Raw genomic sequence first — 115343 nt, 5'->3', positions numbered from 1 at the left:
CAAACGAGCGGCTCGAGGCGCCCACGCACGGCGCTCATGTGCCGCAAATGCACGCCACCGGCCACTCCAGGCGCCCATTTACGGCAAACGAACGGCCCGCGGCGCTCACGCAGCGCACGACTCTCATGTGCCGCAGATGCACGCCACCGGCCACTCCAGGCGCCCATTTGCGGCAAACGAACGGCCCGCGGCGCTCACGCAGCGCACGGCGCTCATGTGCCGCAAATGCACGCCACCGGCCACTCCAGGCGCCCATTTACGGCAAACGAACGGCTCGTGACACTCACGCGCGGCTGCGGCGTGTGGGGCGTACTCACCACGCGGCCCCGGTAGGTGTTCACGCCGCGCGCCACCGGGCGGGGGACCGAGGGAGTGAGCATCTTTCGCGCCGACGGAATACAGCAGAGGCCCGCCCCCACGCGGGGGACGGGCCTCTCGGCATCTGGGATCAGAACCCGATGGCGGCCTGGTAGCGCGGCTTGTGCCCGGTGCGGATTCCGGTCACGCTCGGCTTGTTCTCGTAGACACCGGCGCCCCAGTTGCCCTCGACGAGTACGGGGCCGTCGGGGCCGACGACGATGTCCCAACCGACGTACTGCACCTGGGGGACGACGCGGGCGACCTGGTCGACGAACGCCTTCACCTCGTCGATCATCGGCAGCTGGAAGTCGGCGATGCGCACGCCCGAGTCGGGGTGCAGCTCGTGCACGTGACCGTGCGAGTCGTAGCCGGCGCCGAGCGCATGGCCGTTCTCGTCGAGCATCGTGTAGAAGCCGCCGAAGGTCATCTGGTCGCTCACCGCGCCGCGGCCGAACTTCTGCGCCATTGCGAGGATGTGGGTCTTCTGTCCGTCGAAGAACGCGGTGACGCGCGTGGTGTTGACGGTGCCGGGGCAGACGGCCGCGAGGTCGTCGTGCTGGCGGATGACCTCTTCGACGAGGATCTCCCCGCGCTCGAGCAGTCCGCGGTGGAAGGCGCTCCAGTCGTCGACCTCGGCCGCGTGATACCGGTGCACGCCGGTGCCGGCCTGACCGACCGGCTCCTTGGTGACGATGGTTCCAAGGCGCTCGGTGAAGGCGCGCAGTTCGTCGGCGTTGCCGGCATCCACCACCATCCAGTCACGACGGAGGAACTCGCTGAAGGTCTTGTCGAACTCGACCTTGTCCTGGAACAGGCCGCGGTAGTCGGGGTGGTCGTACTTCTGCGAGATCTGGTTCGAGACCGGGTGCGTCATGTACGTCGCGCGCTCGGCGGGGGTGAGGATCGCGAAGTCGTAGTCGATGTAGTCCTGGAAGCCGACGTTCTTGACACCGGCCTGGAAGAGCATGTCCGCGACGACGAGTGGCAGGGCCTTGCCGTGCTGCGCGGAGGCCTCTTTGGCTCGTTCGACGACGGATCCGACGTCGATGCGGCGGGCCCGCCCGGCGAGGTAACGCAGGCGTGTGACGGGGGAGAAACCCTGTTGAGGCATGAGGCTCCGAGGTCGGGGACGAAGGACCCCGTTAGTCTAAAGGGGTGACCTCCACGCTCCCTGCCCGCTTGCCCGCGGCCGGCGGAGTGGCCCCGGTGGCCCTCGTCTCCGAGTCGGCCCTGCGTCGCAACGCGCCCCTCGCCCTCGCCGCCGGCACCGCGAGTGGCGCCGACGACGTTCTCGCCGCCGACGCGTGGGGGCACGGCGCCGAGTGGGTGGCATCCGTGCTCTCGGATCTCGGGATGGATGCCGCGCCCCTCGACGCAGCGGTCCTGTTCGGCCTGCCCGGCTCGCACGCACAGCCCGTGATGTCGCTGCGCGGACGCGCTCTGGGAATCAAGCCGCTCCTGCGCGGCGAGGGCGTCTCGTACGGCTACACGCACCGCGCTCCTCACGACACCACCGTGGCCCTCGTCACCGGCGGCTACGCGCAGGGCGTGGTGCGCTCGCTCGGGAACGCCGCCACGGTCGCGATCGACGGGCGCCGGCACCGCATCGTCGGGCGCGTGGCCATGGACGTCTGCGTCGTGGACGTCGAGCACGCCGCTGTGCCGCGCGGAGCGGAGGTCGTCTTCTTCGGCGACCCCGCAGAGGGGCACCCCTCGCTCGAGGAGTGGACGGATGCCACGGGGCTCGGTGCCGCCGAGATCGTCGCCGTCGTGGGCGTCCGCGCCGATCGGCGGGTGACCGCGTGAGCGCCGTTTACCGCGTCGACCTCGACGCCTTCGCTCGCAACCTCCGTCGCGTGCGAGAGGCCGTGGCCCCCGCGGCGCACATGCTCGTCGTCAAGGACGACGCCTACGCCCACGGTCTGGAGCCGATCGTGACGCGGGCCGTCGCGGAGGGCATCCGTTGGATCGGCGCTTTCGACGTCGTCACCGGGGCGGCCGTTCGCCGCATCGCCGGTCCCGACGTGCGCATCTTCGTGTGGCTGATCGGCGGATCCGACGATCTGGCCGCGGGCATCGCGGCCGACCTCGACCTGGGCATCGGCGACGAAGCGCTCCTCGACGACCTGTCCCGGCTCGAGGCCCACCGGCCCGCGCGCGTGCACCTCAAGATCGACACGGGCCTTCACCGCAACGGCATCCGTCCCGAACGATGGGAGGCCGCTCTCGCGCAGACCTCGGAGCTCGTCACCGCGGGCCGGGTGGCCTTCGAGGGGATCTGGTCGCACATCTCCGAGGCCTCGGATGCCGACGACGACGACGCCCGAGCGGTGTTCCTGGCCGCGCGCGAGACGGCGCGCGCCGCGGGGCTCGACCCGCGTTTCTCGCACTTGGCCGCCAGTGCGGCAGGGTTCGCGCGCGACGAGTTCCGCGAAGACATCGTGCGGGTCGGGGCGTTCTCGTACGGCATCCGTCCCGCCGGCGGCCCGGGGGAGCGGGAGCTCGGCATCGAGCCGATCGCGACGCTGTCGGCCACGGTGACGGCGGTGGATGCCGCGGGCGTGCACCTCGACCTCGGAAGTCTGCACGGGTTGCCCAGCGCCCTGGGCGGGCGATTCGACGTTGTCACCCCCGGGGGGCCGCGACGGGTCGAGGCGATCGCGCCGACCGAGACGGTGCTCGCCCCGTGGGCCGGCGCTCAGCCCGGCGACGAGATCGACCTGTTCGGTCCCGCGGCTCTGCACACGGCGACCGATCTGGCCGAACTGATCGACACGATCGGCGAGGAGATCGCGCTGCGCGTGTCGCCGACCGTTCCGCGCGACTACACCTCCACCGACGCCTGAAACGCGGAACGGGCCCCGACGCACTTCGTGCGTGCGGGGGCCCGTTTCGAGGTGATGGTCTCAGTCGGCGGCGTTGAGCCGCGCCGTCTCGTCGTGCCACGAGGTGGCGACGCTGCGGAGCTTCTCTTCGTACTTGCGGCCGTGGTGCGCGCAGAACAGCAGCTCGCTGCCGTTCACTTCAGCGGCGATGTACGCCTGTGCGCCGCAGGAGTCGCAGCGATCGGCCGCCGTCAGGCGGTGATCGAGGACGGCTGACGCTTCGGGTGCAGTCGTGGTGGTCATGTCGGGTGCCCTCCTCAGGTGGTCGTGGGCGAGTCTCCATATACAACCACGCGGATGTTTCCCCTATGCCGCGGCTTGATCACATTTCGCTGTGCGCGTACGCGACCCGACCTTGCTGTGTGTCTGGCAGGCGATGTCGGTGCCCCCGATTACGCTGGGAGATCGTGACGTCCGAGTACTCCGCCCATCATCTGCAGGTCCTCGAGGGCCTCGAAGCCGTGCGCAAGCGCCCGGGCATGTACATCGGGTCCACCGACTCCCGTGGTCTCATGCACTGCCTGTGGGAGATCATCGACAACTCCGTCGACGAAGCCCTCGGCGGCTTCGGCTCGCGCATCGACATCGTGCTGCACGCCGACGGCAGCGTCGAGGTGCGCGACCGCGCCCGCGGCATCCCGGTCGACGTCGAACCTCGCACGGGTCTGACGGGTGTCGAGGTCGTCTTCACCAAGCTGCACGCCGGCGGCAAGTTCGGCGGTGGCTCGTACGCGGCATCCGGCGGTCTGCACGGCGTGGGCGCGTCGGTCGTCAACGCGCTGTCGGAGCGACTCGACGTCGAGGTCGACCGCGGCGGCAAGACCTACGCGATGTCGTTCCACCGCGGCGAGCCCGGTCTCTTCTCGGGCGACACCCCCGACTCGACGTTCACCCCCTTCGAGCGCAGCAGTGAACTGCGCGTGATCGGCAAGGCGCCGCGCGGAGTCACCGGCACGCGCATCCGCTACTGGGCCGACCGGCAGATCTTCACCAAAGACGCGACCTTCGGGCTCGACGAGCTCGTGCAGCGCGTGCGCCAAACGGCGTTCCTCGTGCCGGGGCTCGAGATCGTCGTGCAGGACGAGCGGAGTGACGAGCGCGTCGAGACGAGCTACCGCTTCGACGGCGGCATCTCGGAGTTCGCCGACTTCCTCGCGCCCGACGCGGCGGTCACCGACACCTGGCGTCTCACCGGCACCGGCACCTTCACCGAAACCGTGCCCGTGCTGCAGCCCGGCGGATCGATGATCCCGACCGAGGTCTCGCGCGAGTGCGAGGTCGACATCGCGGTGCGCTGGGGCACGGGCTACGACACCACGACCCGCTCATTCGTCAACATCATCGCCACGCCCAAGGGCGGCACGCACCAGCAGGGCTTCGAGCAGGGGCTCATGAAGGTGCTGCGCGCGCAGGTCGAGCAGAACGCCCGCAAGCTCAAGGTCGGCAACGACAAGATCGAGAAGGACGATCTGCTGGCGGGTCTCACCACGGTGCTCACCGTGCGTCTGCCCGAGCCGCAGTTCGAGGGCCAGACCAAAGAGGTGCTCGGCACCCCGGCGGTGCGCCAGATCGTGGCATCCGTCGTCCAGAAAGAACTCGCGGCCCGCTTCGCCTCGCCCAAGCGCGACGACAAGGCGCAGACGGCTCAGCTGCTCGAGAAGATCGTCTCCGAGATGAAGGCGCGCATCTCCGCGCGCACCCACAAAGAGACCCAGCGACGCAAGAACGCCCTCGAGTCGTCGTCGCTGCCCGCCAAGCTGGTCGACTGCCGCTCGAACGATGTCAACGATTCCGAGCTGTTCATCGTCGAGGGCGACTCCGCGCTCGGCACGGCCAAGCTCGCGCGCAACAGCGAGTTCCAGGCGCTGCTGCCGATCCGCGGCAAGATCCTCAACACGCAGAAGGCTTCGATCAGCGACATGCTGTCGAACGCCGAGTGCGCCTCGATCATCCAGGTCATCGGTGCGGGCTCCGGACGCTCGTTCGATCTCGACGCCGCCCGCTACGGCAAGATCATCCTGATGAGCGACGCCGATGTCGATGGCGCGCACATCCGCACGCTGCTGTTGACGCTGTTCTTCCGGTACATGCGGCCGCTGGTCGAAGAGGGGCGTGTCTTCGCCGCCGTCCCGCCGCTGCACCGGGTGATCGTCATGAACCCGGGCACCAAGCCCAACGAGACGATCTACACCTACAGCGAGCAGGAGCTGCACGCGCTGCTCGCCAAGCTCAAGCGCGGCAACAAGCGCTGGCAGGAGCCGATCCAGCGCTACAAGGGTCTCGGCGAGATGGATGCCGATCAGCTCGCGACCACGACCATGGATCGCGCCGGCCGCATGCTGCGCCGCGTGCGCGTGCAGGACATGGAGGCCGCGGCATCCGTGTTCGACCTGCTCATGGGCAGCGACGTGGCCCCGCGCCGCGAGTTCATCATCGACTCGAGCGACCGGCTCGCGCGCGAGCGCATCGACGTCTGAGCCTGCCGGCCGCTGGGGTCATCACGTCCCACCCGAGCACAACCGCGGATGCCACGACCGACACGCCGCGCGCGGCTCGGGCCCATCGGCGCGCCGCCCGAAACTCCCGCCTTTGCGCACACCCCAGGGACGCGCACCGGCGGAGGCGCCTCAGCGGACGACGGTGCCGATCGCGCCGACGACGGCGTCGAGGGGCTGACCCGAGGCGTCGCGTTTCGCGCCGACATCCGGAAGCGCACGCACCGAGCCGTCGGGCCCGACCGCGCGCGGATCGGTGCCCACCCAGGCGAGCACGAGGCCGTCTTCGCCGCGCAACAGGCGCTGGGCGCGCACGCCTCCGGTGGCGCGCCCCTTCGCGGGGAACTCCGTGAAAGCCGAGACTTTAGCGCTGCCCGCGTCGGTGCCCGGCAGGGCGGCAGACGAGCCGGCGATGGTCACGACCACCGCGTCGAAGGCCGAGGCCCCGACGACGGCGAAGTCGATCACCCGGGCGCCGTCGGAGAGGCGGATGCCGGCCATCCCGCCCGCGGATCGGCCCTGAGGCCGCACGGAAGAGGCCTCGAAACGCAGCAGCTGCGCGTCGCTCGCGACGAAGACGAGCTCGGCGTTGTCGCCGGCCGGAGCCGCGCCTACCACCCGGTCGCCGTCGCGTAGGGAGATGATCTCGATCTCGTCCTTCGTGCCGAGCTCGGTGGCCGCGACGCGCTTGACGACACCCTGCTCGGTGCCGAGCGCGATGGTGGGGGAGTCGATCAGCGGCACGAGGGCCACGACCCTCTCGCCCTTCGCGAGCGGAAGGTACTGCTCGACCTTCGTGCCCGCGGCGACCTGGACGGAGTTCGCAGGGACCGAAGGCAGGTCCACCGGCGAGAAGCGCACGAGACGACCGGCCGAGGTCACGGCGCCGATGTCGCCGCGCGTGGTCGTATCGACCGAGGAGCGGATCGCGTCGTGCTTCGAGCGGCGCGCGGGCGGAACGACCCCACCGGCGGGCGCGTCGGCGATCAGCTCGGCGCGGACCATGCGTCCGGTGGCCGAGAGGTAGACGCGGCAGGGGGCGTCGGCGATCTGCAGGTCGGCGGCAGCGGCCGCGGCCCGCGCCGAGCGGGGCTGCACGGGCCCACCGTTCAACAGCATCGTGCGGCGAGGGGTGCCGTACGCGTCGGCCGCGGCATCCAATTCTCTGGCCACCTGCTGACGGAGCAGCGTCTCGCTGCCCAGCAGCTCGACCAATTGTGCGATCTCGGCGTTCAACTGATCGCGCTCGGCCTCGAGCTCGATGCGCGAGAACTTCGTCAGGCGGCGCAGGCGCAGTTCGAGGATGTACTCGGCCTGCAGGTGCGAGAGGTCGAAGACCTCCTGCAGCTTCGTGCGGGCCTGCTCACCGTCGTCCGAGGAGCGGATGACCTGGATGACCTCGTCGATGTCGAGGATCGCGATCAGCAGACCCTCGATTAGGTGGAGCCGCTCGCGCTTACGCGCCAGGCGGAACTCGCTGCGCCGCGTGACGACACGGATGCGGTGATCGATGTACACCCGCAGCATCTCGCGCAGGCCGAGCGTCTGCGGCTGACCGTCGACCAGGGCGACGTTATTGATACCGAAGGAGTCCTCGAGCGGGGTGAGGCGGTAGAGCTGCTCGAGCACGGCCTTGGGGTCGAAGCCGGTCTTGATGCCGATCACCAGGCGCAGGCCGTTGTTGCGGTCGGTGAGGTCGGTGACGTCGGCGATGCCGGTCAGCTTCTTCGCCTGCACCGCGTCTTTGATCTTCTCGATCACGCGCTCGGGGCCGACGAGGTAGGGCAGTTCGGTGATGACGATTCCGGTGCGGCGCGGGCCGAGCGACTCGATCGACGCCTTCGCGCGGGTGCGGAACGTGCCGCGGCCGTTCGTGTACGCGTCCTTGATGCCGTCGAGACCGACGATGATGCCGCCCGAGGGCAGGTCGGGGCCGGGCACGAACTCCATGAGTTCTTCGACGGTGGCATCCGGATGCTGCAGCAGGTGGATCGCGGCGGCGACGACCTCGATGAGGTTGTGCGGGGCCATGTTCGTGGCCATGCCGACCGCGATGCCCGTCGCGCCGTTCACCAGCAGGTTGGGGAAGGCCGCCGGCAGCACCTCGGGCTGCTGGAATTGCCCGTCGTAGTTGGGGATGAAGTCGACGACGTCTTCGTCGAGGTTCTCGGTCAGCGCCATCGCCGGGGCGGCCAGGCGCGCCTCGGTGTAGCGGGGCGCGGCGGGACCGTCGTCGAGCGAGCCGAAGTTGCCGTGGCCGTCGACCAGCGGCACCCGCAGCGAGAAGTACTGCGCGAGGCGCACGAGGGCGTCGTAGATGGGGGCGTCACCGTGGGGGTGGAGCTTTCCCATCACCTCGCCGACGACGCGAGCGCTCTTGACGTGCCCGCGGTCGGGTCGCAGCCCCATCTCCGCCATCTGGTACAGGATGCGGCGCTGCACCGGCTTGAGTCCGTCGCGGGCGTCGGGAAGGGCCCGCGAGTAGATGACCGAGTAGGCGTACTCGAGGAACGACCCCTGCATCTCGGTCGAGACATCGACGTCTTCGATGCGCTCGACGACGGGTGACGTCGCAGAGGAGGAGGAACGGGAATCGGGCATAGGTACGGCCTCGGGTCGGGCGGGCGTCGCGTCTCGACGGGGATCGGGGCTCCTGTGGGAGACTGGGCCCGATGTCACTCAGCCTACCGGCGGACCCGCCGCGCTCCCGGAGCCTCACCGGTGTGGTGGAGCAGTCGATCGCCGCGCTGACCGGCGAATCCGAGTGGTTCGCGCCCGCGCGCAGCGCGATCGTCATGCTCGTGGACGGCCTCGGCTCGCACAACCTGGCCGCCCGTCGTGGGCACGCGCGCTTCCTCGGCTCGGTCGGCGGTCGGCGCGATGTCGCCCGAACCGTCTTCCCCTCGACCACCGCCGCGGCCCTGTCGAGTCTTCTGACCGGTACCGGTCCGGGCGTGCACGGCATCGTCGGCTATCGCGCACGCATCCCGGGGACCGACAAGGCCCCGAACCAGCTGCACGGGTGGGAGACCGACGGTCTCGACCCGCACACCTGGCAGCGCTCCGAGCCGCTGTTCGCCCGCCGCGCCGCCGCGGGACGACCGAGCTTCGTGGTGTCGCGTCCCTCGTACACGGGCACCGGTTTCACCGAGGCGACACTGCGCGGGGCCGAGTTCTTCCCCTCCGACGACCTCGACGAGCGTGTGCGTCTCGCGGCCGACCTGGCGGCACGGCATCCGGGATCGGTCACCTACCTGTACGCCCCCGAGCTCGACACGGCCGGTCACCGCGACGGGTGGGAATCCGATCGCTGGACCGACGCCCTCGAGCGGGTGGATGCCGCGGCCCGACGCCTCGCCGACGGGATCGACGCGCACACGGGCGTCCTGATCACCGCAGACCACGGCATGGTTGACGTCCCCGCCCACAAGCATGTGCTGCTGCGCGAGGGCGATCCGCGCCTCGACGGCGTCGCCCTCCTCGGCGGCGAGCCCCGCATGCTCCACCTCTACACGGACGAGGGACGAGCGGATGCCGTGGCCTCCCTGTGGCGCGAGACCGAGGCCGCACGGGCCTGGGTGATGACGCGCGATGAGGCGATCGCGGCGGGCCTCTTCGGGGCCGTCGACAAGGACGTGCGTCCCCGGATCGGGGACGTCCTGGTCGCCGCGCGGGGGCGCTTCGCGTACTACGACGACCGCGAGGCGGACAAGCGTCCGCAGCGGATGGTCGGCCAGCACGGTTCGCTCACCGACGAGGAACGCACCGTTCCGCTGCTGCGTCTCGGCGCGTTCGCCTGAGCCTGTCGGAGTGCGCCGGATGCCGGCATCCGGCCCCCTCACTCCGAAGGGGCGTCTGCGGCGCCGTGAGCCGGGGGAGGACCCGCGTCAGCTCTCGTCGGAGCGGGCCCCGAAGACGATCTCGTCCCACGAGGGCATCGACGGACGTCCCTTCGTCCGGCGGCCGTTGTCGGACGAAGGTCGCTCGGGTTCGCCCGCGGACTCGTCAACATCGTCGGCGTACCCCGGCTCGACGGCGTCGAACAGGGCCACGGGGGCGCTCGACGAGGGGCGCGGCTCGGGCTCGATCTCGGTCGCGCCGGGCAGAGGTTCGCGCTGTCCGCGTCGACGACGCAATGCCTCGAGCAGATCGGCGGTCTCGGCCGAGGTGACGGGGGCATCGGGCGCTCGCTTGATCGCCGCAGCCTGAACGGCCGCGGCGACGGGACCGGTCGCCTCGACGCCCGGCTCGTCGTCGATGTCGATGCGGCGAGGCCCGAAGGCTCCGCTGTCGAACCGCGAGTCGTCCTTCGAGACGTTGTCGAGAGCGCGCAGACGGGGGATCAGCCCCTCGGGGAGTGATCCCTGCCGCGACAACTGGATCGCGTCGGCGTTCTGCGGCGAGAGGATGCTGCGGCGCGGGTCGAAGCTCCAGCGCGCGTCGTGGTCGATGCCGTTGGCGGTGAACTCGAGCTTGACGGACCAGCCCGACGACTCCTTCCAACTCGTCCATCGCTCGGCGGAGGCACCGGCCTCGGCGAGCTTCGCCCGGACGGCCGCACCGAAGGTGATGGGGGAGTCGTGCTCGAGAGTGCCACCCAGCAGGACCGGGACGGCCAGCGCCTGGGCGACGACGTGCTCGCGCTCCGCGAGCACGGGTCCCTCGAAACGCTCGACGTCTTCGACGCGGGCGTTCAGCAGCGTCGCCACCTCGCGCGCCGACAGGCCGGCGCGGATGTGCGCCTGGATCTCTCGGGGGCTCGGGCGCGGGGCACGGTCGTCGTCCTCGCGGTCCCGACGCGCACGGCGCGCCTCAGCGCGCAGCACCTCATCGAGCGCGAGGGCGAAGCGTTCGCCCGCCTGCGTCGCCACGACGAGGACGTCATCTTCGGTTCCGATGACTTTGAGCTGTTCCATACGAAACACCCCTCCGATCTGCGGTCAGCGTTCATGCTGACACGCACACGGTCCGCATCCGGGAATATCGCGGGCGCGCCGCGAGTTTCCCGTCAGGCCTGACACGCACGCCCGTCTCGGAGCATTTGCTTATCGAGGACGGGTCATGCAAACTATGGCCGCCCGATCGGGCACCCGATGGGGCACAGCACCACGAAAACCGGAAGTAGAGACCTGCACGCATGGCAACCGATTACGACGCACCGCGCAAGACCGAGGACGACAGCGAGTCGATCGAGGCCCTCAAGGAGCGCGTGCCTGACAAGGCGTCGGGGTCGATCGACAACGAGGATGCCGATAACCCCTCGGGCTTCGAACTGCCCGGCGCCGACCTTTCCGACATCGAGCTCGATGTCGTCGTGCTTCCCCCCCAGGAAGACGAGTTCACCTGCATGAACTGCTTCCTCGTGAAGCACCGTTCGCAGATCGCCGAAGAGAGCGGCCCCGGCTTCATCTGCCTGGAGTGCGCAGCCTGACCTGAGCGCGCTGGATCGCCGCCACCAGGCGGTCCGGCGTGCGGGTGGACACCACCCACGACGGAGTCGGATCATCGGGATCGATCACGGGAACCGTGACGATCCCGTCGATCCCGCCCCGGATGACATGCCACGCCCGGTGGTCGAGACCACTCCCACGGGCGGTACGCGCTTCTTCGGCGATGACGCCGGTGGGAACGCCCAGAAGATCGACCGGGATGTGCGCCCGTCCCGCTCGGAACTCCCCGTCACGGATCTCGATGACCGGTGCGAGCGCGAGAAGGCCCGTCACGATCGCCACCGACACGAGCAGCCCGATGAAAAGGGCCAAGGTCGTGTCGAGCGGGGAGAAGACGACGGCCGCCATGGGGCCGCACACGGCTGCGGCGACCAACGCCCACAGCGACGGGCTCAGACGCTCTCGATACTCGGCTGCGGTGCGGATGCCGCACCCCCTCTTCTGCATTACCCTCGTGGGGTGACCGAAACGGTGGACGTCCTCATTGTCGCATCCGAGCCTCCGGTCTTCGCCCACCCCGGCGACGCCGGAGCCGACCTGACCGCCGCCGAGGCGGTACGCCTGGAGCCCGGGCGACGCGCTCTCGTCTCGACGGGTGTGCGCATCGCACTTCCCGAGGGATACGCCGCGTTCGTCGTGCCACGCAGCGGCTTGGCCGCCAAACACGGCATCACGATCGTGAACGCGCCCGGCACGATCGACGCCGGGTACCGCGGCGAGATCAAGGTCGCCCTGTTGAACACCGACCTCGACGAGGCCTATGACATCGCGGTCGGAGACCGCATCGCCCAGCTCATCGTGATGCCCGTCCCGGCCGTGCGCTTCGTCCCCGTCGACGAACTGCCCGACAGCGTGCGCGGTCAAGGCGGCTTCGGATCGAGCGGATACCAGACTCTGCAAGGGAGCACCCGATGACCGACGACGAGTCGCAGACCACGCCCGACACCGCCGACCAGCCCGGAAACGAAGCGGTGCAGGCGATCAAGAGCGCCCCCACCGATCGCGAGACCGCGGGTCCGTTCGACGAGGCCGAGGCGAACCCCGTCCGCCCCTACATCGACCTGGGTGGCATCAAGATCCTCCCGCGCGAGGGGCTGAACCTCCGCCTGGAGGTCGAGGAGCAGACCAAGCGCATCGTGGCCGTGGGCCTCGACTACGCCGACTCCACCCTGCAGGTGCAGCCCTTCGCCGCGCCGCGCTCGAGCGGCCTGTGGGAAGAGACGCGGGAGCAGATCCGCCAGCAGGTCAAGCAGCAGGGCGGCCGCGTCGAAGAGCGCGAGGGCCCGCTCGGTCCCGAGCTGCTCGCCGAGGTGCCCGTCATGGCCGGCGCGGACGGCGCCGCCAAGCGCCTCGCGCGTTTCGTGGGCGTCGACGGGCCCCGCTGGTTCCTGCGCGGGGTCGTCGGGGGAGCCGCGACCAGCGACGTCGACGCAGCCGCCGCCGTCGAGGACCTCTTCCGCTCGATCGTCGTGGTCCGCGGATCGTCACCGATGCCGCCGCGCGACCTCATCCCCCTCCGGATGCCGTCGAGCCCCGGAACCGCATGAGCGACGACTCCGCACGCCCGGCGCGAGAAGACGACCGCGTCCCCCTCGACCCGCCGTCCGCGGCGGACAGCGTCAGCGCGGCTCTCGGCAACGCCGCGCGCCGCGCGGGGCTCGACCCTTCGAAGCACACCTCGACCGGGGCCGCCGTGTGGTCGGCGATGGGCGGGGTGCGCGGCATCCTGGAATCCGTCCTGCCCTCGCTCGCGTTCGTCGTGCTCTTCACCGTCACGATCGACCCCGAGACACGCCAGGGCAACCTGTGGGTGAGCCTCGGGGTGTCCGTCGGGCTCGCCGTCGTCTTCACCCTCGCGCGTCTGATCGCCAAGTCGCCCCCGAGCGCCGCGATCGGCGGACTCCTCGCGACCGCGGGCGCCGCCGTCCTGTCGCTGGTGACGGGCCGCGGGCAGGACAACTTCGTGCTGGGCTTCTTCACGAACGGCGCGTACGGAACGGCGTTCCTCGTCTCGGCCCTCATCGGCTGGCCGCTGATCGGTCTGGCCGCCGGGTATCTGCTCGGCGAGGGCACGCGCTGGCGCGCCGACAAGCGCAAGCGCCGCGCCTACACGTGGCTCTCGATCGCCTGGGCCGCCCTGTTCGTCGCACGACTCGCCGTGCAGCTGCCGCTGTACTTCGCGGGAGACGTGACCGCGCTCGGCACGCTCAAGATCGTCATGGGCCTGCCGCTGTTCGCCCCGATGCTGGCGGTGACGTGGCTCGTGGTGCGGGCTCTCCACCCTCGCCGAGAGTCCTGATAATATCTTGACATCAAGATAAATCCGCAGCTCCGAGCGGTTAGGTCGACCTTCCTGGAATCGACCTCTCCGCGCGGGGAAGATGGAGAAATGCGGGCTGACGCCTGCGCATTCGCCGACGAAGGAGACGATCGTGTCCACGGTTGACAGCTTCGGTGCCAAGAGCACCCTGACGGTCGGCAGCACCGACTACGAGATCTTCCGCATCGACACGGTCGCCGGTCACGAGAAGCTCCCGTTCAGCCTCAAGGTGCTGCTCGAGAACCTTCTGCGCACCGAGGACGGCGCCAACGTCACCAAGGAGCAGATCGAGGCCCTCGGCTCGTGGGTCCCCACGGCCGACCCCGACACCGAGATCCAGTTCACGCCCGCTCGCGTGGTCATGCAGGACTTCACCGGTGTGCCCTGCATCGTCGACCTCGCCACCATGCGCGAGGCCGTGACCGCCCTGGGCGGCGACCCCAGCAAGATCAACCCGCTCTCGCCCGCCGAGATGGTCATCGACCACTCGGTCATCGCCGACCTGTTCGGCAGCGAGAACGCCCTCGAGCGCAACGTCGAGATCGAGTACGAGCGCAACGGCGAGCGGTACCAGTTCCTCCGCTGGGGCCAGACGGCCTTTGACGACTTCAAGGTCGTCCCCCCGGGAACGGGAATCGTGCACCAGGTCAACATCGAGCACCTCGCCAAGGTCATCTACGACCGCTCGGTCGACGGCGTGCTCCGCGCCTACCCCGACACCTGCGTCGGCACCGACTCGCACACCACGATGGTCAACGGCCTGGGCGTGCTCGGCTGGGGCGTCGGCGGCATCGAGGCCGAGGCCGCGATGCTCGGCCAGCCCGTGTCGATGCTGATCCCGCGCGTCGTCGGCTTCAAGCTCTCGGGCGAGATCCCCGCCGGCGTGACCGCGACCGACGTCGTCCTCACCATCACCGACATGCTGCGCAAGCACGGCGTCGTCGGCAAGTTCGTCGAGTTCTACGGCGAGGGCGTCGCCTCGGTGCCGCTGGCCAACCGCGCCACCATCGGCAACATGAGCCCCGAGTTCGGCTCGACCGCCGCGATGTTCCCCATCGACGACGTGACGCTCGACTACCTGCGCCTGACCGGCCGCGACGAGCAGACCGTCGCCCTGGTCGAGGCGTACGCCAAGGAGCAGAAGCTCTGGCACGACGCCGACCGCGAGCTCGTCTTCAGCGAGTACATGGAGCTCGACCTGTCGACGGTCGTCCCCTCGATCGCCGGTCCGAAACGCCCCCAGGACCGCATCCTGCTGTCCGAGGCCAAGAATCAGTTCGAGAAGGACATCCTCAACTACGCGGGCGCGTCGGTCTCCGACTCGATCGTCGACCTCGAGGTCGACGGGACCTTCCCCGCATCCGACCCGGGCTCGGTTCCCGGCGAAGAGCACGAGGACGTCACCGAGAGCGAGGTGCTGATCTCTTCGGGTCACCCCGCCAACGCGTCGAACCCCGTCAAGGTCACCACCCCCGACGGCCAGTCGTACCTGCTCGACAACGGCGCGGTCACGCTCGCGGCCATCACCTCATGCACGAACACCTCGAACCCCTCGGTCATGATCGCGGCGGGCCTGCTCGCCAAGAACGCCGTCGACAAGGGCCTCAAGCGCAAGCCGTGGGTCAAGACGACGCTCGGCCCCGGCTCGAAGGTCGTCACCGACTACTACGAGAAGTCCGGCCTCGACAAGGCGCTCGAGGGTCTCGACTTCTACACCGTCGGCTACGGCTGCACCATCTGCATCGGCAACTCGGGACCCCTCATCGAAGAGGTCTCCGAGGCTATCAACGAGAACGACCTCGCCGTCACGGCCGTCCTCTCGGGTAACCGCAACTTCGAGGGGCGCATCAGCCCCGACGTGAAGATGAACTACCTCGCCTCGCCGCCGCTGGTCGTCGCCTACGCCCTCGCCGGCTCGATGAACTTCGACTTCGAGACCGACGCCCTGGGCAAGGACCAGAACGGCGACGATGTCTTCCTGAAGGACATCTGGCCGGCCCCCGACCAGGTGCAGACGATCATCGACGCCTCGATCTCGCGCGAGCAGTTCATCCAGCAGTACGCCACCGTCTTCGAGGGCGACGAGCGCTGGAAGAACCTGCCCACCCCGACCGGCCCGATCTTCGAGTGGGATGCCGACTCGACATACGTCCGCAAGGCCCCGTACTTCGACGGCATGACCATGCAGCCCGATGCTGTGCGCGACATCACCGGCGCACGCGTCATGGCGACGCTGGGTGACTCGGTCACGACCGACCACATCAGCCCGGCCGGAAACATCAAGGCGGGTACCCCCGCCGCGCAGTACCTGATGGAGCACGGCGTCGCGCAGAAGGACTTCAACTCCTACGGCTCGCGTCGCGGCAACCACGAGGTCATGATTCGCGGCACGTTCGCCAACATCCGCCTCAAGAACGAGCTCACGGCAGCGGTCAACGACGGCACGGTCGTCGAGGGCGGCTACACCCGCGACTTCACCCAGGAGGGCGGCCCGCAGTCGTACATCTTCGACGCGAGCCAGAACTATCAGGCGCAGGGCACCCCGCTCGTCATCTTCGGTGGCAAGGAGTACGGCTCCGGCTCGTCGCGCGACTGGGCGGCGAAGGGCACCAACCTGCTGGGCGTCAAGGCCGTCATCACCGAGAGCTTCGAGCGCATCCACCGCTCGAACCTGATCGGCATGGGCGTCGTTCCGCTGCAGTTTCCCGCCGGCGAGAGCTGGAAGTCGCTGGGCCTCGACGGCACCGAGATCGTCTCGATCGAGGGCCTGGAGCAGCTCAACGAGGGCGTCACGCCGAAGACCGTGAAGGTCACCGCCGAGCCGAGCGAGTTCTCGCCCGAGGGCAAGCAGGCCGTCACGTTCGACGCCGTGGTCCGCATCGACACCCCCGGTGAGGCCGACTACTACCGCAACGGCGGCATCCTGCAGTACGTGCTGCGTTCCCTGGTCTGACCCGCTTCATCGATGTGCCCCGGGAGCCTCGCGCTCCCGGGGCACATCGCGTTCGCAGAGAGTACACGGCCTCGGCGCGCAACCCGTTGCCGGGCCCCTCGCACCCTCGGAGACTAGAATCGACCCGTACGCGCGGCCCCCGCGCGCATCGCACGAGAGGAGTCTCATGGCTCTCCTACCCGGCATTCACGGCCCCCGTGACCTCGACGAACTGAACCCCGACCAGCTACGACAGCTGGCCGCGGAGGTCCGTTCGTTCCTCGTCGAGAACGTCGCCCGCACCGGCGGGCACCTCGGTCCGAACCTCGGCGTCGTCGAGCTGACGATCGCCCTGCACAAGGTCTTCGATTCACCGTCCGACCCGATCATCTTCGACACCGGGCACCAGTCCTACGTGCACAAGATGCTTACCGGTCGACAGGACTTCTCAGCTCTCCGCTCGCGCGGCGGCCTCGCGGGCTACCCGCAGCGTTCCGAGAGCGAGCACGACGTCGTCGAGTCCTCGCACGCGTCGAGCTCGTTGAGCTGGGCGGACGGCGTGTCGCGCGCGTTCAGCCGCACCGGTCGTCGAGACCGTCATGTGATCGCCGTCGTGGGCGACGGCGCCCTCACTGGCGGCATGACCTGGGAGGCCCTCAACAACATCAGCGACGACAACGAGCGCAATCTCGTGATCGTCGTGAACGACAACGGCCGGTCCTACGCCCCCACCATCGGGGGCATGGCGCGCTACCTCAACCGCGTGCGCACGAACGACGCCTACCGGACGCTCCACCGCGGCTCCGACACCCTCTTCCGTCGCCTGGGCCCCGCGGCGCGTGCCGTCTATCGCGGCGTCCGCGGCGGCACCCACGGCTTCCTGTCGCGCTTCACCAACAACGAGGCGCTGTACAGCAACCTCGACATCAAGTACCTCGGTCCCATCGACGGCCACGACTTCGAGTCGCTCATCGAGACCCTCGAGCTGGCGAAGTCGTACGGTGCTCCGGTCATCGTGCATGCCATCACCGACAAGGGCAGCGGCTACGCCCCGGCGATGAGCGACGAGGCCGACCAGTTCCACGCGGTGGGCAAGATCGACCCGATCACGGGCGAAGCCCTGGGCTCGGGCGGCGGTCTGCAGTGGACCGACGTCTTCGCCGAAGAGCTCGTGAAGGTCGGCGCCGAGCGCCAGGACATCATCGCGATGACCGCGGCCATGCTCCGCCCCACGGGTCTGCAGCACTTCGCCGAGAGATTCCCCGAGCGCGTGTACGACGTCGGCATCGCGGAGCAGCACGCCGTGGCATCCGCCGCCGGTCTGGCCTTCGGCGGCCTCCACCCGGTCGTCGCCATCTACGCGACGTTCATGAACCGCGCGTTCGACCAGGTCATGATGGACGTCGCCCTGCACAAGGCCGGCGTCACGTTCGTGCTCGATCGCGCCGGCGTCACCGGCCCCGACGGCCCGAGTCATCACGGCATCTGGGATCTGGCGATGCTGCAGCTGGTCCCCGGCATCCGCATCGCCGCCCCGCGAGACGCCGCGCGCCTGCGCGAGGTGTTCCGCGAGGCCACCGCGGTCGAAGACGCGCCCACCGTGGTGCGTTACCCCAAGGGCAAGGTCAACGACGACGTCGAGGCGATCGAGCGCCTCCACGACGGCGTCGATGTGCTGAGCCGCGGCTCGAGCGAAGACGTGCTGCTGGTCGGCATCGGTCCGATGGTGCACCTCGCCCTCGAGGTCGCCGAGCGTCTCAAGGCGCAGGGCATCGGCGCGACGGTCATCGACCCGCGCTGGGCGATCCCGGTGCAGCCCTCGATCGTCGAGTTGGCGCGCGAGCACCGTCTCGTGATCACGATCGAAGACGGCATCCGCGTCGGCGGCGTCGGCACGCGCGTGCGGCAGGTGCTGCGCGAGGCGGGCGTCGACACGGCCGTCGACGAGCTCGGCATCCCCGATGAGTTCATCGACCACGCGACGCGCGAGCAGATCCTCGAGGATGCCGGCCTGACGGCCTCGAAGATCGCACACGACGTGGTCGCCCAGGTGCTGGGCACGCGCATCCCCATGGCGCGTCAGACGCCGACCGGCTCGATCCCCACGATCGAGGAGTGGGAAAAGTCGCGCCCGTAGACCCGCACGAACCACAACGGCGCCGCCCCCTCGGGGACGGCGCCGCTGTCGTATCCGGAGCTCAGGCCCCGATGCCGCGAATGGGCGGCTGGTGGAACGTGTCGCCGAAGGCGCGCTCCGACGCCCCCTCGCGGTCGAGGTAGGGCGAGGCGCCACCATCGATGAAGGGCCAGCCGGCGCCGAGGATGAGGCACAGGTCGATGTCCTGCACCTCGGGGACCACGCCCTCGTCGAGCATGATCTTGATCTCCTGGGCGAGACCGTCCTGCACGCGAGCCAGGATCGTCTCGGGCGCAACGGGCGTCTTACCGGTCACGAGCACTTTCTGCGCGGCCTTGGTCCAGCCGGTCACCCGGCCGCCCTTGTCCTTCTCCACGACCTCCGGCAGAGCCGCGAGCTCGTGAAAGTTCTCGGACGAGAAGAACCGGTCGGGGAAGGCGTGCGCCATCGTGTCCTGCACGTGGGCGGCGACCTTCCAGCCGACGAGGTCGATGAGCTGGAACGGCCCCATCGGCAGTCCGAGGGGCGCGAACGCCTTCTCGACCACCATGATCGGCGTTCCCTCGTAGACCGCGCGAGCAGCTTCGCCCATGACCTTCGCCAGCAGGCGGTTCACCACGAAGCCGGGTGCGTCCGCGGTGAGCACGGCGTTCTTGCCGAGACCCTTCGCGACGACGAAAGCCGTCGACAGTGCAGCGTCGGAGGTGGCATCCGTCTTCACGACCTCGATGAGCGGCATGACCGCGACGGGGTTGAAGAAGTGGAAGCCCACCAGGCGCTCCGGGTTCTGCAGCACCGAGCCGATCTCGGCGACCGAGAGCGACGAGGTGTTCGTGGCGAGGATGGCGTCGTCGGCGACGATCTTCTCCATGGCCGAGAACACCTCCTGCTTGACGCCCACCTCTTCGAACACGGCCTCGATGACGAAGTCGCAGTCGGCGAACTCCGACCGGTCGGTGGTGCCGTGCACGAGCGCGCGCAGCTGATTCGCCGTGTCGCTGTCGAGGCGGCCCTTGGCCTCGAGCTTGCCGATCTCTTCTCGAATGGATGCCACGCCCTTGTCGACCCGACCCTGATCGAGGTCGGTGATGATCACGGGTACCCGGAGCTTCCGCACGAACAGCAGCGCGAACTGCGAGGCCATGAGACCCGCGCCGATGACGCCGACCTTGGTGACCTTCTTCGCGAGAGCCTTGTCGGGGGCCCCGACCGGACGCTTGGCGCGCTTCTGCACGAGGTCGAAGGCGTACATGGATGCCGCGAACTGGTCGCCCGTGATGAGCTCGGCCAGCGCCTCGTCTTCGCGCGCGAAGCCCTCGGCCTTGGTGCCGCTCTTCGCCTTGTCGAGCAGGTCGAGCGCGACGTAGGGGGAGCGGGGCACGGTGCCGATCTTCGACTCGAGCATGCCGCGGGCCATCTTGATGGCGATGGGCCACTTGGTGAGGCGCTCGAGCTTGCCCGGCTCGTTCTTGCGCTCGACGCGCACCCGACCGGTGAGCACGCCATCGGCCCACCGCAGCGAGTCCTCGAGGTAGCTGGCCGCCGGGAAGATGGCATCCATGATCCCGAGATCGAAGGCCTGCTGCGGCTTGAGCATGCGGTTCTGCTTGAGCGGGTTCGAGATGACGACCTCGAGCGCGTTCTCGATACCGATGAGGTTCGGCAGCAGGTAGGCGCCTCCCCAGCCGGGGATGATGCCGAGGAACACCTCGGGCAGCGCGATCGCCGCGGCGGAGGAGTCGACCGTGCGATAGGTCGAGTTGAGCGCGATCTCGAGACCGCCGCCGAGCGCGAGGCCGTTGACGAACGCGAACGAGGGGACGCCGAGCTCCGACAGCGACCCAATCACCTGATGTCCGCGCTGTGCGATGAGGCGCGCGACATCTTTCGAGGGCAGCGTCGCCACGTCGGACAGGTCGGCGCCCGCCGCGAGGATGTACTGCTTGCCGGTGATCGCGACGGCGTGAATCTCGCCGGCGTCGGCGCGCTTCTTGAGCGCCCCGAGCGTCTGCCCGAGCTCGGCGAGGGTCGCAGGTCCCAGCGTGTTGGGCCGGGTGTGGTCGCGACCGTTGTCGAGGGTGATCAGCGCGAGCACGTTGCCCGAGGGCAGACGCACGTCGCGGACGGGGGAGTGGGTCACCACCTCGTCGCCGGTGAGGGCGTCGAGGGGCGTGAAGTCGATCGAGGTGTAGTTGCTCACGTGCGCTTCTTCTTTCCGTCGAAGAACGGGTTCTCCCAGATGACCGAGCCGCCCTGACCCAGGCCCACGCACATGGCGGTGAGGCCGTAGCGCACGTCGGGTCGCTCGGCGAACTGCGCCGCCAGCTGGATCATGAGACGCACTCCGGATGCCGCGAGCGGGTGGCCCAGGGCGATGGCGCCACCCCAGGGGTTCACGCGCGGGTCGTCGTCGGCGATGCCGAAGTGGTCGAGCAGCGAGATTACCTGGATGGCGAAGGCCTCGTTGAGCTCGAACAGGCCGATGTCGTCGATCGTGAGGCCGGCCTTCTTGAGGGCCTTCTCGGTCGAGGGGATCGGGCCGATGCCCATGATCTCGGGCTCGACGCCGGCGAAGGCGAACGACACCATACGCATCTTGGGCGCGAGGCCGAACTCCTTCACGGCGCCGGCTCCGGCGAGCAGGCTGATGGTCGCACCGTCCGTGAGGGGCGAGGACGTACCGGCCGTGACGCGCCCGTGGGGGCGGAACGGCGTCTTGAGCGTCGCGAGGCCCTCGACGGTGGTCTCGGGGCGGCGCCCCTCGTCCTCCGTGGCGAGACCCCACGCGCCCTCGGCGTCCTTGACGGCGACCGAGACCAGGTCGGGCTGGATCTTGCCCGCCTCGTAGGCGGCCTGCACCTTGTGCTGGCTGGCGGCGCCGAAGCGGTCGGCGCGCTCCTTCGTCAGGTGCGGGAAGCGGTCGTGGATGCGTTCGGCGGTGACGCCCATGTTGAGCGCGCCCGGGTCGACGAGCTTCTCGGCCACGAAGCGCGGGTTGGGGTCGACGTTTCCGCCGATGGGGTGGCGTCCCATGTGCTCGACGCCGCCGGCGAGGGCGAGGTCGTACATGCCGACGCCGATCGAGGCGCCCATCGTCGTGACGCTCGTCATGGCGCCCGCGCACATGCGCTCGATCGCCAGGCCCGGCACCGTCATCGGCAGACCCGCGAGGATCGCCGCGGTGCGCCCGAGGGTCAGTCCCTGGTCACCGGTCTGCGAGGTCGCGGCGATCGCCACGTCGTCGATCCGGTCCTTGGGCACGTCGCCGTTGCGTTCCATCAACCCGATGATCGCCTTGACCACGAGGTCGTCGGCGCGGGTGTTCCAGTACATGCCTTTTTCGCCGGCGCGCCCGAAGGGGGTGCGCATTCCGTCGACGAAGAAGACGTCCGTCATCTCGGCCACTCTGCCTCCATAGTTTGGGATGACCCCAGCCTAGGAAGAGGCGAATCCGCCGCAGAATCGGTTGTCCGAACCTACGAATCCGTTCCGGACACGTCGTCATCGGCATTGAGGGAAGCTACAAAACTATCGGCGATCACCTGTGAGGTCTGGTCAATCTGCCACGGCCGCGCCCCCAGCTGCGCGAGAGCCTCCCCGATGGCCTCGGCGGTCGTCTCGGCGGGCGGCGCCCAGGCGAGACGACGCAGCGTCTCGGGCGTGAGAAGGTTCTCGGTCGGCATCCGGAGCTCCTCCGCCCGCGCCTCGACGGCCGGACGCGCCTTCTTCAGCCGGCGATCGGCCTCGGGATTGCGATCGGCCCACGCGCGCGGCGGAGGCAGCGTGTCGCTCGGGACGCGGTCCGCCGGCAGGTCCGTCGCCTCGCGTCCGGCGACGATCGCGTTCCACCAGCGATCGAGCTGCGTGCGGCTTGCCCGGCCGTTGAATTCCTTGACGCCCGCGAGAGCCTGTTTGCTCGCGGGATCGGCGAGGACGGCGGCCACCAGCGCGCGGTCGGGCACGAGACGCCCGGGGGCGACATCCTGCTCGCGGGCGTAGTCCTCGCGCGCCTGCCACAGCGAACGGGCGACGGCCAGCGACCGGCGACCGCGCACGCTGTGCAGGCCGCTCAGGCGCCGCCATGGGTCGTCACGAGGAGGCTTCGGCTCGCGATCGAGCACGGCCTGGAACTCCTGCCTCGCGATCTCGGTCTTGCCCTGCTCGGTGAGCTCGGCATCCAGCACGTCACGCACGTCGATCAGGTGCTCGACGTCGAGGGCCGCGTATTCGAGCCAGGATGCCGGCAGGGGGCGCGTCGACCAGTCCGCGGCCGAGTGGGCCTTGGCCAGGGTGATGCCCAGCGTCTGCTCGACGACGGCCCCGAGACCGACCCGCTCGTGCCCGAGAAGGCGCGAGCCGAGCTCGGTGTCGAAGATGCGCGGCGGCTCGAGACCCCGCTCGCGCAGCGACGGCAGATCCTGGCTCGCGGCGTGGAACACCCATTCGACGTCGCCGATGGCGTGCTGCAACGGCGAGAAGTCCTCGATCGTGGAGGGGTCGAAGAGGAAGACCCCGGCCTCGCGCCGGAACACCTGGATCAGGTACGCGCGCTGCGAATACCGGAACCCCGAGGCGCGCTCGACGTCGACCGCGACGGGACCGCTCCCCGCGGCCAAGGTCTCGCACGCGGCGAGGAACCCCGCGGCATCCTCGATGACGATGTACTCAACCACGCGTGGGCCTCCGGGCTCCGAGAACAGCGACGCCCTCCGACCCCGGGGGGAGGCCGGCGAGCATGCACACGAGCTCCGCCCACGCCTCGAGGTGCGGGCGGAAGGGACCGCGCGGCGACCATGACGCGCGAAGTTCGATCTGCGACCCCTCACCCTGGGCTGCCAGGGCGCCGAAGCCGGTGGAAAGGGTCTTGGTGGCGGTGCCCGACTCCGAGTGGCGCTGCGCCCCGCGCGAATCCAGCGCGTCGATCAGCCACGACCAGGCGACCTCGGCCAGCAGGGGGTCGACCCCGATCTCGGGTTCGAGAGGGGCCTGCGCGAAGCACACGATGCGCCACGCACCGCCCCACGGCTCGGGCTCTTCGGGGTCGTGGAGCAGGATGAACCGTCCCGTGCCGAAGGGGGAGTCGGTCGCGTGCTCCTCGGGGCGGACATCGCCGGCGAGAGCGAGCGAGAAAGGAGCCAAGCCCGAGGGCGAGGGGATCTGCCGGACGACCAGATCGTCGCGGAAAGCCGTGTCGCGCACCTCTTCGACGGCTCGCGCGAAGGGGCTGTCGGCCTCCGCCGGGCGCTGGTCACTCACGGCCACAGACTAGAGTGAGGCCTCGATGAACGCTCCCAGGCGCGCCGCGGGTCCTCGCGCATCGCAGCGCACGAACCCCGGCCTCCGCGTCACGCTCTCGGCTCTCGGCGTCGCCCTCGCGGCCTCCGCGACCGCTCTCGGGGCGGTCTCGCTGCGCGTCGCCCGGACGGTCGTCCGTCCCGCCGGACGACGCCCCGACACGCGCATCGTGCGTCTGGACGCCGCCGCGCAGACCATCACGCTCGGGCGCTCTCCCGACACGGTGCTGCCCGGTCGTTACGGTCTCTTCACCGTCGGATCGGCCGATTACCTGCGGGTCGGCTCGATCGTCGGCGAGGACGAGGACACCGTCACCCGCAAACTCCTCACCCACGTACCCGCGGACGGAGACCTCGCCGCCGAGGCGGCCTTCAGCGGGTGGTACTTCGACAAGCCGGGCGACCTGCTCCTGCCGTTTCAGTCGATCGACATCGATACCGGAGTGGGCGCATGCCCCGCGTGGGAGTTCCCCGCCCACGGCGACACCGACGTCTGGGTCATCCAGGTGCACGGCCGCGGCACGACCCGGTCCGAGACCCTGCGCGCCGTGCCCGTGTTCCACGCGCTCGGCATCTCGAGCCTCGTGGTCTCGTACCGCAACGACGGCGACGCCCCGCGCAGTCCATCCGGCACCTACGCCCTCGGCGCGACCGAATGGCGCGACGTCGACGCGGCGATCGGCTACGCCCGCCGTCAGGGGGCTCGTCGCGTGCTGCTGATGGGCTGGTCGATGGGCGGAGCGTTGTCGCTGCAGGCCGCGCTCGAGTCGCCGCACGCCGACGTGATCGCCGGCCTCGTCCTGGATTCGCCGGTGGTCGACTGGCGGACGGTGCTGAACTTCCAGGGGCGCGCGATGCGCCTGCCCGCACCCGTCATCGCACTCGCAGAACGCACGCTCGCCTCGAACTGGGGGGCCACGGCGCTACGCAGCGGCGAGCCCATCCCTCTCGACCGTCTCGACGGGGTCTCCCGGGCGGCCGAGCTGCGGCATCCTGTCCTCATCCTGCACAGCGACGACGACGGCTTCGTCCCCGCCGACGCCTCGCACGCGCTGGCGCAGGCGCGCCCCGACCTCGTCACGATGGAGACGTTCACGGTCGCCCGCCACACGAAGCTGTGGAACTACGACGAGACCCGATGGACCACCGCGATCCAGGACTGGGTCCGCGGACAGGGGCTCGCGCGGGACTGATCCGGGATGCCGGCACCCCGGCGACCCGCGCGGCTCAGGCGTCGCGCTTCGCGCGCACCTGGCGTTTGGCGCGCATGAGCATCCCGGTCATGCCCGCGATGCGCAACGGACTCACGGCGCGCGTCAGACCGATGCTCTGCGGGAAGTCGTCGGGCACCGCGAGCACCTCGTCGGCGGACAACCCCGTGAGCCCCTGCGACAGGATGCTCGCGAATCCGCGCGTGGTCGGCGCTTCGGCGGGAGCCGTGGCGTGCATCGCGACCCGGTCGGCGTCGTCGACCGTGACGATGATGTATACCGGCGACTGGCACTCGACGACGCGCTCGCGCATCTCGGGGTGGTCGGCGTACTCCGCCGGGACCTCGGGCAGCTCCTGCGAGAACTCGAGCAGCAGCTGCAGGCGATCGGGCTCGTCGAGCTCGAGGAACTCGTCGCGGATCTCGGCGAGGCGGGCGGGGAGGGCGTTGTCGGACATCACCGTCATCCTCCCACGCCCGCGTCGACCGGGATCAGCGCGAGGGGACCTCGCCGGGCTCGGCACCCGCGACGATCGGCACGCGGACCGCGCTGCCCCACTCGGTCCACGAGCCGTCGTAGTTGCGGACGTCGTCGAAGCCCAGCAGGTGCTTGAGCACGAACCAGGTGTGGCTCGAGCGCTCACCGATGCGGCAGTACGCCACGATCTTGTCGCCGTCGGCCAGGCCGGCTCCGTCGCGGTAGATGGCATCCAGCTCTTCACGCGACTTGAACCCGCCGTCCTCGGCCACGGCCTTGCCCCACGGCACGCTCTGCGCGCTGGGGATGTGGCCGGCGCGGAGGGCGCCCTCTTCGGGGTAGGCGGGGGCGGTGGTGCGCTCGCCCGAGTACTCCTCGGGGGAGCGGACGTCGATCAGCGGGTTGCCGAGGTGGGCGAGCACGTCGTCCTTGTACGCGCGCAGCACCGAGTCGTCGCGCTCGACGACCGGGTAGTCGGTGGGTTCGACGACCGTCTTGTCGGTCGTGATCGGGCGGCCCTCGGCGATCCACTTGTCGCGGCCCCCGTCGAGCAGGCGCACGTCCTCGTGACCGAAGAGCGAGAAGACCCACAGGGCGTACGCCGCCCACCAGTTGTTCTTGTCGCCGTAGATCACGACGGTGTCGTCGCGCGAGATGCCCTTTCGGCCCAACAGCTCGGCGAATCCCGCGCCGTCCACGTAATCGCGGACGACGGGATTGTTGAGCTCGGTGTGCCAGTCGACCTTCACGGACCCCGGGATGTGCCCCGTCTCGTACAGCAGCACGTCCTCGTCGGACTCCACGACCACGAGTCCCGGCTGCCCGAGACGCTCCTGGAGCCACTCGCCCGTGACGAGACGGCCGGGCTCGGCGTAGTCGGCGAACTTGGGGGACGTGGTGTCGAACTCGACGGTCACGGGGACTCCTCGGTCAAGGCGGTGGATGGCGCGGCATAGGGTGGACACCGCACCATCGACCCTAGATCCGCGGCATGGGGCACGCACCCTCCCCGTAAGACTTGGACACAGGACGGCCATGACCTCCACTCCCGCCACGACCGGCCTCATCCACCTCACCGAACGCGAGCCGGCCGTCTCGGGCGCCGACATGGTGAACGCCCTCGTTCCGCCTCCCCAGTTCGATGGAGCGACCTTCGAGTCGTACCGCGCCGACGACGCCTATCCCTCGCAGCAGGAGGCGAAGGAGCTGCTGCAGGAGTTCGCCGGTCGACAGGCGGCTCCGGCCAAGAAGGGCGGCTTCTTCCGCCGCGCCGAGAAGGTGGCCCCCGTCAAGCCGGGCGTCTACCTCGACGGCGGATTCGGCGTCGGAAAGACCCACCTCCTCGCGGCGATCTATCACGCGATGCCCGCCCGCCGGAAGTACTTCGGATCGTTCATCGAGTACACGGCCCTCGTGGGGGTCCTCGGCTACGCCAAGGCCGTCGAGCTGTTCCGCGGTTCGGACCTCCTCTGCATCGACGAGTTCGAACTCGACGACCCGGGCGACACGATGGTCATGACGCGCCTGCTCGGCGAGCTCGTGGCATCCGGAACCCGGCTCGCCGCGACCTCGAACACCCCGCCGAACGCGTTGGGCGAGGGGCGCTTCGCGGCGCAGGACTTCTTGCGCGAGATCCAGTCGATGGCCGACAGCTTCCGCACGATCCGCATCGACGGCACCGATTTCCGTCAGCGCGCGATCGACGGAGAAGCGAAGGTCCTGTCCGACGAGGGGTATCGACAGGCGATGGATGCCGCCGCCGCCGGCGCCGTGGCATCCGACGACTCCTTCCTCGACCTCGTCGGCCACCTCGCACGGGTCCACCCGTCGCGCTTCATCCGCCTGATCGACGGGGTCGATGTGATCGGCCTGCGCGACGTGCAGGTCCTGCACGATCAGTCGGCCGCGCTGCGCCTGGTCGCGTTCGTCGACCGCGCCTACGACGCGCAGATCCCGATCCGGGCGACGGGCGTGCCCCTGAACACGGTGTTCAGCGAAGAGATGCTCGGCGGCGGATACCGCAAGAAGTACCTGCGCGCGGTCTCGCGACTCGTGGCGCTGACGCACTCCTGAGGCGAGTTCATCGCCGGTTCGCGGGCGCAGGAAACGCGATGTTTACCGGAGCGGCCCGCCTGTAACGCCCCCGAAACACGGGGCGAACGGCGGCGGAACCGAGGCTGTGGACACTGAGGGGACCCGACGCTTTACCTGCGTCCCTGCAGAGAGGTTCCCTCCGAGATGGATCAAGGCAACACCGCATTCATCCTGATAGCAGCGGCACTCGTGCTGCTCATGACGCCAGGACTCGCGTTCTTCTACGGCGGTCTCGTCAAGGCCAAGAGCGTCATCAGCATGATGATGATGAGCTTCGGCGCGATGGGCCTCATGGGCGTCCTGTGGGTGCTCTACGGCTACGCGATCGCGTTCCCCGCGACCGACGCCGGGGTCACCAACGCTCCGTGGCACATCGATGGCACCGACTTCGGCCTCGCCAACGTGCTCACCACCCCCGAGGGCGCCGCGTACCCGCCGCTCGCCTTCGTCGCCTTCCAGGCCACGTTCGCCATCATCACCGTCGCCCTCGTCTCGGGCGCGATCGCCGACCGCGCCAAGTTCGGCGCGTGGATGATCTTCGCCGGCATCTGGGCCACGGTCGTCTACTTCCCCGTGGCGAGCTGGGTCTTCAACTTCGGCCTCGCCGAGGACGGCACCTTCAGCTACGGCGGCTGGATCACGCACGGTCTGCAGGATGTGTTCGGCGTCGGCGCGATCGACTTCGCCGGTGGTACCGCGGTCCACATCAACGCCGGTGCGGCTGCCCTCGCTCTCGCCCTGGTGCTCGGAAAGCGCGTCGGGTTCCAGAAGGGCGCCCACGTCCCTCACAACCCGCCGTTCGTCCTCCTCGGTGCGGGTCTGCTGTGGTTCGGCTGGTTCGGCTTCAACGCCGGTTCCGAGCTCGCCGCCGACAACACCGCCGCCCTGGCCTTCGTCAACACGATCGCCGCTCCCGCCGCGGCCCTTCTGTCGTGGCTGATCGTCGAGAAGATCAAGGACGGCAAGCCCACCTCGGTCGGCGCCGCCTCCGGTGCCGTCGCGGGTCTCGTCGCGATCACCCCGGCCTGCGCCGCGCTGACGCCGATCTGGGCCATCGTGCTGGGCCTGCTCGCCGGCGCGATCTGCGCCCTCGCCATCGAGCTGAAGTTCAAGCTCGGCTTCGATGACTCGCTCGACGTGGTCGGCATCCACCTCGTCGGTGGTCTGCTCGGAACGCTCTACCTCGGCATCTTCGCCAACACGAGCGGCCTCATCTACAGTGGCTCGTTCAACCAGCTGATCGTCCAGGCGATCGCGGCCCTCGCGGTGCTGGTCTACTCGTTCGTGCTCGCCTTCATCATCGGCTTCGCGATCGAGAAGACGATCGGCTTCCGCGTGAAGAACGAGGACGAGATCGCCGGCATCGACACCGTCGTGCACGGCGAAGAGGGCTACGTCCTCTCCGACGTCCGCGCCTGATACCCGCCCGACCCCGAACGGGGCGTCGCCGATTCGTCGGCGGCGCCCCGTTCCGCGTGCCTAGGGTGTGGGTATGGGAACCGCTTCTCGTCTGCTGTCCGCCGTGCTGGGCATGTTCCGGTCGACGCCGGCGGCTCCGCCCGTTCGTCGTTCCGCCCCCGTCACGCCGACCGCGCGCCCCTCGGCCCCGAGCGGGAGCGAGACCGTCGAGATCGATCCGCCGCGGCGGCTCACCCTGTCGTACGCGCCGAAACGCGACAACGCCCCCGACGGGGGCGAGATCGTCTGGACGTGGGTTCCCTACGAGGAGCGCGACGGGCGTGGAAAGGATCGGCCGGTCCTCGTCATCGGTCGAGCGGATGCCACCCGCTCCTACGCCGTGCGACTCACCAGCAAACCGCACGACGGCGACCGGCAGTACCTGTCGCTGGGCACGGGGGAGTGGGATCCCCAGCGTCGTCCCTCGTGGATCGACATCGAACAGCTGTATCTGGTCCATGACGCGGGGATGCGCCGGGAGGCAGCGGCCCTGGACCGCGCACGGTTCGACGCCGTCGCCGCCGCTCTCGCCGCGCGCTACGGCTGGTCGCGCGGCTGACTCTCTGCGTCCATCGCGAACCGGACGAGGAACTGTTCGTGAGAGCTACGTGAGATTCCTCTCATCTACCGGGTTTTCTTGATGCGAACCGTTCGTTCTCGGCGCCCGGGTCGATAAATTTCTGCCGTGCCGTTGGATCCCGAAGAGTCGTTTGCGCAGGTCGAAGCCGACGTTCGTCGTGCCGAGCTGCGCGCCGCGCAGATGCCGGCCTTCGAGGCGACGGTCGCTTCGGTGCGCGGCACCGGTCGTTCTCGCGGTCGCGACGTCATCGCCCAGGTGGACTCGGGCGGCCGGGTCGTCGATCTGCGGCTGAGCGAGGCGGCCCTGGCCCGCGGCGCGCAGCGACTGTCCGCCGAGATCCTCTCGACCATCCGTCACGCCGAGGCCGACGCCCGCGAGAGCACTCTCCGCGCGGTGAGCGAGCTGCTCGGCGCCGACGATCCCATCGTCGCGCAGTTGCGCGACACCGAACCCGCCTCACCCGAGAGGACTCTTCATGGCCGATGACATCGCCGTCGACTTCGATCGACTCCGACAGCACGCCGCATTCGTCGATTCCCTCGTGGGAGACGTCGGATCGGCGCTCTCCGTCCTCCGCGGCGGCAACCTGCTCCCCGAAGCCTTCGGACTTTTGTGCGCCTTCCTCGTTCCCCCGGGACTCGCGCTGTCGGCAGCCGCCACCGGCCTGCTCGGCGAGGACCAATCACTGCTCATGCGCACCGCCGGAGAGCTGCGGCAGACCGCCGACCAGTGGGAGCAATTCGAGAGCGACACCATCGCGACCATCCGATCGCTCGAGTCTGCGATGGGGGTCTGATGAGCACCGTTGTCGCCCCCGGCACCACCTTCTCGGGGAGCCGTGTCATCGAGTCGGGTCGAGCCCTCGCCGAGGCCGTCAAGAGCGGCAACTGGCTCGACGGAGGAATGGCCTTCCTCGACACCCTGGGTGATGCGGCCGCTGCCCTCACCGACCCCATCGGCACGTTGACCGCGTGTGGTCTCGGATGGGTGATGGAGCACCTCAAGCCTCTCAGCACCTGGCTCGACCAGCTCGCCGGCAGCGCCTCCAACGTCGCCTCCGTCGCGTCGCAGTGGGTCTCTGCCGGGTCGTCGATGAGACAGGCGGGCGCCGACCTCACCCGACGGTTGAGCGACCTCGAGGGCATGACCGGCGGCAGCATCACCGCCTACGTGCGGTTCGCCACCGACGCGGCGAAGCACCTCGGTGCGTCGGGCGAATGGGCCGAGGCCGCGGCCAGCGGACTCACCTCCGCCTCCACCCTGGTGACGAAGATGCAGGGCGTCGTCAAGTCGGCGATCTCCAAGGTCGTCGCAACCGCCATCGAGGCCATGGCGGTCGTTGCCGCCTCGTTCGGTCTCGGCATGGGCTACGCGATCGCGCGCGTCGTGATGAAGGTCAATGAGATGGTGAACAAGGTCGTGCGGCCTCTGCGCGCCGTGCTCGGGTCGATCAAGGCCCTCACCGGGCTCGTGCAGCAGCTTCGCGGCGTCTTCGACCGCACGTCGACCACGACCGCTGCGGCCCTGCAGAACAGCGCCCAGACCATCCGCATCGACTCGGGGACCGTCGTCGACGCATCGGACGCCACCCGCTACGGAAACAGCGCGGCCCACGACCTCACCGTCAAGGGTCAGCGTGCCGACGGGGTCGTCTACCGCCCCTTCGCTGTGTCGGGCGAGCACGCCTCGGGGGACTTCCACCTCAGCGGCTCCGGGGGCCTATCCGGCGCCCCCACGCCCGACGGAGCCGTCATCGGCCAGGCCTCGCTCGGCGGGTCCGGTGGCGCGGGCGGTTCGCTCGGTGGGCTGACCGGTCTCGATGCGAAGACCTTCGCCGGCGTCCACAGCGGAAGCACCGGCGCGCTCATCGGCGGGACCACCGGGGGAGCGGCCATGGCCGCGACCTCGATGTCGGCCGCGCAGGGCACCGGCCCCGGCGGTCTGCGACCCCCGATGACGGGGGCGGGTACGCAGCACGGTGCAGGAGCCGGCAGCCGACAGAAGCTCGGTCAGCGCCGCCGCGATCTTCGCGTGGTCATCGAAGACGACTGACCCGCGACTCGACGACGCCCCGGCGTCCGGCCTCACGACGGCCGGGTGCCGGGGCGTTACCACGTGGGGCGCGAATCGGCAGGGGCCGACGAGCGGCCGCCCCGACCGGCATGGGTCTACGGCCAGTTGGCCCGGGACGCCGAGCGGGCGGTGCGCCGACGATCTGCGACCACGGGCGCCAGCCCAGGGAAGAAACAGAAAACCCCCGGAAGGACCGGGGGTGAAACTGTGGGCGATGCCGGACTCGAACCGACGACCTCTTCCGTGTGAAGGAAGCGCGCTACCAACTGCGCCAATCGCCCTCATCCCGAACGGGACTTATCGATCGTACCGGATGCCGAGAGGTGCTTCGAACCACGAGGAGAGGACACGCGCGGGGCGCGCGCCGTTTTGCACCCGCGCTCAGATCGGGTAATGTCTTACGAGTGCTCGGGGCAAGCCCCGGGAACGAAATGCGGATGTAGCGCAGTTGGTAGCGCACAACCTTGCCAAGGTTGGGGTCGCGAGTTCGAGTCTCGTCATCCGCTCGAGTGGAGGGATCTCCGTCTGGGAAACCGACGGAGAATTACGACACGTGGGTCGAACCACATCACGGTGGCGTGGCCGAGCGGCTAGGCACCGGCCTGCAAAGCCGTTTACACGGGTTCGAATCCCGTCGCCACCTCAACTCACAATAGAACAGCCTGTATAGGCGCGATTGGCGCAGCGGTAGCGCGCTTCCCTGACACGGAAGAGGTCACTGGTTCGATCCCAGTATCGCGCACCACCTGAAGAAGCCCCCGGTTCGCCGGGGGTTTCGTCGTTTCCGGACCACCTCGCACAGGCCGCCGCAGCCCGAGCGGTCGACAGGCGACACCTGCGGCCGGCGATCCTCGACGCGAAGACACGCCACCGCGCACGCGCGGGCTCGACGCGGCGGCGCTCCGGCACGGCGAACGCGACGCGTAGCGGTTCGCATCCCGAAGCACGGGGCTTCTCGCCGCTCCGCTCACTGCGCACGGGCCGAGGAAGGGCCGAGAGGTGCGCCGGGCGGGGCGAAGATCCGGGGTGGTCGTTCCCGCCGCCAGTAAGGGGGGCTGCGGAGTGCCTGGCGACGGGAACGAGACGAGACTATGCCGTGTCCACCGTTTGGGGGACACGTTCGGCGCAGTCTTGCGCTGTCCTTGCGCTGATCTTGCGCTGGCTTTGAGGTCCGCGGACCGGCTTGCACAGCGGGGCCATGGGTGCGGCTCAGTAGGGTGGCCAGACGCCTCCGCCACCCCCGCGGGCAGGCGCGACGCACCGCTTCGGCGGAACAGGAAGCGAGAACGCGTGACGAGCGAAGCCCCCCTCTTCACCCCGCCGACGGGCCCCATCCGCGGACGCCGCGACGGTGCGGTGCTGCGGGCCAGTGGCATCCCGTATGCACGCGCGGAGCGCTTCGGTCGTCCCCTCCCTCTGCCGGACCGGGCCACCGACGACGTCTTCGATGCCCTCGAGCCCTCGCCCGCCGCCCCGCAGGCGCCCACCCCGCTGATCGACGCTCTCGGCGACCAGACCGGCGGCCTCCCGATCCGCGAGGAGTGCCAGCACCTCTCGATCACCGTTCCGGCCGACCGCGGCGACGCGGATCCCGCGCTGCCCGTGATGGTGTGGGTGCACGGCGGTGGCTACACCAGCGGTGCGGGCGATCTGCCCGTCTACGACCCCGCCGTCCTCGCGTCCGAGCAGCACGTCGTCGTCGTCACGGTCACCTACCGGCTCGGCGTGCTCGGCTATCTCGGTGACGAGGCGGAGCGTCCTGCCAACCTCGGGCTCCTCGATCAGCTCGCCGCCTTCGAGTGGGTCCAGCGCAACATCTCGGCGTTCGGGGGAGACCCGGACCGCGTGACGGCGTTCGGACAATCCGCGGGCGCCGACGCCGTGCTTCACCTCATGGCCGTCGACCGCGCTCGGGGGCTGTTCTCGCGCGCCATCGTGCAGAGCGCACCCATGGGCACTATGGGTGCGCGCGCCGGCCTCACGGCGGCGATGAGCGCGGCGACCGCGCAGCTTAGCCCGGCGACCCCGTCGGACGATCTGATGCACCTCCAGGCGGACGCGATGCAGGCCGCGCGCGGTTTCGGACGGTTCTCCCTGATGCCCTTCGCTCCGCAGCCCGGGTTCGACCCCCTGCCTCCCCACGGCGAGATCGCCGAGAGGTGGCTCGAGGGGGCCGCACGCATTCCCCTGCTGATCGGGGTCACCGCCGAGGAGACGCGGCTGTTCCTTCCCGGCGTGACGGCCCTGGACGGGTTGCGCGCCGTGCCGCTGCTGCACGCCCTCGCCTCCACGGTCCTCGACACCGCGATGAACGCGGTCGTCTACGGCCGCCCGGCCCGTCGCCTCGCCCGCGACTACCGCAGGGCGGGAGGGACGGCGCTGCGCTACGTCTTCCGGTGGCGGGCGAACGACCTCTACCGCGCCTCCCACGCGATCGAGGTGCCCTTCGTCTTCGGTACCGAGTCGACCGGGCCGCAGCTCGCGCCCTACGCCGGCGCGCGCCCCGACGAGATCACCGATGTCGGCCGGAGCGTCCGTGCGCTCTGGGGCGGCTTCGCGCACGGGCGCATCGAGGAGATGGCATCCGTTCCCGGGGTTCTCGATCTGTTCGGACCTCGCGGCGGGCCGTCGGCGCAACCCATCGCCGCCGCTGCGACCGCCCAGTACGGTGAGACCATGACCGTCCCCGACACCCTGTGGCGCGAGATCGCGGCCTCGTCCTTCGTCTCGCTCGGCACCTATCGCCGCAACGGAGCCCTCGTGGCGGTCCCGGTGTGGGTCGCGCGCGACGGCGACGAGCTGGTCGTGACGAGCGAGCGGTCCACGGGCAAGGTGAAGCGTCTGCGCAACGATTCGCGCGTGACCCTGCAGCCCTGCAGCAGGATGGGCGCCGTCGAACCGGATGCCATCCGCGTCGAGGCGCACGGCCGGATCGCCGGCCCCGCCACGGACGACGCTCGCGCCGACGCCGCCCTCAAGCGCAAGTACGGCTTCCAGTACCGCGCGATCCTCGGCTTCGAGGCGTTCGTGCGTCGTCTGCAGCGCAAACCCGGCGACCGCGTCATCATCCGCATCTCGCGCGACACCTGATTCGCGGCATCCCTCCGCCTTTCTCCCGGCTTTATCCCGAAACCGCAATCTCCCGCAAGGGGGTTTGCGTGAACGTCGATCCCGAGAGACGGTGCACGCAGAGAAAGCGGTCGCCGCCCCCCGACCTCAGCGTTCGACTTCTCGCCGAGAGGCGCCGGGCCGCGGGCGGCACCGACGGGAGTCACCATGGGCAAGTTCATCTACGACGGCAACATCAAGGTCGATTTCGAGGACCGGCTGCTCGCGCACCTGCAGGCGGTGATCATGGCGAAAGTGCGTCGCGGCGAGAGCTTCCCGTTCACCTGGAAAGACGACATCAGCACGGGCGGGGGGCGCACGACGGTCTACATCCACCCGTACGTGTCGCTGGTGTTCAAGTTCCACGGCAGTCGAACTCCGCAGCTGAGCACCGCGTGGCTGCACGCGCTGACCTACAACGCGAACTCCGGCCGCGGCCTGTACGTCGTCACCGAGCCCGACGAATTCGTTCCGCGCGAGAGCAGCCGTCGCGAGGAAATGGTCTTCAGCGAGGTGCCGAACGATCAGGCCCCGCATTCCGTCGGGTCCTGACCGGGGAATGGATGCCGCCACCCCGGCGGTTGCACCGAGCATGAGCGACTGGACCCGCACCAAGCCGTACTTCGAGACCGACGCCGTCGCGCACCTCGCGACGCTCATGCGCGACGGGTCGCCGCACTCGATCCCGCTCTGGGTCGGAGTCGACGGGGACCGCCTGATGCTGTTCACCGAGGTCGACACCCTGAAGGACCGCAACCTTCAACGTGACCCGCGCGTGGCCGTCTCGGTCACCGCCGCCGACAACAGTTACTCGATGGCGTTCGTGCGCGGGGTGGCCGTCGAACGGATCGACGGCGACGAGGCCCTGCCCTACGTCGACCGGATCTCGCGGCTGTACACCGGCGAGGCGTACGGTCTGCGAACGGGCCTGGCCGTGTGGTTCATCGAGCCCCACAAGGCCTGGTCGCGAACGTACGAGGACTGACACTCACCAGACGAGCGGCAGGACCCCGAGGAACAGGATCAGCGGCGCGATGATCGCGCCGAGCAGGATGAACCGACTCCACCGCACCTCGATGCCCGCGGCGACCAGGCGGTCGTGCCAGAGGAGGGTGGCCAGTGACGCCCACGGCGTGACGATCGGCCCGGCGTTCACGCCGATCAGCAGCGCCGCGAGGCGCGCGGGGGAGCCCGCCACCGACTCGAGGGCGAGGTAGGCGGGGAGGTTGTTGATGCCGTTCGCCGCGAGGGCTCCGACACCCGCCAGCTGCCACAGCGACACCAGGTCATCTCCGGAACCGGCGAGCACCGAGGTGATGCGCCCGATCCCCAGGGCCTCGAGCGCCCCGACGGCGAGGAACAGGCCCCCCGCGAACACCAGCAGCGACCAGGGCACCAGACGGATGCCGAGAGCCCGCGGCGCGCGCCAGGCGAACGCCGCGATGAGCACCACCGCGGCGGCCGTGGCCGGCATCCACGGTTCGAGCCCGACGACCAGCAGGGGCAGCAATGCAACCGTCACCACCGCGGAGATGCGCAGGAGGACGCGGTCGGACACGTCCGGGGCGGTCGCATCGGGGTAGGTCTTCGGCAGCCGGCGGAGGAACACGACCGTCAGCACGACGACCGAGACCACGATCGCGATGAGCGCCGACGGCCCGAGGAGCGCGAGGAAGGCGATGGGGTCGTGGCCCCCGCCCAGGGCATCGGATGCGAGCAGGTTGGTCAGGTTCGACACCGGCAGCACCAGAGACGCGGTGTTCGCGAGCACGACGGTGACGAACGCGAAGGGGAGCGGATTCAGCTTTCGCGCCACCGCCATCGCCACCACCACGGGGGTCAACAGAACAGCGGTGGTGTCGAGGGAGAGGAACGCCGTGGCGACGGTGGCCAAAGCCACGACCAGCACCCACAACAGCGCCGTGCGCCCGCGGGCGAGCTTCGCCAACCGCGCGGCCACGACGTCGAAGAGCCCCGCCTTCGAGGCGAGTTCGGCGACGATCGTCACGGCCACGACGAACAGCAGGATGGGCCAGACGCGGTCGGCGACGGCGAGAGCGGCGTCGGCGGGGAAGACGCCGGTGAGCAGCGCGATGATCCCGAGGACCCAGAGCACGCCGCCGATGATGGCCAAAGTCACCGCTCCACTATGGGGCACGTTGCGTGCCGTCGAGACCACGCCCGCCCGGTAGCCTGGAAACGACCCCTTCAGGAGATGTTCTGTGACTGATTTCCCCGCCGATGGCTTCGCCCTCTTCCCCGACCGTTCGGTCGTCGCTCTGCGCGTCAACGGGGAGCTGAAAGACCTGGCCACGACCGTGACGGCCGACGACCAGGTGGAGCCGGTCACGATCGACAGCGCCGACGGCCTCTCGATCCTGCGCCACTCGACCGCACACGTCCTCGCGCAGGCCGTGCAGCGTGTCAAGCCCCAGGCCAACCTGGGCATCGGCCCGCCCGTCACCGACGGCTTCTACTACGACTTCCAGGTCGACGAGCCCTTCACCCCTGATGACCTCAAGGTCATCAAGAAGGAGATGGAGCGCATCGTCCGCGAGAACCAGCGCTTCGTGCGTCGCGTCGTCACCGACGACGAGGCCCGCGCCGAGCTGGCCGACGAGCCGTTCAAGCTCGAGCTCATCGGGCTCAAGGGCGGCTCGGCCGAGGCCGCGGAGGGCGCGTCCGTCGAGGTCGGCGCCGGCGAGCTGACCATCTACGACAACGTCACCCGCGACGGCGAGACCGCGTGGAAAGACCTGTGCCGCGGACCCCACGTGCCCGGCACGCGCCTCATCGGCAACGGCTGGGACCTCACCCGCATCGCCGGCGCCTACTGGCGCGGCAGCGAGAAGAACCCCCAGCTGCAGCGCATCTACGGCACCGCATGGCCCACCAAGGACGAACTGCGCGCCTACCAGCACCGCCTCGAAGAGGCGGCCAAGCGCGACCACCGCAAACTCGGCAAGGAGCTCGACCTCTTCTCGTTCCCCGACGAGATCGGTCCGGGGCTGTCGGTGTTCCATCCCAAGGGCGGCATCATCCGCTACGAGATCGAGCGTTACATGCGCGAGCGCCTGCTCGCGAGCGGCTACGAGGTCGTGAACACCCCGCACATCACCAAGGGCGACCTGTTCATGACGAGCGGCCACCTGCAGTGGTACGCCGACGGCATGTACCCCCCGATGGTGCTCGACGAGGTGACGGATGCCGACGGGCACGTCTCGCGCGAGGGCCAGGAGTACTACCTCAAGCCCATGAACTGCCCGTTCCACAATCTGATCTTCCGCTCGCGCGGACGCAGCTACCGCGAGCTGCCGCTGCGCCTGAGCGAGTTCGGATCGGTGTACCGCTACGAGAAGAGCGGAACTCTCTCGGGCCTCACGCGCGTGCGCGGCATGACCCAGGACGACACCCACATCTACGTCACCGCCGACCAGGTGAAGGGCGAGCTGACCCACAGCCTCGACTTCGTGCTGCAGACCCTGCGCGACTACGGCCTGAACGACTTCTACCTCGAGCTGTCGACGAAGGAGGAGGGCAACCCGAAGTTCATCGGCGACGACGCCCTCTGGACCGAGGCGACCGAGACACTCCGCGAGGTCGCCGAGGCGTCGGGCCTCGAGCTCGTGCCCGACCCGGGTGGGGCCGCGTTCTACGGCCCCAAGATCTCGGTGCAGGCGCGCGACGCGATCGGGCGCACCTGGCAGATGTCGACCATCCAGCTCGACTTCAACCAGCCCGAGCGCTTCGAGCTCGAGTACACCGGCCCGGACGGCGAGAAGCACCGCCCCGTGATGATCCACCGCGCCCTCTTCGGCTCGGTCGAGCGCTTCTTCGCGATCCTGCTCGAGCACTACGCTGGCGCGTTCCCGGTGTGGCTCGCCCCCGTGCAGGTCGTGGCCGTTCCCGTGGCCGCCGAGTACGGCGACTACCTGCAGGGCATCGTCGCCGACCTCAAGACCAAGGGCGTGCGCGCCGAGGCCGACCACAGCGACGACCGCATGCAGAAGAAGATCCGCACGCACACCACGCAGAAGGTGCCGCTCATGCTGATCGCTGGAGAGCAGGACCGCTCCAACGGCACGGTCTCGTTCCGCTTCCGCGACGGCACGCAGCTCAACGGCATCCCGGTCGATGAGGCCGTCGCGCGCATCACGGGCGCGATCGCCCAGCGCACCCTCGTGAACACCGCGGAGGACCTGGCGTGATGAGCGATCCGGATGCCGTCGGGGCGGGCTCGTCGTCGGATTCCGCTACGACGCGCGCCGTCGACGGGTCCGGGTCGCACACGGCCGATGCGGAACTCGTCGACGCCGCGACCCTTCCCGGCGTGCCCGACGAGTTCCAGCGCCTGTGGACGCCGCACCGCATGGCCTACATCTCGGCCGGGCGCGAGCCGATGGAGAAGACCTGTCCGTTCTGCGCCGCGCCCGACAAGAGCGACGAGGACGGGCTGATCGTCGCGCGGGGGAAGATGGCGTACGTGCTGCTGAACCTGTTCCCGTACAACTCCGGTCACCTGCTGGTGTGCCCGTACCGCCACATCGCGACGTACGACCAGGCCACCGACGAAGAGGTCGCCGAGATCGGCGCGCTCACCCAGCGCGGCATGAGGGTACTGCGCGCGGTGTCGAACTGCGACGGCTTCAACCTCGGTATGAACCAGGGAGCGATCGCGGGGGCGGGTGTCGACGCGCACCTGCACCAGCACATCGTTCCCCGGTGGGCGTCGGATGCCAATTTCTTCCCCATCATCGCGAAGACCAAGGCCCTGCCGCAGCTGCTCGGCGACGTGCGCCGGGCGGTCGCCGACGCCTGGGAAGTGTGAAACGGGTTATCCACAAGCCCCACTCCCGGGCCGGGCGTTCTCGCTACCGTGACGGTATGAACGCTCGGACTCGCCCTCTGGTTCTCTCCCTCACTCTCGCTGCCGTGCTCCTCGCGACGACGGCGTGCATCCCGCTGCCGAGCCCCCTGGGGCCGGACGGTGCCGAGGGGCGGCCGACGTCCGCTCCGGACGCGGCGCAGAGTCCCGCGCCCGAGGAGTCGACCACGGTCGACCCCGACGACGTCGGCGACGTCTTCGCGGAGCGCGAAGAGTACTTCCGCGAGCAGCAGCTCCCGATGGACGGTTCCCCCTTGGTCGCGGTGACGCCCGCCCAGAAGGAGTTCATCGCCGAGCAGCGCGCCTACGTCGAGCAGCAGGGGTCGACGTGGACGGCGACTGACGAGAGCCTCGCCCTCGCCCTGGCGGGCGACGCGTGCGAGACGGCGATCCTGAATCGCCACCAGATCGACGCCACGACCATGAGCACGCACGTGGCCACCTCGCCGCTGTTCGCCCAGCTCATTCCGAGCGACCTTCAGGGCGCCGCGCGCACGCAGGCCGAGAAGCCGATCGCGAGCGTCATGGTCTTCGGCGCGACCTTCATGTGCCCCGCGGACGGCGAGCAGTGGCTCGCCGCCTACCAAGAGGTCTACGGGGGCTGAGCCTGAGGTCCGGCGCTCGCGCCTCGGCTTAGCGCACCTGACGGACGGCGAACTGCAGGCGCGGGTGCGCGTACGCCTCCTGCGATTCCACGAGTCGGAGTTCGCGCGAGCCGGCCTCGAACGTGTTCGAGAGCAGGTCGAAGACGCTGGATGCCGTGCGCGCGAGCGCATCGGCTGCGTCGCCGGTGCGGCGGTAGTGCGCCGTGAACAGCGCCGCCGTGACGTCCCCCGAGCCGTTCGCCTTCATGGGGATCAGGGGCGTCTGCACGATCCACGCCCCGGCATCGTCGACGACCATCATCTCGATGGTCTCGGGCGCGCGGTCGGGGCGCTCAACGCTCGTGACGAGCACCGTCCGCGGGCCGCGGGCGCGCAGCATGTCGGCGGACTCGAGCGTCGAGTCGATGCTGCCGGGCTCGGTGTCGGTGAGGAAGCCGAGCTCGAACTGATTCGGGGTCAGGATGTCGGCGACCGGCACGACGCGCTCGCGCAGCAGCACCGGGATCGCGGGCGCCACGAAGCACCCCGATTTGGCGTTGCCCATGACGGGGTCGCAGGCGTACACGGCATCCGGGTTCGCCTTCTTCACCCGCGCGACCGCGTCGATGATGACGTCGGCGATGCCCTCGCCGCCCTGGTATCCCGAAAGCACCACGTCGATTTCGGGGAAGACGCCGCGGTCTTCGATGCCCTGGATCACGGCGGCGACGTCATCGGGGGCGATGAGCGGACCGCGCCACGCGCCGTAGCCGGTGTGGTTGGAGAAGTTCACGGTGTACACCGGTAGCACCTCGACGCCGATGCGCTGCAGGGGGAAGACGGCGGCCGAGTTGCCGACGTGTCCGAACGCGACGGCCGACTGGATCGAGAGAACCTTCATGCGTCGATCCTCCCACTTCGTCCTGATCCGCGAAGCACGCCCGCGGCACGCGCGAGGTCGTCGGCAAGGGCACCGGCCGAGGTCTCGTCGAGGTCGTGGACGGTCAAGCGCAGGAACGCACCGGCCGGGTCGGGGGAGAGGAAGAACGGATCCCCCTCGCGCACCAGCCAGCCGCGGCGCATGAGCTCTACGCGCACCACCGCGGCCGGAACCGGCAGCGGCACCCACAGGTTGAGACCGTCGCCCGGGGACACCGGTAGCCCCCGCTCGGTGAGGGCGGCCGCGAACGCCGCGTTGCGCGCGGCGTAATGCTCGGCGGCCGCCTCGATTCCGGCGCGCACGGCGTCGTCGGTGACGAGGGCGAGGGTCATGCGCTGCAGGATGTGGCTCACCCAGGTGGTGCCGGGCGTGAGGCGTACGGCGAGGCCGTCGGCGGTGTCGGGATCGGATGCCGTGACCGCGAGGCACGTGTCGGGTCCGAGGAACTTCGACATCGAGCGGATACGCGCCCATCGGCGCTGCGCGGGCCCGATGACGGAGTGCAGGGGAGCGCGGGACAGCAGGGAGAAGTGGTCGTCCTCGATCACGAGGACGTAGGGGTGCTCCGCGAGGACGTCGCGCAGCGCCGCGGCGCGTTCGGCGCTGAGACTGGCCCCCGTGGGGTTGTGCGCGCGGGGCGTGCAGATCACCGCGCGAACGCCGGCGTCCAGGGCCGCGCGCAACCCGTCGACGGTCATGCCCTCGGCATCCACCGCCACCGGAACCGCACGGTACCCGCCGGTGCGGACCGTGTGCAGGGCCGAGAGGAAGCACGGGTCTTCGAGCGCCACGGCGTCGTCGCGCTGCAGGGCCTGGGCGAGCAGGCGCTCGATCGCATCGCTCGCGCCGCTCGTCACGGTGATCAGCAGGTCGTCGTGGGGGAGGTGGTCGGACATCCAGCCGCGGGCCCACGCCTCCAGGCCCGGGTCGATAACCGGCTCGCCGTAGAGGACCGGTCGGGCTGAGCGCGCCAGGGCGGCCGTCGGGTCGGGGATGAGTGCGGGGTCGGGGTTGCCGGTGCCCACGTCGCGCAGCACCGTGTCGGGCGCGTACCCCTCCTGCGCGACGGCCGTGCGGTCCGCCACGCGCGTGCCGCTTCGACCGCGGGCCTCGACCAGACCTGCCTGGGCGAGTTGCCGGTAGGCGGCGACGACGGTGTTGCGGTTGACGCCGAGGTCGCCGGCGACGGCGCGCACGGAGGGCAGCAGCGTGCCTGGAGGGAGCTCGCCGCGCTCGATGCGCTCGCGCAGATCAGCGGCGATGGCCGATGCCGAACGCCCGGTGATGTCGATGGTCATAGGCCCCCCTGGGTCACGAACAGCCTATGTCCTGAGCCGTGCTACGGTTTGGCCTAAGCCAATTATCGCGCCCCGAAGCGCGGAAGCACGCGCCGCACGGCGCGGAACGGAGTGGACATGACCGACACCGGAACCTCCCGCGTCAAGCGCGGTCTCGCCGAGATGCTCAAGGGCGGCGTGATCATGGACGTCGTCACCGCCGAGCAGGCGCGCATCGCCGAAGACGCCGGCGCCGTCGCCGTCATGGCGCTCGAGCGCGTGCCCGCCGACATCCGCGCCCAGGGCGGCGTCGCGCGCATGAGCGACCCCGACCTGATCGACGACATCATCGCCTCGGTCTCGATCCCCGTCATGGCGAAGGCCCGCATCGGCCACTTCGTCGAGGCGCAGATCCTGCAGGAGCTCGGCGTCGACTACATCGACGAGTCCGAGGTGCTCTCGCCCGCCGACTACGTCAACCACATCGACAAGTGGAACTTCACCATCCCCTTCGTCTGCGGGGCGACCAACCTCGGCGAGGCCCTGCGTCGCATCACCGAGGGCGCGGCGATGATCCGTTCCAAGGGCGAGGCCGGCACGGGCGACGTGTCGGAGGCGACCAAGCACATCCGCACGATCCGCAGCGAGATCAACGCCCTGCGCGCCAAGACCAAGGACGAGCTCTACGTCGCGGCGAAGGAGCTGCAGGCGCCCTACGACCTCGTCGCCGAGATCGCCGAGACCGGCGAGCTGCCCGTCGTGCTCTTCACCGCCGGGGGAGTGGCCACTCCGGCCGACGCCGCCATGATGATGCAGCTCGGCGCCGACGGCGTGTTCGTGGGCTCCGGCATCTTCAAGTCGGGCAACCCCGCACAGCGCGCAGCGGCCATCGTGAAGGCGACGACCTTCCACGACGACCCCAAAGTCGTGGCCGAGGCGTCGCGCGGACTCGGCGAGGCGATGGTCGGCATCAACGTCGCCGACCTCCCCGCCCCGCACCGCCTGGCCGAGCGTGGTTGGTAACACCCCTCGCGTCGGAGTGCTCGCGCTGCAGGGCGACGTGCGCGAGCACCTCGCCGTGCTGCGCGGGCTCGGCGCCGACGCGCAGCCCGTGCGTCGACCCGACGAGCTCGCCGCCGTGGAGGGCTTGGTCCTCCCCGGCGGCGAGTCGAGCGTGATTGACAAGCTCGCCCGCGCCTTCGGTCTGTTCGACCCGATCCGCGCGGCGATCGCCGACGGCATGCCCATGTACGGCACGTGCGCGGGGCTCATCCTGCTCGCCGACCGCATCGACGGCGCGATCACGGGCCAGCAGACGTTCGGCGGCATCGACGCGCGCGTCGCGCGCAACGCCTTCGGCAACCAGACCGCGTCGTTCGAGACCGAGCTCGACGTGCCCGTCCTGGGCGAGCCGCCGGTGCACGCGGCATTCATCCGGGCGCCCGCGGTCGTCGAATGGGGACCGGATGCCGAGCCCCTGGCATCCCTCCCCGATGGGCGCGTCGTGGCGATCGAGCAGGGCGTGCTGATGGGCACCGCGTTCCACCCCGAATCGACCGGGGAGACGCGCTTCCACGAGCGGTTCCTGGACCACGTCACGAGCAGACGCGGGATGAGCGTGCCCGCGCTCTAGACTGGAAGCTATGTCCGGACACTCAAAATGGGCCACCACCAAGCACAAGAAGGCGGTCATCGACTCCCGTCGCGCCAAGTCGTGGGCCAAGCTCATCAAGAACATCGAGGTCGCGGCGAAGCTCGGTGGAGCCGACCTCCAGGGCAACCCCACCCTCTTCGACGCCGTCCTCAAGGCGAAGAAGACCTCGGTCCCCAAAGACAACATCGATCGCGCGATCAAGCGCGGTGCCGGTATCGGCGGCGAAGCCGTCGAGTACTCGTCGATCATGTACGAGGGATACGGCCCCAACGGCGTCGCCTTCCTCATCGAGTGTCTGACCGACAACAAGAACCGCGCCGCGGCCGAGGTGCGCACCGCTCTCAGCCGTAACGGCGGCACCCTCGCCGACCCGGGCAGCGTCGCCTACAACTTCAGCCGCAAGGGCGTCATCGTCGTCCCCTCCGAGGGCACCACCGAAGACGACGTCATGCTCGCCGTCCTCGAGGCGGGCGCCGAAGAGGTCGAGCCGCACGGCGACGGCTTCGGCGTCATCACCGAGGCCTCCGACCTGGTGTCGGTGCGCTCCGCCCTGCAGGATGCCGGCATCGAGTACGACTCGGCCGACGTCGAGTTCGTGCCCTCGCTCAAGGTCGAGGTCGACGCCGACACCGCTCGCAAGGTGTTCCGCCTCATCGACGCCCTCGAAGACAGCGACGACGTGCAGAACGTCTACACCAACTTCGACATGAGCGCCGAGGTGCAGGCCGAGCTCGAGAACGACGAGTAAGGGCGCGCCCTCGATCTCGACACGGCCCCTGCGCTTAGCGTGGGGGCCGTGTCTCGTTCCCTCCGCGTCCTCGGCATCGACCCCGGCCTGACCCGATGCGGCCTCGGTGTCGTCGACGTCTCGCCGAACCGCACGGCCTCGCTCGTGCACGTGGGCGTCGCCCGTTCCGCACCCACCGATCCGATCGAGAAGCGTCTCGCGGCGATCGCCGCCGGCATCCGCGACGTGCTGGTCACCCATCAGCCGCATGTGGTCGCCGTCGAGCGCGTCTTCGCGCAGAACAACCTCCACTCGGTGATGGGCACGGCCCAGGCCAGCGGCATCGCGCTGCTGCTCGCGGCCGAACACGGATTGACGGCTGCGACGCACACCCCCAGCGAGGTCAAGGCCGCGATCACCGGATACGGCTCCGCCGACAAGCTGCAGGTGCAGACGATGGTCGCCCGCGTGCTGCGCCTCGACGCGCTTCCCCAGCCGGCGGATGCCGCAGACGCCCTCGCGATCGCCCTCTGTCACGCCTGGCGCGGGGGAGCGGCCGGCGCCTCGGCCCATGACGCGCTGACTCCCGCTCAGAAGGCCTGGAGGGATGCCGAGAAGAAGCGGACCCCGCCGAAGCGTGTCGCTCGAACACATGTACGAACAGGCGCGTAGGCTGGCCCGATGATCTCCTCGCTGCACGGCACGGCGGCTCACGTCGCCGACGACTCGCTGGTCATCGTGGTCGGGGGAGTCGGCTTCTCCGTCGCGGTCACCGCCCAGCTCGCGCGGACGGTGCACGTCGGCGACGACGTCCACCTGCACACGAACCTCATCGTGCGCGAGGACGCCCTGTCGCTCTACGGCTTCGAGGCTCGCGAAGAGCTGACCGTCTTCACCCAGCTGATCAGCGTGACGGGCGTCGGCCCGAAGTCCGCGCTCGGGGTGCTGTCGTCGCTCACGGTGCCGCAGATCGCCCAGGCCGTGGCCGACGACGACGACGCCCCGTTCCGACGCGTCTCGGGCATCGGCCCCAAGACGGCCAAGCTCATCGTGGTGCAGCTCGCCGGCAAGCTCCAGGTCGCGCCCTCCGCGGCTCCCGCCACCGCCTCGGCGCACGGCCAGGTGCCCCTGCAGGTCACGCAGGCCCTCGTGGGCCTGGGCTGGACGGAACGGACGGCGGCCGAGGCCGTGGCATCCGTCGCCGAATCCGCCTCCGAGGCCGACCGCGCCTCGGTCCAGTCGTTGCTCCGACTCACGCTCGCCCTGCTGGGCCCGGCCCGCAAGGAGGGCGTGAGTGGCTGACGTCCGAGACGCCGGGACGCCCGACGACGAGGTCGAACTCGCGATCGAAGGGGCCCTGCGCCCCACCTCCCTCGCCGAGTTCGTCGGTCAGCAGAAGGTTCGCGGCCAGCTGCAGCTCCTGCTCGACGCCGCGCGCATCCAGCAGCGCTCTCCCGACCACATCCTGCTCTCCGGCCCTCCCGGGCTCGGCAAGACCACCCTCGCGATGATCGTCGCGCACGAGAGCGGGCGGCCGCTGCGCTTGTCGAGCGGGCCGGCGATCCAGCACGCGGGCGACCTCGCGGCCCTGCTGTCGTCGCTCACGCCGGGGGAGGTGCTCTTCATCGACGAGATCCACCGCATGGCACGCTCGGCCGAAGAGATGCTGTATCTCGCGATGGAGGACTTCCGCATCGACATCATGGTCGGCAAGGGCGCGGGAGCGACCAGCATCCCCCTCGACCTGGCCCCCTTCACCCTGGTGGGAGCCACGACACGCGCGGGCCTCCTGCCGAACCCCCTGCGCGACCGCTTCGGTTTCACCGCGCACCTCGAGTACTACGAGCCTGAAGAGCTCGAGCGGGTGGTCTCACGCTCGGCATCCATGCTCGATGTCGGCCTCCCGGGCACGGCGCGCTCCGAGATCGCCCGGCGCTCCCGGGGAACGCCCCGTATCGCGAACCGTCTGCTCCGGCGTGTCCGGGACTATCTCGTCGTGAACGGTCCGTCGACCGGCACCGACGAGGGCCACGCCGACGTGCGGACGGTAGGCGCCGCGCTCGATCTCTACGACGTGGATGCCATCGGGCTCGACCGCCTCGACCGAGCCGTCCTCGACGCCCTCGTCCGCCGCTTCCGCGGGGGACCGGTGGGGCTCAGCACCCTCGCCGTGGCCGTGGGAGAAGAGCCCGAGACCATCGAATCGGTCGTCGAGCCCTACCTCGTGCGGATCGGATTCATGGGCCGCACTCCCCGCGGACGCGTGGCGACTCCGGAGGCCTACGACCACCTCGGAGCCCCTCACCCGGACGGCATGCTCCGGTTCAGCCAGGGGTCATGACCTATACTCGGCGAGGGATTCCCCGACCCACGCTAGGCAGTGCCGCACGGCGCGCCTGATCTGAAAGGTGCACCGCCTCCATGGACTCCAGTTTCCTCCTGCTCATTCTGTTCGCGGGCCTGCTCGTCTTCATGTTCCTGAGCTCCCGCCGTCGCATGAAGAAGCAGAAGGCCGAGCTCGAGCAGAAGGCCCGCGAGACGGTCCCCGGTGCCGAGGTGCTGCTGCAGGGCGGCCTCTACGGCACGATCGTCGAGTACGACGGTGAAGACCTCGACAAGCCCGCGCACGTCGAGATCGCTCCCGGCGTCGTCATCAAGGTGCACAGCCAGGCCATCCTCCGTATCGTCGACTCGGCTGCGGGCACCGTGACCGAAGACGAGTACATCGAAGCCGAAGAGACCGAGGCCGAGTACATCGCCGGCGTCGCCGACGGTGACATCACCTCGATCAGCGACGACCAGCGTGCCGCCCGCCAGCACGCCGCCGACGCCGAGCGTGACGACAAGGACCGCCCCGCGGTCTGATCGCCCCCTCCCGCCTTTTCGTTCACCGCCGCACAGAAAGCCGACTCCGTGGCGCCCTCGACTCCCGTCCGTCACGCCTGGCGCGTTTTGACCGGATTGCTCGCCATCACCGGCGTGCTCTTCGGCATCAACGCGCTGGGTGTGTACGTGTTCAATGCCAGCTCCTGGACCCCCGAGCTCGCGCTCGACCTCCAGGGCGGCACGCAGATCATCCTGCAAGCCCAGACCACCGACGGCGCCGCGCCCGACAGCGAACAGCTGGCGCAGGCCGTCACGATCATCCGCCAGCGCGTCGACGCGTCGGGCGTGGGTGAAGCCGACGTGGCCACCGAGGGTGGCCGCAACATCGTCGTGCAGATCCCCGGCCAGGCAGACGATGCCACGCGACAGCGCATTCAGTCCTCGGCTCAGCTGCAGCTGCGCCCGGTGCTGTTCACCGGTTCGCCGGCGACCACGTTCGTGGGTCAGGACGGCGTGACCACGCCCTACCCGACGCCCGACCCGAACCTGCCGTCGACGCCCACCGCATCGCCCACCAACGCGAGCGACCCGGCGTACATCACCCCGGCCCTGCAGGCGCAGTTCCTCGCGTACGACTGCGCGAACCCGCCGAGCAACCCGGCGCAGGCCCCGGCCGACCAGCCGATGATCACGTGCGGGACGAACGACGGGCAGAAGTACATCCTCGGCCCCGTCGAGCTCGACGGCACCGACATCTCGAACGCCACCAACGGCCAGGAGCAGAACACCGGGCAGTGGGCGGTCAACCTCGTCTTCAACGACCAGGGCACGCAGAAGTTCGCCGAGATCAGCCAGCGCCTCTACGGTGCGCAGCCGCCGCTGAACCAGTTCGCGTTCGTGCTCGACGGGTCCGTCCTGTCGGCGCCGTCGATGAACGGCATCATCGTCGACGGTCGCCCCAGCATCACGGGATCGTTCACGCAGGAGTCGTCCAAGGCCCTCGCCGACCAGCTGAAGTACGGCGCGCTGCCGCTCAGCTTCCAGGTGGTCAGCTCCGACACCGTGTCGGCGACGCTCGGCTCGCAGCAGCTGCAGGTCGGTTTCATCGCCGGTCTCATCGGCCTCGGGCTGGTGGCGATCTACTCGCTGATCGTCTATCGAGCGCTCGGCACGGTGATCATCGCTTCGCTCGGCGTGATGGCCGTCCTGACCTATCTCGCCCTGTGCATCCTCGCGTGGCGTGCCGGCTTCCGACTCTCGCTCGCGGGTGTCGCCGGCCTGATCGTCACCATCGGCTTCACGGCGGACTCCTTCATCGTCTACTTCGAGCGAATACGAGACGAATTGCGTGACGGCAAGTCGATCACGGCAGCCGTCGAAGACGGATGGTCGCGCGCCAAGCGCACGATCTACATCTCGAAGTCGATCAACATCCTCGCGGCGGTGGTGCTGTACATCCTCGCGGATGCCACGGTGAAGGGCTTCGCGTTCACCCTGGGTCTCACGACGGCCATCGACATCCTCATCTTCATCCTGTTCACCCACCCGGTGATGCAGCTGCTCGCTCGCACGCGTTTCTTCGGCTCGGGTCACCCCCTGTCGGGCATGGACCCGAACGCGCTCGGCGCCGTCTACCGCGGACGCGCGCAGTTCCGCGCCCCCGTGCTCGAGGCGGGCCGGGTGAAGAAGTCGCGCGGCGAGGCGCAGCGTCGACAGACGATCGCCGAACGCAAGCAGGCCGAGCTGGCCGCCGCCAGCCGCGGCGATAGCCGCTCCACGAAGGAGGGAGACGACTGATGCGCTCCATGTCGCAGCTCGGTAACGACCTCTACTCGGGGAAGACGTCCTTCCCGTTCGTGCAGCGTCGGCGCCTCTGGTTCATCATCGCCGCGGTTCTGGTCATCGGTGCGGCCCTCGTGCCGTTCATCCGCCCCGTGCAGTTCTCGATCGAGTTCACGGGCGGCTCGCAGTTCACGGTCTCGAACCCGTCGACGTTCGATCAGGGCCTTGCGACGCAGGCCGTGACGTCGGTGGTTCCGGACGCGACGACCCGCGTCACCACGATCAGCGACCAGTCGGTCCGCGTGCAGACCGACCAGTTGGACAACGACCAGACGCAGGCCGTCTCCGCAGCCCTCGCGACCGCCTACAAGGTGCCGGCATCCGAGATCACCAACTCGTTCATCGGACCGACCTGGGGCAACGACGTCACGCGCCAGTCGCTCTGGGGTCTGTCGATCTTCCTCGCGTTGACGTTCCTCATCCTCGCGCTGTACTTCCGCACCTGGAAGATGTCGGTCGCCGCGATCATCGGCCTCGTCGACGTCCTCGTCATCACGATCGGCGTCTACGCCGTCTTCGGATTCGAGATCTCGCCGGCTGCCGTCATCGGCTTCCTCACGATCCTGTCCTACGCGCTGTACGACACGACGGTCGTCTTCGACAAGGTGAGGGAGAACACCAGAGAGGACGGCGAGATCTCCGGACGCACGTTCTCGGAGTCGGTGAACCTCGCCGCCAACCAGACGCTGATCCGCTCGATCAACACCACGGTGGTCGCCATCCTGCCGGTGGGCGCGATCCTCTTCATCGGTGTGCCACTCGGTGCGCGCACGCTCAGCGATATCTCGCTGTCGATCTTCGTCGGCACGATCGTCGCCGCGTACTCGACGCTGTTCGTCGCCGTGCCGATGTACGCGCTGCTGCGCGAGAAGGAGAAGCCGATCGCTCTGCGCGACGCCCGCGTCGTGTCGGCCCGTGAGAAGGCGGGCGTCCCGGCCTGACGGCCGGGGCTCCCGCCCCTCGGGCCCGCACCTGGGACCCCCGCCGCGAGGCATAGAATCGATCTACTGGCCGTAAGGAAGGGGTGGCGATGACCGAGACCGCTTCCTCCGCGCCGCCGCCGTCCTCTCTGCGACGGCTGGTTCCGCGTATCTTCTCGCGCGCGGCCCGTCGCGACGACGTCGACAAGCTGCTCCGCACGGTCCGCACGCATCACCCCAAGGGCGACCTCGCGATCATCGAGCGCGCCTACGCCGTGGCCGACAAGGCGCACGACGGGCAGAAGCGGCAGAGCGGCGAGCCGTACATCACGCACCCCCTGGCGGTCGCGCAGATCCTGGCCGAGCTCGGCCTCGGCCCCAAGGCGATCGCCGCCGCGCTGCTGCACGACACCGTCGAAGACACGGGCTATCCGCTCGACGAGCTCGCCGCCGACTTCGGCGACGAGGTCGCGATGCTCGTCGACGGCGTTACCAAGCTCGACAAGGTCAAGTACGGCGACAGCGCGCAGGCCGAGACGGTCCGCAAGATGATCGTGGCGATGTCGAAAGACATCCGCGTGCTGCTCATCAAGCTCGCCGACCGACTGCACAACGCGCGCACCTGGGGATTCGTGCCGCCGCACAAGGCCGCGAAGAAGGCCACGGAAACCCTCGAGATCTACGCTCCGCTCGCGCATCGCCTCGGCATCCAGGCGATCAAGAGCGAACTCGAGGACCTGTCGTTCGCGGTGATGCACCCCAAGCTCTACGCCGAGATCGACAGCCTGGTCAAGCAGCGCACGCCCCAGCGCGAGCAGTACGTGCAGAACGTCATCGACGCCGTCGACGCGGACCTACGCGAACTCCGCGTTCGCGGACGGGTGATGGGCCGACCCAAGCAGCTGTACTCCGTGTACCAGAAGATGGTGGTCCGCGGTCGCGAGTTCGACGACATCTACGACCTCATCGGCATCCGAATCCTGGTCGGCACCGTGCGCGATTGCTACGCCGTGCTCGGTGCGATCCACGCGCGGTGGACACCGCTGCCGGGCCGTTTCAAGGACTACATCGCCACGCCCAAGTTCAACCTGTACCAGTCGCTGCACACCACGGTGATCGGCCCCGGCGGGCGCACGGTCGAGATCCAGATCCGCACGCACGAGATGCACCAGCAGGCGGAGTTCGGCGTCGCCGCGCACTGGAAGTACAAAGAGCGGATGGCGGGAGGGAAGGCCGACGCCAAGGCCGTCGACGCCGACATGGCGTGGATCGCTCACATCTCCGACTGGCAGGCCGAGACCGCCGACCCGGGGGAGTTCCTCGACTCGCTCCGCTTCGAGATCGGCGCGAAAGAGGTCTACGTCTTCACCCCGAAGGGACGCGTGGTGGGCCTTCCCACCGGCGCGACCCCGGTCGACTTCGCGTACGCCGTGCACACCGAGATCGGTCACCGCACGATGGGCGCCAAGGTCAACGGCCGCCTGGTGCCGCTCGAGTCGACCCTCCAGAGCGGCGACGTCGTCGAGGTGTTCACCTCGAAGAACCCCGATGCCGGCCCCAGCCAGGACTGGCTCGGTTTCGTCAAGAGCACCCGCGCGCGCAACAAGATCCGCGGCTGGTTCACGAAGGAACGCCGCGAAGAGGCCATCGAGCAGGGCAAGGACTCGATCGCCCGCGCCATGCGTCGGCAGAACCTGCCCCTGCAGCGCCTCATGAACCAGGATTCGTTCACCGAGGTCGCCCGACTCTTCCACTACGAGGACGTCTCCGCGCTCTACGCCGCGGTCGGCGAGGGGCACGTCTCCACGCAATCGGTGATCGAGAAGGTCACCGCTCTCGTCAACGTCGAAGAGACCAGCACCGGCCCCATCGACATCCCCGTCGGCCGCAGCCGTGCTCCGCGTGGCGGCGACTCCGGCGTCCTCGTGCGTGGAGCCCCCGACATCCTCGTCAAGCTCGCCAAGTGCTGCACCCCCGTTCCGGGCGACGAGATCGTCGGTTTCGTTACGCGCGGCAGCGGGGTGTCGGTCCACCGCGGCGACTGCACGAATGTGAAGTCGCTGAAGGAGGAGCCCGATCGTCTGATCGACGTCGAGTGGGCGCCGACGACGAAGAGCGTCTTCCTGGTGCAGATCCAGGTCGAGGCCCTCGACCGCTCGGGGCTGTTGAGCGACGTCACGCGCGTGCTGAGTGAGCACCACGTGAACATCCTCTCGGCGACCGTGTCGACCACGAACGATCGCCTCGCGCTCAGCAAGTTCGTGTTCGAGATGGGCGACACCGTGCACCTCGACCGTGTGCTCAACGCCGTGCGGCGCATCGACGCGGTCTACGACGTGTACCGCGTCACCTCGTCGTAGCACGGGGGACGGATCACCTCTGCGCCGCGACGTCGGCCAGGAGCGCTGCGCCCCTCCTCCCGTACGGGAACGTCGGGTGCCGGGCCAGCCATGCCTGGGCCTCGTGTCGCGATTCGACATCGGATGCCGCCCACTCGATCGCCGCGGCACGCTCATCCTCGTCGTCGGAACGCGCGAGGTCGGCGAGCGTTCGCCCCGGTGTGCTGAGGTGAACGCCCGCCACGAGGGTCGTGTCGGCGGCCGGGAGTCTCACGTCGTGGAACACCGCCCGGGTCGCGTCACGCGCGCGCGTCCGCGTCGGCCCCACCCGCTGGAGGTGATGCCGTCTCGGCTCGGTCGCCGTGCCGCCGTGCACCCACGCCGCCGTCAGCCGCACCCCGGCCCACCGTTCGCCGAGCAGAGGAGACAGGCTCCGTGCCCGCATCCAGACCGTCTCGACCGCGTCGGCCGGCATGAAACCCTCGCCGAGCGGCACCAGCAGGCCGTCGAGGCACGCCGCGCTGAGCTCGGTCAACGCGAGACGCTCCCCGGGGAAGAACAGAAAGGGCGACACCATCCCGTCAGTGTGACGGAGCGGTGTCGCCCGTGACGGGCGAACCGTCGAACTGTGGAGAACCCGATCAGCCGCCGAGGGCGCGCAGCCAGGTGCGACGCGCTTCGAGCGCCTCCGACGCCTGCGCGGCGGCACGCTTGTCGCCGCGCGACTCGGCCTCGGCCAGCTCGGCCTCGAGCTTGTCGATCGCGTCGGTGAGCTGACGCGTCATGTCGTTGGCGCGGGCCTTCTGCTCGGGGTCGTTGCGTTTCCAGTCGGCGTCTTCGCGGGTGCGCACGCTCTGCTCGATCTTGCGGAGCTCGTCGTCGAGGACGCGCTCCTTGTCGCGCGGGAAGATGCGTCCGATCTCGTCCCACTGACGCTGGATGGCGGTCAGCTTCTGACGGGCCGTGGCGAGGTTCTTCTCGTCGACGATCGGCGCGGCCTGCTCGAGGAGGGCGCGCTTCTGCTCGATCTTCTCCTTCGAGGCCTCGGCGTCGGCGGACTCGCGCTCGATGCGGGCTCCGTAGAGCGCGTCGCCGGCGGCCTTGAACCGAGCCCACAGCGCGTCATCGACCTTGCGGCCGGCGCGGCCCGAGGCCTTCCACGCGTCGAGGAGGTCGCGGTACGCCCCGATCCCGTCTTCGCCACGCGGGGCGAGGGCCTCGGCGCGCTCGACGAGACGCGTCTTAGCCTCGCGGGCCGCCTTGTGGGTCTCGTCGAGCGACGAGAAGAACTCGCGGCGGTGACGATCGACTGTGGCGCGCGCGTCGCGGAAGCGGCGCCACAGCTGCTGCGCGGTCGACTTCGACAGGCGGGGACCGTTCTGCTGGTGGGCCTGCCACCGGTCGAACAGCGCCGTCATGTCGGCGGTCATCTGCTTCCACTGGACCGTCTGCGGGTCGCGGGCGGCGAGGGCCTCGGCCTCTTCGACGATCGCGGTGCGCTCGCGCACGGCCTCTTCAGTGGCCTGCTTGGCGGCGACGGCCTCGGTCTCACTCGCTTCGGCGAGCTCTGCGGTGAGGGCGTCGACGCGGGCGATGAGAGCGGCGAGGTCGCCCACCGCGGCCGCACCCTCGAGCTTGCCGCGAAGGGTCTTCGCCGTCGAACGCAGATCCGACGCCGAGGCGCCTCCGCGACGGTGGCGCGTCTCGATCAGCGTGACCTCACCGGCCAGGTCCGAGAACTTGCGCTGGAAGTAGGCCAGCGCCTCGGCCGGCGTGCCGTCGGGGTACTGACCCACGACGCGCCAGTCGTCGCCCTCGCGGACCGAGACGGTTCCCTCGTCGTCGACGCGGCCCCAGGGCTGGGTGGCCGAGGTGGACGCGGTCTTGCCGGGAGGGGGTCCGGGCAGTCGCACGCCGGGACGCGGGGCGGCGGGCTGCGCGGCGACGGACTGCTCGGCGGGAGCGGCGTCGCCCTCGGACGTGGCGGCCTCTTCGTCTTCGGCCGACGCTTCGGCAGCCGGCGCATCGGCAGCGAGCTCTTCGGCAGCGGGCTCCTCAGCGGTGGGCTCGGCGGGGGGCGCGGGGTCAGCGGCATCCGTCGACTGCTCGTCGAGCGACGGGTCGTCGGACGAGGCGTCGGCGTCGGGAGCGGAGGGGTCCTCGGCCGGAACGGCGTCGGGAGCGTCGGTTTCCGCCTCGACCGGGGTCGTGGCGGTGGGATCGACCTCGGCGGTGCTCGCGTCGTCGCGCGGGTCGGAGGTCTCGGGAGTGGGAGCGGAAGTCACGGGTAGCACCTCATCGCGGCAGAACCGCCTGGGGGAGAAGGACCCTCCGAGCCTAGTACGCGCGACCGCTCCGACACAGGATCGTCGTTCCCGCCCCGCCACGCCGCCGATCCGGCGGCGCGGGAGGATCGCTCAGGGTGCGGTCGACTCCGAGGGCAGCGGGGCCGGGATCTCGGTCGGGACGGGGGTCTCGGGGCTGACCGTCGACGACGGTTCGGGGGTCGGCGCCCCGGGGCCGGTCACGAAGTACGCCGTCTGCAGGGCGATCGCCCCGGCGATTACGAGGAGCCCGACGATCAGGCCGACGAGGTTGTCACGGGTGCGGCGGCGTCCCTGACGGTCGTGGAGCTCGAGTCGAGCCTGGTAGACGCGCGCACGCTCGCGCTGCTCTCGGGTCCGCCGGTCTTTCCCACGCGCCGCCACATCGACCTCCTCCGCCCGTCCGGGCCCCTCGATCCTACAAACAGCGGTCGGGGTGTCTCGGATCGCGGCGGGGGCACGGGAGGTCCCCGTGTCGGAGGCCCCGGTTAGCCTGGACACGTGACCCCTTCCTCCGCGCTCTTCCAAGGCCAGACGCCGCTGGCGGTGCGCATGCGGCCGGTGAGCCTCGACGAGGTGGCCGGCCAAGGACATCTGCTGCGCCCCGGGTCGCCGCTGGTCACTCTCGCGACGACCGACTCCTCGGCATCCGTCTCGGCCGCCTCGGTCATCCTGTGGGGTCCGCCCGGCACCGGCAAGACCACGCTGGCGCAGGCGATCGCCCGGTCGTCCGGGCGGCGTTTCGTCGAGCTCTCCGCCATCACGGCGGGTGTCAAAGACGTGCGCGAGGTCATGCAAGAAGCGCTGACGCAGCGAGATCTGTACGGCCAGTCGACCATCCTCTTCCTCGACGAGATCCACCGCTTCACCAAGGCGCAGCAGGACGCCCTGCTGCCGGGTGTCGAGAACGGCTGGGTCGTGTTGATCGCCGCCACCACCGAGAACCCGTCGTTCTCGGTCATCTCTCCCTTGCTTTCGCGCTCTCTTCTCCTCACCCTCCGCCCGCTCGGCGACGACGACCTCGGTGCTCTCGTCGACCGGGCCGTGACCGACCCGCGTGGTCTGGCCGGTCGGGTGGTGCTCGACGACGACGCCCGGGCGGCCCTGGTGCGTCTAGCCTCGGGTGACGCGCGACGCGCTCTCACCGCCCTCGAGGCCGCGGCTTCGGTCGCGGGTGACGACGCGGGGGCCCCGGCTCCTGCGGCCCGCGACGATGACGACGACGAAGACGAAGACGACGACGAACAGGACCCCGGCCCGTTCACGGGCGAGGGCGACGAACTGCCCGTCATCACCGCCGACCACATCGCCCAGGCCGTCGACCGCGCCCTGCTGCGCTACGACCGGCAGGGAGACGAGCACTACGACGTCATCAGTGCCTTCATCAAGTCGGTGCGGGGGTCGGATCCGGATGCCGCGATCCACTACCTCGCGCGCATGATCGAGGCGGGGGAGGACCCCCGCTTCATCGCGCGGCGCCTGGTCATCTCGGCCGCCGAGGACATCGGCATGGCCGACCCGCAGGCCCTGCAGATCGCGGTGGCCGCGGCCGACGCTGTGGCGTTCATCGGCATGCCCGAGGGGCGGATCCCGCTCGCCGAGGCCACGGTGTACCTGGCCACGACCGCGAAGTCGAACGCCGCCTACAACGCCATCAACGCCGCGATCGCCGACGTGCGCGCCGGCGGCTTCGGTCGCGTGCCGATGCACCTGCGCGACGCGCACTATCCCGGAGCCAAGCGTCTCGGGCACGGCAAAGGCTACAAGTACGCGCACGACAGCGACATCGGCATCGTCACGCAGCAGTACCTGCCCGACGAGCTCGTCGGCAAGCGGTACTACGAACCCACCAGTCACGGTGCCGAACGCGACGTCTCGGCACGCCTCGAGAAGATCCGTCGCATCCTCGAGGGTCGGTGACACGGCATCCGGAATGCGCCCGGCCCGCTCTGATAGCATGAATCGGCTCGAAACAGGGTTTTCGGGCATCCCCTCCTTCCTGTGATCACCTTCCGGTGCGCCCCGGCGTGCGCTTCGGATCGGGCGGAAGGGGGCGATACGCCCGTGAGCCGTGAAAGGCGCGGCCACGTCATCGGAAGGAGAACTTCGTGACCACGAAGTCTCAGGACCGCCGCAAGGTGCGTCTGTCGCGCGCCCTCGGCGTCGCACTCACCCCCAAGGCCGCCCGCTACCTCGAGAAGCGTCCCTACGCTCCCGGCGAGCACGGCCGCACCAAGCGCAAGGCCGACAGCGACTACGCCGTCCGTCTCCGTGAGAAGCAGCGTCTGCGCGAGCAGTACGGCATCCGCGAGAAGCAGCTTCGCATCGCGTTCAACGAGGCCCGCCGCACCGACGGCCTGACCGGTGAGAACCTGGTCGAGCTGCTCGAGATGCGTCTGGACGCCCTCGTCGTGCGTTCGGGCTTCGCCCGCACCACCGCGCAGGCTCGCCAGCTCGTCGTGCACCGCCACATCATGGTCGACGGCCAGCTCGTGGACCGCCCGTCGTTCCGCGTGAAGCCGGGTCAGCTGATCCACGTCAAGACCAAGAGCGAGGGCCTCGAGCCCTTCCAGGTCGCCGCCGCCGGTGGGCACGCCGAAGTGCTGCCCCCCGTTCCGGGCTACCTCGAGGTCGACCTCTCCACGCTGCAGGCGAAGCTCGTGCGTCGCCCCAAGCGCGCCGAGGTGCCCGTCACGTGTGACGTGCAGCTCGTCGTCGAGTACTACGCCGCCCGCTGATCCCAGCGAGCACACGAAGGGCGTCGGGTTCTCCCGGCGCCCTTCGCCGTTTTCGGGTCGTGCTCTCGCGCGGCCCTTCGCCTTTTTCGGGTCGCGCTCTCGCGCGGCCCTTCGTCGTCCCGGGGCGCGCTCTGCTCGCGCTGGATTCGTTTGCCCCAGACGGCGGGTCTTGCCCGGCCCCGATGACCGTTTGCGGCGATCGAATGCGCACGCCGTGAAGTCATCTGCCCGAGATGGCGCATGCTCCGCCGAGCCGTCCACCATAGGCGGCAACCGAACGCGCACGGCGTTGATTCGTTTGCCCGAAATGGCGCATCTCCGCCGAGCCGCCGACCATACGCGGCAACCGAACGCGCACGCCGTGGATTCGTGTGCCCGAGATGGCGCATGCTCCGCCGAGCCGCCGACCATACGCGGCAACCGGCCGCGGGGGAGTCGATGCGGCTGTCCCGGACGGTGCCGGCGCGGGTGCGCGATGGGGGCCGTCGGCGGGATGGACGCCGGAGACGCGGCATACACAGGTCTGCCTTGTGCGTAGCGCGGGGCCCCTCGCCTACGATGGGGAATGCCGTGATCGCGGCGTCGTATCGAGGAAGAAGTGGTGATCGTGAAAAGCCTCGTCTGGTTCGCGCTGGGTATCGCCGGCGGTTTCGTCGCCGCCCATCTCGTCAACAAGGACCCCCGCGGTCAGGAGCTGCTCGCGCAGCTCGACTCGCGCATCGGTGAGTTCACCGACCACATGAGCGACGCCTACCACCAGCAGGAGAACCGTCTCTCCGAGATCATCGACGACGCCAAGGGCGTCGCCTCCTCCGCTGTCGACAAGACCGGCGACGCGGTGGAATCCGCCGCCGCCGCGGCCAAGAAGGCCGTTTCCTCCTCCGACTGACCCCCTCCGGCCTCCCGCCCCCGGCACGTGGGGCGGATCCGCATGCGTACGGAAAGACCCGCCATGAAAACCGCCGAGATCGCCCAGCGCTTCCTCGACTTCTTCGAGAAGAAGAACCACACGATCGTCCCCTCGGCCTCGCTCGTCACCGACGACCCGGCCCTGCTGTTCACCGTGGCGGGCATGGTGCCCTTCATCCCGTACCTCAGCGGTGTCGTCCCGCCGCCGTACCCGCGCGCGGCCGACGTGCAGAAGTGCATCCGCACCAACGACATCGAAGAAGTCGGCAAGACCCCGCGTCACGGCACCTTCTTCCAGATGCTCGGCAACTGGTCGTTCGGCGACTACTTCAAGGAAGACGCGATCCGCTTCGCGTGGGAGCTGCTCACCGCGCCCGAGTCGGAGGGCGGACTCGCCTTCGACCCGAAGGACCTGTGGGTCACCGTCTACGAAGAGGACGACGAGGCGCGCGACCTCTGGCTGAAGCTCAGCACTCTGCCCGACGAGCGCATCCAGCGCCTCGGCAAGGACACGAACTACTGGTCGACCGGCCTGCCGGGCCCCGCCGGCCCCTGCTCGGAGATCTTCTTCGACCGCGGCCCCGCGTACGGCATCGACGGCGGTCCCGCAACCGACGACGACCGCTACGTCGAGATCTGGAACCTCGTGTTCATGCAGTACGAGATCACGAACGTGCGCTCGAAGTACGACTTCGACATCGTCGGCGAACTCCCCGCCAAGAACATCGACACCGGCATGGGCCTGGAGCGCATCGCGTTCATCAAGCAGGGCGTCGACAACATGTACGAGACCGACCAGGTGCGCCCCGTGCTCGACCTGGCCGCGAAGCTCGCCGGCAAGTCGTACGGCCAGGAGTCGCACGACGACGACGTGCGGCTGCGCATCGTCGCCGACCACGTGCGCTCCTCGCTCATGCTGCTCGCCGACGGCGTGACCCCCTCGAACGAAGGCCGCGGCTACATCCTGCGCCGCATCATGCGCCGCGCGATCCGCTCGATGCGTCTGCTGGGCGTCGAAGGCGCGACCTTCCCCGAGCTGTTCGCCGCCTCGCGCGACGCGATGAAGGAGTCCTACCCCGAGGTCGAGGCCGACTACGCGCGCCTCTCGGCCTACGCGATCGCCGAGGAGCAGACGTTCCTCCGCACGCTCGCGGCCGGGTCCGCGATCCTCGACCAGTCGGTCGTCGAGGCCAAGAACGGCGGCGGCACCACCCTGTCGGGCTCCGAGGCGTTCCTGCTGCACGACACCTACGGCTTCCCGATCGACCTCACCCTCGAGATCGCCGAAGAGGCCGGGCTGTCGGTCGACCGCGCCGCCTTCGACACGCTCATGCTCGAGCAGCGCACGCGCGCCAAGGCCGACGCCCGCGCCCGCAAGGGGGCGATCGCCGACCAGAGCGCGTACCGCGAGTTCCGCGCGCTCGGTGAGACGGTGTTCACCGGCTACACCGAGATGCAGACGGAATCGAAGATCCTCGGCATCCTCGTGCAGGGCCAGGGCACCGACCGCGCGTCGGAGGGCCAGATCGCCGAGGTCATCCTCGCCGAGACCGCCCTGTACGCGGAGTCGGGCGGACAGGTCGCCGACAAGGGCGTCATCGTCGGCCCGGGCTACGAGCTCGAGGTGCTCGACGTGCAGCGCCCCGTTCCGGGCCTGGTCAGCCACACCGTCGAGGTCACCTCGGGCGAGGTGTCGGTCGGCGCCCCCGCGACGACGGTCGTCGACGCGCTGAACCGCCACGCCGCCCAGCAGGCGCACACCGCCACGCACCTCGTGCACGCGGCGATCCGCGACACGCTCGGCAAGACCGCGACGCAGACCGGCTCGCTCAACCGCGCCGGCTACATGCGCTTCGACTTCAGCTGGGGCTCGGCGCTGTCGCCCGAGACCCGCACCGAGATCGAGGACATCGCCAACAACGCCGTCCGCGACAACCTCGAGGTCACCACGCGCGTGATGTCGCTCGACGAGGCGAAGGCCGCCGGCGCCATGGCGCTGTTCGGCGAGAAGTACGGCGACACCGTGCGCATGGTCGACATCGGCGGCCCCTGGTCGCGCGAGCTGTGCGGTGGCACCCACGTCGCCCGCAGCGCCGAGATCGGCCTGGTCAACCTCGTCGGCGAGCAGTCGGTCGGCGCATCCAACCGCCGCGTGGAGGCCCTCGTCGGCCTCGACGCCTTCCGCGACCTCGCCGCCGAGCGCGCGATCGTGTCGCAGCTGAGCTCGAGCCTGAAGACCCCGCGCGAGCAGCTGCCCACGCGCATCGCGGAGCTGGCCGCCAACCTCAAGGCCGCCGAGAAGAAGATCGCCGCCTTCGAGGCACAGGCCCTGACCGGCCGCCTTCCGCAGCTGGTCGAGTCGGCCGTCGCCGTCGGTACCGTGCGCGTCGTCGCGCAGAGCCTGGGCGAGGGCGCGTCGGCCGACGACGTGCGCTCGCTCGCCCTGCAGGTGCGCGACCGCCTGGGCACCGACCCGGCGGTCGTCGCTCTCGCGAGCGTCGCGGGTGGCCGTGTGACGGTCGTCGTCGTCACCAACGACGCCGCGCGCGAGCGGGGTCTCGCCGCCGGTGCCCTGGCGAAGAGCGCCGCGGGCGTGCTCGGCGGCGGCGGCGGCGGACGTCCCGATGTCGCCCAGGGTGGCGGGACGGATGCCACGGCTCTGCCGCAGGCGCTCGACGGCATCGTCGCAGACGTGCGGGCGACCACCGCGTGACGGTGTTCCGGCGCGGCATCCGGTTCGGTATCGACGTCGGGCGTGCCCGCGTGGGCGTGGCACGGTCGGATCCGGACGGGGTGCTCGCGGTTCCGGTCGAGACCGTACCCCGCAAGGGGGAGCCGATCCGCCGGATCGCGGCTCTCGCGGCGGAGTACGAGGCCTTCGAGATCCTGGTCGGGCTGCCCCTCAACCTGCGCGGGGAGGACACGGCATCGACCACCGACGCCCGGACGTTCGCGGCTGCTCTGGCGGAGGCGCTCCCCATGCCCGTGCGGCTGGTCGACGAACGGCTGAGTACGGTCTCGGCGCACGGCGTGTTGAGAGAAGCAGGGCGTTCCCAGCGGGATTCTCGTAGCATTGTGGACCAAGTCGCCGCTGTGGTCCTTCTGCAGCAGGCGCTCGACGTGGAGCGACAGTCTGGCGAGCCGGCCGGACCCACCGTCACACCGGGACAGGAGCCCGTCTGACATGCCCGAGAACCAGCCCCCCGAGAACGATCCGTTCGCGGATCTTTACGGTCGCCTGCCCGACCCCCGCACCGGCGCCCGCAGCTCGCGGGAGTCCGCACCGCAGACGGATGCCGCGCCTCCGTCACGCCGAGCAGCTCGAGAGGCCCGCCGGGCCGCGACGGAAGCGACCCCGATCATCGGGTCGGAGCATGCCGCTCGCCCAGCGGACGAGAACACCACCCCGTCTGCCGAGGCGCCTCGCCCGACCGAATCCCTCCCCGCCGCAGCCGCGCCCGCGCCGGCCCCCGCGCGGCCGATGAGCAGCAGGCTGCGCGCCGGATCGAGCCTTCGTCGTCGCCCCGACCCGCCGCCTCCTCGATCCCGTCCGAGCGCTCGACTCCCGCGGCCCGCCGATCCGAGGACGCTCCCGGTCCGCGCCGCGGCAGCGACACCGTTCCCGGCCCCCGTCGCACGGGCGCCCCCGCCGCATCCGGAACCCCCGCCGACGCACAGCCCACCCGCGACACGCAGTCCGCCGCATGGCAAGCCGCCGCCCGCCGAGCCGACGCCCCGCGCGCCGCCGACGCCCCGCGCTCCGGAGCGAACGCCCGCCGCACGGAGCCGTCGCGCGATCGCGAGCCCGTCCTCGTCGGTGCCGGCGCCGGCGCGGCCGCCTCCGCAGCGTCCGGCTCGGGCGCGGCATCCGGCTCCCTCGAAGACCTGTTCACCGGCGAGACCACCACGCAGCAGATCGGGTGGGCGCCGCAGAAACCCCCGAAGCGGCGCCGGTCCGTCGGTCGCTGGATCGCCCTGGCGATCGTGCTGATCCTCGTCGGTGGTGTCGCCGGCGGCGGTATCGCGCTGTGGAACACCTACGGTGACCGCGTGCAGGCGTTCCTCGGCAACGGGGAGTCGCTCGAGTACGAGGCGGGCCAAGCCACCGGCGAGGCCCGCGTGACGATCGTGGCAGGCGACACGGGGGAGTCCGTCTCGCCCAAGCTCTTCGAGGCGGGGGTGACGAAGGCCTCCAACTCGCTCTACAAGTACATGGTCGACAACGCCGTCGGTTTCACGTTCCAGCCCGGCGTCTACAAACTGCAGCAGCAGATGACCTCGGAGGCGGTGCTGGCCGCCCTGAAGGATCCGGCGAACAGGCTCGACAACTCCGTGCAGCTGCGCGAGGGCCTGACCCTGAAGCAGTCGCTCGACATCATCTCCGAGCAGACGAGCATCCCGCGCGCCGACCTCGATGCGGCGGTGGCGACGCCCTCGACGTACGGGGTGACGGCTCCGACCCTCGAAGGCTGGATCTTCCCCGCCACCTACGACTTCGACGACGGCGTCACCGCCCAGCAGGTCATCGACCGCATGGTCAAGCGCACGATCGAGTCGCTCGACAAGGCTGGTGTCGCACCCGAAGACCGGGAGCGCATCCTGACGATCGCCTCGATCATCGAGCGCGAGGCGCGCAGCAGCGAAGACTTCTACAAGGTCTCGCGCGTGATCGAGAATCGCTTGCAGCCCGACAACACCGAGACGCACGGTCTGCTGCAGATGGACTCCACCGCGCAGTACGGCGCGAACGAACTCGACGCCGGATCGTCGTCGTCGAGCGCGAACGCCCTGAACGGCGACAACCCGTACAACACGTACAAGTACCCCGGGCTGCCGGTCGGACCGATCGCCAATGCCGGAGACCTCGCGATCGATGCCGCGATGCATCCGGTCGACGGACCCTGGTACTACTTCACGACCGTGAACCTGTCGACGGGCGAGACGGTGTTCTCGACCACCTACGCCGATCAGGAGAAGGCGGTCGCGCAGTTCCAGCAGTGGTGCCGCGAGAACCCGAACGGCGGATGCTGACCGCCCCACGCCGCCTCGCCGTCTGGGGCGACCCGATCGCGCACTCGCGGTCGCCCCGGCTGCACGCGGCCGCGTACGGCGTCCTCGAGCTCGATTGGGAGTACGGGCGCAGGCAGGTCGACGAGGCGGGCTTTGACAGTGCCTGGAGGAGTCTGGATCCCGACTGGCGCGGCCTCTCGCTCACCATGCCGCTCAAGCACGCCGCCGCGCGCGACGCGATCTCGCTCGACGACGATGCGCGCCTCACCGGCGCCGTCAACACCTTCCTGCTGAGCGAGGACGGACCCCGCGGCTTCAACACCGACGTGGGCGGCCTCGCGCGTGCTCTCGACGAGTTCGGGGTGCGGGAGCCCGACGCCATCCGCGTGCTCGGCGCGGGGGCCACCGCGACCTCCGCGGTCGTCGCGGCAGCCCGCGCCGGTGCCCGGACCGTCGAGGTGCGCGCCCGCCGTCCCGAGGCCGCCGCGCCGATCGCCGCTCTCGGCGACGACCTGGGCGTGGCGATCCAGGTCGCCGCCCTGGACCAACCGCTCCTGGCACCCGTCGACGCCACCATCGCGGCTGTGCCCGGGGGCACCGACCTCGGCCGCGTCGCCGACGATCTGGCATCCGTCTCGGGTCCGCTCGTCGACGTCGTCTACGGGGGCTGGCCGACCCCGCTCGCGCGGGCGTGGGAGCGCGCGGGAGGGGAGGCGCACGACGGTCTCGCGATGCTTCTGCACCAGGCCCTGCTGCAAGTGCGCGTCTTCGTCGGGGGAGACCCCGGGGTCGCCGTCGAGCGCGAGGCCGAGGTGCTGGCCGCAATGCGCACCGCGCTCATGGGAGACTAGGACCATGCTTCGCGTTCTCACCGCCGGCGAGTCCCACGGCCCCGAGCTGATCGCCCTCATGGAAGGGATGCCGGCAGGCGTCCCCATCTCTTCGGCCCAGATCCGCGCCGAACTCGCGCGTCGTCGCCTCGGCTACGGCCGGGGCTCGCGCATGAAGTTCGAAGAGGACGAGCTGTCGCTGTCGACCGGCATCGTGCACGGCTTCACCATCGGCAGCCCCATCGCGCTGCGCATCGGCAACACCGAGTGGCCCAAGTGGACCGAGGTCATGAGCCCCGAGCCCGTCGAGCTCTCCGACCGCTCGCGCGGCCGCGGGGCCGCTCTCACGCGCCCGCGTCCCGGACACGCCGACCTCGTCGGCATGCAGAAGTACGGCTTCGACGAGGCCCGACCGATCCTCGAGCGGGCCTCGGCCCGCGAGACCGCCGCACGCGTCGCCCTCGGCGCCGTCGCGCGGTCGTTCCTGAACGAACTCGGCATCCGGCTGGTCAGCCACACGCTCTCGATCGGTCCCGTGCGCGTCCCCGACGACGCGGAGTTCCCGACGCCCGACGACGTCGACCGTCTCGACGCCGATCCGCTGCGTTGCTTCCACGCCGAGACGAGCGCCGCGATGGTCGCCGAGGTCGACGACGCGAAGAAGGCCGGCGACACGCTCGGCGGCGTCGTCGAGGTCCTCGCCTACGGCCTCCCGCCCGGACTGGGCTCCCACGTGCAGTGGGATCGTCGACTGGACGCCAAGCTCGCTCAGGCCCTCATGAGCATCCAGGCGATCAAGGGCGTCGAGGTCGGCGACGGCTTCCTCACCACGACCCGCCGTGGATCGCAGGCGCACGACGAGCTCTTCGCGACCGGCGACGGGATCACCCGGTCCTCCGATCGCGCGGGCGGCACCGAGGGCGGCATGTCGACCGGCACCGTGCTGCGCGTGCGCGCCGGCATGAAGCCGATCGCGACGATCCCGAAGGCCCTGCGCACGGTCGACGTCGCCACGGGCGACACCGCTGCCGCGCACCACCAGCGCTCCGACGTCTGCGCGGTCCCCGCCGCCGGCGTCGTCGCCGAGGCCATGGTCGCGATCACCCTCGCCGACGCCGTCCTCGAGAAGTTCGGCGGCGACAACATCGTCGAGACCCGCCGCAACGTCGAGACCTACCTCGCGAATCTGCCCGAGACGCTGCGCACGACCGACGCGTCCGACGCGGCGCTCCTCGCGCATGACCTCGCCTGACGCCGCTTCCGAGACCGCGTCCGCGGGTCCCGCCGTCGTACTCATCGGGCCGATGGGGGCGGGAAAGACGAGCGTGGGCCGTCGCGTGGCGCGCGCGCTCGGAACGCCGTTCACCGACACCGACAAGCTCGTCGTGCGCGACCACGGTCCGATCCCGGCACTGTTCGTCGCCCACGGCGAACCGCACTTCCGCGCCCTGGAGCGCGACGCGGTCGTCGAGGCCCTGGCCCGCGGCGGTGTCGTGGCGCTCGGCGGGGGAGCAGTGCTCGACCCGCTGACGCGCGAACGCCTGCGCGCGCATCACGTCGTGCTGCTGACGGTGGCGCCGCATGTCGTGGCATCCCGGATCCACGGCGACGAGCGGCCGTTGCTCGGCGGAGAAGACCCCGTCGCACGCTGGCAGCGCATCTTCGACGAGCGACGACCCGTCTACGAGCAGACGGCCGACATCGCATTCGACACCTCGTCCGGCCCCCTCTCGCGGGTCGTGGACGACATCGTGGCCTGGGCACGCCGTGTGCCGGCCGGAGAGACGGCATGACCGACACCACCACCATCAGCGTCGCCGGCGACCCCGGCTACGACATCACGATCGGTCGGGGCCTGCTCGCCTCGCTCGGCGAGACGCTCCCCGCGGGGGCGCAGAAGGTGCTCGTCGTGCACCCGCCGACCCTCGCGAAGCAAGCCGAGGAGCTGCGGGCGCAGCTGATGGGCGACCGACAGGTGCTGCTCGCCGAGATCCCCGACGCCGAGGCCGGAAAACGCGTCGAGGTCGCGGCCTTCTGCTGGCAGGTCATGGGACAGGCCGACTTCACCCGCACCGACGTCGTCGTCGGTTTCGGCGGGGGAGCGGTCACGGACCTCGCGGGCTTCGTCGCGGCGACCTGGTTGCGCGGCGTCTCGCTCGTGCAGGTTCCGACGACCGTGCTCGGAATGGTGGATGCCGCGGTGGGCGGAAAGACCGGCATCAACACCGCCGAGGGCAAGAACCTCGTCGGCGCGTTCTGGCCCCCGGTCGCCGTGGTGTGCGACCTGGACCTGCTCGACACGCTGTCGAAGAACGAGGCGACCGCCGGGTTCGCCGAGGTGGTCAAGGCGGGCTTCATCTGGCATCCCGAGATCCTCGACCTCATCGAGGCCGACCCCGAGGGGATCGTCGATCCGCGCGGAGAGGGCTTCCGCCGCTGCGTCGAGCTCGCGATCGACATGAAGGCGCGCGTCGTCGGCGAGGACCTGCGCGAGGCCGGGCTGCGCGAGGTGCTGAACTACGGCCACACGCTCGGCCACGCGATCGAGCACGCCGAGCGCTACCGCTGGCGCCACGGCGCGGCGATCTCTGTCGGCATGGTGTTCGCGGCCGAGCTGTCGCGCCTCGCGGGCCGCCTGTCCGACGACGTCGCTCAGCGCCACCGCACGGTGCTCGAGTCGCTGGGGCTCCCCACGACCTACCGCGCCGGCGCGTTCCAGACGCTCAAGGCGACCATGCAGCGCGACAAGAAGAGCCGCGGCAGCATGCTGCGGTTCATCGTGCTCGACGACCTCGCTCGCCCGACGGTGCTGCAGGCGCCCGACGAGTCGCTGCTGTTCGCGGCGTACCAGGAGGTCGGTGCGTGAGCACCGCCCGACGGGGGACACCCGTCGACAACGCCCCGTTCGTCAGCCGCAACCGGACCCGGGCGGGACGCGCCCCGCGCCCTGCACCCACGGGCGGGGTGCGGGAGTGACGATCGGCGTGCGCCGGGTGCGCGCGGGCGAAGGCGCACGCGTGTGCGAACTGCGGCTGCGCGCGGTGAGCGACCCGGTGGCATCCATCGCCTTCCTCACCACCCGCGAGCAGGAGCTCGAGCGCGACCCCGAGTTCTGGGACGAACGAGCCGCCGGCGGAGCCTCCGGCGGCTCGACGGCGATGTTCGTGGCCGAAGACGGCGACACGTGGGTCGGGTCGGTGACCGTGCTCGTGCGTCGCGCGGGCGAGATCGACCACACCGGGCGGAGGCTGCCCCAGGGCCGCGCCGACGTCGTGGGCGTCTACGTCGCGCCCGAAGCGCGGGGCAGCGGCGCGATCGACGCTCTGCTCGACGCCGCCGCGCGGTGGACAGCCGAGCAGGGCTTCGAGACGCTGTCGCTCGACGTGCACGTCGACAACCACCGCGCCCAGGCCGTCTATCGCCGCGCCGGATTCGTCGCGACGGGCGAGACCTTCACCGGCCCCATCGGCGCCGAGCTCGCGATGAGCAGGTCTCTGCGCACGCTCTGACGCGTACAGCCGACGGCATCCGCCCCTCGTCCTCTCTAGTGCGAGGCCGCAACCCCGCGGACACGAAAGCCCCGCGCACGCGAACCCCCGCCCCCGCGAACGCCCCGCGCACGCGGAAGCCCCGCCTCCCGAAGAAGACGGGGCCTCTGCGTGACAGGTCAGACCGTGGCCGGGACGCGACGCTCGGCCGCGAGACCCAGCTGGTCGGTGGGCACGTCCTTCGTCTCGCGAGCGGTGAGCGCGCTCACCGAGGCGATCACCGCGATGACCGCGGTGAAGACGCTGATCACGACCCAGCCGCCGGCGGACCCTCCGCCGAGCGCTGCGACGATGCTCGGCGCGAACCCGGCCATGAGAAAGCCGAGCTGCGTGCCGATCGCCATGCCCGAGAAACGCACGCGAACGCTGAACATCTCGCCGTAGAACGACGGCCACACGGCGTTGGCCGCGGCGTACCCGCACGAGAAGGTGAGGATCGCGAGACCGAAGGTGACGAGCGTGTTCCCCGCCCCCATCGACAGCATGTAGAACGGCATGAACACCGCCGACGACAACGCCCCGTAGATGAAGACGGGCTTGCGGCCGATCCGGTCGGCGAGCTTGCCGAACAGGGGCTGGGTGAGCAGGGCGACGACGTTGGCCACGACGACGAGCCACAGGGTGACGCTGGCATCGAGTCCCTGCTCCTTGCCGTACGCGATGGCGAGCGTGCCGAAGACGGTCGACACGGCGGCGATGAACGCGCAGCAGATCACGCGCAGCACGTCGCGCCAGTGGTTCTTCAGAAGCGGCACGAGCGGCATGCGGGCGATCTGGCCGTCGGCTTTGGCCTGCTCGAACTCGGGCGTCTCGTGCAGGCTCCGGCGGATGAAGAACGCCACGACCACGACGACCGCGCTCAGCCAGAACGGCACGCGCCAGCCCCACGAGAACTTGATCTCATCGGGGAGGGCGACGACCGGGATGAAGATGAGGGCCGCGAGGATCTGCCCGCCCTGGGTGCCGGTGAGCGTCCACGACGTGAAGAACGAGCGGCGCGAGTCGGGGGCGTGCTCGAGGGTGAGCGACGACGCGCCCGCCTGCTCGCCGGCGGCCGAGAGCCCCTGCGCGAGGCGGCACAGCACGAGCAGGGCCGGAGCGAACCAGCCGATCTGCGCGAAACCGGGGAGGCAGCCGATGACGAAGGTCGAGAGCCCCATCAGCAGCAGGGTGAACATCAGCACCTTCTGTCGACCGATGCGGTCACCGAAGTGGCCCAGGATGACCGCGCCGAAGGGACGCGCGATGTACGCGAACCCGAAGGTCGCGAACGACATCACGAGGGCCGCCTGGTCACCCGACGGGAAGAACACGGTCGGGAAGATGAGGGCGGCGGCCGAGCCGAACAGGAAGAAGTCGTAGTACTCCACGGCGCTTCCCATGAAGCTGGCGGTGGCCGCCTTCACGGGAGTCTTCCGCGTCGTTGCGGTGGTGGTCATGGACGAGTGCTCCTTAGCGGGAGAGGGCCGGGCCGACGGGGAGGTCGGCGGTCGGGCCGGGGGTGACGAGGTCGAGGAAATGGGCGGTCATGCGGTCGGGATCGGGTCGCGTCCCGGTGATGAGGGCGAAGGCGTCGACGGCCTGGTGGACCGCCATGCGTCCGCCGCTGAGGGTGCGGCATCCGCGCTCGCGCGCGGTGACGAGGAGTTCGGTGTCGAGGGGCCGGTAGACGATGTCGGCGACCCACAGCTCGGGCCGCAGCAGGTCGGCGTCGAGGGGGAGTCCCGGGTGCTCGGCCATGCCGACGGGGGTGCAGTGCACGAGGCCGTCGGCGTCGGCGAGCACGGCGGGCAGGTCGGTGGGGGAGGCGGTGTCGACGAGGGCGAGCGGATGCCGTGCGGCGAGGTCGTCCGCGAGGCCCCGCGCTCGCGACGGGTCGAGATCGACGATGCTCAGCCGGGCGGTGCCCAGGCGCAGCAGCGCGTCGGCGACGGCCGACCCCGCCCCGCCGGCGCCGAGCTGGACGACGTGCCGGGTCTCGGCATCCGGAAGCCCATCGGTGAACGCGGCGGCGAAACCGGTCGTGTCGGTGTTGTGTCCGACGCGCCCGGTGGGGGTGAAGAGCACGGTGTTGACCGCGCCGAGGGCCGCGGCGACCGGATCGATGCGGTCGAGGTGGGCGAGCACGCTCTGCTTGCAGGGGTGGGTGACGTTGACGGCGTCGTAGCCGAGACGTTCGGCCCAGGCGAGCACGTCGCCGATGCGGTCGGGGTCGATGCCGAGAGCGGTCAGATCGAGCGGGCGGTAGACGTAGGTGAGCCCGAGCGCACGGGCCTCGGCCATGTGCATGGGCGGCGTCAGCGACGGGAGCACGCCCGTGCCGATGAGGCCCACGAGATAGGGGTGCGAGTCGATCACGGTGCTCCTTCGTCTCCGCGTCACCGGCCTATGTACTAACCGGTACGTTCAGAGGCAACCACGGTCGCGCCGTGGTGTCAACGACAAGATTCCGCATGCCGTGGACCCGGGGCGCCGCGCGGGTATCCGGTGGCTTCACGGGCTCAGCCACCCGTGTCGCGAGATCCCTGAGCGTGCCGAAGGGTCCGGGGACCGACATGCCCCCTCCGTGCGATCAGCGCGCGGGAGCCGTGAGCCAGCCGACGACCACGTCGCCGATCACCGCGCGCAGGTGCGGGCGGCGGTCGGGGGAGGAGAGGTCGACGTCGAACAGGTGCCCGAAGGTGTACCGGTTCGCGACCTGGAACACGCAGTAGGAGCTGATCACGAGGTGCACGTCGATCGCGTCGACGTCGGCGCGGAAGATGCCGTCGGCGCGGCCGCGCTCGAGGATCTCGTCGAGCAGACCCTTGGCCGGTTGCGACAGGGTGCGCAGTCCCTCGATCTGGCGGATGAAGGTGCCGCGGTGGATGTTCTCGATCGCCACGAGACGAATGAAAGCGTCGTGCCCGACGTGGTGGTCGTAGGTCAGCTCCGCGAGGGCGCGGATCGCGTCGACCGGGTCGGCGTGATCGACGTCGATCGAGCGCTCGGCCTCGCGGATCCCGCGGTACGCCTCTTCGAGGACGGCCCGGTAGAGCCCCTCTTTGCTACCGAAGTAGTAGTAGATCATCCGCTTCGTGGTGCGCGTGCGGGCGGCGATCTCGTCGACGCGGGCGCCCGAGAAGCCGTCTTCGGCGAACACCTCCGTCGCCACCGCGAGCAGTTCGGAACGCGTGCGTTCGGCGTCTCGACGTGCCTCGGCCATGGCTTCAACCTACTGGACGGGGGAGTGGACCCCGTTTGTACTAACTGGTACATTCGGCCGCCATGAGGACCTCGATGGCGACCGTCTGCATCAGCGGCACCCTGGCCGACAAACTCCACGCGTGCGCCCACGCCGGTTTCGACGGCGTCGAGATCTTCGAACCCGACCTGCTGGCGGCCCCCGAGAGCCCCGAGGAGATCGCCGCGCTCGCGGCCCGCCTGCACCTCACCCTCGACCTCTACCAACCGATGCGCGACGTGGAGGGCGTCGACGAGGTCGCGTTCTCCGCCGTTCTCCGCCGCGCCGAGGCCAAGTTCCGTCTCATGAACCGCCTCGGCATCGACCTCGTGCTGTGCTGCAGCAACGTCGCGACCGCGACGATCGACGACGACGAGGTGTCGGCCGGGCAGTTGCGCCGGCTCGGAGACCTCGCACAGAGGCACGGCATCCGGATCGCCTTCGAAGCCCTCGCGTGGGGCCGTTTCGTCGACGACTACCGCCGCGCCTGGCACATCGTCGAGCTCGCCGCTCACCCCGCGGTGGGGGTCTGCCTCGATTCGTTCCACATCCTCTCTCGCGGGCACGACCCGGCCGACATCTCCCGGATCCCCGCCGAGAAGATCTTCTTCGTCCAACTCGCCGACGCCCCGCGCCTGAGCATGGACGTGCTCTCGTGGAGTCGCCACCACCGCCTCTTCCCCGGCGAAGGAGACTTCGACCTCGTGGACTTCACGGCGAGGATCGTGGATGCCGGGTACTCGGGCCCGTGGTCGCTCGAGGTGTTCAACGACACCTTCCGACAGACCGACGCGCTGCGCACGGCCCGCCACGCGCGGCGGTCGCTGCGCTGGCTCGAAGACGCGGTGGCGCGCGCCCGACCGACGGCGCCGGCCGCGCTGCGCATGCTTCCCGACTCCGCGGCCCCCTCGGGGGTTGACTTCGTCGAGATCAAGGCGGAGGACACCTCCGCGGTCGAGGAGCTCCTACGGCAGCTCGGCTTCACCTCTCGCGGGCGCCACCGTACGAAGCCCGTGATCCTCTGGACCGCCGGGAACGCGCGCGTCGTGCTGAACGAACAGCACGCGCGGGGATGGGAGCCGCGACTCGCGGCGATCGGTCTCGAGGTCGACGACGCCGAAGCGGTCGACCTGCGCATGGACGAGCTCCGCGTGCCGCGCGCCTGGCGCCGCACTTACGCGAGCGAGGAGCGACTCGACGGCGCCGTCGCTCCCGACGGCACCGAGGTGTACTGGGCCCAGGCCGCCGACGAGGGCGAACCGGCGTGGGTCGCGGAGTTCGAGCACGGCGAACCCGAACGCCCGAGCGAGGTGATCGGCGTCGACCACGTGAGCCTCTCGCAGCCCTGGCAGGCGATCGAAGAAGCCACCCTCTTCTACACCGCCGGGTTCGCCCTGCGCGTCGACAGCAGCACCGAGGTGCCCGGGCCGCAGGGCCTCGTCGCCAGCCGCGTGCTCGGCGCCCCCGGCGGCGGAGTGCGACTGCCCCTCAACGTCGCACCGCCGATCCTCGCGGGCGAGCGCGCCGGCGCCGCCCTGCCGCAGCACGTCGCGTTCGCCTGCACCGACGTGCGCGCCCTGGCGCGCGCCGCACGGGCGCGGGGTTTCGTCCCCCTCGCGATGCCCCGCAACTACTACGACGACCTCGCCGCACGGTTCGAGATGACGGATGCCGCGGTCGACGAGCTGCGCGAGCTGCATCTCGGCTACGACCGCGACGCCGCGGGCGAATACCTGCACTTCTACACGCGCACGATCGGCGAAGTGTTCCTCGAGTTCGTCCAGCGCGTGGACGGCTACGCCGGATACGGCGCGGGGACCGCCCCGGTCCGCCTGAGCGCGCAGGGTCGGCGCTGATAGCGTGCCGAGCATGACCACGCCCCGCCGCCTGCTGCTCGTCAACGGTCCGAACCTCAACCTGCTCGGCACCCGGCAGCCCGAGATCTACGGTCGCGACACCCTCGCCGACGTCGAGCGCGTGACGAGCGAGGCAGCGGCTCGTCGCGGCCTCGAGGTGCGCGCCGTCCAGAGCAACCACGAGGGCGTGCTCATCGACGAGATCCACGCCGCGCGGCTCGACTGCGCCGGGATCGTCATCAACGCCGGAGGGCTGACGCACACCTCCGTGTCGTTGCGCGACGCCCTGGCATCCGTCGACCTTCCCGTTGCCGAAGTGCACATCTCGAACATCCTCGAGCGCGAGAGCTTCCGACACTTCTCGTACATCCACGACGTCGCCGCGGTGCACGTCATCGGCGAGGGAGTGCCCGGCTACGCGCGCGCCGTCGACCTCCTCGTCGAGGTGATCTCGGGTCTCGCAGACGGCTGACGGCGGGGATCGCGTAGACTCTGACGTCGGGCTCTCGCCCACTTCGACTCACGAAACGGAATATCGGCACTCATGGCATCCACCGCAGACATCAAGAACGGCGTCGTCCTGAACATCGACGGTCAGCTCTGGAGCGTCGTGGAGTTCCAGCACGTCAAGCCCGGAAAGGGCGGCGCGTTCGTCCGCACGAAGCTGAAGAACGTCATGAGCGGCAAGGTCGTCGACAAGACCTTCAACGCCGGCGCCAAGATCGAGACCGAGAACGTCGATCGCCGCGACTTCACCTACCTGTACAACGACGGCGACGGCTTCGTGTTCATGGACGTCGCCGACTACGACCAGATCACGGTCGGCGCGGCCACCGTCGGCGACGCCGCGAACTTCCTGCTCGAGAACCAGCAGGTGCAGATCGCCCTCAACAACGGCAACCCCCTCTACGTCGAGATGCCGCCGTCCGTCATCCTCGAGGTGACGTACACCGAGCCCGGCCTGCAGGGCGACCGTTCGTCGGCCGGCACCAAGCCCGCCACCGTCGAGACCGGCTACGAGATGCAGGTTCCCCTGTTCCTCGAGACCGGCACGAAGATCAAGGTCGACACTCGCACCGGCGAGTACCTCGGCCGCATCAGCTGACCTTGAGCGCCCGTACCAAAGCGCGCAAGCGCGCCCTCGACATCCTCTTCCAGGCGGACGTCCGCGGCGAAGAACTCGCGATCATGCTCGCCACCGAAGCCAAGCGCGCCGCCTCCGAACCCGCCCGCGAGGCCTCGTGGCTCTACGCCCGCGACATCGTCGACGGAGTGATCGACAACCGCGACGCGATCGACGAGCAGATCACCACGTTCGCGAAAGACTGGTCGTTGCAGCGCATGCCCGCCGTCGACCGCGCCCTGCTGCGCATGGGCACGTGGGAGATCCTCTACAACGACGAGGTCCCCACCGCCGTCGCGATCGACGAAGCGGTGGAGCTCGCGAAGGAGTTCTCGACCGACGACTCCGGCTCGTTCGTGCACGGCGTGCTGGCGCGGATCGCGCGCTCGTCCTGAGCCCTATCGACGTGTCTCGACGCGGCCCCGACCCTCGGTCGGCGGTCGCGTCGCGTCGTTTCCCGAGCGGGGCGGATGCCGCACGCGTGCGGATCGGCGGACTGGCGGTGGGTCGCAGAGTTCGGCTCCGTCGCGATTCTTCGCCTGTGGACGCTGTCGGCGCCGAAGACAGCGAAAAACTCGCGTTCACGCGCGTCAGACCGTTTCTGCGTGTGGCGGGGGCCGCTGCGCGCCGCGCGGGCGGGCGTCGATGTCGGAGGTCCGCGGAAGGATCGCGGCGTGACGTCGTGGCGTGAGCTGATCCCCGCGAGCGGCGCCGAGCCGCACGCGGCGCTCGCGCTGGGCATCGAGCTGCGCCAGCGCGAGGCGTACGACCCCGCACGGTGGGAAGCCCGCGCGGTCGTTCCCGTGACGCCACGTCTGCTCGCACAGCGGCAGGACGACCTGCAGCTCGCTGCCCGTCCGCTCGTTCGCGGGGCGCGCGACGCCTGGATCCGGGCGGATGCCACGTGGGAGACCGTACGACGATCGGCGGGGCGGTTCGACCCGGCGCACGTGCAGTGGTTCGCCGAACTGTTCGCCCTCGCCCAAGCGTTCCGGACCACGGGACCCTTCGCCCCGGCCGGCGACACGGTGGCCCTCGACGCCGTGACCTCGCCCCTGCTGTGGCCGCACCTGGACGCGGCGGCGGAGCTCGGCATCCCGATCGTGTCGATGAACCCCCAGCAGAGCGTGCGTCTCGCGGGCGAAGCGACCGCACGGGTCGCGCTCGACGCCGTGGGTGGGGGAGCGTTGCGCATCTCGGCCGACCTCACGCTCGAAGGCGACACCGTCGACGCGACGCGAGCGCGCGCGATCGGCGAGTCGGGACTGTTCGTGTTCGAACTCGACCGCGACCCCGTGCCGATCGTTCTCGCGCCCGTGGCGTTGCCCGCACCCCTCCCGACGCTCCTCGGCACCGCGGGCGTCGATGTGCCGCGCACGGAGGCCGACGAGTTCGTCGCCGAGGTGTACCCGCGACTCGCACGGCGCGCGCCGCTGTCGGTCGGAGCAGGGGTCCCGGCCCCGCCGGCCGATCGCCCGACGCTCGAGGTCGCGGTGGCCTACGCCGATGACGACGTCGCCTATCGACTCGAGTGGGTGTACCCGGGTGCTCGTCGCGTCGCGTACGACGCGGCCGACGACGCCGAGCGCGACCTCCGCGCCGAGGCGCAGATCGGCGAGCGGTTCGAGACGGCGTGGATGGCGGCATCCGACCTCCCCGTGGCGCCCCGCGCGAACCTGCACGACGCGGATGCCGCCGTGTTCGCGACCCGGGTGCTCCCCGCGCTCGACGTGCTCGACGAGGTTCGGGTGCGCACGACCGGCACGGCGCCGACGTTCCGCGAGCTGAGGGGTGACCCGTCGCTGCGGATCACGGCGGTCGAGTCGCTCGATCGCGACTGGTTCGACCTCGGCATCGTCGTGACGATCGAGGGGCGCACGATTCCGTTCGGCACGTTGTTCTCGGCGCTCTCGCGCGGGCGCACGCGCATCAAGCTCTCGGACGGCGCATGGTTCTCGCTCGCGCATCCGGCCCTGCAGCGGCTTCGCGACCTGCTTGAAGAGGCGGCGGCGCTCGACGAGTGGGAAACCGGTCCGCGGCTTCCGCGCACGCACCTCGCCCTGTGGGCGGAGTTCGAAGACCTCGCCGACCAGTCCGAGGCAGCCGTCGAGTGGCGCGGCCTGGCGCGCGCGTTGCGGGCAGTCGCCGAGGTGCCCGAGGTGCCGACCCCATCCGGGTTCCGCGCCGAGTTGCGCCCGTACCAGCGCGAGGGTCTGTCGTGGCTCGCGCTGCTGCACCGGCACCGGCTCGGCGGGATCCTCGCCGACGACATGGGTCTCGGCAAGACCCTGCAATTTCTGGCCCTGATCGCCCATGCGAAGGCCGCGGGGGAGCGGCGCCCCTGGCTCGTCGTCGCGCCCACCTCGGTCCTGCCGACGTGGCGAGACGAGGTGGCGCGCTTCGCACCCGACCTGCGGGTCGCGATGGTCGGGGCGACGGCCGTTCGCCGACAGTCCGCGATCACCGACATCGCGGGGGGCGTCGACATCGTGGTGGCCCCCTACGGGGTCGTGCGGGCGGATGCCGCGGAGTTCGCCGAACCGCACTGGGCGGGCGTCGTGCTCGATGAGGCGCAGTTCGTGAAGAACCCCGCGACGCGTATCCATCGCGCGATCGCGGCGTTGCAGACCGACGCGGTGTTCGCGGCGACCGGGACGCCGATCGAGAACGGTCTCGACGACCTGTGGGCGCTGCTCTCACTCACCGCTCCGGGGCTGTTCCCCTCGATCCGGCAGTTCCGCGAGGACTACACCCGGGCGATCGAGCAACTGCCGTCCGATGCCCCCACCGCGCTGTCGGCGGCCGCGGCGAGCGCGCACCGCGAGAAGACGCTCGATCGTCTGCGCCGTCGGGTGCGGCCGTTCCTGCTGCGTCGCACGAAGGACGTCGTGGCATCCGATCTGCCTCCCAAGCAGGAGCAGGAGATCGCGGTTCCCCTCGGTCCCGCGCACCAGGAGCTGTACGACCGTGTGCTGCAGCGTGAGCGGCAGAAGGTGCTCGGGTTGCTCGACGATCTCGATCGGCAGCGCTTCATCGTCTTCCGCTCGCTGACCCTGCTGCGCATGCTGGCCCTGGCCCCGGGTCTCGTCGACGACCGCGACGCGCATCTGGGCTCGGCGAAGCTCGACGTGCTGCTCGACCGTCTCGTGGAGGTGGCGGCCGAGGGGCACCGTGCGCTGGTGTTCAGTCAGTTCACGTCGTTCCTCGATCTGGCTGCGGAGCGACTGGATGCCGCGGGTCTCGCGTATGCGCACCTCGACGGGTCAACGGCTCGCCGAGGCGAGGTGGTCGACGGGTTCCGCAAGGGGGATGCTCCCGTGTTCCTCATCAGCCTCAAAGCCGGCGGTTTCGGTCTGACCCTCACCGAGGCCGAGTACGTGTTCCTGCTCGATCCGTGGTGGAATCCCGCCGCCGAGAATCAGGCGATCGATCGCGTGCACCGCATCGGTCAGACCAAGAGCGTGTTCGTGTACCGCCTCATCGCCGCGGGAACGGTCGAAGAGAAGGTGCGAGCGCTGCAGCACCGCAAGGCGGCTCTGTTCGACGCGGTGATCGATGATGACGACGCGTTCGCCGCAGCCCTCGACGCGGACGACATCCGGGGCTTGCTCGGGCCGTGACCGGGGTGCCGGCGTCCGATCATGGCGCGCTCCGCGGTCGGGCGAGGTGTCGCGGGATGCGCGGGAAGCGGCATCCGGGATCTCAGCCGAGCTCGCCCGTCAGGAACTGCGCGGTGCCGTGACCGAACGACCAGTCGGCGTCGCCGTTCTCGGTGATGCTCACGACGAGGTCCTCCCCGCCGATGTCGAGGCGGTCCTTCAGGTTGCGAGCGAGAGCGCGGTACAGGGTGACCTTCGCGTCCTCGGTGCGCGCTTTCGACGCGAGTCGCACGATGACCAGGCGCTCGCTCCGCGTGATCCCGAGGCCGGTATCGAGGGCGACGAGCTCGAACGGTTCGTGCTGGGTGAGGATCTGGTAGCGGTCCGCGTCCGGGACGTCGAACGCTTCGACGACGGCATCCTGCACGACATCCATGAGGGTGCGGAGTTGCGTCTCGTCGTACTGTCCGCGGATGGTGTCGATCATGACCAGGGGCATCGTGAATCCTTTCGTCGGTTCGTCGGGCACGGTACTCCGCGACGGTATGGAGGCGGGCGGCTTGACGACGACATCTCGACACCCCTGCACTCCCCGGGCTCTCGCAGTCGCCCCCGCGTAGACTCGTGTGGTTCGCCAACGACACAGGAGCGACATGAAGATCACCGGCCTCGGCCACGCGGGAATGTTCATCGAGACGCGCGGCGGCAGCATCATCTGCGACCCCGTCATCGGTCCGAGCTTCTTCGGCTCGTGGTTCCCGTTCCCCGACAACCGCGCCCTGGACTGGGAGCGCTTCGGCGCGGCGGACTTCCTGTACATCTCGCACCGCCACCGCGATCACTTCGATCCGGCGATGCTCGAGCGGTACGTGTCGAAGGACATCAAGGTGCTGCTCCCCGAGTACCCCACCGATGACCTCGAGCAGGACCTCATCGCGCTCGGCTACACCAATCTCGTTCGCACCGAAGCGGGCGTTCCCCTGCAGTTCGGCGAGCTGAAGCTCATGGTGACGCCGCTGCGCGCGCCCTCCGACGGACCGATCGGCGACTCGTCGCTCTCGCTCGACGACGGGACCGCCTCGATCCTGAACCAGAACGACTCGCACCCGCTCGATCTCGAGAAGCTGTTCGACTTCGGCAAGCCCGACGCGTACTTCACCCAGGTGTCGGGTGCGATCTGGTGGCCGATGGTCTACGACCTGCCGCAGGACGCGAAGCAGAACTTCGCCAAGCTCAAGCGCGACGCGCAGAACAAGCGCGCGATGTACTACATCGACAAGGTCGACGCCGAGCACGTGTTCCCGATGGCGGGTCCGCCGATGTTCCTGCGCGAGGAGCTGTTCCGTTACAACGGCACCGGCATGGACGACGACTCGATCTTCACCGACCAGCGCGAGTTCCTCGCCCATATGAAGGAGCAGCGTCCCGACCAGAAGGGGTACCTGTTCCTTCCGGGCACCGAGGTCGAGGTGCAGGGGTCGGATGTCACGGTCACCCAGACCCTGTACACGGATGCCGAGATCGAACGCGTCTTCGGCGACAAGTGGAACTACCTGGCCGAGCAGCGCGACAGCCGCCAGGCCGAGGTCCAGGCCGAAGAGGCGACGCGTGCCGAAGTCATCCCGCCGGCCGAGATGCTCGCTGCTCTGAAGGAGTGGTGGGAGCCGCTGCTGCGTCGCGCCCGCACGATCCGCAACGGCGTGGGCGGCATGGTGCGGTTCCGCATCGGAGAGCTCGACATGGTCGTGGATTTTCCGAAGGCGAAGCTGCGCGAGTACGCCGGCGAGGAGTGCATCTACTGGTACACGATCCCCGCCGATCTCGTGTCGACGAACATCCGCGATCACGAGATCGACTGGTCGAACTCGATCTTCCTGTCGATGCAGTTCGAGGTGGGTCGTTCGGGCAAGTTCAACGAGTTCCTGACGACGTTCCTGAAGTGCCTGTCGCGCGACCGCATCGAGTACGTCGAGAACTGGTACGCCGAGCAGTCTGACCAGACCGAGGATGCCGAGATCGACGGCTGGACCGTTCAGCGTCGGTGCCCGCACCTCCGTGCCGACCTGACGAAGACCGGAAAGATCGAGGACGGCGTGCTGACCTGTTCGCTGCACGACTGGAAGTGGGACCTCGCCTCGGGCCGGTGCCTGACGACGACCGGTCACCCGATCCGCTCGTCCCGCGTGCGCACCACCCCGAGCGGAGAGCGCGCCGCCGCCGAGGTCGCTGCGGGCTGACACCACGGACGTGAGTTCTCGCGACCTCTGGCGGCGGCGGCCCTCACGCGCACGAGAGCACCCGAACCGCGCGAGGCGACATGCGGCGTGCAGGCCGGGACGTACGACCTCGACACGCACGTGTGCTGTCGGGCTCGGCGGCACCGCACCGTCCGCGCGCCACGCGAAGGCCCGCTCCGGCAGCTAGACTGGAAGTCGAACCACAGCAACCTTTAACCCCGTCCCGTGAGGCGGAGAAGGGAGCGGCGGATGAATACGCGCACCGTCATGCACGATGCCGATATCGCCCGCGCTTTGACGCGCATCTCGCACGAGATCCTGGAGTCCAACAAGGGACCGGAAGGACTCGTCCTCCTCGGCATCCCGACCCGCGGCGCCACGCTCGCGAACAGGATCGGCCCCCTCGTCAGCGACTTCGGCGGCGCAGCCGTGCCGGTCGGCTCGCTCGACGTGACGATGTACCGCGACGATCTGCACCGCAATCCCACGCGGGCACCGCGCCGCACCGAGATCCCCGCCGGCGGCATCGACGGCAAGGTCGTCGTGCTCATCGACGACGTGCTGTTCTCGGGTCGCAGCATCCGCGCCGCCCTCGACGCGCTGCAGGACATCGGTCGCCCCGCCGCCGTGCGCCTGGCGACGCTGATCGACCGCGGCCACCGCGAGCTGCCGATCCGCCCCGACTTTGTGGGCAAGAACCTGCCGAGCGCCCGCGACGAGCGCGTCAACGTGCGCCTCGCCGAGATCGACGGCATCGAGGAGGTGACGATCGAGTCATGAGGCACCTTCTCGACACCCAGCACCTCTCGCGCGCCGACGCGCTCGAGATCCTCGACGTCGCCGAAGACATGGCCGACACGCAGCGCCGCGAGGTCAAGAAGCTCCCCACGCTGCGGGGCAAGACCGTGGTCAACCTTTTCTTCGAGGACTCCACCCGCACGCGCATCTCTTTCGAGGCCGCCGCCAAGCGCCTCTCCGCCGATGTCATCAACTTCTCGGCGAAGGGCTCGAGCGTCAGCAAGGGCGAGTCTCTGCAGGACACGGCGCAGACGCTCCAGGCGATGGGGGCGGATGCCGTGGTCATCCGCCACGGCGCGTCCGGCGCCCCGCGGACCCTGGCGACCTCCGGCTGGATCAGCGCCGGCGTGGTGAATGCGGGCGACGGCACCCACGAGCACCCGACGCAGGCCCTGCTCGACGCCTTCACGATCCGCAAGCGCCTGTTCGGCGACGACAGCCGCGGCCGCGACCTCGACGGCATCCGGGTCACGATCGTCGGTGACGTGCTGCACTCGCGCGTCGCGCGCTCGAACGTGTGGCTGCTGCACACCCTCGGCGCGCATGTGACGCTGGTGGCTCCGCCGACGCTGGTGCCGCAGGACGTCAGCCGTTGGCCCGTCGAGATCGACTTCGACCTCGACCACGCGATCGCGGCCGGTCCTGACGCGCTGATGATGCTGCGCATCCAGCTCGAGCGGATGTCCGCGGCGTATTTCCCGACTGAACGGGAATATTCCCGCCGCTACGGCCTGGACGCGCGGCGTTTGCAGGCTCTGCCGGACGGTAGCATTGTCCTGCACCCCGGCCCCATGAACCGGGGTCTGGAGATCTCCGCCGAAGCCGCCGATTCGCCTCGCTCGACGGTGCTCGAGCAGGTCACGAACGGTGTCTCCGTGCGGATGGCCGTTCTGTACCTGCTCCTGGCGGGTGAACGGCCCCACACCGAGAAAGAGGACCTCCGATGAGCCACGCCCCCGCTCAGACCCTTCTGGTGCGCGGCGCGCGCATCGAGGGCCGGGATGCCACGGACCTCCTCGTCCGCGACGGGATCATCGCCGAAACCGGCTCCGGTCTCTCGCACGCGGGTGCGACGGTCGTGGACGCCGAGGGTCTCGTCGCCCTGCCGGGCCTCGTCGACCTGCACGTGCACCTGCGCGAGCCCGGGTATGAGGCATCCGAGACGATCCTCACCGGTTCGCGGGCCGCCGCCGCCGGTGGATTCACCACCGTCTTCGCCATGCCGAACACCTCTCCGGTCGCCGACACGGCGGGCGTGGTCGAGCAAGAGCTCGCCCTGGGCGAGGCCGCCGGCTACGTGCACGTGCAGCCGATCGGCGCCGTGACCGTGGGGCAGAAGGGCGAGCGCCTCGCCGAACTCGGCGCCATGGCCGACTCCCGCGCCCGCGTCCGCGTGTTCAGCGACGACGGCTTCTGCGTCTTCGACCCGCTGATCATGCGGCGAGCGTTGGAGTACGTGAAGGCGTTCGACGGCGTCATCGCGCAGCACGCGCAGGACCCGCGCCTCACCGAGGGCGCGCAGATGAACGAGGGCGCCGTCTCGGCCGAATTGGGCCTCACCGGCTGGCCGGCCGTCGCCGAGGAGTCGATCATCGCGCGCGACGTGCTGCTGGCCGAGCACGTCGGCTCGCGCCTGCACGTGTGCCACCTGAGCACCGCGGGCTCGGTCGACATCATCCGCTGGGCCAAGAAGCGCGGCGTCAACGTCACCGCCGAGGTCACCCCGCACCACCTCCTGCTGACCGATGAACTCGTGCGCGACTACGACGCACGGTTCAAGGTCAACCCGCCGCTGCGCCGCGAAGAAGACGTGATGGCCGTGCGCGAGGGTCTGGCCGACGGCACGATCGACATCGTCGCCACCGACCACGCCCCGCACCCCACGGAGGCGAAGGCCTGCGAGTGGGCGGCCGCGGCGAACGGCATGGTGGGCCTCGAGAGCGCGCTGCGCGTCGTGCACCACGCCATGGTCGAGACCGGCCTGCTCGACTGGGCCGACGTCGCCCGCGTGATGTCGGCGAACCCCGCCCGCATCGGACGCCTCGACGGACACGGCACCCCCGTGGCCGCGGGGCAGCCGGCGACCTTCACGCTCTACGACCCGCGCCCCTCCCGCATGTTCGGCCTCGACGACCTGCGCGGTCGCAGCACCAACTCGCCCTACCTCGGCCGCAAGCTGCCCGGCGAGGTGCGCTGGACCGTGCGCGCCGGCGTCCCGACCGTCGTCGACGGTGCCGTGCTCGACGCTCCCGGGGTGCTCGCATGAGCCGCGAGGGCGCCCTCGTCGTGATGATCGGCGTGGCCCTCGTGCTGCTGGCCGTGCTCGCGTGGGCCTGGGTGCGACGAACGCGGCGCGATGCGCGCTACACGGCTCCGGTGGGGGAGCTGCCCGCAGACGCCGTCGAAACGGCGGTGTTCTCGGGGCTCTACGTCGCCACGACCCGACACGACGAGCCGCTCGAACGTCTCGCCATCAAGGGTCTCGGCTTCCGCTCCCGCGTCGACGTCACGGTCACCTCGGCCGGCGTCGCCCTCGACCTGCAGGGCCAGCCCCGCATCGCGCTCACCCGCGACCGCCTCGTCGACGCAGCTCAAGCCACGGTCGCCATCGACCGCGTGGTCGAGCGCGACGGCCTGACGCGCGTCAGCTGGCGCATCGACGACGACACGATCGTCGACACCTACCTCCGTCCTCAGGAGGCCTCGGCCAAAGCACTGGCCGACGCCATCCGCCCCCTCACCTCGACAGGAAGCGACGCATGACCGCCCTGATCCCTTCCTCGCGCCTCTCGCGCGACCCGGCCGTCCTCGTGCTCGAAGACGGCACCCGCTACACCGGCCGCGCCTACGGCGCTCGCGGCGAGACCCTCGGCGAGGTCGTCTTCGCCACCGGCATGACCGGTTACCAGGAGACGATCACCGACCCCTCGTACGCGGGCCAGATCGTCCTGCAGACCGCGCCCCACATCGGCAACACCGGCGTGAACGACGAAGACCCCGAGTCGCGTCGCATCTGGGTCGCCGGCTACGTCGTGCGCGACCCCTCGCGCATGGTGTCGAACTGGCGCGCGAACCGCTCGCTCGACGACGCGCTCGTCGAAGACGGCATCGTCGGCATCTCCGGCATCGACACCCGGGCCGTCACCCGCCGCATCCGCTCCGAGGGCAGCATGCGCGGCGGCGTCTTCTCGGGCGAGGCCGCGAACCTCGACGCCGACGAGCAGCTGCGCCGCGTGCGCGAGGCCCCGGGCATGGCGGGTCGCAACCTCTCCGCCGAGGTGTCGGTCAGCGAGGTCGAGGTGACCCCCGCGACCGCGGAGCGTATCGGCAACCTCGCCGTGCTCGACCTGGGCGTGAAGCAGTCCACGATCGACAACCTCGCCGCGCGCGGTTTCGACGTGCACGTGTTCCCGCAGTCCGCGACGATCGACGAGATCCGCGCGATCGAGCCGGTCGCGGCGTTCTACTCGAACGGCCCCGGCGACCCCGCGGCATCCGATCAGCACGTCGAACTGCTGCGCGCCGTGCTCGGCGACGGGCTGCCCTTCTTCGGCATCTGCTTCGGCAACCAGCTGCTGGGTCGCGCCCTCGGCTTCGGCACCTACAAGCTGCCCTTCGGTCACCGCGGCATCAACCAGCCCGTGCTCGACAAGACCACCGGTCGCGTCGAGATCACCTCGCAGAACCACGGCTTCGCGGTCGAGGCGCCCCTCGATCAGATCGTCGACAGCCCCGCCGGCTTCGGCCGCGTCGAGGTCAGCCACATCGGCCTGAACGACAACGTGGTCGAGGGCCTGCGCGCCCTCGACATTCCGGCGTTCAGCGTGCAGTACCACCCCGAGGCCGCCGCCGGCCCGCACGACGCCAACTACCTGTTCGACCGCTTCCGCGACATGGTGATCGCGACCCAGGAGACCAAGACCAATGCCTAAGCGCGACGACATCCACTCCGTCCTCGTCATCGGCTCCGGCCCGATCGTCATCGGTCAGGCCTGCGAGTTCGACTACTCCGGCACCCAGGCGTGCCGCGTGCTGCGCGAAGAGGGCGTGCGCGTCATCCTCGTCAACTCCAACCCGGCGACGATCATGACCGACCCCGACTTCGCCGACGCGACCTACATCGAGCCGATCACCCCCGAGGTCATCGAGTCGATCATCGCCAAAGAGAAGCCGGATGCCGTTCTCCCCACCCTCGGCGGACAGACCGCTCTGAACGCGGCGATCCAGCTGCACAAGCGCGGCATCCTCGAGAAGTACGACGTCGAGCTCATCGGCGCCGACTTCGACGCGATCAACCGCGGCGAGGATCGCCAGATCTTCAAGGAGCTCGTGCTCGAGGCGGGCGCCGACGTCGCGGCATCCGTCATCTGCCACTCGATGGACGAGCTGCTCGCCGGCGCCGAGAAGCTCGGCTACCCGCTGGTCGTGCGCCCGTCGTTCACCATGGGCGGCCTCGGCTCGGGCTTCGCGTACGACGAGGCCGACCTGCGCCGCATCGGCGGCGCGGGCCTGCACGACTCGCCCACCAACGAGGTGCTGCTCGAGGAGTCGATCCTCGGGTGGAAGGAGTACGAGCTCGAGCTCATGCGCGACACCGCCGACAACACGGTGGTCGTCTGCTCGATCGAGAACGTCGACCCGGTCGGCGTGCACACCGGCGACTCGATCACGGTGGCGCCCGCGCTGACCCTGACCGACCGCGAGTACCAGAAGCTGCGCGACATCGGCATCGACATCATCCGCGCGGTGGGCGTCGACACGGGTGGCTGCAACATCCAGTTCGCCGTCGACCCGAAGACGGGCCGCATCATCGTCATCGAGATGAACCCGCGCGTCTCGCGCTCGTCGGCGCTGGCGTCGAAGGCCACCGGCTTCCCGATCGCCAAGATCGCCGCGAAGCTCGCGATCGGCTACCGCCTCGACGAGATCCCGAACGACATCACCAAGGTGACCCCGGCGAGCTTCGAGCCCACGCTCGACTACGTCGTGGTCAAGGTGCCGCGCTTCAACTTCGAGAAGTTCCCGGCCGCCGACACCACGCTGACCACCACCATGAAGTCGGTCGGTGAGGCGATGGCGATCGGCCGCAACTACACCACGGCCCTGCAGAAGGCGCTGCGCTCGCTCGAGAAGCGCGGGTCGAGCTTCCACTGGGGCGAGGAGTCGCGTTCGGTCGACGAACTGCTCGAGATCGCGATGACTCCGACCGACGGCCGCATCGTCGTGCTGCAGCAGGCGCTGCGCAAGGGCGCGACGCCCGAGCAGGCGTTCGACGCCACGGCGATCGACCCCTGGTTCATCGACCAGATGGTGCTCATCAACGAGGTCGCGGAGTTCATCGGCGCAGCCGAGAGCCTGGATGCCGACACCCTCCGCGTCGCGAAGGAGCACGGTTTCAGCGACGCCCAGATCGCGCAGATCCGCGGGCTCGACGAGACCGAGGTGCGCGAGAGCCGCTACGCGCTCGACGTGCGCCCGGTCTACAAGACGGTCGACACCTGCGCGGGGGAGTTCCCGGCCCTCACGCCGTACCACTACTCCTCGTACGACGCCGAGACCGAGGTCACGCCCTCCGACCGCACGAAGGTCGTCATCATCGGCTCGGGCCCCAACCGCATCGGTCAGGGCGTCGAGTTCGACTACTCGTGCGTGCACGCCTCGTTCGCCCTGTCGGACGCCGGTTACGAGACCGTCATGGTCAACTGCAACCCCGAGACCGTGTCGACCGACTATGACACCTCCGACCGCCTGTACTTCGAGCCGCTGACGCTCGAGGACGTGCTCGAGGTGCTGCACGCCGAGAGCCAGTCGGGCACCATCCTGGGTGTCGTCTGCCAGCTCGGCGGGCAGACGCCGCTGGGCCTGGCCAAGGGGATCGAGGCCGCGGGCTACACGATTCTCGGCACCAGCCCCGAGGCGATCGACCTCGCTGAGGAGCGCGAGCTGTTCTCGCGCCTGCTCGACGACGCCGGTCTCGTGGCGCCCCGTAACGGCACCGCGATCGACGTCGAGGGCGCCGTGACCGTGGCCGAGGAGATCGGCTACCCCGTGCTGGTGCGTCCGAGCTTCGTGCTCGGCGGGCGCGGCATGGAGATCGTCTACTCGACCGAGGCGCTGCGCGATTACTTCGTGCGCGTCGCCGACCAGGCGATCATCGGACCCGGCCTCCCGCTGCTCGTCGACCGCTTCCTCGACGACGCGATCGAGCTCGACGTCGATGCGCTGTTCGACGGCACCGACCTGTACATCGGCGGCGTCATGGAGCACCTCGAGGAAGCCGGCATCCACTCCGGTGACTCCTCGTGCACCCTCCCGCCCGTGTCGCTCGGTCGCACCGAGGTCGACCGCGTCCGCGAAGCGACCCTCGCCATCGCGAAGGGCGTGGGCGTGCGCGGCCTGCTGAACGTGCAGTTCGCGATCTCGGCGGGAGTCCTCTACGTCATCGAGGCGAACCCGCGCGCGAGCCGCACGGTGCCGTTCGTGTCGAAGGCGCTGGGCATCCCTCTCGCCAAGGCCGCCAGCCGCATCATGGCCGGAAACACGATCGCCGAGCTCATCGCCGAGGGCATGCTGCCCGAGCAGGACGGCTCGCGCGTGCCGCTCGACGCCCCCGTCGCCGTCAAGGAGGCCGTGCTGCCGTTCAAGCGGTTCCGCACCGCCGACGGGCACACGGTCGACTCGGTCCTCGGACCCGAGATGCGTTCGACCGGTGAGGTCATGGGCATCGACCGCGACTTCCCGACCGCGTTCGCGAAGTCGCAGGAGGCCGCGTACGGCGGCATGCCGACCTCGGGGACCGTGTTCATCTCGGTCGCCGACGCCGACAAGCGCGCCGTGATCCTGCCGGCCCACCGCCTGCAGGAGCTCGGCTTCTCGTTGCTCGCGACCGAGGGTACCGCCGAGATCCTGGCGCGCAACGGCATCCGGGTGAAGGTCGTCGAGAAGTACTCCGAGACGCAGGGGTCCGACCAGCAGAACGTGGTCGACCTGATCAACGCGGGGGAGATCGACATGATCGTCAACACCCCCTCGGGCGGCACGGCCCGTGCCGACGGCTACGAGATCCGCGCCGCGGCCGTGGCCGCCGACAAGGCCCTGTTCACCACGATGGCCGTTCTCGGCGCCGCGGTGAGCGCCCTGGGTGCGATGAAGAACGGCTTCGAGGTGCGCAGCCTGCAGGAGCACGCCTCGGATCGCGCGGGACGCCTGTGAGCGAGACGTTCGGTCAGCGGCTCTCCGCCGCCCTCGGCCTGCACGGCGCTCTGTGCGTCGGCATCGACCCCCACGCCGCACTGCTGTCGGCGTGGGGGCTGGATGCCACGGCCGAGGGCGCGCGGGAGTTCGGCCTGCGCACCGTCGAGGCCGCCCGCGGCCGGGTCGGCGTGGTCAAGCCGCAGGTCGCGTTCTACGAGCGCTACGGCTCCCGCGGATTCGCGGCGCTCGAAGACGTGATGGCCGCGGCCCGCGACGCGGGGCTGCTCGTGATCGCCGACGCCAAGCGCGGTGACATCGGCACGACCATGGAGGGCTACGCCCACGCCTGGCTCGCGCCCGGTTCTCCCCTCGAAGCGGATGCCGTGACCCTGTCGCCCTACCTCGGCGCCGACTCGCTGCGCGAGGCGCTGGCGCTGGCCGTGCACCAGGGCAAGGGCGCGTTCGTGCTGACCGCGACGAGCAACCCCGAAGCTCGGGCTCTGCAGAGCGCGATCGTCGACGACGCCCTCGCGGTGGGCGACCACGAGTTCGTCGCCGCGCGCGTGGCGCACGACGTCAATCAGGCCAACATCGGCGCCCCCGGGGCGCTGGGTCCGATCGGCGTCGTGGTCGGCGCGACCGTCGACCGCTCGGCATTCGGATTGAGCGACATGGCTCTGGCGGGCATGCCGATCCTCGCTCCCGGCTTCGGCGCGCAGGGGGCAGCGCCCGCCGACCTGCGCCGGTTGTTCGGGTATGTGGCATCCGCCGTCGTCGCGAACGAGAGCCGCAGCATCCTCGCGGTCGGACCCGACCGTCTCGCCGCCCGTATCGATGAGCGTGCCGCGCTCTACCGGGAGTCTTCGAATGGCTGAAACCCGCCGTCCGCCCGAGGTCGACCGCGCAGCCGCCTCGCGCCGCGCCGTCGAGGCCCGTCGCGAGCGCGCCGCGCTCAAGCGCGACGTGTCGACCCGTGTGATCTCGCCGCAGGAACTGCTGCGCCGCGGCCTCGCCGACCCGCTGTCGGCGGCCGGGGCGATGCGCGTGACCGAGTTCCTTACCGCGATCCCCGCGATCGGCGAGAGCAAGCGCGATCGCATCCTCGCCTCCCTGTCGATCTCTCCGGTGAAGCGCCTCGGCGGTCTCGGCACGCGGCAGCGCGACGCACTGCGGCAGTACCTCGAGTCGCGCTGGCCGGAGCCGGGCCCCCGAGAGGGTCGCAGTCGCCTCATCGTGCTCGCCGGCCCCACCGCCGTCGGCAAGGGGACGGTCGCCGCCCACATCAAAGCGAACTACCCCGAGATCCACCTCTCGGTGTCGGCGACCACCCGGTCGCCCCGCCCCGGCGAGGTCGAGGGGGAGCACTACTACTTCGTCGACGACGCCGAGTTCGACCGTCTGGTCGCGGCGGGGGAGTTGCTGGAGTGGGCCGTCGTGCACAACAAGAACCGCTACGGTACCCCGCGCGCTCCCATCGAGCGCGTGCTCGCCGAGGGCGGCACGGCACTGCTCGAGATCGACCTCCAGGGCGCGCGCCAGGTGCGCGCGGCCGACCCGTCGGCGACCCTGGTGTTCCTGCTTCCGCCGAGCTGGGACGAGCTCGTCCAGCGCTTGGTCGGACGGGGGACCGAGGATGCCGAGGAGCGCGCGCGACGCCTGCGCACGGCCCGCGTCGAACTCGCCGCGCAGAACGAGTTCGACTATCGCGTCGTGAACGACGAGGTGGCTCACGCGGCCGCCCAGGTCGTGGCGCTCGCCTCGGCGCAGCACTGATCCGACCCACCCGACGCCCCTCGGCACAGGCCGCGCCGGCGTCGGCTAGAATAAGAGGATGCTTCGGCGCTCGAGCGCCGCATCCACCCCATCCCGCCGAACCAGGAGGTTCCCCATGGCCGGACGTGACAAGGGCATCATCGACCCGCCCATCGACGCTCTGCTCGACAAGGTCGACTCGAAGTACCAGCTCGTGATCTACGCGTCCAAGCGCGCGCGCCAGATCAACGACTACTACTCCGACCTGCACGAGGGAAACCTCTTCGACAACGTGGGACCGCTGGTCGACTCCACCGTCGAAGACAAGCCCCTCACGATCGCGCTGCACGAGATCCACGAAGACAAGCTGCGCCTGCGCGCTGCGGAGTGATCCACAGCCGACGCATTTCGTGATCTGTTCACACATGTGACGATGCCCCGGGCGGCCCACCGCCGCCCGGGGCATACTTGTGCCCGTCCCCAGCCCTCAATCCTCCCGGAGTCGTCTTGACCGACCTGCGCCTGTTCACGTCCGAGTCCGTGACCGAAGGACATCCCGACAAGATCTGCGACCAGATCTCCGACAGCATCCTCGACGCGATCCTCACCGACGACCCCACCGGTCGCGTGGCCGTCGAGACGCTGGTCACCACCGGTCTCGTGCACGTCGCCGGCGAGGTCTCCACCCGCGCCTACGTCGAGATCCCCGCGATCGTGCGCGACGTGGTCAACCGCATCGGCTACACCTCGAGCGACACCGGGTTCGACGGCGAGTCGTGCGGGGTGAGCGTGTCGATCGGCGCGCAGTCGTCCGACATCGCCGCGGGCGTCAACAAGGCGTTCGAGCAGCGCGAGCGCGGCTCCGTCGATCCGCGCGACCTGCAGGGTGCGGGCGACCAGGGCATCATGTTCGGTTTCGCGACCAACGAGACCCCGCAGCTCATGCCCATGGCCGCCTGGACCGCTCACCGCATCGCCGAGCGCCTGGCATCCGTACGCAAAGACGGCTCGCTGCCATTCCTGCGTCCCGACGGCAAGACCCAGGTCACGCTCGGCTACGAGGGGCACGTCCCCCGCACGGTCGACTCCGTCGTGCTGTCGACGCAGCACCACCCCGACATCTCGCAGGAAGACCTGCGCGCCGAGGTGCAGGCCGCGGTCATCGACCCGGTGCTCGCCGAGACGGGGCTCGAACTGCCCGACGTGAAGTACTACATCAACCCGGCCGGTCCCTTCGTCATCGGCGGCCCCAAGGGCGACGCCGGCCTCACCGGTCGCAAGATCATCATCGACACCTACGGCGGCGCCTCGCGGCACGGCGGCGGCGCGTTCAGCGGCAAGGACCCGTCCAAGGTCGACCGCTCGGCCGCGTACGCCATGCGCTGGGTCGCGAAGAACGCCGTCGCCGCGGGTCTCGCCGACCGCCTCGAGGTGCAGATCGCGTACGCGATCGGCAAGGCCAATCCGGTCGGCCTGTACGTCGAGTCGTTCGGCACCGCGCACGTGGCCGACGACGTGATCGTGAAGGCGATCCGCGACGTGTTCGACCTGCGCCCGGCAGCGATCGTCGACCAGCTCGACCTGCTGCGCCCGATCTACGCGCAGACGGCGACCTACGGCCACTTCGGCCGAGAGCTGCCCGACTTCACCTGGGAACGCACCGACCGCGTCGACGATCTGCGTACCGCTGCCGGGCTCTGAGAGTGCGTGGGGGAGTGCGCCCCGGCACCACTGATGGCCACCGCACCCGGGGGAGGATCACGTGAGCGAGCGTCGTGTGGCGCGCGTGCAACTCGAGTCGCCCGTCCCGCAGCTTGATCGGCTGTTCGACTACGCCGTTCCGCATCCGCTCGTCGCCGACATCGCACCCGGCGTGCGGGTGAAGGTGCCGTTGCGTTCGGCCGGTCGCATGATGGACGCCTTCGTCATCGAGGTCGTGCCCGATGACGGCACCGAACGCCCGCTGTCGGCGGTCGAAGCGGTCGTCTCTCCCATGCCCGTGCTGCCCGAACGCCTCTACACCCTCGCGCGCCGCGTCGCCGATCGGGCCGCGGGGTCGGTGAGCGACGTGCTGCGCCTGGCGGTCCCCAAACGCATGGTGCGCGCCGAGAAGGCCTGGGCCGCAGCCCCCGCGCCCGTGGCGCACGAGGTCGTCCCGGCGGCGTCCGAACGGGCCGCCGCGCTGCTCGCCCCCTACGCGGGTCTCGCGGCCGCCCTTGACGCGGGGGAGCGGATCGCCCTCGACGCCCCTCCCCACCCGCATCCCGAACTCCCGCGCGGGGCATGGGCCGATCTCCTCGCCGCCGCCGCAGTGCACACCCTCGCCCGTGGGCGCAGCGCCGTCCTCGTGGTTCCCGACTACCGCGACCAGGCACAGCTCCTCGCCGCACTCGGCGAGCTCGTGAGCCCGGATGCCATCGTGCGCGACGACTCCGACCAGTCCGGTCCCGCGCGCTACGCCCAGTACCTGCGCACCCTCGCGCCGGTGCCCTGCATCGTCGTCGGACGCCGATCGGGTGTCTACGCTCCCGCACACGACACCGGTCTCGTCGCGATCTGGGACGACGGCGACACCCTGCTCGCCGAGCCCCTCGCGCCGGGCGTGCACGCGCGCGACGCCGCGCTCGTGCGCCAAGAGATCGAGGGCTCCGCCCTGCTCTTCGCGGGACACACGCGAACGACCGACGTGCAGCGCCTGGTCGACGTCGGGTACGTCCGCGACATTCCGCAGACGCGGCGGCCGAGCCCCCGTGTGGTCCTGAGCGCCACACGCGAGGGCGAGCAGCGGCAGTCGCGCGTGCCCTCGTCGGCGTTCGCCGCCGCGCGCGAGGCGTTGCGGAGCGGTCCCGTCCTGGTGCAGGTCGCCCGCCCGGGGTACGCCCCCTCGCTCGTGTGCGCCGACTGCCGTCGACCCGCGCGCTGCCCGCACTGCGCCGGTCCCCTTCGGGCGGCCCGCCCCGGCGCGACGCCCGTCTGCGCCTGGTGCGGTCGCAGCGCCCACGCCTGGGCCTGCGGTCACTGCTCGTCGACCAAATTGCGCATGGCGTCGTCGGGAAGCGAGCGCACGGCCGACGAGCTCGGTCGCGCCTTCCCGAACACGCGCGTGATCGTCGCCGACGGCGCCCATCCCGTCGCCGAGGTCGACGGCGTCCCCGCGCTCGTGATCGCCACCCGGGGCGCCGAACCCCTCGCCCGGGGCGGATACCGCGCCGTGATCCTGCTCGACGGCGACCGGATGCTGCAGAACGAGGCCCTCCGCATCGGCGAGCACTGCTTGCGCTGGTGGTCGCATGCCGCCGCCCTAGCGGCCCCGGGCGCCCCGGTTCACCTCGTGGGCGTCGCCGGTCCCGTCGCGCGTGCTCTGGCGACCTGGACCCAGCCGGCCTACGCCCGTGCCGAACTCGTCGATCGCGCGCCCCTCCGAATGCCCCCGGCGGTGCGCGTCGCCAGCGTCGACGGACACGCCCGGAGCGTCGATGTCCTACTGGAGTCGTTGCGGGACAGCGTCCCGGATCTCGACCCGATGGCGATCCTCGGCCCCGTCGACACGTCGACGGACCCCGACACGTCCACCTCGCGCGCCCTGGTGCGCTTCGACTACGCGCACGGTCGCGCCGTGGCCGAGGCCCTGCGCGCCGGGGTCATCGCCGACGCCCTGCGCGCGCGCAAATCGCGCAAGGATCGCGGCCCCAGGCCGCGCAGTACGCTCAGAGTCCGCCTCGACATCCCCGAGCCCGACCTGTGACCGGGTCACGCACCCGTCCGCTTCCCCGAGTCTGAGGAGACCCATGCGCCTCGTCTTCGCCGGCACACCCGCTGTCGCCGTCCCGTCGCTCCGCGCTCTGGCGGCAGGTCCGCACGAGATCGCCGCCGTCATCACCCGAAGCGACGCGCCCCTGGGGCGCAAGCGCGTCCTGACCCCCTCGCCGGTTGCACACGTCGCTGATGAGCTCGGCATCCCGGTCATCAAGGCCGACCGTCTCGACGCCGAGGTGACCGCCCGCATCGCGGAACTCGAGCCCGATCTCGGGGTGATCGTCGCGTACGGCGGGCTCGTGCGCGAGCCGCTGCTGTCGACGCCCGCGCACGGCTGGATCAACCTGCACTTCTCGTTGCTCCCACGCTGGCGCGGTGCGGCTCCCGTGCAGCGCGCGCTCATGGCGGGCGATGCGGTCACGGGCGCGAGCGTGTTCCAGCTCGTCGCGGCGCTCGACGCCGGAGACGTGTTCGCCGAGGAGCGCTACGAGGTGCCCGCCGGGGCGACCTCGGCCACGGTGCTCGACGACCTCGCCGAGATCGGCGCTCCGCTGCTGGCGGGCGTGGTCGACGGCATCGCCGACGGCTCGGCGGTCGCGACTCCGCAGCAGGGCGAACCGACCCTCGCCCCCAAGCTGACCCTCGACGACGGTGCCCTCGACCTGACCCGGGATGCCGAGACCCTCCTGCACCAGATCGCCGGGGTCACGCCCGAACCCGGCGCGCACACCACCTTCGACGGAGCGCGCTTCAAGGTGCTGCGCGCCGCCCCCTCCGATGCGCCGCCGTTACCGGCGGGCCGGGTCACGGCATCCGGAAAAGACGTCGTCGTCGGCACGGGCACCACGCCGCTGCGCCTCGACACCGTGCAACCCGCCGGAAAGGGAGCGATGAACGCGAGCGACTGGTTCCGAGGCCTGCGCACCGACGAGCCGGAGCTCGGATCATGACCGTGCAGGGAGCCCGTGCCGTGGCCTACGAGGTGCTGCGCGCCGTCTCGGGAGACGAGGCCTACGCCAACCTGCTGCTGCCGCACGCGATCGGCCGACAGAAGCTGGATGCCAAGGACGCCGGGCTCGCGACCGAGCTGACGTACGGCACCCTTCGCCGCCGGGGCACCTACGACGCCATCATCGCCGCGGCCGCCGACCGCACGGTCGACCGCATCGACCCGGCCGTCCTCGACGCCCTCCGCCTGGGCGTGCACCAGTTGCTGTCGACCCGCGTCGCCTCGCACGCCGCGGTGAACGAGTCCGTCGAGCTCGCGCGGCGACACGGTGGGGGCCGAGGGGCCGCCGGCTTCGCCAACGCGGTGCTCCGTCGCGTCTCGCGCGACAATCCGGGGCAGTGGATGCAGACCATCTCCACCGCCGCGCGCAGCGACGACGAGCGCATCGGGCTCACCACCTCGCACCCGGTGTGGATCGTGCGGGCCCTGCGCCGCGCCCTCACCGCCGAGGGACGCGCCGACGAACTCGAGGGGCTGCTCGAGGCCGACAACGTCGCCCCGCGCGTCGCGATGATCGCCCTGCCGGGTCTCGCCGAGGTGCCCGATGACGCAACGCCCACGCGCTACGCCCCGACGGCGTTCACCACCCGCGGGGGAGACCCCGAGGGGCTCATCCGTTCGTCCGGCGGCACGATCCGCGTGCAGGACGAGGGGTCGCAGCTCGCCGCTCTCGCCCTCAGCCGCGCCCTCCCGGTGCGCGAGGGCGAGCGCTGGCTCGACCTGTGCGCGGGCCCCGGCGGCAAGACCGCGCTCCTCGCCGCCGAAGCGCTCGCCCATGAGGCGACCCTCGACGCCAACGAGATCGCCCCGGCTCGAGCGGGGCTGGTGCGCCAAGCCGTGGCATCCGTGCCCCTCGAGGTCGAGGTGAGCGAAGAGGACGGGCGCGAGCGCGCGGCCCGCATGCCGGGGGAGTACGACCGCATCCTCGTCGACGCGCCGTGCACCGGCATCGGCGCCCTCCGACGCCGTCCCGAAGCGCGTTGGCGCAAGACGCCGGCCGACGTGCCCGACCTGACCGCCCTGCAGCAGGAGCTCGTGCTCGCGGCCTTCGAGGCGCTGAAGCCCGGGGGAGTCGTGGCCTATGTCACGTGCTCGCCGCACCTGGCCGAAACCTCGGGCGTGCTGGCCGAGGTCAAGCGCGCACTCGGCGACGCGGCCGAAGAACTCGACGCCCGCGCGGTGGTCCGAGCGATCGCGAACGACGAGATCGACCTACCCGATCAGGCCGACGGGTCGCTCCGCGCCCAGCTGTGGCCGCACCGCCACGGTACCGACGCGATGTCGATCGCCCTGCTGCGCAAGCGCTGAGCGGCGCCCCTCCCGTCGAAAAACCGCGTGAGGGGTCAGTTCTTGTCGCCTGGACGAGCTCCCGGCGACACTTTCTGACCCTTCACGCGATCGGCGCAGGCGACCCGCGCGCCCATAATGGTCGGGTGCCTACCGACGCCCCGCGCATCAACCCGAGCATCCTCGCCGCCGACTTCGTGAACATGGAGGCCGAACTCGCGCGCATCGCCGGCGCCGACTTCGTGCACGTCGACGTGATGGACAACCACTTCGTGCCGAACCTCACGTTCGGACCGCAGATGGTGGGCCGCATCCAAGAGACCAGCCCCGTGCCGCTCGACGTGCACCTGATGATCGACGACCCCGACCGGTGGGCTCCGGCGTACGCCGAGCTGGGTGCGGCATCCGTCACCTTCCACCTCGAGGCCGCGGCATCGCCGGTCGCCCTCGCACGGCAGCTGCGCGCGATCGGCGCCCGCGCCGGGGTGGCCGTCAAGCCCGGGACGCCGGTCGAGAATCTCTTCGATTCGCTGAACGAGTTCGACCAGATCCTCGTCATGACCGTCGAGCCGGGCTTCGGGGGGCAGTCGTTCATGCCCGAGACCATGCCGAAGCTGCGCTCGCTCGCCGACGAGGCGAAGCGCCGGGGATCGAGCGTCTGGCTCCAGGTCGACGGCGGCATCGGCGAATCGACGATCGCCCAGGCCGCCGAGGCCGGGGCCGACACGTTCGTCGCGGGGTCCGCGGTGTTCGGCGCCGACGACCCCGACCGTGCGATCCAGTCGCTGCGCGCCTCGGCCGCCCGCCACCGCCACTGAGCCCGCGGACAGCCCCACCCCCGCCGACCCGATACCCTGGAACCGTGAAAACTTTCGACGACCTGTTCGCGGAACTCAGCGCCAAGGCCGTCGAGCGACCCGCCGGCTCCGGCACCGTCGCTCAGCTGGATGCCGGCGTGCACGCCATCGGCAAGAAGATCGTCGAAGAGGCCGCCGAGGTGTGGATGGCCGCCGAGTACGAGTCCGACGAGGCCGCGGCCGAAGAGATCTCGCAGCTGCTCTACCACCTGCAGACGCTCATGCTCGCGAAGGGCCTGTCGCTCCAGGACGTCTACCGACATCTCTGAGCCGCGCTCGCCCTCCCCACGCTCACACAACACGAAAGCCCCCGTCATGCTGCGAATCGCCGTGCCGAACAAGGGGTCGCTCGCCGAGACCGCCGCCGAGATGCTCTCGGAGGCCGGTTACACCGGACGTCGCGACTCGAAAGACCTGTACACCGTCGACCCCGTGAACGAGGTCGAGTTCTTCTACCTCCGTCCTCGTGACATCGCGACCTACGTCGGCTCGGGTGCACTCGACGTCGGCATCACCGGCCGCGACCTGCTGCTCGATGCCCGCATGCCCGGCGCCCGCGAGGTCGAGTCACTCGGCTTCGCCGGTTCGACGTTCCGCTTCGCCGGTCGACCCGGTCGCTTCACCGACATCGCCGACCTCGAGGGTCTGCGCGTCGCGACGGCCTACCCGGGCCTGGTCGACGCCTTCCTCGACGAGCGCGGCATCGCCGTCGACATCGTTCCCCTCGACGGGGCGGTCGAATCGGCCGTGCAGCTCGGAGTGGCGGATGCCGTGGCCGACGTCGTCTCGACCGGAACCACGCTGCGCCAGGCCGGTCTCGAGATCTTCGGGCCGGTGCTGCTCGAGTCCGACGCCGTGCTGATCGCCGGTCCCCAGGAGGCCGAGGGCACCGAGACGCTGCTGCGCCGCCTGCGCGGCGTGCTCGCCGCCCGCACCTACGTGCTGATCGATTACGACCTGCCCGCTCACCTGATCGAGCAGGCCGTCGCCGTGGCCCCGGGCCTGGAGTCGCCGACGATCTCGCCACTCCGCGACCCCGAATGGGTGGCCGTGCGGGTCATGAGCCCGCGCCGCGACGTCAACCAGGTCATGGACGCCCTCTACGCGATCGGCGCGCGCGCGATCCTCGTCACCGAGATCCTCGCCGCGAGGCTCTGATGACCCTCGCGCGTCGCGTCATCCCCTGCCTCGACGTCGCCGCGGGCCGCGTCGTCAAGGGCGTCAACTTCCTCGACCTGCGCGACATGGGCGATCCGGTCGAGCTCGCGAAGCTCTACTTCGAGCAGGGGGCCGACGAGGTCACCTTCCTCGACGTGACGGCGACGGTCGACGAGCGCTCCACGACCTACGACGTCGTGCGCCGCACGGCCGAGCAGGTCTTCATCCCGCTCACCGTCGGCGGGGGAGTGCGCTCGAGCGACGACGTCGCGCGCCTGCTCGCGGTCGGTGCCGACAAGATCGGCGTCAACTCCGCCGCGATCGCACGACCTGCTCTGATCGACGAGATCGCCGACCGCTTCGGCGCGCAGGTGATCGTGCTCTCGCTCGACGTCAAGCGGGCGGCATCCACCCCCTCGGGCTTCGTCGTGACCACTCACGGCGGCCGCACCGAGACGACCCTGGACGCCCTCGAGTGGGCGCGCGAGGCGGTCGAGCGCGGAGCCGGCGAACTGCTGGTCAACTCGATCGACGCCGACGGCACGAAGCAGGGCTTCGACCTCGAGCTCGTGCGCCTCATGCGTCAGGTCGCCGCGGTCCCCGTGATCGCCTCGGGCGGGGCGGGCGCTCTCGAGCACTTCGCCCCGGCCGTGCAGGCCGGCGCCGACGCCGTGCTCGCGGCATCGGTGTTCCACTCCGGCCAGCTCACCGTGGGACAGGTCAAAGACGCCATGGCCGCCGAAGGGATCGAGGTGCGCCGATGAGCGTCGACCGTGTGAAGTACGACGCCGACGGTCTCGTGGCCGCGGTCATCCAGCAGTTCGACTCGCGCGAGGTGCTGATGATGGGGTGGATGGATGCCGAGGCCCTCAACCGCACTCTCACCACGGGCCGCGTGACGTTCTGGTCGCGTTCGCGTCAGGAGTACTGGCGCAAGGGCGACACCTCCGGCCACATCCAGCTGGTCAAGGGAGCGCGCCTGGACTGCGACGGCGACACCCTGCTGATCGAGGTCGACCAGATCGGCGCCGCGTGCCACACGGGCGATCACACCTGCTTCGACGCCGACGACCTGCACCCGGTCGTGGGGGAGCGCTGATGCGTCGCGCGCGTTCCTCGGCGGTCCTCGCAATGCTCCTCGCCGGAGCGATCGGGGTCATCGCCTCGACGCAGACGTGGATCGACGTCACCCTCGACGACGGCGCGCAGCAGACGCTGGCCGTCCCGGGCGCCGAGGCGCTTCCGGTGCTCACTCCGCTGAGCCTTGCGGCCCTGGCCCTGGGCGCCGCCCTCTCGATCGTCGGTCCGGTGCTGCGCTATGTCTTCGGCGCGCTGGGGGTGCTCATCGCGGCGTTCGTGGGCTTCGGGACCGTTCAGATCCTGTTCTCGACTCCCGTCTCGGCGACGGCGGCGACCGTCACCGACGCGACGGGCATCTCGGGAACGGATGCCGTCGCCTCGCTCGTCTCGGGCCTGTCCCTGACCCCGTGGGCGGCGGTGACGCTCATCGCTCAGGTCGTTCTGTTCGCGGCATCCCTCTTCACTCTCGTCACCGCTCGCCGTTGGGCCTCCGGGGCGAGCCGCAAGTACCGCACGGCCGAAGAGGCGCGCACCGCCACGGGGCGCCCGCACGACGCGATCGACTCGTGGGACGACCTCTCGCGCGGCGACGACCCCACCGCCTGAGCGAACCTCGCGACATCGAGACGTCGGCGCCGGGAGCGCACCCCCGCTTCGGTAGACTGAACGGACGCTTTCCCCCGCGCTCGCGCGCGACTGTAAGGAGCCCCATGAGCAACCCCATCGGCGACCCCGGCCACGGACACTCGCCCGCCGCCTGGACGGCCGTGATCATCATGCTCGTCGCGTTCACGCTCGGCACGCTGTTCTTCTGGCTCGACATGCCCGTCATGGTGTGGGCCTCGGTGGGTCTGCTCGTCGTCGGCGCCATCGTCGGCTGGGCCATGACCAAGGCCGGCTACGGCGCGAACGGCGCGAAGTCCAACCCGAAGGCCCACTGATGGCGCTGGCCGATCTCACGGCCGGAGCGGTTGAGGACGCCGAGGAGCGCGCGCAGTCGCGACCCCTCGCCGAGGTCGAACGAGATGCTCTCGCGCAGACGCCGGCGCGCGACGCGCTGGCGATGCTCGCCCCCGGCGACCGCGTGAAGATCATCGCCGAGGTGAAGCGCGCGAGCCCGTCTCGCGGAGACCTCGCGGCGATCCCCGACCCCGCCCGTCAGGCGCGCCTGTACGAAGAGGGCGGTGCGTCCGCGATCTCCGTGCTCACCGAGCGACGCAAGTTCAAGGGCAGCCTCGCCGACCTCGAAGCCGTTCGGTCGGCCGTGAGCGTCCCGGTGCTGCGCAAGGACTTCATCGCGACGCCCTACCAGGTGCTCGAGGCCCGCGCCTCGGGGGCCGACCTCGCGCTGCTGATCGTCGCGGCCCTCGACCAGAAGACGCTCACCGAGCTCTACGGGCTCGTCACCGACCTGGGCATGACCGCCCTCGTCGAGACGCACTCGGCCGACGAGCTCGAGCGTGCGTCGCAGCTGGGCGCGAAGCTCATCGGCGTGAACGCCCGCAACCTCTCGACCTTCGAGCTCGACCGCGACCTGTTCGGTTCGCTGGTCGAGCGTTTCCCCGCGGATGCCGTGAAGATCGCCGAATCGGCCGTCCTCGCCCCCGCCGATGTGGCGCACTACCGCGCGGCGGGTGCCGACGTCGTGCTTGTGGGCGAGGCCCTCGTCACCGGCGACCCCGTTGCCACGCTCCGCGCGTTCCTCCAGGAGACGTCATGACCACCGCTCCCACCCAGAACCTGCGCGATCAGAAGGGGCCGTTCTTCGGCGACTTCGGCGGGCGTTTCATGCCCGAATCGCTCATCGCCGCGATCGACGAGCTCACCGCGGTCTACGAGTCGGCAATGGCCGACCCCGCGTTCCACACCGAGCTGCGCGCGCTGCTGCACGACTACGCGGGCCGCCCCTCGGTGCTCACCGAGGTGCCGCGCTTCGCCGAGCACGCCGGAGGCGCGCGCGTCTTCCTCAAGCGCGAAGACCTCAACCACACCGGCTCGCACAAGATCAACAACGTGCTGGGCCAGGCGCTGCTGACCAAGCGCCTCGGCAAGACGCGCGTGATCGCCGAGACCGGTGCCGGTCAGCACGGCGTCGCCACCGCGACCGCCGCGGCCCTGTTCGGCCTCGAGTGCGTCGTCTACATGGGCGAGGTCGACACCGAGCGCCAGGCCCTCAACGTGGCCCGCATGCGCCTCCTCGGCGCCGAGGTGATCCCCGTCACGACCGGCTCGCGCACCCTGAAGGACGCGATCAACGAGGCCTACCGCGACTGGGTCGCCTCGGTCGAGACGACCAACTACATCTTCGGCACCGCCGCGGGCCCGCACCCGTTCCCGGCGATGGTGCGCGACTTCCAGAAGATCATCGGCGAAGAGACCCGCGCCGAGTTCCTCGAGCGCCTCGGCCGCCTCCCCGACGCCGTGTTCGCGTGCGTCGGCGGCGGCTCCAACGCGATCGGCATGTTCGACGCGTTCCTCGACGACGAGGGCGTGGCCCTCTACGGCGTCGAGGCGGCCGGCGACGGCGTCGACACCCCCAAGCACGCGGCCTCGATCGAGCGGGGTCGCCCCGGCGTCCTGCACGGCGCGCGCACCTACGTGCTGCAGGACGAAGACGGCCAGACCACCGAATCGCACTCGATCTCGGCCGGCCTCGATTACCCGGGCGTCGGTCCCGAGCACGCGTGGCTCGCCGACATCGGCCGCGCGCAGTACATCCCGGCCACCGACGACGAGGCGATGCAGGCCCTGCGTCTGCTCTCGCGCACCGAGGGCATCATCCCGGCCATCGAGTCGGCCCACGCCCTCGCCGGAGCCCTGCGCATCGGTCGCGAGTTGGGTCCGGATGCCGTGATCGCCATCAACCTCTCCGGTCGCGGCGACAAGGACATGGACACCGCAGCGCGCTACTTCGACCTCTACGACGCCGAACACGCGCCGGAGGGCCCCGAGGGCGCCCCGCAGACGCGAGCGGCCGAGACCGTGGCATCCGCCCCCGGCTCGCCCGTCGACGTGACCCCGGCTCCGGACGCGGCCAGCGGCGCGGGAGTCGAGCTGTGACCTCTCGCGTCTCGGCGGCCATCGAGGCCGCCCACGCCGAGGGCCGTGGCGCCTTCGTCGGCTACCTCCCCGCCGGTTTCCCCGACGTCGCCACGAGCATCGAGGCGGCCGTCGCGCTGGCCGAGGCCGGAGCCGACGTCATCGAGCTCGGCCCGCCCTACAGCGACCCGGTGATGGACGGCCTGGTCATCCAAGAGGCGACCCAGACGGCGCTCGCGAACGGGTTCCGCATGCGCGACCTATTCACGATCATCCGCGAGGTCACCGCGCGCACCGACGTGCCGATCCTCGTCATGACGTACTGGAACCTCGTCGAGCAGTACGGCGTCGACCGATACGCCGACGAGCTCGTCGCCGCGGGCGGTGCGGGCCTCATCACGCCCGATGTGACCCCGGATGCCGCGGCCCAGTGGATCGAGACGAGCACGCGCACCGGCCTCGACCGGGTGTTCCTCGCCGCCCCCACCTCGTCGGACGAGCGGTTGAAGATGATCGTCGAGGCCTCCACAGGCTTCGTTTACACCGTCTCGACCATGGGCATCACGGGGGAGCGCGCCTCTCTCGACGCCGCCGCGCGAAGCCTGGTCGAGCGCCTGCGCTCGTTCGGCGCCGAGCACGCGTGCGTGGGCATCGGCATCTCGAACGCCGAGCAGGTGGCCGGAGTCGCGGAGTACGCCGACGGAGCGATCGTGGGGACGGCACTGGTCAAGGCGCTCCGCGACGGTGGCGTCGACGGCCTGTCGACCCTCGCGCGGGAGCTGTCTGCGGGCACCGCGCAGCGCGCCTAGACTCGAACCCATGACGTTCGCCCTCTCGAGCGCCGCCTCCGGCGTGCTCGCCAGCATCCCGAGCCCGACCATCTCGTACGTCGACCTCGGTCCGCTCCGCATCCACTTCTATGCCCTGTGCATCGTCGCGGGCATCATCGTCGCGATCTTCCTGACGAACGCCCGCCTGACACGTCGCGGCGCCGAGAAGTGGGTCGTCATCGACATCTGCCTCCTGGCGGTGCCCCTCGCGATCGTCGTGGCCCGCATTTACCACGTGGTCACGCACCTGGGCTTCTACTTCGGGCCGGGCTCGAACCCGTGGATTCTGTTCACTCTCGACGGCGGCTTCAAGTGGCAGTCGGGAACGGTGTGGGCCATCTGGGAGGGCGGCATCGCCATCTACGGTGCCCTCATCGGCGGCGCGATCGGCGCCGTCCTCGGGTGCAAGTGGACCGGCATCCGCTTCTGGACCTTCGCCGACGCGCTGGCGCCCGGCCTCATCATCGCCCAGGCCATGGGGCGCTTCGGCAACTGGTTCAACCAGGAGCTCTTCGGTCAGCCCACCGACCTGCCGTGGGGCCTCGAGATCGCTGCGGGAAACCCCGCCATTCCGGTCGGCCTGCCCGCCGGCACGCTCTTCCACCCCACCTTCGCGTACGAGGTCATCTGGAACCTCCTGGGTGCCGCTGTCATCCTGTACGTCGGCACGCGCTTCACCCTGCAGTGGGGCAAGCAGTTCGCGATCTACCTCGTCTGGTACTCCGCCGGTCGCATCGTGTGGGAGTCGATCCGCGTCGACCCGAGCGACATCATCCTGGGGCTGCGCACGAACGTGTGGGCCGCCATCTTCGGCGTGATCCTCGGCATCGTGATCTTCGTCGTGCAGTCGCGCCGTCACCACGGCTACGAGCCCTCGCCCTACGTACCCGGGCGCGAGTCGAAGGCTTCGGGGGCTGTAGACTCAGGCGACCCCTCTGACTTCGTCGACGTGAGCGAGCCGCCCGCGACGAGCGACACCGTCGGCACCAGCGCCACAAGCAGCCCCGCCACGAACTAACACTCTGGGCCGACGTCGTCCCATTCGAAGCATCAACGTGAGGACGGTTGATATGGCTTCCAGCCTGCGTTCCGACACCGTCGGAGGCGCATTCCCCGCCCGCCAGGGAATGTACGACCCGTCGTTCGAGAAAGACGCCTGTGGCCTCGCCATGGTCGCCACTCTCCGCGGCGAGGCCGGACACGACATCATCGATCTGGCGCTGACAGCGCTGCGCAACCTCGAGCACCGCGGTGCCATCGGGTCCGACGCGGGCACCGGTGACGGCGCCGGCATCCTGACCCAGATGCCCGACGCCTTCCTGCGTGCCGTCGTCGACTTCGACCTGCCGCCGGTGGGGGAGTACGCCGCGGGAATGATCTTCCTGCCGCTCGGTCACGATGAGCGCGCCGCGATGAAGGCGGGGATCGAAGAGATCGCGCGTCACGAGAACCTTCAGGTCCTCGGCTGGCGCGAGGTGCCGGTCGAGCCCGAGAACCTGGGCAAGCTGGCCTTCGAGGCGCGTCCCGCCTTCGAGCAGCTCTTCGTCTCGCGGCCGGCCACCGGCGACGAGCCGGCGCTGTCCGGGATCGCTCTCGACCGCCGCGTGTACCGCCTGCGCAAGCGTGCCCGTCACGAACTCGAGGCGTACTTCGTGTCGCTGTCGAGCCGGACTCTCGGCTACAAGGGCATGGTCACGACGCTGCAGCTCGAGCCGTTCTACCCCGACCTGCAGGACGAGCGCTTCGCCTCGGAGCTCGCGGTCGTGCACTCGCGCTACTCGACCAACACCTTCCCGTCGTGGCCGCTCGCGCAGCCGCTGCGCATGCTGGCGCACAACGGCGAGATCAACACGGTCAAGGGCAACCGCAACTGGATGCGCGCGCGACAGTCGCAGCTCGAATCCGAGCTGATCGGCGACGTCCGCCCGCTGCTTCCGATCTGCACCGAGGGCGCCAGCGACTCGGCATCCTTCGACGAGGTCCTCGAACTGCTGACCCTCACGGGCCGCAGCCTGCCTCACGCGATCATGATGATGGTCCCCGAGGCGTACGAGAAGCAGGCGACGATCGACCCCGCCCTGCGCGCCTTCTACGACTTCCACTCCATGCAGATGGAGCCGTGGGACGGCCCCGCCGCCCTGATCTTCACCGACGGCACGCTGGTCGGCGCGACCCTCGACCGCAACGGGCTCCGCCCGGGCCGCTGGACCGAAACCACCGACGGCCTCGTCGTCATCGGCTCCGAGACGGGCGTCCTCGACTTCGCGCCCGAGCGCATCAAGCGCCGCGGCCGCCTGCAGCCCGGTCGCATGTTCCTCGTCGACACGGCCCAGCGCCGCATCGTCGAGGACGAGGAGATCAAGTCCGACCTCGCCGCGCTCCACCCCTGGGGCGAGTGGGTCGACAAGGGCCGCGTCAAGCTCAGCGAGCTCCCCGAGCGCGAGCACATCGTGCACCCCATCGCCTCGATCACGCGTCGTCAGCGCACGTTCGGCTACACCGAAGAAGAGGTGCGCATCCTGCTGACCCCGATGGGCCAGGGCGGCGCCGAGCCCCTCGGCGCCATGGGCAGCGACGCACCCGTCGCCGTGCTCAGCGACCGTCCGCGCCTGCTCTTCGACTACTTCTCGCAGCAGTTCGCGCAGGTCACCAACCCGCCGCTCGACTCGATCCGCGAAGAGGTCGTCACCTCGCTCTCGCTGGGCCTCGGCCCCGAGCGCAACCTCCTCGACTGGGGCCCCGAGCACACCCGCACGGTGACGCTCGACTTCCCCGTCATCGACAACGACGAGCTCGCGAAGATCCAGCACATCGACACCGCGCTCCCCGGGCGCTCGTCGGTGACGATCCGCGGCCTGTACCGCGTCGAGGCCGGGCACAAGGGCCTCCAGAAGCGCCTCACGCAGATGTGCACCGAGGTCGACCAGGCCATCGAGGACGGCGCTGAGTTCATCGTGCTCAGCGACCGCGACTCGAACAAGGACCTGGCTCCCATCCCGTCGCTGCTCATGCTCGCGGCCGTGCACCACCACCTCATCCGCAAAGAGACCCGCATGAAGGTCGGTCTCGTGGTCGAGGCCGGCGACGTGCGTGAGGTGCACCACGTGGCGACCCTCATCGGTTACGGCGCCTCGGCGGTCAACCCGTACCTGGCGATGGAGACCGTCGAGTACCTCGTGCGCGCCGGCTTCATCACCAACATCACGCCCGAGAAGGCCGTCAAGAACCTGATCTACGCGCTCGGCAAGGGCGTGCTGAAGATCATGTCGAAGATGGGCATCTCGACCGTGTCGTCGTACGCCGGCGCCCAGGTGTTCGAGGCCGTGGGCCTGTCGCGCGACTTCATCGACGCGTACTTCACCGGCACCGAGACCAAGCTCGGCGGTGTGGGCCTCGACGTCATCGCGGCCGAGAACGCCGCGCGCCACGAGTACGCCTACCCGCAAGATGCAGCGGCCCGTGCGCACGAGCGCCTGTGGACCGGCGGCGAGTACCAGTGGCGCCGCGACGGTGCCCCGCACCTGTTCAACCCCGACACGGTGTTCCGCCTCCAGCACGCCACGCGCGAGCGTCGGTACGACATCTTCCGCGAGTACACGCAGCTGATCGACGACCAGGCGCATGAGCTGAAGACCCTCCGCGGTCTCTTCGGCCTGCGCACGGGAACGCGACCCGCCGTCCCGATCGATGAGGTCGAGCCCGTCTCGGCGATCGTCAAGCGCTTCTCCACCGGTGCGATGAGCTACGGCTCGATCTCGAAAGAGGCGCACGAGGTTCTCGCCGTCGCGATGAACCGCATCGGCGGCAAGTCCAACACCGGTGAGGGCGGAGAAGACGTCGACCGTCTGCTCGACCCCGAGCGTCGCAGTGCCATCAAGCAGGTGGCATCCGGTCGCTTCGGGGTGACGAGCCTGTACCTGACCAAGGCCGACGACATCCAGATCAAGCTAGCGCAGGGCGCCAAGCCCGGCGAGGGCGGTCAGCTGCCGCCGACCAAGGTGTACCCGTGGGTGGCGCGCACGCGGCACGCGACCGCGGGCGTCGGGCTCATCTCGCCGCCGCCGCACCACGACATCTACTCGATCGAAGACCTCAAGCAGCTCATCTTCGACCTCAAGCGCGCCAACCCCTCGGCCCGCATCCACACCAAGCTGGTCAGCCAGTCGGGTATCGGTGCGGTCGCCGCGGGTGTCGCCAAGGCGCTCAGCGACGTCATCCTGGTCTCGGGCCAGGACGGCGGCACGGGTGCGAGCCCGATGAACTCGCTCAAGCACGCCGGCACCCCGTGGGAGCTGGGCCTGGCCGAGACGCAGCAGACGCTCATGCTCAACGGCATGCGCGACCGCGTGGTCGTGCAGGTCGACGGGCAGATGAAGACCGGTCGCGACGTCATCATCGGCGCCCTCCTGGGTGCCGAGGAGTTCGGCTTCGCCACCGCTCCGCTCGTGGTCTCGGGCTGCATCATGATGCGCGTGTGCCACCTCGACACCTGCCCCGTGGGCGTCGCGACGCAGAACCCCGTGCTGCGTGAGCGCTTCACCGGCAAGGCCGAGTACGTCATCAACTTCATGGAGTTCATCGCGCAAGAGGTGCGCGAGTACCTCGCCGCCCTCGGCTACCGCTCGATCGACGAGATCGTCGGACGCGCGGAGCTGCTCGATGCCAACGAGGCGATCCAGCACTGGAAGGCCCGGGGCCTCAACCTCGCGCCCATCCTCGAAGGACCCCGCTTCGCCGAGGACGAGCCGCGCCGCCACGCGCGCAACCAGGATCACGAGCTCGAGGACCACTTCGACGTGCAGCTCATCGAGCGCGCGCAGGACGTCATCGCGCACGGGGGTCAGCTCACGATCGAGCTCCCGATCCGCAACACCGCGCGCGCCGTGGGGACCATGCTCGGCCACCACGTCACCAAGGCGCGGGGCGAGCACGGTCTGCCCGAGAACTCGATCGACGTGCGTCTGACCGGCTCGGCCGGGCAGTCGTTCGGCGCGTTCATGCCGGCCGGCATCACGCTGCGCCTCGAGGGCGACTCCAACGACTACGTCGGCAAGGGCCTATCGGGCGGCACGATCATCGTGCGTCCGCCGCGCGGCTCGAGCTTCGCGGCGTCCGAGAACGTCATTGCCGGAAACGTCATCGGCTACGGCGCCACGCAGGGGCAGATGTTCCTCAACGGCGTCGTGGGCGAGCGCTTCCTGGTGCGCAACTCCGGAGCGACGGCGGTCGTCGAGGGCGTGGGAGACCACGCGCTCGAGTACATGACCGGTGGTCTCGCCGTGATCCTCGGCGCCACGGGCCGCAACCTCGGCGCCGGCATGTCGGGCGGCCAGGCCTACGTCTACAAGCTCGACCGCGATCTCGTGAACCGCGAGGCCATGGCATCCGGTGAGCTCGAACTCGGTGCCCTCGGATCGGGGGATGCCGAGATCCTCCGCGACCTGCTCGAAAAGCACGTCGCAGAGACCGATTCCACCCTCGCCCGTCGTCTGCTGGACGACTTCGAGACCGAGGTGGACAACTTCGTCCGGGTGCTGCCGCGCGACTACGCCGCCGTGCTGCAGACCCGCCAGGAGGCGGTCACCGAGGGGCTCGACCCCGACGGCGACGTCGTCTGGAAGCGCATTCTGGAGGTGACGGGTGGCTGACCCGAAGGGCTTTCTCAAGGTCACGGAGCGCGAGCTCCCCAAGCGCCGGCCGGTGCCGGTGCGGATCATGGACTGGAAAGAGGTGTACGAGCCGGGTGATTCGGCCGTCATCAAGCGCCAGGCCGGTCGCTGCATGGACTGCGGCATCCCGTTCTGCCACAAGGGCTGCCCGCTCGGGAACCTGATCCCCGAGTGGAACGACCTCACGTGGCGCGGCGAGGGCCGCGCGGCCATCGAGCGCCTGCACGCGACGAACAACTTCCCGGAGTTCACCGGTCGTCTGTGCCCCGCGCCCTGCGAGAGCTCGTGCGTGCTCGGCATCAACCAGCCGGCCGTCACGATCAAGCAGGTCGAGGTCTCGATCATCGACGAGGCGTTCGGCAACGGTTGGGTCGAGCCCGAGCCGCCCGAGCGCCTGACCGGCAAGACCGTCGCCGTCGTGGGCTCCGGCCCCGCCGGCCTCGCCGCCGCCCAGCAGCTCACGCGCGCCGGCCACACGGTCGCGGTCTTCGAGCGCGACGACCGCATCGGCGGGCTGCTGCGCTACGGCATCCCCGACTTCAAGATGGAGAAGCGCCACCTCGAGCTGCGCCTGCGGCAGATGCAGGCCGAGGGCACGCGCTTCCGCGCCGGCGTCGAGATCGGCAAGGACGTCTCGTGGGGCGACCTCCGGGCGCGCTACGACGCCGTCGTGGTGGCCACCGGTTCGACGGTGCCGCGCGACCTCGCCATCCCCGGCCGCGACCTCGACGGCGTGCACTACGCCATGGAGTACCTCATCGAGGGCAACAAGGCCGTGGCCGGCGACCAGGTGCCGCACCAGATCACCGCCGAGGGCAAGCACGTCGTCGTCATCGGTGGTGGCGACACCGGAGCCGACTGCATCGGCACCGCCCACCGCCAGGGTGCGCTGAGCGTCACCAACCTCGCGATCGGCAAGCAGCCCCCGTCGGAGCGTCCGGCCGAGCAGCCGTGGCCGATGATGCCGAACCTGTTCGAGATGGCATCCGCTCACGAGGAGGGCGGGGAGCGCACGTTCCTCGCCTCGACCGTGGAGTTCCTCGGCAACGCCGCGGGAGAGGTGCGAGCGCTGCGCGTCGCCGAGACCGAGTACGTCGACGGCCGCCGCGTCCCCAAGAGCGGCACCGAGCGCGAGATCCCGGCCGACCTGGTCCTCATCGCGATGGGCTTCACCGGCCCTGAGCGCGAGCACCTCGAGAGCCAGCTCGGCACGCAGTTCACGAACCGCGGAAACGTGGAGCGCGACGCGACCTACGCCACCACCACCCCGGGGGTGTTCGTCGCCGGAGATGCCGGTCGCGGACAGTCCCTCATCGTGTGGGCCATCGCCGAAGGCCGCGCGGCCGCCGCCGAGGTCGACACGTTCCTCATGGGCGAGACGGTGCTGCCCGCGCCGGTGCGCCCGACCGATGTCGCCATCGGCCTCCTGCCCGCCTAAGCTGGCAAGGGCCGATCGGCCACTTCCCGAAAATTTCACGGAGCTTGAAACCGGATGAGACGCGCCAAGATCGTCGCAACACTCGGGCCCGCCACGTCGTCGTATGAGATGGTTCGCGCCATCATCGACGCCGGTGTGGATGTCGCCCGCCTCAACCTGAGCCACGGAGATTACTCCGTGCACGACGCCAACTTCGCCAACGTGCGCAAGGCGGCAGAAGACGCCGGACGCCCGGTCGCGGCCCTCGTCGACCTGCAGGGCCCGAAGATCCGCCTCGGCAAGTTCGAGAACGGTCCCCACGACCTGCTGCCCGGTGACATCTTCAAGATCACCATCGAGGACATCCTCGGCACCAAAGAGATCGTCGGCACGACCTTCAAGGGCCTGCCCCAGGACGTGCGCCCCGGCGACTTCCTGCTCATCGACGACGGCAAGGTCCGTGTCGAGGTCGTCGAGACCGACGGCACCGTCGTGACCACCAAGGTCATCGTCGGCGGCCCGGTCTCGAACAACAAGGGCATCAACCTGCCCGGCGTGGCCGTGAACGTCCCCGCACTGAGCGAGAAGGACGAGGCGGACCTCCGCTGGGGCCTGAACGCCGGCGCCGACCTCATCGCCCTGTCGTTCGTCCGCGATGCCAAGGACATCGAGCGCGTGCACGAGATCATGGCTGAAGAGGGGCGCTACGTGCCCGTCATCGCGAAGATCGAGAAGCCGCAGGCGGTCGACAATCTCGAGGAGATCATCGACGCCTTCGACGGCATCATGGTCGCCCGCGGTGACCTCGGTGTCGAGCTGCCCCTCGAGGCCGTCCCGATCGTGCAGAAGCGCGCGGTCGAGCTCGCCCGCCGCATGGCCAAGCCCGTCATCGTCGCGACGCAGATGCTCGAGTCGATGATCAACAGCCCGGTCCCCACGCGCGCCGAGACCAGCGACGTCGCCAACGCCGTCCTCGACGGTGCGGACGCGGTCATGCTCTCGGGCGAGACCAGCGTCGGCGACTACCCGGTCGTGGTCGTCGAGACCATGGCGCGCATCGTCGCGTCCACCGAGGAGCACGGTCTCGAGCGCATCGCGCCGCTGACCAACAAGCCCCGCACGCAGGGTGGCGCCATCACGCTCGCCGCTGTCGAGGTGGCCGACTTCGTCGAGGCGAAGTTCCTCTGCGTGTTCACCGAGTCGGGTGACTCGGCGCGCCGCATGTCGCGTCTGCGTTCGACCATCCCGATGATCGCCTTCACGCCCGAGCCCGGCATCCGCCGTCGCCTCGCGCTGACGTGGGGCGTGCGCTCCACGCTGGTGGAGCACGTGTCGCACACCGACAAGATGTTCCTGCAGGTCGACGAGTACCTGCTCTCGCACAAGCTGGCCGAGGTGGGGGACAAGGTCGTCGTGATCTCCGGTTCCCCTCCCGGAATCGCGGGCTCGACGAACGACCTGCGCGTCCACCGCGTGGGCGACGCCGTGCACGGCGCAGCGCCCGTCTACAAAGAGGTCTGAGCCTCGATGACGCGCGCCGGGTCCGCCCGGCGCGCGTCTTCGCGTTCCCACCCCGGTCTCGCCGCCGGTAAGTTGGGAGGGCAACACCTGCCGGTGTGGCGGAATGGCAGACGCGGGGCACTCAAAATGCTCTGTCGAAAGACGTGTGGGTTCGAGTCCCACCACCGGTACCCGTGACAGCACCCGAGTGATGGGGGCTGCGATCCGGGGCTTCTGGCCCCCGCAGACTTAGGATGGTTCCGTGACTGATCAAGAAGCCGTTCCGGCCAGCGCTCCGGCCGCTCCCCGACGCGTCGTCGTCGCGGAAGACGAGTCGCTCATCCGCCTCGACATCGTCGAGATCCTCCGCGACAACGGCTTCGACGTCGTCGGCGAGGCCGGCGACGGAGAGACCGCCGTCCAGCTCGCGACAGAGCTGCGCCCCGATCTGGTGATCATGGACGTCAAGATGCCGCAGCTCGACGGTATCAGCGCCGCCGAGAAGCTCAGCAAGAACCACATCGCCCCGGTCGTGCTGCTCACCGCCTTCAGCCAGAAGGAGCTCGTCGAGCGGGCCAGCGAGGCCGGCGCTCTGGCGTACGTGGTCAAGCCCTTCACCCCGAACGACCTGCTCCCCGCGATCGAGATCGCCCTCGCCCGCTACGAGCAGATCATCACGCTCGAGGCCGAGGTCGCCGACATGGTCGAGCGCTTCGAGACCCGCAAGCTCGTCGACCGGGCCAAGGGCCTTCTCAACGAGAAGATGGGTCTGAGCGAGCCCGAGGCCTTCCGCTGGATCCAGAAGGCGTCGATGGACCGCCGCCTCACCATGCAGGACGTCGCCAAGGCGATCATCGAGCAGCTCGCCCCCAAGAAGGGCTGAGCGAGACCTCCTCGAGAATGGATGCCACTGAGGTGGCATCCATTCCTCGTTTCCGCCGTGAGAGTCGGGGCGGTCAGCGTGCGGGGGCGTCCTTGATCATGTTCGTGATCCGGATGGTCGAGCACCGACGACCCTGTTCGTCGGACACCGCGATCTCGTGCACCGTGAGCGAACGGCCCAGGTGGATCGGGGTGCACACACCCGTGACGATGCCCGACGTGGCCGAGCGGGTGTGCGTGGCGTTGATGTCGATGCCGACCGCGAGCTTGCCCGACCCCGCGTAAAGGTTCGCCGCCATCGAGCCCAGCGACTCGCCGAGGACGACGTACGCACCGCCGTGAAGCAGGCCGACCGGCTGCGTGTTGCCCTCGACCGGCATGGTCGCGACGCTGCGCTCCACCGAGAACTCGACCCACTCGATGCCCATCTTCTCGGCGAGGGCGCCCATGCCGCGCTCCTTCGCCCAGTCGAGGCCGGGGGACGTGTCGGGAGTCGTGGAGGTCATCATCGCCTTCGTCGATCGGGCCGGGTCCGGGGGAGTGTCCGTGGTTCTCGTTACGCTGGAGGGGTGACGGATGCCGAAAAGCCTACTCTCCTCGTCGTCGACGGCCATTCGCTGGCGTATCGGGCGTTCTACGCCCTGCCGGTCGACAACTTCTCGACCAAGGACGGCCAGCACACCAACGGCATCTACGGGTTCCTGTCGATGTTCGTGAACCTCGTGAAGGCCGAGAAACCCACGCATCTCGCCGTGGCGTTCGACACCTCGCGGCAGTCGTTCCGGACCCGCGAGTACGCCGAGTACAAGGCCAACCGCAGCGAGTCGCCCGCCGAGTTCAAGGGGCAGATTCCGCTGCTGCAGGACTGCCTGCGCGCGATGGGCGTACCGGTGCTGGCGAAAGAGGACTTCGAGGCCGACGACATCCTCGCCACGCTCGCGACGCAGGGCGAGCAGCAGGGCTTCGAGGTGCTCGTCTGCTCGGGAGATCGCGACACCATCCAGCTCGTCACCGACGACGTCACGCTGCTCTACCCGAACGTCCAGGGCGTCTCGCAGCTCAAGCGCTACGACACCGCAGCCGTGATCGAGAAGTACGGCCTGCCGCCCGCGCAGTATCCCGAGATCGCCGCTCTCGTGGGCGAGACCAGCGACAACCTGCCCGGCGTGCCGAAGGTGGGAGAGAAGACCGCGGTCAAGTGGCTCACCCAGTGGGGCTCCCTCGATGCGCTGCTCGACAACGCCGACAAGATCACCGGCGTGGTGGGCGGCAACCTCCGCGAGCACATCGACGGCGTGCGCCGCAACCGCGCGCTCAACCGCCTGCTGCGCGACGTCGAACTGCCCGTCGGCCCCGGCGACCTCAAGATGCACCCGCTCGATGCGCAAGCGGTTCGCGACATCTTCGCGCGCCTGGAGTTCCGCACCCTGCTGCCGCGCGTTTTCGACGCCCTCGGCGGCGACGCGGGCATCGTCGAAGAGCAGCGCCCCACCGCGACCGCTCCGACGCCCTCGCGGCTCGACGCCACGGCGCTCGCCGCATGGACGGCCGCAGCAACCGGCGAGGTCGGGGTCACCGTCACCCTGGCCGGCGGCGCGCCCACCGCGATCGGACTCGCCTCGGGCGACGCCGCGGTCGAGGCCGAGTGGTCGTCGGCGGTGCGCGACGCGCTGGCCGAGTGGCTGGCATCCGACGCTCCCAAGGTCTTCGCCGACGCGAAGCCGCAGATCAAGGCGCTCGCTCGCGAGGGTGTGGCCGTCGGCGGCGTGGCGTTCGACGTGATCCTCGCCGGGTGGCTCGTGCGCCCGAGCTTCCCCGACAAGACGCTCGGCGATCTCGTGGAGCGCATGCTCGACGAGAAGCTGCCGGTCGCCGATCCGACCCAGTTGGTTCCCGAGACCGAGGGCGCGACCCCGAGCCAGCTGTCGTGGTTCACGCGCCGCGTCGCCGAGGCGCAGCGCGCCGATATGCCCGAGTCGGTCGCGAGCGTGCTCGACGACATCGAGCTGCCGACCCTCACCGCCCTGGCCGACATGGAGCTCGCGGGTGTCGCGGTGTCGCACGAGAAGCTCTCGAGCTTCTCGGCCGAGCTCGGGGCCCGCGCCGACGCCCTCGCCCGCGACGCCTACGCGGCGATCGGACACGAGGTGAATCTCGGTTCGCCCAAGCAGCTGCAGGAGGTCCTGTTCGACGAGCTGCAGCTGCCGAAGACCCGCAAGACCAAGAGCGGGTACACGACGGATGCCGCGGCCCTCGCCGACCTGCAAGAGAGTGCCGATCACCCGTTCCTCGACCTGCTGCTGCGCCACCGCGAGGCCACGAAGCTGAAGCAGATCATCGACGCGCTCGACACGGCCACGGGTGCCGACGGTCGCATCCACACCACCTACGTGCAGACCGGCAGCCAGACGGGGCGTCTGTCGAGCACCGACCCGAACCTGCAGAACATCCCCATCCGCACCGAAGAGAGCCGTCGCATCCGCGCGGCGTTCGTGGTGGGCGAGGGCTACGAGACGCTCCTGACCGCCGACTACTCGCAGATCGAGATGCGCATCATGGCGCACCTGTCGGGCGACCCCGGGCTCATCGAGGCCTTCAACTCGGGTGAAGACCTGCACCGCTTCGTCGGCGCACGCGTCTTCGGCGTCGAGCCCGCCGAGGTCACCCCGGCCATGCGCACAAAGGTCAAGGCGATGTCGTACGGCCTGGTCTACGGCCTGTCGGCGTTCGGCCTGTCGAAGCAGTTGCGCATCGAGCAGTCCGAGGCCAAGAAGCTCATGCTCGAGTACTTCGCCCGCTTCGGCGCGGTGCGTGACTACCTGCGCGGCTCGGTCGAGCAGGCCCGCCAGG

At 70.0% G+C, this 115343-nt stretch carries 101 protein-coding genes and 5 tRNA genes (1 of these 106 running past the window's edge); 83 read left to right on the top strand and 23 right to left on the bottom strand.

The features are described 5' to 3' along the window. Nucleotides 1-448: 448 nt before the first annotated feature. A complete protein-coding gene (locus OVA26_RS09985; RefSeq protein ID WP_074694966.1) occupies nucleotides 449-1471 on the bottom strand; it encodes a sugar-transfer associated ATP-grasp domain-containing protein in 1023 nt (340 codons plus the stop codon). Between the two features lie 44 nt (nucleotides 1472-1515). On the opposite strand from OVA26_RS09985, the gene OVA26_RS09980 reads away from it, so the two are divergent. Continuing rightward, on the top strand, nucleotides 1516-2166 hold the full coding sequence (locus OVA26_RS09980; protein ID WP_268104000.1) for an alanine racemase C-terminal domain-containing protein: 651 nt from the start codon (nucleotides 1516-1518) through the stop codon (nucleotides 2164-2166). Then, nucleotides 2163-3206 carry an alanine racemase gene (locus tag OVA26_RS09975; RefSeq protein WP_268103999.1) on the top strand — a complete coding sequence of 348 codons (1044 nt, stop codon included), beginning with the start codon at nucleotides 2163-2165 and terminating at the stop codon, nucleotides 3204-3206. Before OVA26_RS09980 ends, OVA26_RS09975 begins: the two co-directional genes overlap by 4 nt. A gap of 60 nt (nucleotides 3207-3266) precedes the next feature. On the opposite strand, the gene OVA26_RS09970 is transcribed toward OVA26_RS09975, so the two are convergent. Next, complete coding sequence (locus OVA26_RS09970) at nucleotides 3267-3488, bottom strand: DUF7455 domain-containing protein (protein ID WP_056231527.1); 222 nt, start codon at nucleotides 3486-3488, stop codon at nucleotides 3267-3269. Nucleotides 3489-3649: 161 nt separating this feature from the next. On the opposite strand from OVA26_RS09970, the gene OVA26_RS09965 reads away from it, so the two are divergent. Further along, on the top strand, nucleotides 3650-5722 hold the full coding sequence (locus tag OVA26_RS09965) for a DNA gyrase/topoisomerase IV subunit B (protein ID WP_143017885.1): 2073 nt from the start codon (nucleotides 3650-3652) through the stop codon (nucleotides 5720-5722). 150 nt (nucleotides 5723-5872) lie between these two features. Here OVA26_RS09965 and OVA26_RS09960 read toward each other — a convergent pair whose 3' ends face one another. Continuing rightward, a complete protein-coding gene (locus OVA26_RS09960) occupies nucleotides 5873-8341 on the bottom strand; it encodes a DNA gyrase/topoisomerase IV subunit A (protein WP_268103998.1) in 2469 nt (822 codons plus the stop codon). Nucleotides 8342-8412: 71 nt separating this feature from the next. Here OVA26_RS09960 and OVA26_RS09955 point away from each other — a divergent pair, with 71 nt between their 5' ends. Beyond that, on the top strand, nucleotides 8413-9540 hold the full coding sequence (locus OVA26_RS09955; RefSeq protein ID WP_074694961.1) for an alkaline phosphatase family protein: 1128 nt from the start codon (nucleotides 8413-8415) through the stop codon (nucleotides 9538-9540). An 87-nt stretch (nucleotides 9541-9627) separates the two neighbouring features. Here the strand turns inward: OVA26_RS09955 and sepH are convergent, their stop codons facing one another. After that, a complete protein-coding gene (gene sepH / locus OVA26_RS09950) occupies nucleotides 9628-10656 on the bottom strand; it encodes a septation protein SepH (RefSeq protein WP_268103997.1) in 1029 nt (342 codons plus the stop codon). A gap of 221 nt (nucleotides 10657-10877) precedes the next feature. On the opposite strand from sepH, the gene OVA26_RS09945 reads away from it, so the two are divergent. After that, a complete protein-coding gene (locus tag OVA26_RS09945) occupies nucleotides 10878-11171 on the top strand; it encodes a DUF4193 domain-containing protein (protein WP_056231545.1) in 294 nt (97 codons plus the stop codon). Here the strand turns inward: OVA26_RS09945 and OVA26_RS09940 are convergent. Then, a complete protein-coding gene (locus tag OVA26_RS09940; RefSeq protein ID WP_056231549.1) occupies nucleotides 11146-11637 on the bottom strand; it encodes a DUF3093 domain-containing protein in 492 nt (163 codons plus the stop codon). The genes OVA26_RS09945 and OVA26_RS09940 overlap by 26 nt on opposite strands. 12 nt (nucleotides 11638-11649) lie before the next feature. Here OVA26_RS09940 and dut point away from each other — a divergent pair, with 12 nt between their 5' ends. The 5 genes from dut (at nucleotide 11650) to dxs (ending at nucleotide 18579) form a co-directional block, all read left to right on the top strand. Next, nucleotides 11650-12105 (top strand): dUTP diphosphatase, encoded by a 456-nt coding sequence (dut, locus tag OVA26_RS09935; RefSeq protein ID WP_056231552.1) that lies wholly within the window; start codon nucleotides 11650-11652, stop codon nucleotides 12103-12105. After that, nucleotides 12102-12737 (top strand): DUF3710 domain-containing protein, encoded by a 636-nt coding sequence (locus OVA26_RS09930; protein WP_268103996.1) that lies wholly within the window; start codon nucleotides 12102-12104, stop codon nucleotides 12735-12737. The genes dut and OVA26_RS09930 overlap by 4 nt, the downstream gene beginning before the upstream one ends. Next, entirely contained in the window at nucleotides 12734-13489 is a 756-nt protein-coding gene (locus tag OVA26_RS09925) for a DUF3159 domain-containing protein (RefSeq protein ID WP_074694959.1), read from the top strand. The genes OVA26_RS09930 and OVA26_RS09925 overlap by 4 nt, the downstream gene beginning before the upstream one ends. Nucleotides 13490-13622: 133 nt before the next feature. Further along, nucleotides 13623-16463 carry an aconitate hydratase AcnA gene (gene acnA / locus OVA26_RS09920; protein ID WP_279367022.1) on the top strand — a complete coding sequence of 947 codons (2841 nt, stop codon included), beginning with the start codon at nucleotides 13623-13625 and terminating at the stop codon, nucleotides 16461-16463. A 166-nt stretch (nucleotides 16464-16629) separates the two neighbouring features. After that, entirely contained in the window at nucleotides 16630-18579 is a 1950-nt protein-coding gene (dxs, locus tag OVA26_RS09915; RefSeq protein WP_268103994.1) for a 1-deoxy-D-xylulose-5-phosphate synthase, read from the top strand. A gap of 61 nt (nucleotides 18580-18640) precedes the next feature. Here dxs and OVA26_RS09910 read toward each other — a convergent pair whose 3' ends face one another. The 4 genes from OVA26_RS09910 to OVA26_RS09895 form a co-directional block, all read right to left on the bottom strand. After that, entirely contained in the window at nucleotides 18641-20779 is a 2139-nt protein-coding gene (locus OVA26_RS09910) for a 3-hydroxyacyl-CoA dehydrogenase NAD-binding domain-containing protein (protein ID WP_268103993.1), read from the bottom strand. Next, the gene (locus OVA26_RS09905) at nucleotides 20776-21984 is read right to left on the bottom strand and encodes a thiolase family protein (RefSeq protein WP_268103992.1); all 1209 of its coding nucleotides are present in this window, start codon (nucleotides 21982-21984) and stop codon (nucleotides 20776-20778) included. Before OVA26_RS09905 ends, OVA26_RS09910 begins: the two co-directional genes overlap by 4 nt. A gap of 71 nt (nucleotides 21985-22055) precedes the next feature. Continuing rightward, nucleotides 22056-23252 (bottom strand): ribonuclease D, encoded by a 1197-nt coding sequence (locus OVA26_RS09900; RefSeq protein WP_268103991.1) that lies wholly within the window; start codon nucleotides 23250-23252, stop codon nucleotides 22056-22058. Then, nucleotides 23245-23835: a DUF3000 domain-containing protein gene (locus OVA26_RS09895; protein ID WP_056232378.1), complete on the bottom strand. Its 591-nt coding sequence runs from the start codon at nucleotides 23833-23835 to the stop codon at nucleotides 23245-23247. The genes OVA26_RS09900 and OVA26_RS09895 overlap by 8 nt, the downstream gene beginning before the upstream one ends. 25 nt (nucleotides 23836-23860) lie before the next feature. Between OVA26_RS09895 and OVA26_RS09890 the strand changes: the two genes are divergently transcribed. Further along, entirely contained in the window at nucleotides 23861-25066 is a 1206-nt protein-coding gene (locus tag OVA26_RS09890; protein WP_268103990.1) for an alpha/beta hydrolase family protein, read from the top strand. Between the two features lie 34 nt (nucleotides 25067-25100). On the opposite strand, the gene OVA26_RS09885 is transcribed toward OVA26_RS09890, so the two are convergent. Together OVA26_RS09885 and OVA26_RS09880 are read right to left on the bottom strand one after the other, a co-directional pair. Continuing rightward, complete coding sequence (locus OVA26_RS09885; RefSeq protein WP_056231595.1) at nucleotides 25101-25541, bottom strand: SufE family protein; 441 nt, start codon at nucleotides 25539-25541, stop codon at nucleotides 25101-25103. A 34-nt stretch (nucleotides 25542-25575) separates the two neighbouring features. Then, nucleotides 25576-26478, bottom strand: coding sequence for a sulfurtransferase (locus OVA26_RS09880; protein WP_268103989.1), 903 nt, complete (start codon nucleotides 26476-26478; stop codon nucleotides 25576-25578). Nucleotides 26479-26596: 118 nt separating this feature from the next. Here OVA26_RS09880 and zapE point away from each other — a divergent pair, with 118 nt between their 5' ends. The 6 genes from zapE to OVA26_RS09850 all read left to right on the top strand — a co-directional run bounded on the left by zapE (nucleotide 26597) and on the right by OVA26_RS09850 (nucleotide 31745). After that, nucleotides 26597-27634 (top strand): cell division protein ZapE, encoded by a 1038-nt coding sequence (gene zapE / locus OVA26_RS09875; RefSeq protein WP_268103988.1) that lies wholly within the window; start codon nucleotides 26597-26599, stop codon nucleotides 27632-27634. A 165-nt stretch (nucleotides 27635-27799) separates the two neighbouring features. Continuing rightward, the gene (locus OVA26_RS09870) at nucleotides 27800-29074 is read left to right on the top strand and encodes an ammonium transporter (RefSeq protein ID WP_056231608.1); all 1275 of its coding nucleotides are present in this window, start codon (nucleotides 27800-27802) and stop codon (nucleotides 29072-29074) included. A gap of 73 nt (nucleotides 29075-29147) precedes the next feature. Continuing rightward, nucleotides 29148-29672, top strand: a complete 525-nt coding sequence (locus OVA26_RS09865) for a type II toxin-antitoxin system PemK/MazF family toxin (RefSeq protein WP_268103987.1) — start codon at nucleotides 29148-29150, stop codon at nucleotides 29670-29672. Between the two features lie 126 nt (nucleotides 29673-29798). Then, nucleotides 29799-30179: a YbaB/EbfC family nucleoid-associated protein gene (locus tag OVA26_RS09860; RefSeq protein WP_056231611.1), complete on the top strand. Its 381-nt coding sequence runs from the start codon at nucleotides 29799-29801 to the stop codon at nucleotides 30177-30179. Further along, nucleotides 30169-30489, top strand: coding sequence for a type VII secretion target (locus OVA26_RS09855; protein WP_103209447.1), 321 nt, complete (start codon nucleotides 30169-30171; stop codon nucleotides 30487-30489). The genes OVA26_RS09860 and OVA26_RS09855 overlap by 11 nt, the downstream gene beginning before the upstream one ends. Then, nucleotides 30489-31745, top strand: a complete 1257-nt coding sequence (locus OVA26_RS09850; protein ID WP_268103986.1) for a hypothetical protein — start codon at nucleotides 30489-30491, stop codon at nucleotides 31743-31745. The genes OVA26_RS09855 and OVA26_RS09850 overlap by 1 nt, the downstream gene beginning before the upstream one ends. A 229-nt stretch (nucleotides 31746-31974) precedes the next feature. Here OVA26_RS09850 and OVA26_RS09845 read toward each other — a convergent pair. Beyond that, nucleotides 31975-32047 (bottom strand) — tRNA-Val (locus OVA26_RS09845). Nucleotides 32048-32199: 152 nt separating this feature from the next. Between OVA26_RS09845 and OVA26_RS09840 the strand changes: the two genes are divergently transcribed. From OVA26_RS09840 to OVA26_RS09810, 6 genes are all read left to right on the top strand, one after another. Then, nucleotides 32200-32272 (top strand) — tRNA-Gly (locus OVA26_RS09840). A 66-nt stretch (nucleotides 32273-32338) separates the two neighbouring features. After that, nucleotides 32339-32409, top strand: a tRNA-Cys gene (locus OVA26_RS09835). A 27-nt stretch (nucleotides 32410-32436) separates the two neighbouring features. Next, nucleotides 32437-32511, top strand: a tRNA-Val gene (locus tag OVA26_RS09830). 545 nt (nucleotides 32512-33056) lie between these two features. Further along, entirely contained in the window at nucleotides 33057-34856 is a 1800-nt protein-coding gene (locus OVA26_RS09825) for a PPOX class F420-dependent oxidoreductase (protein WP_326493363.1), read from the top strand. 186 nt (nucleotides 34857-35042) lie between these two features. Then, nucleotides 35043-35426 carry a DUF7882 family protein gene (locus OVA26_RS09815; RefSeq protein WP_056231622.1) on the top strand — a complete coding sequence of 128 codons (384 nt, stop codon included), beginning with the start codon at nucleotides 35043-35045 and terminating at the stop codon, nucleotides 35424-35426. Nucleotides 35427-35466: 40 nt separating this feature from the next. Next, the gene (locus OVA26_RS09810; RefSeq protein WP_074694951.1) at nucleotides 35467-35859 is read left to right on the top strand and encodes a TIGR03618 family F420-dependent PPOX class oxidoreductase; all 393 of its coding nucleotides are present in this window, start codon (nucleotides 35467-35469) and stop codon (nucleotides 35857-35859) included. A 3-nt stretch (nucleotides 35860-35862) separates the two neighbouring features. Here OVA26_RS09810 and OVA26_RS09805 read toward each other — a convergent pair whose 3' ends face one another. Next, nucleotides 35863-37014, bottom strand: coding sequence for an SLC13 family permease (locus tag OVA26_RS09805; RefSeq protein ID WP_143017853.1), 1152 nt, complete (start codon nucleotides 37012-37014; stop codon nucleotides 35863-35865). Between the two features lie 82 nt (nucleotides 37015-37096). Between OVA26_RS09805 and thrS the strand changes: the two genes are divergently transcribed. From thrS to OVA26_RS09790, 3 genes are read left to right on the top strand one after another with little or no spacing between them, the layout of a single operon-like run. Then, nucleotides 37097-39082, top strand: a complete 1986-nt coding sequence (gene thrS, locus OVA26_RS09800; protein ID WP_268103985.1) for a threonine--tRNA ligase — start codon at nucleotides 37097-37099, stop codon at nucleotides 39080-39082. Next, nucleotides 39082-39702 (top strand): HIT family protein, encoded by a 621-nt coding sequence (locus OVA26_RS09795; protein ID WP_268103984.1) that lies wholly within the window; start codon nucleotides 39082-39084, stop codon nucleotides 39700-39702. The genes thrS and OVA26_RS09795 overlap by 1 nt, the downstream gene beginning before the upstream one ends. Nucleotides 39703-39758: 56 nt before the next feature. After that, nucleotides 39759-40364, top strand: coding sequence for a hypothetical protein (locus OVA26_RS09790; protein ID WP_074694948.1), 606 nt, complete (start codon nucleotides 39759-39761; stop codon nucleotides 40362-40364). A 28-nt stretch (nucleotides 40365-40392) separates the two neighbouring features. Here the strand turns inward: OVA26_RS09790 and pdxY are convergent, their stop codons facing one another. Continuing rightward, on the bottom strand, nucleotides 40393-41244 hold the full coding sequence (pdxY, locus tag OVA26_RS09785; RefSeq protein WP_268103983.1) for a pyridoxal kinase PdxY: 852 nt from the start codon (nucleotides 41242-41244) through the stop codon (nucleotides 40393-40395). Then, nucleotides 41241-42581: an aminotransferase class I/II-fold pyridoxal phosphate-dependent enzyme gene (locus OVA26_RS09780; protein WP_268103982.1), complete on the bottom strand. Its 1341-nt coding sequence runs from the start codon at nucleotides 42579-42581 to the stop codon at nucleotides 41241-41243. The genes pdxY and OVA26_RS09780 overlap by 4 nt, the downstream gene beginning before the upstream one ends. Before the next feature lie 117 nt (nucleotides 42582-42698). Between OVA26_RS09780 and pdxS the strand changes: the two genes are divergently transcribed. From pdxS to OVA26_RS09730, 10 genes are all read left to right on the top strand, one after another. Next, a complete protein-coding gene (gene pdxS / locus OVA26_RS09775; protein WP_268103981.1) occupies nucleotides 42699-43583 on the top strand; it encodes a pyridoxal 5'-phosphate synthase lyase subunit PdxS in 885 nt (294 codons plus the stop codon). Next, nucleotides 43573-44193 (top strand): pyridoxal 5'-phosphate synthase glutaminase subunit PdxT, encoded by a 621-nt coding sequence (gene pdxT, locus OVA26_RS09770; RefSeq protein ID WP_268103980.1) that lies wholly within the window; start codon nucleotides 43573-43575, stop codon nucleotides 44191-44193. The genes pdxS and pdxT overlap by 11 nt, the downstream gene beginning before the upstream one ends. Before the next feature lie 10 nt (nucleotides 44194-44203). After that, the gene (locus OVA26_RS09765; RefSeq protein ID WP_056231653.1) at nucleotides 44204-44962 is read left to right on the top strand and encodes a YebC/PmpR family DNA-binding transcriptional regulator; all 759 of its coding nucleotides are present in this window, start codon (nucleotides 44204-44206) and stop codon (nucleotides 44960-44962) included. 48 nt (nucleotides 44963-45010) lie between these two features. After that, nucleotides 45011-45613 (top strand): crossover junction endodeoxyribonuclease RuvC, encoded by a 603-nt coding sequence (gene ruvC, locus OVA26_RS09760; RefSeq protein WP_268103979.1) that lies wholly within the window; start codon nucleotides 45011-45013, stop codon nucleotides 45611-45613. A gap of 9 nt (nucleotides 45614-45622) precedes the next feature. Beyond that, a complete protein-coding gene (ruvA, locus tag OVA26_RS09755; RefSeq protein ID WP_268103978.1) occupies nucleotides 45623-46243 on the top strand; it encodes a Holliday junction branch migration protein RuvA in 621 nt (206 codons plus the stop codon). Beyond that, complete coding sequence (gene ruvB, locus OVA26_RS09750) at nucleotides 46236-47282, top strand: Holliday junction branch migration DNA helicase RuvB (RefSeq protein WP_056231660.1); 1047 nt, start codon at nucleotides 46236-46238, stop codon at nucleotides 47280-47282. The genes ruvA and ruvB overlap by 8 nt, the downstream gene beginning before the upstream one ends. An 80-nt stretch (nucleotides 47283-47362) precedes the next feature. Beyond that, a complete protein-coding gene (locus OVA26_RS09745; protein ID WP_056231662.1) occupies nucleotides 47363-47806 on the top strand; it encodes a preprotein translocase subunit YajC in 444 nt (147 codons plus the stop codon). Between the two features lie 48 nt (nucleotides 47807-47854). Then, nucleotides 47855-49564 carry a protein translocase subunit SecD gene (gene secD, locus OVA26_RS09740; protein ID WP_268103977.1) on the top strand — a complete coding sequence of 570 codons (1710 nt, stop codon included), beginning with the start codon at nucleotides 47855-47857 and terminating at the stop codon, nucleotides 49562-49564. Then, nucleotides 49564-50550 carry a protein translocase subunit SecF gene (gene secF, locus OVA26_RS09735; RefSeq protein ID WP_056231669.1) on the top strand — a complete coding sequence of 329 codons (987 nt, stop codon included), beginning with the start codon at nucleotides 49564-49566 and terminating at the stop codon, nucleotides 50548-50550. The genes secD and secF overlap by 1 nt, the downstream gene beginning before the upstream one ends. 89 nt (nucleotides 50551-50639) lie before the next feature. Continuing rightward, a complete protein-coding gene (locus OVA26_RS09730) occupies nucleotides 50640-52889 on the top strand; it encodes a RelA/SpoT family protein (RefSeq protein WP_056231672.1) in 2250 nt (749 codons plus the stop codon). 13 nt (nucleotides 52890-52902) lie between these two features. Here the strand turns inward: OVA26_RS09730 and OVA26_RS09725 are convergent, their stop codons facing one another. The 3 genes from OVA26_RS09725 to OVA26_RS09715 form a co-directional block, all read right to left on the bottom strand. Beyond that, nucleotides 52903-53445 (bottom strand): hypothetical protein, encoded by a 543-nt coding sequence (locus OVA26_RS09725; protein ID WP_074694941.1) that lies wholly within the window; start codon nucleotides 53443-53445, stop codon nucleotides 52903-52905. Nucleotides 53446-53509: 64 nt separating this feature from the next. After that, on the bottom strand, nucleotides 53510-55153 hold the full coding sequence (locus tag OVA26_RS09720; RefSeq protein ID WP_268103976.1) for a DUF349 domain-containing protein: 1644 nt from the start codon (nucleotides 55151-55153) through the stop codon (nucleotides 53510-53512). 132 nt (nucleotides 55154-55285) lie between these two features. Continuing rightward, the gene (locus OVA26_RS09715; RefSeq protein WP_268103975.1) at nucleotides 55286-55576 is read right to left on the bottom strand and encodes a dioxygenase; all 291 of its coding nucleotides are present in this window, start codon (nucleotides 55574-55576) and stop codon (nucleotides 55286-55288) included. 117 nt (nucleotides 55577-55693) lie between these two features. On the opposite strand from OVA26_RS09715, the gene OVA26_RS09710 reads away from it, so the two are divergent. From OVA26_RS09710 to OVA26_RS09660, 11 genes are all read left to right on the top strand, one after another. Further along, nucleotides 55694-57112: a replication-associated recombination protein A gene (locus OVA26_RS09710; protein WP_268103974.1), complete on the top strand. Its 1419-nt coding sequence runs from the start codon at nucleotides 55694-55696 to the stop codon at nucleotides 57110-57112. 188 nt (nucleotides 57113-57300) lie between these two features. Further along, a complete protein-coding gene (gene rpsD, locus OVA26_RS09705; protein ID WP_056231683.1) occupies nucleotides 57301-57930 on the top strand; it encodes a 30S ribosomal protein S4 in 630 nt (209 codons plus the stop codon). A gap of 601 nt (nucleotides 57931-58531) precedes the next feature. Continuing rightward, complete coding sequence (locus OVA26_RS09700; protein ID WP_074695157.1) at nucleotides 58532-58819, top strand: ATPase; 288 nt, start codon at nucleotides 58532-58534, stop codon at nucleotides 58817-58819. 63 nt (nucleotides 58820-58882) lie between these two features. Then, on the top strand, nucleotides 58883-61552 hold the full coding sequence (gene alaS / locus OVA26_RS09695; protein ID WP_268103973.1) for an alanine--tRNA ligase: 2670 nt from the start codon (nucleotides 58883-58885) through the stop codon (nucleotides 61550-61552). After that, a complete protein-coding gene (gene ruvX, locus OVA26_RS09690; RefSeq protein WP_268103972.1) occupies nucleotides 61549-62022 on the top strand; it encodes a Holliday junction resolvase RuvX in 474 nt (157 codons plus the stop codon). The genes alaS and ruvX overlap by 4 nt, the downstream gene beginning before the upstream one ends. Nucleotides 62023-62823: 801 nt before the next feature. Next, nucleotides 62824-63870, top strand: coding sequence for an endolytic transglycosylase MltG (gene mltG, locus OVA26_RS09685; protein ID WP_268103971.1), 1047 nt, complete (start codon nucleotides 62824-62826; stop codon nucleotides 63868-63870). Continuing rightward, on the top strand, nucleotides 63864-64700 hold the full coding sequence (locus OVA26_RS09680) for a shikimate dehydrogenase (RefSeq protein ID WP_268103970.1): 837 nt from the start codon (nucleotides 63864-63866) through the stop codon (nucleotides 64698-64700). The genes mltG and OVA26_RS09680 overlap by 7 nt, the downstream gene beginning before the upstream one ends. Nucleotides 64701-64704: 4 nt before the next feature. Next, the gene (gene aroC, locus OVA26_RS09675; RefSeq protein WP_056231703.1) at nucleotides 64705-65931 is read left to right on the top strand and encodes a chorismate synthase; all 1227 of its coding nucleotides are present in this window, start codon (nucleotides 64705-64707) and stop codon (nucleotides 65929-65931) included. After that, the gene (locus OVA26_RS09670; protein ID WP_056231708.1) at nucleotides 65918-66472 is read left to right on the top strand and encodes a shikimate kinase; all 555 of its coding nucleotides are present in this window, start codon (nucleotides 65918-65920) and stop codon (nucleotides 66470-66472) included. The genes aroC and OVA26_RS09670 overlap by 14 nt, the downstream gene beginning before the upstream one ends. Further along, nucleotides 66469-67545, top strand: coding sequence for a 3-dehydroquinate synthase (gene aroB / locus OVA26_RS09665; protein WP_268103969.1), 1077 nt, complete (start codon nucleotides 66469-66471; stop codon nucleotides 67543-67545). Before OVA26_RS09670 ends, aroB begins: the two co-directional genes overlap by 4 nt. Nucleotides 67546-67696: 151 nt before the next feature. After that, nucleotides 67697-68188, top strand: coding sequence for a GNAT family N-acetyltransferase (locus tag OVA26_RS09660; protein ID WP_268103968.1), 492 nt, complete (start codon nucleotides 67697-67699; stop codon nucleotides 68186-68188). 158 nt (nucleotides 68189-68346) lie between these two features. On the opposite strand, the gene OVA26_RS09655 is transcribed toward OVA26_RS09660, so the two are convergent. The 3 genes from OVA26_RS09655 to OVA26_RS09645 all read right to left on the bottom strand — a co-directional run bounded on the left by OVA26_RS09655 (nucleotide 68347) and on the right by OVA26_RS09645 (nucleotide 71432). Beyond that, a complete protein-coding gene (locus OVA26_RS09655) occupies nucleotides 68347-69666 on the bottom strand; it encodes an MFS transporter (RefSeq protein WP_056231723.1) in 1320 nt (439 codons plus the stop codon). 13 nt (nucleotides 69667-69679) lie between these two features. Further along, a complete protein-coding gene (locus tag OVA26_RS09650; protein ID WP_268103967.1) occupies nucleotides 69680-70585 on the bottom strand; it encodes a shikimate dehydrogenase in 906 nt (301 codons plus the stop codon). 214 nt (nucleotides 70586-70799) lie between these two features. After that, entirely contained in the window at nucleotides 70800-71432 is a 633-nt protein-coding gene (locus OVA26_RS09645; protein ID WP_056231733.1) for a TetR/AcrR family transcriptional regulator, read from the bottom strand. Nucleotides 71433-71494: 62 nt separating this feature from the next. Here OVA26_RS09645 and OVA26_RS09640 point away from each other — a divergent pair, with 62 nt between their 5' ends. The 5 genes from OVA26_RS09640 (at nucleotide 71495) to OVA26_RS09620 (ending at nucleotide 78049) form a co-directional block, all read left to right on the top strand. Continuing rightward, a complete protein-coding gene (locus OVA26_RS09640) occupies nucleotides 71495-73306 on the top strand; it encodes a sugar phosphate isomerase/epimerase and 4-hydroxyphenylpyruvate domain-containing protein (protein ID WP_268103966.1) in 1812 nt (603 codons plus the stop codon). Between the two features lie 13 nt (nucleotides 73307-73319). After that, complete coding sequence (locus OVA26_RS09635) at nucleotides 73320-73778, top strand: type II 3-dehydroquinate dehydratase (RefSeq protein ID WP_268103965.1); 459 nt, start codon at nucleotides 73320-73322, stop codon at nucleotides 73776-73778. Between the two features lie 72 nt (nucleotides 73779-73850). Then, a complete protein-coding gene (efp, locus tag OVA26_RS09630) occupies nucleotides 73851-74411 on the top strand; it encodes an elongation factor P (RefSeq protein ID WP_056231743.1) in 561 nt (186 codons plus the stop codon). 2 nt (nucleotides 74412-74413) lie between these two features. Further along, complete coding sequence (gene nusB / locus OVA26_RS09625; protein WP_056231746.1) at nucleotides 74414-74824, top strand: transcription antitermination factor NusB; 411 nt, start codon at nucleotides 74414-74416, stop codon at nucleotides 74822-74824. A gap of 279 nt (nucleotides 74825-75103) precedes the next feature. Then, nucleotides 75104-78049, top strand: a complete 2946-nt coding sequence (locus tag OVA26_RS09620; protein ID WP_268103964.1) for a DEAD/DEAH box helicase — start codon at nucleotides 75104-75106, stop codon at nucleotides 78047-78049. An 82-nt stretch (nucleotides 78050-78131) separates the two neighbouring features. On the opposite strand, the gene OVA26_RS09615 is transcribed toward OVA26_RS09620, so the two are convergent. Beyond that, the gene (locus OVA26_RS09615; protein ID WP_268103963.1) at nucleotides 78132-78527 is read right to left on the bottom strand and encodes a tautomerase family protein; all 396 of its coding nucleotides are present in this window, start codon (nucleotides 78525-78527) and stop codon (nucleotides 78132-78134) included. Between the two features lie 154 nt (nucleotides 78528-78681). Here OVA26_RS09615 and OVA26_RS09610 point away from each other — a divergent pair, with 154 nt between their 5' ends. The 30 genes from OVA26_RS09610 (at nucleotide 78682) to OVA26_RS09465 (ending at nucleotide 112494) form a co-directional block, all read left to right on the top strand. Then, the gene (locus tag OVA26_RS09610) at nucleotides 78682-80265 is read left to right on the top strand and encodes a Rieske 2Fe-2S domain-containing protein (protein WP_056231758.1); all 1584 of its coding nucleotides are present in this window, start codon (nucleotides 78682-78684) and stop codon (nucleotides 80263-80265) included. A 249-nt stretch (nucleotides 80266-80514) separates the two neighbouring features. Further along, nucleotides 80515-81045 carry a bifunctional pyr operon transcriptional regulator/uracil phosphoribosyltransferase PyrR gene (gene pyrR / locus OVA26_RS09605; RefSeq protein WP_268103962.1) on the top strand — a complete coding sequence of 177 codons (531 nt, stop codon included), beginning with the start codon at nucleotides 80515-80517 and terminating at the stop codon, nucleotides 81043-81045. Beyond that, nucleotides 81042-82010 carry an aspartate carbamoyltransferase catalytic subunit gene (locus OVA26_RS09600; RefSeq protein WP_056231763.1) on the top strand — a complete coding sequence of 323 codons (969 nt, stop codon included), beginning with the start codon at nucleotides 81042-81044 and terminating at the stop codon, nucleotides 82008-82010. The genes pyrR and OVA26_RS09600 overlap by 4 nt, the downstream gene beginning before the upstream one ends. Continuing rightward, entirely contained in the window at nucleotides 82007-83329 is a 1323-nt protein-coding gene (locus OVA26_RS09595) for a dihydroorotase (protein ID WP_268103961.1), read from the top strand. Before OVA26_RS09600 ends, OVA26_RS09595 begins: the two co-directional genes overlap by 4 nt. Next, nucleotides 83326-83826 (top strand): PH-like domain-containing protein, encoded by a 501-nt coding sequence (locus tag OVA26_RS09590; protein ID WP_056231769.1) that lies wholly within the window; start codon nucleotides 83326-83328, stop codon nucleotides 83824-83826. The genes OVA26_RS09595 and OVA26_RS09590 overlap by 4 nt, the downstream gene beginning before the upstream one ends. Next, complete coding sequence (gene carA, locus OVA26_RS09585; RefSeq protein ID WP_056231771.1) at nucleotides 83823-84995, top strand: glutamine-hydrolyzing carbamoyl-phosphate synthase small subunit; 1173 nt, start codon at nucleotides 83823-83825, stop codon at nucleotides 84993-84995. The genes OVA26_RS09590 and carA overlap by 4 nt, the downstream gene beginning before the upstream one ends. Next, nucleotides 84988-88275 carry a carbamoyl-phosphate synthase large subunit gene (carB, locus tag OVA26_RS09580; protein WP_268103960.1) on the top strand — a complete coding sequence of 1096 codons (3288 nt, stop codon included), beginning with the start codon at nucleotides 84988-84990 and terminating at the stop codon, nucleotides 88273-88275. The genes carA and carB overlap by 8 nt, the downstream gene beginning before the upstream one ends. Beyond that, nucleotides 88272-89132: an orotidine-5'-phosphate decarboxylase gene (gene pyrF / locus OVA26_RS09575; protein WP_268103959.1), complete on the top strand. Its 861-nt coding sequence runs from the start codon at nucleotides 88272-88274 to the stop codon at nucleotides 89130-89132. Before carB ends, pyrF begins: the two co-directional genes overlap by 4 nt. Next, the gene (gene gmk, locus OVA26_RS09570) at nucleotides 89125-90030 is read left to right on the top strand and encodes a guanylate kinase (protein ID WP_268103958.1); all 906 of its coding nucleotides are present in this window, start codon (nucleotides 89125-89127) and stop codon (nucleotides 90028-90030) included. Before pyrF ends, gmk begins: the two co-directional genes overlap by 8 nt. Before the next feature lie 115 nt (nucleotides 90031-90145). Next, complete coding sequence (gene rpoZ / locus OVA26_RS09565) at nucleotides 90146-90400, top strand: DNA-directed RNA polymerase subunit omega (protein WP_055837405.1); 255 nt, start codon at nucleotides 90146-90148, stop codon at nucleotides 90398-90400. 116 nt (nucleotides 90401-90516) lie between these two features. After that, nucleotides 90517-91710 carry a methionine adenosyltransferase gene (gene metK / locus OVA26_RS09560; protein ID WP_056231786.1) on the top strand — a complete coding sequence of 398 codons (1194 nt, stop codon included), beginning with the start codon at nucleotides 90517-90519 and terminating at the stop codon, nucleotides 91708-91710. 61 nt (nucleotides 91711-91771) lie between these two features. Next, nucleotides 91772-93754, top strand: coding sequence for a primosomal protein N' (locus OVA26_RS09555; protein ID WP_268103957.1), 1983 nt, complete (start codon nucleotides 91772-91774; stop codon nucleotides 93752-93754). Between the two features lie 43 nt (nucleotides 93755-93797). After that, nucleotides 93798-94715: a methionyl-tRNA formyltransferase gene (gene fmt, locus OVA26_RS09550; RefSeq protein ID WP_268103956.1), complete on the top strand. Its 918-nt coding sequence runs from the start codon at nucleotides 93798-93800 to the stop codon at nucleotides 94713-94715. After that, nucleotides 94712-96082 carry an RsmB/NOP family class I SAM-dependent RNA methyltransferase gene (locus OVA26_RS09545; protein ID WP_268103955.1) on the top strand — a complete coding sequence of 457 codons (1371 nt, stop codon included), beginning with the start codon at nucleotides 94712-94714 and terminating at the stop codon, nucleotides 96080-96082. The genes fmt and OVA26_RS09545 overlap by 4 nt, the downstream gene beginning before the upstream one ends. 125 nt (nucleotides 96083-96207) lie before the next feature. After that, the gene (rpe, locus tag OVA26_RS09540; protein WP_268103954.1) at nucleotides 96208-96879 is read left to right on the top strand and encodes a ribulose-phosphate 3-epimerase; all 672 of its coding nucleotides are present in this window, start codon (nucleotides 96208-96210) and stop codon (nucleotides 96877-96879) included. A 44-nt stretch (nucleotides 96880-96923) separates the two neighbouring features. Next, nucleotides 96924-97187 (top strand): phosphoribosyl-ATP diphosphatase, encoded by a 264-nt coding sequence (locus tag OVA26_RS09535; RefSeq protein WP_056231808.1) that lies wholly within the window; start codon nucleotides 96924-96926, stop codon nucleotides 97185-97187. A 46-nt stretch (nucleotides 97188-97233) separates the two neighbouring features. Then, on the top strand, nucleotides 97234-98076 hold the full coding sequence (gene hisG / locus OVA26_RS09530; protein ID WP_056231810.1) for an ATP phosphoribosyltransferase: 843 nt from the start codon (nucleotides 97234-97236) through the stop codon (nucleotides 98074-98076). Further along, nucleotides 98076-98840: an imidazole glycerol phosphate synthase subunit HisF gene (gene hisF / locus OVA26_RS09525; protein WP_056231813.1), complete on the top strand. Its 765-nt coding sequence runs from the start codon at nucleotides 98076-98078 to the stop codon at nucleotides 98838-98840. The genes hisG and hisF overlap by 1 nt, the downstream gene beginning before the upstream one ends. Beyond that, complete coding sequence (gene hisI / locus OVA26_RS09520; protein WP_268103953.1) at nucleotides 98837-99175, top strand: phosphoribosyl-AMP cyclohydrolase; 339 nt, start codon at nucleotides 98837-98839, stop codon at nucleotides 99173-99175. Before hisF ends, hisI begins: the two co-directional genes overlap by 4 nt. Next, complete coding sequence (locus OVA26_RS09515) at nucleotides 99175-99762, top strand: Trp biosynthesis-associated membrane protein (RefSeq protein WP_268103952.1); 588 nt, start codon at nucleotides 99175-99177, stop codon at nucleotides 99760-99762. Before hisI ends, OVA26_RS09515 begins: the two co-directional genes overlap by 1 nt. A gap of 104 nt (nucleotides 99763-99866) precedes the next feature. Next, nucleotides 99867-100097 (top strand): DUF6704 family protein, encoded by a 231-nt coding sequence (locus tag OVA26_RS09510; RefSeq protein WP_056231824.1) that lies wholly within the window; start codon nucleotides 99867-99869, stop codon nucleotides 100095-100097. After that, complete coding sequence (gene trpC, locus OVA26_RS09505; RefSeq protein WP_268103951.1) at nucleotides 100097-100876, top strand: indole-3-glycerol phosphate synthase TrpC; 780 nt, start codon at nucleotides 100097-100099, stop codon at nucleotides 100874-100876. Before OVA26_RS09510 ends, trpC begins: the two co-directional genes overlap by 1 nt. Next, nucleotides 100873-102216: a tryptophan synthase subunit beta gene (gene trpB / locus OVA26_RS09500; protein ID WP_056231830.1), complete on the top strand. Its 1344-nt coding sequence runs from the start codon at nucleotides 100873-100875 to the stop codon at nucleotides 102214-102216. The genes trpC and trpB overlap by 4 nt, the downstream gene beginning before the upstream one ends. After that, nucleotides 102213-103004, top strand: a complete 792-nt coding sequence (gene trpA / locus OVA26_RS09495) for a tryptophan synthase subunit alpha (protein WP_056231833.1) — start codon at nucleotides 102213-102215, stop codon at nucleotides 103002-103004. Before trpB ends, trpA begins: the two co-directional genes overlap by 4 nt. A 10-nt stretch (nucleotides 103005-103014) precedes the next feature. Next, entirely contained in the window at nucleotides 103015-104043 is a 1029-nt protein-coding gene (gene lgt, locus OVA26_RS09490; protein ID WP_268103950.1) for a prolipoprotein diacylglyceryl transferase, read from the top strand. Between the two features lie 52 nt (nucleotides 104044-104095). Beyond that, a complete protein-coding gene (gene gltB, locus OVA26_RS09485; RefSeq protein WP_268103949.1) occupies nucleotides 104096-108673 on the top strand; it encodes a glutamate synthase large subunit in 4578 nt (1525 codons plus the stop codon). Beyond that, on the top strand, nucleotides 108666-110132 hold the full coding sequence (locus OVA26_RS09480) for a glutamate synthase subunit beta (protein WP_074694921.1): 1467 nt from the start codon (nucleotides 108666-108668) through the stop codon (nucleotides 110130-110132). The genes gltB and OVA26_RS09480 overlap by 8 nt, the downstream gene beginning before the upstream one ends. Nucleotides 110133-110186: 54 nt before the next feature. Then, nucleotides 110187-111632, top strand: coding sequence for a pyruvate kinase (gene pyk, locus OVA26_RS09475; RefSeq protein WP_268103948.1), 1446 nt, complete (start codon nucleotides 110187-110189; stop codon nucleotides 111630-111632). Nucleotides 111633-111721: 89 nt separating this feature from the next. Next, nucleotides 111722-111802: transfer RNA gene (locus OVA26_RS09470), tRNA-Leu, on the top strand. A gap of 71 nt (nucleotides 111803-111873) precedes the next feature. Further along, nucleotides 111874-112494 carry an ANTAR domain-containing response regulator gene (locus OVA26_RS09465; protein WP_056231849.1) on the top strand — a complete coding sequence of 207 codons (621 nt, stop codon included), beginning with the start codon at nucleotides 111874-111876 and terminating at the stop codon, nucleotides 112492-112494. A 73-nt stretch (nucleotides 112495-112567) separates the two neighbouring features. Here the strand turns inward: OVA26_RS09465 and OVA26_RS09460 are convergent, their stop codons facing one another. Next, the gene (locus OVA26_RS09460; RefSeq protein ID WP_056232412.1) at nucleotides 112568-112999 is read right to left on the bottom strand and encodes a hotdog fold thioesterase; all 432 of its coding nucleotides are present in this window, start codon (nucleotides 112997-112999) and stop codon (nucleotides 112568-112570) included. A gap of 63 nt (nucleotides 113000-113062) precedes the next feature. On the opposite strand from OVA26_RS09460, the gene polA reads away from it, so the two are divergent. Beyond that, nucleotides 113063-115343, top strand: the 5' portion of a protein-coding gene (polA, locus tag OVA26_RS09455) for a DNA polymerase I (RefSeq protein ID WP_268103947.1). The gene runs 356 nt beyond the window's last position; 2281 of the gene's 2637 nt are visible here — the first part of the coding sequence; it begins with the start codon at nucleotides 113063-113065; its stop codon lies beyond the right edge, outside the window.

The organism is Microbacterium sp. SL62 (assembly GCF_026672635.1).
GTDB lineage: Bacteria > Actinomycetota > Actinomycetes > Actinomycetales > Microbacteriaceae > Microbacterium > Microbacterium testaceum_A.
Note: the sequence above shows the minus strand (reverse complement) of the source record. Positions and strands in the feature narration are given on the sequence as shown.

What these genes read in the sequence shown, in the direction of transcription:
- OVA26_RS09985 (WP_074694966.1), bottom strand. Translation starts at nt 1,471, where the DNA reads ATGCCTCAACAGGGTTTCTCCCCCGTCACACGCCTGCGTTACCTCGCC.
- OVA26_RS09970 (WP_056231527.1), bottom strand. Translation starts at nt 3,488, where the DNA reads ATGACCACCACGACTGCACCCGAAGCGTCAGCCGTCCTCGATCACCGC.
- OVA26_RS09960 (WP_268103998.1), bottom strand. Translation starts at nt 8,341, where the DNA reads ATGCCCGATTCCCGTTCCTCCTCCTCTGCGACGTCACCCGTCGTCGAG.
- OVA26_RS09955 (WP_074694961.1), top strand. Translation starts at nt 8,413, where the DNA reads ATGTCACTCAGCCTACCGGCGGACCCGCCGCGCTCCCGGAGCCTCACC.
- sepH (WP_268103997.1), bottom strand. Translation starts at nt 10,656, where the DNA reads ATGGAACAGCTCAAAGTCATCGGAACCGAAGATGACGTCCTCGTCGTG.
- OVA26_RS09945 (WP_056231545.1), top strand. Translation starts at nt 10,878, where the DNA reads ATGGCAACCGATTACGACGCACCGCGCAAGACCGAGGACGACAGCGAG.
- OVA26_RS09940 (WP_056231549.1), bottom strand. Translation starts at nt 11,637, where the DNA reads ATGCAGAAGAGGGGGTGCGGCATCCGCACCGCAGCCGAGTATCGAGAG.
- OVA26_RS09930 (WP_268103996.1), top strand. Translation starts at nt 12,102, where the DNA reads ATGACCGACGACGAGTCGCAGACCACGCCCGACACCGCCGACCAGCCC.
- OVA26_RS09925 (WP_074694959.1), top strand. Translation starts at nt 12,734, where the DNA reads ATGAGCGACGACTCCGCACGCCCGGCGCGAGAAGACGACCGCGTCCCC.
- dxs (WP_268103994.1), top strand. Translation starts at nt 16,630, where the DNA reads ATGGCTCTCCTACCCGGCATTCACGGCCCCCGTGACCTCGACGAACTG.
- OVA26_RS09890 (WP_268103990.1), top strand. Translation starts at nt 23,861, where the DNA reads ATGAACGCTCCCAGGCGCGCCGCGGGTCCTCGCGCATCGCAGCGCACG.
- OVA26_RS09885 (WP_056231595.1), bottom strand. Translation starts at nt 25,541, where the DNA reads ATGTCCGACAACGCCCTCCCCGCCCGCCTCGCCGAGATCCGCGACGAG.
- zapE (WP_268103988.1), top strand. Translation starts at nt 26,597, where the DNA reads ATGACCTCCACTCCCGCCACGACCGGCCTCATCCACCTCACCGAACGC.
- OVA26_RS09870 (WP_056231608.1), top strand. Translation starts at nt 27,800, where the DNA reads ATGGATCAAGGCAACACCGCATTCATCCTGATAGCAGCGGCACTCGTG.
- OVA26_RS09865 (WP_268103987.1), top strand. Translation starts at nt 29,148, where the DNA reads ATGGGAACCGCTTCTCGTCTGCTGTCCGCCGTGCTGGGCATGTTCCGG.
- OVA26_RS09855 (WP_103209447.1), top strand. Translation starts at nt 30,169, where the DNA reads ATGGCCGATGACATCGCCGTCGACTTCGATCGACTCCGACAGCACGCC.
- OVA26_RS09850 (WP_268103986.1), top strand. Translation starts at nt 30,489, where the DNA reads ATGAGCACCGTTGTCGCCCCCGGCACCACCTTCTCGGGGAGCCGTGTC.
- OVA26_RS09815 (WP_056231622.1), top strand. Translation starts at nt 35,043, where the DNA reads ATGGGCAAGTTCATCTACGACGGCAACATCAAGGTCGATTTCGAGGAC.
- OVA26_RS09810 (WP_074694951.1), top strand. Translation starts at nt 35,467, where the DNA reads ATGAGCGACTGGACCCGCACCAAGCCGTACTTCGAGACCGACGCCGTC.
- OVA26_RS09795 (WP_268103984.1), top strand. Translation starts at nt 39,082, where the DNA reads ATGAGCGATCCGGATGCCGTCGGGGCGGGCTCGTCGTCGGATTCCGCT.
- OVA26_RS09790 (WP_074694948.1), top strand. Translation starts at nt 39,759, where the DNA reads ATGAACGCTCGGACTCGCCCTCTGGTTCTCTCCCTCACTCTCGCTGCC.
- pdxY (WP_268103983.1), bottom strand. Translation starts at nt 41,244, where the DNA reads ATGAAGGTTCTCTCGATCCAGTCGGCCGTCGCGTTCGGACACGTCGGC.
- OVA26_RS09780 (WP_268103982.1), bottom strand. Translation starts at nt 42,581, where the DNA reads ATGACCATCGACATCACCGGGCGTTCGGCATCGGCCATCGCCGCTGAT.
- pdxS (WP_268103981.1), top strand. Translation starts at nt 42,699, where the DNA reads ATGACCGACACCGGAACCTCCCGCGTCAAGCGCGGTCTCGCCGAGATG.
- OVA26_RS09765 (WP_056231653.1), top strand. Translation starts at nt 44,204, where the DNA reads ATGTCCGGACACTCAAAATGGGCCACCACCAAGCACAAGAAGGCGGTC.
- ruvA (WP_268103978.1), top strand. Translation starts at nt 45,623, where the DNA reads ATGATCTCCTCGCTGCACGGCACGGCGGCTCACGTCGCCGACGACTCG.
- OVA26_RS09745 (WP_056231662.1), top strand. Translation starts at nt 47,363, where the DNA reads ATGGACTCCAGTTTCCTCCTGCTCATTCTGTTCGCGGGCCTGCTCGTC.
- secF (WP_056231669.1), top strand. Translation starts at nt 49,564, where the DNA reads ATGCGCTCCATGTCGCAGCTCGGTAACGACCTCTACTCGGGGAAGACG.
- OVA26_RS09730 (WP_056231672.1), top strand. Translation starts at nt 50,640, where the DNA reads ATGACCGAGACCGCTTCCTCCGCGCCGCCGCCGTCCTCTCTGCGACGG.
- OVA26_RS09725 (WP_074694941.1), bottom strand. Translation starts at nt 53,445, where the DNA reads ATGGTGTCGCCCTTTCTGTTCTTCCCCGGGGAGCGTCTCGCGTTGACC.
- alaS (WP_268103973.1), top strand. Translation starts at nt 58,883, where the DNA reads ATGAAAACCGCCGAGATCGCCCAGCGCTTCCTCGACTTCTTCGAGAAG.
- OVA26_RS09680 (WP_268103970.1), top strand. Translation starts at nt 63,864, where the DNA reads ATGCTGACCGCCCCACGCCGCCTCGCCGTCTGGGGCGACCCGATCGCG.
- aroC (WP_056231703.1), top strand. Translation starts at nt 64,705, where the DNA reads ATGCTTCGCGTTCTCACCGCCGGCGAGTCCCACGGCCCCGAGCTGATC.
- OVA26_RS09670 (WP_056231708.1), top strand. Translation starts at nt 65,918, where the DNA reads ATGACCTCGCCTGACGCCGCTTCCGAGACCGCGTCCGCGGGTCCCGCC.
- aroB (WP_268103969.1), top strand. Translation starts at nt 66,469, where the DNA reads ATGACCGACACCACCACCATCAGCGTCGCCGGCGACCCCGGCTACGAC.
- OVA26_RS09655 (WP_056231723.1), bottom strand. Translation starts at nt 69,666, where the DNA reads ATGACCACCACCGCAACGACGCGGAAGACTCCCGTGAAGGCGGCCACC.
- OVA26_RS09645 (WP_056231733.1), bottom strand. Translation starts at nt 71,432, where the DNA reads ATGGCCGAGGCACGTCGAGACGCCGAACGCACGCGTTCCGAACTGCTC.
- OVA26_RS09640 (WP_268103966.1), top strand. Translation starts at nt 71,495, where the DNA reads ATGAGGACCTCGATGGCGACCGTCTGCATCAGCGGCACCCTGGCCGAC.
- OVA26_RS09635 (WP_268103965.1), top strand. Translation starts at nt 73,320, where the DNA reads ATGACCACGCCCCGCCGCCTGCTGCTCGTCAACGGTCCGAACCTCAAC.
- efp (WP_056231743.1), top strand. Translation starts at nt 73,851, where the DNA reads ATGGCATCCACCGCAGACATCAAGAACGGCGTCGTCCTGAACATCGAC.
- OVA26_RS09615 (WP_268103963.1), bottom strand. Translation starts at nt 78,527, where the DNA reads ATGCCCCTGGTCATGATCGACACCATCCGCGGACAGTACGACGAGACG.
- OVA26_RS09610 (WP_056231758.1), top strand. Translation starts at nt 78,682, where the DNA reads ATGAAGATCACCGGCCTCGGCCACGCGGGAATGTTCATCGAGACGCGC.
- pyrR (WP_268103962.1), top strand. Translation starts at nt 80,515, where the DNA reads ATGAATACGCGCACCGTCATGCACGATGCCGATATCGCCCGCGCTTTG.
- OVA26_RS09600 (WP_056231763.1), top strand. Translation starts at nt 81,042, where the DNA reads ATGAGGCACCTTCTCGACACCCAGCACCTCTCGCGCGCCGACGCGCTC.
- OVA26_RS09595 (WP_268103961.1), top strand. Translation starts at nt 82,007, where the DNA reads ATGAGCCACGCCCCCGCTCAGACCCTTCTGGTGCGCGGCGCGCGCATC.
- OVA26_RS09590 (WP_056231769.1), top strand. Translation starts at nt 83,326, where the DNA reads ATGAGCCGCGAGGGCGCCCTCGTCGTGATGATCGGCGTGGCCCTCGTG.
- carA (WP_056231771.1), top strand. Translation starts at nt 83,823, where the DNA reads ATGACCGCCCTGATCCCTTCCTCGCGCCTCTCGCGCGACCCGGCCGTC.
- carB (WP_268103960.1), top strand. Translation starts at nt 84,988, where the DNA reads ATGCCTAAGCGCGACGACATCCACTCCGTCCTCGTCATCGGCTCCGGC.
- gmk (WP_268103958.1), top strand. Translation starts at nt 89,125, where the DNA reads ATGGCTGAAACCCGCCGTCCGCCCGAGGTCGACCGCGCAGCCGCCTCG.
- rpoZ (WP_055837405.1), top strand. Translation starts at nt 90,146, where the DNA reads ATGGCCGGACGTGACAAGGGCATCATCGACCCGCCCATCGACGCTCTG.
- fmt (WP_268103956.1), top strand. Translation starts at nt 93,798, where the DNA reads ATGCGCCTCGTCTTCGCCGGCACACCCGCTGTCGCCGTCCCGTCGCTC.
- OVA26_RS09545 (WP_268103955.1), top strand. Translation starts at nt 94,712, where the DNA reads ATGACCGTGCAGGGAGCCCGTGCCGTGGCCTACGAGGTGCTGCGCGCC.
- hisG (WP_056231810.1), top strand. Translation starts at nt 97,234, where the DNA reads ATGCTGCGAATCGCCGTGCCGAACAAGGGGTCGCTCGCCGAGACCGCC.
- hisF (WP_056231813.1), top strand. Translation starts at nt 98,076, where the DNA reads ATGACCCTCGCGCGTCGCGTCATCCCCTGCCTCGACGTCGCCGCGGGC.
- hisI (WP_268103953.1), top strand. Translation starts at nt 98,837, where the DNA reads ATGAGCGTCGACCGTGTGAAGTACGACGCCGACGGTCTCGTGGCCGCG.
- OVA26_RS09515 (WP_268103952.1), top strand. Translation starts at nt 99,175, where the DNA reads ATGCGTCGCGCGCGTTCCTCGGCGGTCCTCGCAATGCTCCTCGCCGGA.
- OVA26_RS09510 (WP_056231824.1), top strand. Translation starts at nt 99,867, where the DNA reads ATGAGCAACCCCATCGGCGACCCCGGCCACGGACACTCGCCCGCCGCC.
- trpC (WP_268103951.1), top strand. Translation starts at nt 100,097, where the DNA reads ATGGCGCTGGCCGATCTCACGGCCGGAGCGGTTGAGGACGCCGAGGAG.
- trpB (WP_056231830.1), top strand. Translation starts at nt 100,873, where the DNA reads ATGACCACCGCTCCCACCCAGAACCTGCGCGATCAGAAGGGGCCGTTC.
- lgt (WP_268103950.1), top strand. Translation starts at nt 103,015, where the DNA reads ATGACGTTCGCCCTCTCGAGCGCCGCCTCCGGCGTGCTCGCCAGCATC.
- gltB (WP_268103949.1), top strand. Translation starts at nt 104,096, where the DNA reads ATGGCTTCCAGCCTGCGTTCCGACACCGTCGGAGGCGCATTCCCCGCC.
- pyk (WP_268103948.1), top strand. Translation starts at nt 110,187, where the DNA reads ATGAGACGCGCCAAGATCGTCGCAACACTCGGGCCCGCCACGTCGTCG.
- OVA26_RS09460 (WP_056232412.1), bottom strand. Translation starts at nt 112,999, where the DNA reads ATGACCTCCACGACTCCCGACACGTCCCCCGGCCTCGACTGGGCGAAG.